The sequence below is a fragment of the Modestobacter sp. SYSU DS0657 genome, assembly GCF_054050925.1.
In genome coordinates this window covers 1-90,626 of sequence record NZ_JBJHAG010000018.1, presented here as the reverse complement: position 1 = coordinate 90,626, position 90,626 = coordinate 1, and the positions used below count along the sequence as shown (strand labels likewise).

Annotated in this window: 93 protein-coding genes, 3 tRNA genes and 1 pseudogene; 53 read left to right on the top strand and 44 right to left on the bottom strand. The window is 75.1% G+C overall.

From position 1 onward, the window contains the following. Positions 1-197: 197 nt before the first annotated feature. The 6 genes from ACI79A_RS13030 (at position 198) to ACI79A_RS13005 (ending at position 4,338) form a co-directional block, all read left to right on the top strand. Positions 198-271 (top strand) — tRNA-Met (locus ACI79A_RS13030). A gap of 226 nt (positions 272-497) precedes the next feature. Next, positions 498-574, top strand: a tRNA-Met gene (locus ACI79A_RS13025). A 110-nt stretch (positions 575-684) separates the two neighbouring features. After that, complete coding sequence (gene galT / locus ACI79A_RS13020; RefSeq protein WP_457083750.1) at positions 685-1,821, top strand: galactose-1-phosphate uridylyltransferase; 1,137 nt, start codon at positions 685-687, stop codon at positions 1,819-1,821. A gap of 77 nt (positions 1,822-1,898) precedes the next feature. Beyond that, positions 1,899-3,089: a galactokinase gene (gene galK / locus ACI79A_RS13015; protein WP_457083748.1), complete on the top strand. Its 1,191-nt coding sequence runs from the start codon at positions 1,899-1,901 to the stop codon at positions 3,087-3,089. Between the two features lie 49 nt (positions 3,090-3,138). Further along, positions 3,139-3,426, top strand: coding sequence for a GNAT family N-acetyltransferase (locus tag ACI79A_RS13010; protein ID WP_457083746.1), 288 nt, complete (start codon positions 3,139-3,141; stop codon positions 3,424-3,426). Between the two features lie 42 nt (positions 3,427-3,468). After that, positions 3,469-4,338, top strand: coding sequence for a polysaccharide pyruvyl transferase family protein (locus tag ACI79A_RS13005; protein WP_457083744.1), 870 nt, complete (start codon positions 3,469-3,471; stop codon positions 4,336-4,338). Here the strand turns inward: ACI79A_RS13005 and ACI79A_RS13000 are convergent. After that, the gene (locus ACI79A_RS13000) at positions 4,316-5,191 is read right to left on the bottom strand and encodes a glycosyltransferase family 2 protein (protein WP_457083742.1); all 876 of its coding nucleotides are present in this window, start codon (positions 5,189-5,191) and stop codon (positions 4,316-4,318) included. The genes ACI79A_RS13005 and ACI79A_RS13000 overlap by 23 nt on opposite strands. Before the next feature lie 142 nt (positions 5,192-5,333). Between ACI79A_RS13000 and ACI79A_RS12995 the strand changes: the two genes are divergently transcribed. Then, on the top strand, positions 5,334-5,570 hold the full coding sequence (locus ACI79A_RS12995; RefSeq protein WP_457083740.1) for an antibiotic biosynthesis monooxygenase family protein: 237 nt from the start codon (positions 5,334-5,336) through the stop codon (positions 5,568-5,570). Positions 5,571-5,579: 9 nt separating this feature from the next. Here the strand turns inward: ACI79A_RS12995 and ACI79A_RS12990 are convergent, their stop codons facing one another. Next, positions 5,580-5,849, bottom strand: coding sequence for a helix-turn-helix domain-containing protein (locus ACI79A_RS12990; RefSeq protein WP_457083738.1), 270 nt, complete (start codon positions 5,847-5,849; stop codon positions 5,580-5,582). A 46-nt stretch (positions 5,850-5,895) separates the two neighbouring features. On the opposite strand from ACI79A_RS12990, the gene map reads away from it, so the two are divergent. Continuing rightward, positions 5,896-6,672, top strand: coding sequence for a type I methionyl aminopeptidase (gene map / locus ACI79A_RS12985; RefSeq protein ID WP_457083736.1), 777 nt, complete (start codon positions 5,896-5,898; stop codon positions 6,670-6,672). Between the two features lie 100 nt (positions 6,673-6,772). On the opposite strand, the gene ACI79A_RS12980 is transcribed toward map, so the two are convergent. After that, positions 6,773-7,915, bottom strand: a complete 1,143-nt coding sequence (locus tag ACI79A_RS12980; RefSeq protein ID WP_457083734.1) for a cystathionine gamma-synthase — start codon at positions 7,913-7,915, stop codon at positions 6,773-6,775. Next, positions 7,912-9,306: a cystathionine beta-synthase gene (locus ACI79A_RS12975; RefSeq protein WP_457083732.1), complete on the bottom strand. Its 1,395-nt coding sequence runs from the start codon at positions 9,304-9,306 to the stop codon at positions 7,912-7,914. Before ACI79A_RS12975 ends, ACI79A_RS12980 begins: the two co-directional genes overlap by 4 nt. 179 nt (positions 9,307-9,485) lie before the next feature. On the opposite strand from ACI79A_RS12975, the gene ACI79A_RS12970 reads away from it, so the two are divergent. From ACI79A_RS12970 to ACI79A_RS12955, 4 genes are all read left to right on the top strand, one after another. Beyond that, positions 9,486-10,457, top strand: coding sequence for a phosphatase PAP2 family protein (locus ACI79A_RS12970; RefSeq protein WP_457083730.1), 972 nt, complete (start codon positions 9,486-9,488; stop codon positions 10,455-10,457). After that, positions 10,396-11,097, top strand: a complete 702-nt coding sequence (locus tag ACI79A_RS12965; RefSeq protein WP_457083728.1) for an ANTAR domain-containing protein — start codon at positions 10,396-10,398, stop codon at positions 11,095-11,097. The genes ACI79A_RS12970 and ACI79A_RS12965 overlap by 62 nt, the downstream gene beginning before the upstream one ends. A 50-nt stretch (positions 11,098-11,147) precedes the next feature. Further along, the gene (locus ACI79A_RS12960; protein ID WP_457083726.1) at positions 11,148-12,584 is read left to right on the top strand and encodes an FGGY family carbohydrate kinase; all 1,437 of its coding nucleotides are present in this window, start codon (positions 11,148-11,150) and stop codon (positions 12,582-12,584) included. Positions 12,585-12,685: 101 nt separating this feature from the next. After that, positions 12,686-12,874 carry a hypothetical protein gene (locus ACI79A_RS12955; RefSeq protein WP_457083724.1) on the top strand — a complete coding sequence of 63 codons (189 nt, stop codon included), beginning with the start codon at positions 12,686-12,688 and terminating at the stop codon, positions 12,872-12,874. Positions 12,875-12,899: 25 nt separating this feature from the next. On the opposite strand, the gene hisN is transcribed toward ACI79A_RS12955, so the two are convergent. Both hisN and ACI79A_RS12945 read right to left on the bottom strand, forming a co-directional pair. Then, entirely contained in the window at positions 12,900-13,697 is a 798-nt protein-coding gene (hisN, locus tag ACI79A_RS12950; protein ID WP_457083722.1) for a histidinol-phosphatase, read from the bottom strand. Positions 13,698-13,815: 118 nt separating this feature from the next. Continuing rightward, positions 13,816-14,001 carry a DUF2795 domain-containing protein gene (locus tag ACI79A_RS12945; RefSeq protein WP_457083720.1) on the bottom strand — a complete coding sequence of 62 codons (186 nt, stop codon included), beginning with the start codon at positions 13,999-14,001 and terminating at the stop codon, positions 13,816-13,818. Positions 14,002-14,097: 96 nt separating this feature from the next. On the opposite strand from ACI79A_RS12945, the gene ACI79A_RS12940 reads away from it, so the two are divergent. Both ACI79A_RS12940 and ACI79A_RS12935 read left to right on the top strand, forming a co-directional pair. Continuing rightward, positions 14,098-14,646, top strand: coding sequence for a DUF2087 domain-containing protein (locus ACI79A_RS12940; RefSeq protein ID WP_457083718.1), 549 nt, complete (start codon positions 14,098-14,100; stop codon positions 14,644-14,646). Between the two features lie 29 nt (positions 14,647-14,675). Continuing rightward, on the top strand, positions 14,676-15,407 hold the full coding sequence (locus tag ACI79A_RS12935) for a Type 1 glutamine amidotransferase-like domain-containing protein (RefSeq protein ID WP_457083716.1): 732 nt from the start codon (positions 14,676-14,678) through the stop codon (positions 15,405-15,407). Positions 15,408-15,434: 27 nt separating this feature from the next. Here ACI79A_RS12935 and rsgA read toward each other — a convergent pair whose 3' ends face one another. The 3 genes from rsgA to ACI79A_RS12920 all read right to left on the bottom strand — a co-directional run bounded on the left by rsgA (position 15,435) and on the right by ACI79A_RS12920 (position 19,265). Next, positions 15,435-16,451, bottom strand: coding sequence for a ribosome small subunit-dependent GTPase A (rsgA, locus tag ACI79A_RS12930; RefSeq protein ID WP_457083714.1), 1,017 nt, complete (start codon positions 16,449-16,451; stop codon positions 15,435-15,437). Further along, positions 16,448-17,728: a 3-phosphoshikimate 1-carboxyvinyltransferase gene (gene aroA, locus ACI79A_RS12925; RefSeq protein WP_457083712.1), complete on the bottom strand. Its 1,281-nt coding sequence runs from the start codon at positions 17,726-17,728 to the stop codon at positions 16,448-16,450. The genes rsgA and aroA overlap by 4 nt, the downstream gene beginning before the upstream one ends. Before the next feature lie 76 nt (positions 17,729-17,804). Then, the gene (locus ACI79A_RS12920; RefSeq protein WP_457083710.1) at positions 17,805-19,265 is read right to left on the bottom strand and encodes an NAD-dependent succinate-semialdehyde dehydrogenase; all 1,461 of its coding nucleotides are present in this window, start codon (positions 19,263-19,265) and stop codon (positions 17,805-17,807) included. A gap of 165 nt (positions 19,266-19,430) precedes the next feature. Between ACI79A_RS12920 and ACI79A_RS12915 the strand changes: the two genes are divergently transcribed. Both ACI79A_RS12915 and ACI79A_RS12910 read left to right on the top strand, forming a co-directional pair. After that, positions 19,431-20,177 carry an SOS response-associated peptidase gene (locus ACI79A_RS12915; protein WP_457083708.1) on the top strand — a complete coding sequence of 249 codons (747 nt, stop codon included), beginning with the start codon at positions 19,431-19,433 and terminating at the stop codon, positions 20,175-20,177. A 226-nt stretch (positions 20,178-20,403) separates the two neighbouring features. After that, entirely contained in the window at positions 20,404-21,849 is a 1,446-nt protein-coding gene (locus tag ACI79A_RS12910) for a fused MFS/spermidine synthase (protein ID WP_457083706.1), read from the top strand. Between the two features lie 9 nt (positions 21,850-21,858). Here the strand turns inward: ACI79A_RS12910 and ybaK are convergent, their stop codons facing one another. Next, on the bottom strand, positions 21,859-22,338 hold the full coding sequence (gene ybaK, locus ACI79A_RS12905; RefSeq protein ID WP_457083704.1) for a Cys-tRNA(Pro) deacylase: 480 nt from the start codon (positions 22,336-22,338) through the stop codon (positions 21,859-21,861). 243 nt (positions 22,339-22,581) lie between these two features. Between ybaK and ACI79A_RS12900 the strand changes: the two genes are divergently transcribed. Together ACI79A_RS12900 and rsrA are read left to right on the top strand one after the other, a co-directional pair. Then, positions 22,582-23,295, top strand: a complete 714-nt coding sequence (locus ACI79A_RS12900) for a sigma-70 family RNA polymerase sigma factor (protein ID WP_457083702.1) — start codon at positions 22,582-22,584, stop codon at positions 23,293-23,295. Beyond that, the gene (rsrA, locus tag ACI79A_RS12895; protein ID WP_457083700.1) at positions 23,292-23,678 is read left to right on the top strand and encodes a mycothiol system anti-sigma-R factor; all 387 of its coding nucleotides are present in this window, start codon (positions 23,292-23,294) and stop codon (positions 23,676-23,678) included. The genes ACI79A_RS12900 and rsrA overlap by 4 nt, the downstream gene beginning before the upstream one ends. Before the next feature lie 76 nt (positions 23,679-23,754). Here the strand turns inward: rsrA and ACI79A_RS12890 are convergent, their stop codons facing one another. Continuing rightward, a complete protein-coding gene (locus tag ACI79A_RS12890; protein ID WP_014742531.1) occupies positions 23,755-23,829 on the bottom strand; it encodes a 50S ribosomal protein bL37 in 75 nt (24 codons plus the stop codon). 225 nt (positions 23,830-24,054) lie between these two features. On the opposite strand from ACI79A_RS12890, the gene ACI79A_RS12885 reads away from it, so the two are divergent. Together ACI79A_RS12885 and ACI79A_RS12880 are read left to right on the top strand one after the other, a co-directional pair. Further along, positions 24,055-25,098 carry a biotin carboxylase N-terminal domain-containing protein gene (locus tag ACI79A_RS12885; RefSeq protein ID WP_457083698.1) on the top strand — a complete coding sequence of 348 codons (1,044 nt, stop codon included), beginning with the start codon at positions 24,055-24,057 and terminating at the stop codon, positions 25,096-25,098. Between the two features lie 68 nt (positions 25,099-25,166). Further along, the gene (locus ACI79A_RS12880) at positions 25,167-25,391 is read left to right on the top strand and encodes a biotin/lipoyl-binding carrier protein (RefSeq protein ID WP_457083696.1); all 225 of its coding nucleotides are present in this window, start codon (positions 25,167-25,169) and stop codon (positions 25,389-25,391) included. A 3-nt stretch (positions 25,392-25,394) separates the two neighbouring features. Here the strand turns inward: ACI79A_RS12880 and ACI79A_RS12875 are convergent, their stop codons facing one another. Further along, a complete protein-coding gene (locus ACI79A_RS12875) occupies positions 25,395-25,892 on the bottom strand; it encodes a GNAT family N-acetyltransferase (protein WP_457083694.1) in 498 nt (165 codons plus the stop codon). A gap of 55 nt (positions 25,893-25,947) precedes the next feature. Between ACI79A_RS12875 and ACI79A_RS12870 the strand changes: the two genes are divergently transcribed. Further along, entirely contained in the window at positions 25,948-27,432 is a 1,485-nt protein-coding gene (locus ACI79A_RS12870) for a sensor histidine kinase (RefSeq protein ID WP_457083693.1), read from the top strand. A gap of 101 nt (positions 27,433-27,533) precedes the next feature. On the opposite strand, the gene ACI79A_RS12865 is transcribed toward ACI79A_RS12870, so the two are convergent. Continuing rightward, positions 27,534-27,785, bottom strand: coding sequence for a WhiB family transcriptional regulator (locus tag ACI79A_RS12865; RefSeq protein WP_153361367.1), 252 nt, complete (start codon positions 27,783-27,785; stop codon positions 27,534-27,536). 373 nt (positions 27,786-28,158) lie between these two features. Beyond that, positions 28,159-29,121, bottom strand: a complete 963-nt coding sequence (locus ACI79A_RS12860; protein WP_457083690.1) for a diacylglycerol/lipid kinase family protein — start codon at positions 29,119-29,121, stop codon at positions 28,159-28,161. A gap of 75 nt (positions 29,122-29,196) precedes the next feature. Here ACI79A_RS12860 and ACI79A_RS12855 point away from each other — a divergent pair, with 75 nt between their 5' ends. Beyond that, positions 29,197-29,679, top strand: coding sequence for a hypothetical protein (locus ACI79A_RS12855; RefSeq protein ID WP_457083688.1), 483 nt, complete (start codon positions 29,197-29,199; stop codon positions 29,677-29,679). Here ACI79A_RS12855 and ACI79A_RS12850 read toward each other — a convergent pair. The 5 genes from ACI79A_RS12850 to sodN form a co-directional block, all read right to left on the bottom strand. Then, positions 29,676-30,488 carry an HAD-IIA family hydrolase gene (locus tag ACI79A_RS12850; protein WP_457083686.1) on the bottom strand — a complete coding sequence of 271 codons (813 nt, stop codon included), beginning with the start codon at positions 30,486-30,488 and terminating at the stop codon, positions 29,676-29,678. The two genes, ACI79A_RS12855 and ACI79A_RS12850, sit on opposite strands and share 4 nt — an antisense overlap. Further along, positions 30,485-31,015 carry an N-acetyltransferase family protein gene (locus ACI79A_RS12845; protein WP_457083684.1) on the bottom strand — a complete coding sequence of 177 codons (531 nt, stop codon included), beginning with the start codon at positions 31,013-31,015 and terminating at the stop codon, positions 30,485-30,487. The genes ACI79A_RS12850 and ACI79A_RS12845 overlap by 4 nt, the downstream gene beginning before the upstream one ends. Beyond that, positions 31,012-31,818, bottom strand: coding sequence for a CDP-diacylglycerol--serine O-phosphatidyltransferase (gene pssA, locus ACI79A_RS12840; RefSeq protein ID WP_457083682.1), 807 nt, complete (start codon positions 31,816-31,818; stop codon positions 31,012-31,014). The genes ACI79A_RS12845 and pssA overlap by 4 nt, the downstream gene beginning before the upstream one ends. A 1-nt stretch (position 31,819) precedes the next feature. Beyond that, positions 31,820-32,485: a phosphatidylserine decarboxylase gene (locus ACI79A_RS12835; RefSeq protein ID WP_457083680.1), complete on the bottom strand. Its 666-nt coding sequence runs from the start codon at positions 32,483-32,485 to the stop codon at positions 31,820-31,822. Between the two features lie 168 nt (positions 32,486-32,653). Continuing rightward, positions 32,654-33,058 carry a superoxide dismutase, Ni gene (sodN, locus tag ACI79A_RS12830; RefSeq protein ID WP_222194002.1) on the bottom strand — a complete coding sequence of 135 codons (405 nt, stop codon included), beginning with the start codon at positions 33,056-33,058 and terminating at the stop codon, positions 32,654-32,656. Positions 33,059-33,201: 143 nt separating this feature from the next. Here sodN and ACI79A_RS12825 point away from each other — a divergent pair, with 143 nt between their 5' ends. Further along, positions 33,202-33,492: a S26 family signal peptidase gene (locus tag ACI79A_RS12825; RefSeq protein WP_457083754.1), complete on the top strand. Its 291-nt coding sequence runs from the start codon at positions 33,202-33,204 to the stop codon at positions 33,490-33,492. A 45-nt stretch (positions 33,493-33,537) separates the two neighbouring features. On the opposite strand, the pseudogene ACI79A_RS12820 reads toward ACI79A_RS12825, so the two are convergent. From ACI79A_RS12820 to ACI79A_RS12770, 11 genes and pseudogenes are all read right to left on the bottom strand, one after another. Further along, positions 33,538-34,512: pseudogene (locus tag ACI79A_RS12820) on the bottom strand (acyltransferase family protein); the annotation flags it as partial. After that, a complete protein-coding gene (locus ACI79A_RS12815) occupies positions 34,509-35,372 on the bottom strand; it encodes an alpha/beta hydrolase (RefSeq protein WP_457083677.1) in 864 nt (287 codons plus the stop codon). The gene ACI79A_RS12815 and the pseudogene ACI79A_RS12820, both read right to left, overlap by 4 nt. 62 nt (positions 35,373-35,434) lie before the next feature. Continuing rightward, positions 35,435-36,130 carry a response regulator gene (locus ACI79A_RS12810; protein WP_457083675.1) on the bottom strand — a complete coding sequence of 232 codons (696 nt, stop codon included), beginning with the start codon at positions 36,128-36,130 and terminating at the stop codon, positions 35,435-35,437. Beyond that, positions 36,127-37,395, bottom strand: a complete 1,269-nt coding sequence (locus ACI79A_RS12805; protein WP_457083673.1) for a sensor histidine kinase — start codon at positions 37,393-37,395, stop codon at positions 36,127-36,129. The genes ACI79A_RS12810 and ACI79A_RS12805 overlap by 4 nt, the downstream gene beginning before the upstream one ends. Before the next feature lie 71 nt (positions 37,396-37,466). Next, on the bottom strand, positions 37,467-38,171 hold the full coding sequence (locus ACI79A_RS12800) for a metal-dependent hydrolase (RefSeq protein WP_457083672.1): 705 nt from the start codon (positions 38,169-38,171) through the stop codon (positions 37,467-37,469). An 80-nt stretch (positions 38,172-38,251) separates the two neighbouring features. After that, complete coding sequence (locus tag ACI79A_RS12795; RefSeq protein WP_457083670.1) at positions 38,252-39,445, bottom strand: multidrug effflux MFS transporter; 1,194 nt, start codon at positions 39,443-39,445, stop codon at positions 38,252-38,254. An 87-nt stretch (positions 39,446-39,532) separates the two neighbouring features. Further along, positions 39,533-39,718 (bottom strand): DUF6104 family protein, encoded by a 186-nt coding sequence (locus tag ACI79A_RS12790; RefSeq protein WP_457083668.1) that lies wholly within the window; start codon positions 39,716-39,718, stop codon positions 39,533-39,535. 17 nt (positions 39,719-39,735) lie between these two features. Continuing rightward, complete coding sequence (locus ACI79A_RS12785) at positions 39,736-43,653, bottom strand: multifunctional oxoglutarate decarboxylase/oxoglutarate dehydrogenase thiamine pyrophosphate-binding subunit/dihydrolipoyllysine-residue succinyltransferase subunit (RefSeq protein ID WP_457083666.1); 3,918 nt, start codon at positions 43,651-43,653, stop codon at positions 39,736-39,738. Between the two features lie 154 nt (positions 43,654-43,807). Then, on the bottom strand, positions 43,808-44,608 hold the full coding sequence (locus tag ACI79A_RS12780; RefSeq protein WP_457083664.1) for an ankyrin repeat domain-containing protein: 801 nt from the start codon (positions 44,606-44,608) through the stop codon (positions 43,808-43,810). 19 nt (positions 44,609-44,627) lie between these two features. After that, positions 44,628-45,380 carry an ABC transporter permease gene (locus ACI79A_RS12775; protein WP_457083662.1) on the bottom strand — a complete coding sequence of 251 codons (753 nt, stop codon included), beginning with the start codon at positions 45,378-45,380 and terminating at the stop codon, positions 44,628-44,630. Further along, a complete protein-coding gene (locus tag ACI79A_RS12770) occupies positions 45,377-46,393 on the bottom strand; it encodes an ABC transporter ATP-binding protein (protein WP_457083660.1) in 1,017 nt (338 codons plus the stop codon). The genes ACI79A_RS12775 and ACI79A_RS12770 overlap by 4 nt, the downstream gene beginning before the upstream one ends. A 262-nt stretch (positions 46,394-46,655) precedes the next feature. Between ACI79A_RS12770 and ACI79A_RS12765 the strand changes: the two genes are divergently transcribed. Together ACI79A_RS12765 and ACI79A_RS12760 are read left to right on the top strand one after the other, a co-directional pair. Further along, positions 46,656-47,660, top strand: coding sequence for an adenylate/guanylate cyclase domain-containing protein (locus ACI79A_RS12765; RefSeq protein ID WP_457083658.1), 1,005 nt, complete (start codon positions 46,656-46,658; stop codon positions 47,658-47,660). Positions 47,661-47,709: 49 nt separating this feature from the next. Further along, a complete protein-coding gene (locus ACI79A_RS12760) occupies positions 47,710-49,347 on the top strand; it encodes an ABC-F family ATP-binding cassette domain-containing protein (RefSeq protein WP_457083656.1) in 1,638 nt (545 codons plus the stop codon). 77 nt (positions 49,348-49,424) lie between these two features. Here ACI79A_RS12760 and ACI79A_RS12755 read toward each other — a convergent pair. The 3 genes from ACI79A_RS12755 to ACI79A_RS12745 all read right to left on the bottom strand — a co-directional run bounded on the left by ACI79A_RS12755 (position 49,425) and on the right by ACI79A_RS12745 (position 50,949). Continuing rightward, positions 49,425-49,496: transfer RNA gene (locus ACI79A_RS12755), tRNA-Arg, on the bottom strand. A 74-nt stretch (positions 49,497-49,570) separates the two neighbouring features. Beyond that, entirely contained in the window at positions 49,571-50,245 is a 675-nt protein-coding gene (locus ACI79A_RS12750) for a DUF305 domain-containing protein (protein WP_457083654.1), read from the bottom strand. Further along, positions 50,245-50,949, bottom strand: a complete 705-nt coding sequence (locus tag ACI79A_RS12745) for a DUF3105 domain-containing protein (protein ID WP_457083652.1) — start codon at positions 50,947-50,949, stop codon at positions 50,245-50,247. Before ACI79A_RS12745 ends, ACI79A_RS12750 begins: the two co-directional genes overlap by 1 nt. Before the next feature lie 295 nt (positions 50,950-51,244). On the opposite strand from ACI79A_RS12745, the gene argS reads away from it, so the two are divergent. From argS to ACI79A_RS12630, 23 genes are all read left to right on the top strand, one after another. Then, the gene (gene argS / locus ACI79A_RS12740; protein ID WP_457083650.1) at positions 51,245-52,906 is read left to right on the top strand and encodes an arginine--tRNA ligase; all 1,662 of its coding nucleotides are present in this window, start codon (positions 51,245-51,247) and stop codon (positions 52,904-52,906) included. Continuing rightward, a complete protein-coding gene (gene lysA / locus ACI79A_RS12735; RefSeq protein ID WP_457083648.1) occupies positions 52,903-54,408 on the top strand; it encodes a diaminopimelate decarboxylase in 1,506 nt (501 codons plus the stop codon). Before argS ends, lysA begins: the two co-directional genes overlap by 4 nt. Continuing rightward, positions 54,405-55,706 (top strand): homoserine dehydrogenase, encoded by a 1,302-nt coding sequence (locus ACI79A_RS12730; RefSeq protein WP_457083646.1) that lies wholly within the window; start codon positions 54,405-54,407, stop codon positions 55,704-55,706. Before lysA ends, ACI79A_RS12730 begins: the two co-directional genes overlap by 4 nt. Beyond that, positions 55,703-56,797 carry a threonine synthase gene (gene thrC / locus ACI79A_RS12725; protein ID WP_457083644.1) on the top strand — a complete coding sequence of 365 codons (1,095 nt, stop codon included), beginning with the start codon at positions 55,703-55,705 and terminating at the stop codon, positions 56,795-56,797. The genes ACI79A_RS12730 and thrC overlap by 4 nt, the downstream gene beginning before the upstream one ends. After that, on the top strand, positions 56,790-57,701 hold the full coding sequence (gene thrB, locus ACI79A_RS12720; RefSeq protein WP_457083642.1) for a homoserine kinase: 912 nt from the start codon (positions 56,790-56,792) through the stop codon (positions 57,699-57,701). Before thrC ends, thrB begins: the two co-directional genes overlap by 8 nt. A 267-nt stretch (positions 57,702-57,968) precedes the next feature. Next, positions 57,969-60,230: a transcription termination factor Rho gene (rho, locus tag ACI79A_RS12715; RefSeq protein ID WP_457083640.1), complete on the top strand. Its 2,262-nt coding sequence runs from the start codon at positions 57,969-57,971 to the stop codon at positions 60,228-60,230. 100 nt (positions 60,231-60,330) lie between these two features. Then, positions 60,331-60,555, top strand: a complete 225-nt coding sequence (gene rpmE, locus ACI79A_RS12710; protein ID WP_457083638.1) for a 50S ribosomal protein L31 — start codon at positions 60,331-60,333, stop codon at positions 60,553-60,555. Positions 60,556-60,702: 147 nt separating this feature from the next. Beyond that, positions 60,703-61,779, top strand: coding sequence for a peptide chain release factor 1 (gene prfA, locus ACI79A_RS12705; protein WP_457083636.1), 1,077 nt, complete (start codon positions 60,703-60,705; stop codon positions 61,777-61,779). Next, the gene (gene prmC, locus ACI79A_RS12700) at positions 61,776-62,651 is read left to right on the top strand and encodes a peptide chain release factor N(5)-glutamine methyltransferase (protein ID WP_457083752.1); all 876 of its coding nucleotides are present in this window, start codon (positions 61,776-61,778) and stop codon (positions 62,649-62,651) included. Before prfA ends, prmC begins: the two co-directional genes overlap by 4 nt. 54 nt (positions 62,652-62,705) lie before the next feature. After that, the gene (locus ACI79A_RS12695; protein WP_457083634.1) at positions 62,706-63,347 is read left to right on the top strand and encodes an L-threonylcarbamoyladenylate synthase; all 642 of its coding nucleotides are present in this window, start codon (positions 62,706-62,708) and stop codon (positions 63,345-63,347) included. Between the two features lie 183 nt (positions 63,348-63,530). Continuing rightward, entirely contained in the window at positions 63,531-64,802 is a 1,272-nt protein-coding gene (locus tag ACI79A_RS12690) for a glycosyltransferase family 4 protein (RefSeq protein WP_457083632.1), read from the top strand. Beyond that, on the top strand, positions 64,799-65,272 hold the full coding sequence (locus ACI79A_RS12685; protein WP_457083630.1) for a hypothetical protein: 474 nt from the start codon (positions 64,799-64,801) through the stop codon (positions 65,270-65,272). The genes ACI79A_RS12690 and ACI79A_RS12685 overlap by 4 nt, the downstream gene beginning before the upstream one ends. 14 nt (positions 65,273-65,286) lie before the next feature. Beyond that, entirely contained in the window at positions 65,287-65,610 is a 324-nt protein-coding gene (locus ACI79A_RS12680) for an AtpZ/AtpI family protein (protein ID WP_457083628.1), read from the top strand. Further along, positions 65,607-66,434 (top strand): F0F1 ATP synthase subunit A, encoded by an 828-nt coding sequence (gene atpB / locus ACI79A_RS12675; RefSeq protein ID WP_457083626.1) that lies wholly within the window; start codon positions 65,607-65,609, stop codon positions 66,432-66,434. Before ACI79A_RS12680 ends, atpB begins: the two co-directional genes overlap by 4 nt. A 146-nt stretch (positions 66,435-66,580) precedes the next feature. Beyond that, the gene (gene atpE, locus ACI79A_RS12670) at positions 66,581-66,805 is read left to right on the top strand and encodes an ATP synthase F0 subunit C (RefSeq protein ID WP_457083624.1); all 225 of its coding nucleotides are present in this window, start codon (positions 66,581-66,583) and stop codon (positions 66,803-66,805) included. Positions 66,806-66,854: 49 nt separating this feature from the next. Further along, positions 66,855-67,397, top strand: coding sequence for a F0F1 ATP synthase subunit B (locus ACI79A_RS12665; protein WP_457083622.1), 543 nt, complete (start codon positions 66,855-66,857; stop codon positions 67,395-67,397). Further along, positions 67,397-68,227, top strand: a complete 831-nt coding sequence (locus ACI79A_RS12660; RefSeq protein ID WP_457083620.1) for a F0F1 ATP synthase subunit delta — start codon at positions 67,397-67,399, stop codon at positions 68,225-68,227. The genes ACI79A_RS12665 and ACI79A_RS12660 overlap by 1 nt, the downstream gene beginning before the upstream one ends. Positions 68,228-68,300: 73 nt before the next feature. After that, positions 68,301-69,938, top strand: coding sequence for a F0F1 ATP synthase subunit alpha (atpA, locus tag ACI79A_RS12655; protein ID WP_457083618.1), 1,638 nt, complete (start codon positions 68,301-68,303; stop codon positions 69,936-69,938). 1 nt (position 69,939) lies between these two features. Beyond that, positions 69,940-70,914, top strand: coding sequence for a F0F1 ATP synthase subunit gamma (locus ACI79A_RS12650; RefSeq protein ID WP_457083616.1), 975 nt, complete (start codon positions 69,940-69,942; stop codon positions 70,912-70,914). A gap of 119 nt (positions 70,915-71,033) precedes the next feature. Further along, positions 71,034-72,479, top strand: coding sequence for a F0F1 ATP synthase subunit beta (gene atpD, locus ACI79A_RS12645; protein WP_457075324.1), 1,446 nt, complete (start codon positions 71,034-71,036; stop codon positions 72,477-72,479). A gap of 263 nt (positions 72,480-72,742) precedes the next feature. Next, positions 72,743-72,973 (top strand): hypothetical protein, encoded by a 231-nt coding sequence (locus tag ACI79A_RS12640; protein WP_457083614.1) that lies wholly within the window; start codon positions 72,743-72,745, stop codon positions 72,971-72,973. Between the two features lie 230 nt (positions 72,974-73,203). Beyond that, on the top strand, positions 73,204-73,593 hold the full coding sequence (locus ACI79A_RS12635) for a F0F1 ATP synthase subunit epsilon (protein ID WP_457083612.1): 390 nt from the start codon (positions 73,204-73,206) through the stop codon (positions 73,591-73,593). 40 nt (positions 73,594-73,633) lie between these two features. After that, complete coding sequence (locus tag ACI79A_RS12630; protein WP_457083610.1) at positions 73,634-74,038, top strand: DUF2550 domain-containing protein; 405 nt, start codon at positions 73,634-73,636, stop codon at positions 74,036-74,038. A 69-nt stretch (positions 74,039-74,107) separates the two neighbouring features. Here the strand turns inward: ACI79A_RS12630 and ACI79A_RS12625 are convergent, their stop codons facing one another. After that, on the bottom strand, positions 74,108-74,716 hold the full coding sequence (locus ACI79A_RS12625; RefSeq protein WP_457083608.1) for a cob(I)yrinic acid a,c-diamide adenosyltransferase: 609 nt from the start codon (positions 74,714-74,716) through the stop codon (positions 74,108-74,110). A gap of 90 nt (positions 74,717-74,806) precedes the next feature. Between ACI79A_RS12625 and murA the strand changes: the two genes are divergently transcribed. After that, on the top strand, positions 74,807-76,102 hold the full coding sequence (gene murA, locus ACI79A_RS12620) for a UDP-N-acetylglucosamine 1-carboxyvinyltransferase (protein WP_457083606.1): 1,296 nt from the start codon (positions 74,807-74,809) through the stop codon (positions 76,100-76,102). A gap of 67 nt (positions 76,103-76,169) precedes the next feature. Here the strand turns inward: murA and ACI79A_RS12615 are convergent, their stop codons facing one another. From ACI79A_RS12615 to ACI79A_RS12600, 4 genes are all read right to left on the bottom strand, one after another. Further along, positions 76,170-76,487 (bottom strand): hypothetical protein, encoded by a 318-nt coding sequence (locus tag ACI79A_RS12615; RefSeq protein WP_457083604.1) that lies wholly within the window; start codon positions 76,485-76,487, stop codon positions 76,170-76,172. Positions 76,488-76,584: 97 nt separating this feature from the next. Next, positions 76,585-77,610 (bottom strand): Gfo/Idh/MocA family protein, encoded by a 1,026-nt coding sequence (locus tag ACI79A_RS12610; RefSeq protein ID WP_457083602.1) that lies wholly within the window; start codon positions 77,608-77,610, stop codon positions 76,585-76,587. 70 nt (positions 77,611-77,680) lie between these two features. Then, entirely contained in the window at positions 77,681-78,853 is a 1,173-nt protein-coding gene (locus ACI79A_RS12605) for a sensor domain-containing phosphodiesterase (protein WP_457083600.1), read from the bottom strand. 90 nt (positions 78,854-78,943) lie between these two features. After that, complete coding sequence (locus tag ACI79A_RS12600) at positions 78,944-79,594, bottom strand: DedA family protein (protein ID WP_457083598.1); 651 nt, start codon at positions 79,592-79,594, stop codon at positions 78,944-78,946. Between the two features lie 308 nt (positions 79,595-79,902). Here ACI79A_RS12600 and ACI79A_RS12595 point away from each other — a divergent pair, with 308 nt between their 5' ends. Then, positions 79,903-81,294 (top strand): dicarboxylate/amino acid:cation symporter, encoded by a 1,392-nt coding sequence (locus tag ACI79A_RS12595; RefSeq protein ID WP_457083596.1) that lies wholly within the window; start codon positions 79,903-79,905, stop codon positions 81,292-81,294. A 52-nt stretch (positions 81,295-81,346) separates the two neighbouring features. On the opposite strand, the gene ACI79A_RS12590 is transcribed toward ACI79A_RS12595, so the two are convergent. The 3 genes from ACI79A_RS12590 to ACI79A_RS12580 all read right to left on the bottom strand — a co-directional run bounded on the left by ACI79A_RS12590 (position 81,347) and on the right by ACI79A_RS12580 (position 83,827). Further along, positions 81,347-82,078: a YqjF family protein gene (locus ACI79A_RS12590; protein WP_457083594.1), complete on the bottom strand. Its 732-nt coding sequence runs from the start codon at positions 82,076-82,078 to the stop codon at positions 81,347-81,349. 26 nt (positions 82,079-82,104) lie between these two features. Beyond that, positions 82,105-82,833: a hypothetical protein gene (locus tag ACI79A_RS12585; RefSeq protein ID WP_457083592.1), complete on the bottom strand. Its 729-nt coding sequence runs from the start codon at positions 82,831-82,833 to the stop codon at positions 82,105-82,107. A 73-nt stretch (positions 82,834-82,906) separates the two neighbouring features. After that, the gene (locus tag ACI79A_RS12580) at positions 82,907-83,827 is read right to left on the bottom strand and encodes a hypothetical protein (protein ID WP_457083590.1); all 921 of its coding nucleotides are present in this window, start codon (positions 83,825-83,827) and stop codon (positions 82,907-82,909) included. 58 nt (positions 83,828-83,885) lie between these two features. On the opposite strand from ACI79A_RS12580, the gene nucS reads away from it, so the two are divergent. From nucS to ACI79A_RS12565, 3 genes are all read left to right on the top strand, one after another. Then, positions 83,886-84,557: an endonuclease NucS gene (gene nucS / locus ACI79A_RS12575; protein WP_457083588.1), complete on the top strand. Its 672-nt coding sequence runs from the start codon at positions 83,886-83,888 to the stop codon at positions 84,555-84,557. Positions 84,558-84,657: 100 nt separating this feature from the next. After that, positions 84,658-86,328 (top strand): 3-hydroxyacyl-CoA dehydrogenase family protein, encoded by a 1,671-nt coding sequence (locus ACI79A_RS12570; protein ID WP_457083586.1) that lies wholly within the window; start codon positions 84,658-84,660, stop codon positions 86,326-86,328. A gap of 101 nt (positions 86,329-86,429) precedes the next feature. Continuing rightward, positions 86,430-86,666, top strand: a complete 237-nt coding sequence (locus tag ACI79A_RS12565) for a hypothetical protein (protein WP_457083584.1) — start codon at positions 86,430-86,432, stop codon at positions 86,664-86,666. A 66-nt stretch (positions 86,667-86,732) separates the two neighbouring features. Here ACI79A_RS12565 and ACI79A_RS12560 read toward each other — a convergent pair whose 3' ends face one another. From ACI79A_RS12560 to ACI79A_RS12550, 3 genes are all read right to left on the bottom strand, one after another. Beyond that, complete coding sequence (locus ACI79A_RS12560) at positions 86,733-87,320, bottom strand: class F sortase (protein ID WP_457083582.1); 588 nt, start codon at positions 87,318-87,320, stop codon at positions 86,733-86,735. 47 nt (positions 87,321-87,367) lie between these two features. Next, positions 87,368-88,231 carry a DUF4397 domain-containing protein gene (locus ACI79A_RS12555; RefSeq protein ID WP_457083580.1) on the bottom strand — a complete coding sequence of 288 codons (864 nt, stop codon included), beginning with the start codon at positions 88,229-88,231 and terminating at the stop codon, positions 87,368-87,370. An 88-nt stretch (positions 88,232-88,319) separates the two neighbouring features. Next, complete coding sequence (locus ACI79A_RS12550; protein WP_457083578.1) at positions 88,320-90,188, bottom strand: hypothetical protein; 1,869 nt, start codon at positions 90,186-90,188, stop codon at positions 88,320-88,322. Positions 90,189-90,626: the final 438 nt, after the last annotated feature.

Sequence of the window (90,626 nt, the reverse complement as noted above, 5' to 3'; positions counted from 1 at the left end):
CCCCCCCCCCCCCCCCCCCCCCCCCCCCCCCCCCCCCCCCCCCCCCCCCCCCCCCCCCCCCCCCCCCCCCCCCCCCCCCCCCCCCCCCCCCCCGCCCCCGCCCCGCCCCCCCCCCCCCCCCCCCCCCCCCCCCCCCCCCCCCCCCCCCCCCCCCCTCGGCACGGCCCGGTGGACCTGTTGTACTGTTGTCTCACCGACGCGGGGTGGAGCAGCTCGGTAGCTCGCTGGGCTCATAACCCAGAGGTCGCAGGTTCAAATCCTGCCCCCGCTACTCGTCCGGAGGGCCGGTCACCGTTCTGGTGGCCGGCCCTCCGTCATGTCCGCCCGTGGTCATGTCCGGCCGGGGTGTTGCCCGGTGTTCGCTCCTGTCCGGCTCCGCTGCCGTCGGACCTGCGGCGGCAGCTCGGGGCTCCCGCTCGGGGTCGCGGGCCGTCTCCCCACCGCGGGGGACCCCGGTTCGCGTCGGATCGTGAGGTGGGGTAACCTGATCTCACCGACGCGGGGTGGAGCAGCTCGGTAGCTCGCTGGGCTCATAACCCAGAGGTCACAGGTTCAAATCCTGTCCCCGCTACCAACCCGGAGGCCCGGTCACCGTTCTGGTGACCGGGCCTTCGGTCTGTGTGGTGGCGCCGACCCGGTTCCCCGGGGTTCCGGTGGCCGCCCGGGACGGAGAGGACGCAGTCGATGGGACCGGGGTCTGCAGAGGCGCCGCAGGGCTGGGCCGGGCAGGTGACCGAGCGGACGCTCGCCGACGGCCGCCCGATCCTCTACTTCGACGACGAGCGCCGGGCCGGGCCCGTGCACGCAGCCGTCGACCAACGGCCGCTCGACGGGACGCCGCGGGCCGGCGAGGTGCGCTACGACGTCCTCACCGGGGAGTGGGTGACCATCGCCGGGCACCGGATGAACCGGACGTTCCTGCCGGCGGCCGCGGACTGCCCGCTCGACCCCACCCGGGACCCGCACCACCCGAGCGAGGTTCCCGACAGCGAGTACGACGTGGTCGTCTTCGCCAACCAGTTCCCCAGCTTCGCCCCGGTCGCCGTGGGCCCCGACGGGGAGACCCCGCCGTTCGGCCCGGCCGACGGTCCCGCGTACGGGCACTGCGACGTCGTCGTCTTCTCCAGCGACCACGAGGCCTCCGTCGTCGACCTCCCGGCGCAACGGATGCGCACCGTCGTGGAGGCCTGGGCACACCGGACGGCGACCCACTCGGCCGATCCGCGGATCGCGCAGGTGTTCGTGTTCGAGAACCGCGGCCAGGAGATCGGCGTCACCCTGACCCACCCGCACGGGCAGATCTACGCCTACCCGTTCCTCCCGCCGCGCGCCGGTCAGCTGGTCGAGCAGGCCCGCCGGCACCGCGAGGCGACCGGCGGCAACCTGCTGGCCGACGTGCTGCACGCGGAGCAGGCTGCGGGCCGGCGGGTCGTGCTGGCCGGTGAGCACTGGACCGCCTACGTGCCCCGGGCGGCCCGCTGGCCGGTCGAGGTGCACCTGGCCCCGCACCGTGACGTCCCCGACCTCGCCGCGCTGGACGACGCGGAGAAGGCCGAGCTGGCCGTGGTCTACCAGGAGCTCCTGCGCCGGGTCGACCGGTTCCATCCCGGGGTCGACCGGGTGCCCTACATCGCCGGCTGGCACCAGGCCCCCACCGGGGAGGACCGCGAGCTGGGCCGCCTGCACCTGCAGCTGTTCTCGCTGCTGCGGGCGCCGGGGAAGCTCAAGTACCTGGCCGGCTCGGAGTCGGGCATGGGCGCCTGGATCAACGACACGACGCCGGAGCGCATCGCCGACCGGCTGCGGGAGGTGGCCTCGTGAGCGGACAGGGGCGTGAGCATCACAGCGAGGAACGAGCGAGGAGCGGAGCGCCCCGCGGGAGCGAACGCGTTGACGTCGTGAGCGCCGGTGTCGACCCCGGCGCGGAGGTGGGCGCGCAGGGGCTCGCCGAGCAGGCGGCGGCCGAGTTGCGGCGGGCCTTCGACGTCGAGCCGGACGGTGTCTGGACCGCGCCGGGCCGGGTCAACCTGATCGGGGAGCACGTCGACTACAACGGCGGCCGCTGCCTGCCGATGGCGCTGACCCGGGTCACCGCCGCGGCCGTGCGCCGCCGGGACGACGACGTCGTCCGGCTGGCCAGCACCGACCGGGACGCGCCGACGTTCGAGGGCACCCTCGCCGGCCTCGGGCCCGGCCGGGTCGAGGGCTGGGCCGCGTACGCGGCCGGCACGCTGTGGGCGCTGCAGCAGGCCGGGATCGACGTCCCGGGCCTGGACCTGTCGGTCAGCAGCGACGTGCCGCTGGGCGCGGGCCTGTCCAGCTCCGCGTCGCTGGAGGCGGCGGTGGCGATCGCCGCGGCCGAGCTGGCCGGCCGGGCCGACTCTCCCGAGCTGCGCCAGCTGCTCGTCCAGGCCGCCATCCGGGCCGAGAACGAGGTCGTCGGCGCCGGCACCGGGGGCATGGACCAGACCATCGCGCTGCTGGCCGAGGAGGGCTCGGCCCTGCTCATCCACACCCGCGACTTCCGCACCGAGCCGGTGCAGCTGGGCCTCGCCGAGGCCGGGCTGGCGCTGCTGGTGATCGACACCCGGGTCAAGCACACCCTCGCCGACGGCCAGTACGCCCAGCGGCGCGCCGACTGCGACCAGGCGGCCCGGCAGCTCGGCCTGGAGTGGCTCTCCGACGCCACCGAGGCCGACGTCGAACGGCTGGGCGACGAGCGGCTGCGGGCCCGCACCCGGCACGTGGTGGGGGAGAACCAGCGGGTCGACCGGGTGGTCGAGCTGGTCCGGGCCGGCCGGGTGGCCGAGATCGGGCCGCTGCTGGACGCCTCGCACACCTCGCTGCGCGACGACTACGAGGTGTCCGCGGTGGAGCTCGACGTCGTCGTCGAGGCCGCCCGCGAGGCGGGTGCGCTGGGGGCGCGCATGGTCGGCGGCGGGTTCGGTGGGTCGGCGATCGCGCTGGTCCACCCCCGCGACGCGGAGGCGATCAGCGACGCCGTCGTCGCCGCCTGCCGAGAGCGGGGGCTGACCGAGCCCGGCACGCTCACCGTCACCTCCGGCCCCGCGGCGCGCCGGCTGGCCTGAACCTCCGGGGCCGGGGAACAGCACCCCGGCCCCGGGGGTTGGCCCGGGCATGGAGACGACCGTCACCGACGCCCCCGAGGACAGCCGCTACGAGATCCGTGACGGCGAGCGGCTGCTGGGCCAGGCCGCCTACCAGCGGCGCGGCAACCAGGTGGTGTTCACCCACACCGAGGTCGACACCGGCGAGGAGAACTCCGGGCTGGGCAGCAAGCTGGTCCGGGCCGCGCTGGACGACGTCCGCAGCAAGGGGGGCACCGTCGTGCCGATGTGCTCCTTTGTGCGTGGCTGGATCGACCGGCACCCGGAGTACCAGGACCTGGTCGCTGCCGAGGGCTGACCGCCTGCAACCCCGCTGCGGCCGGCCTGAGAGGGTGGGCCCATGCGTGTCCTGGTCGCCGGGTGGTTCAGCTTCGACGAGGTCATCGCGACCGTCGGTGACGAGCTGGGGGCCGACGTCGTCACCGGCTGGCTCCGTGAGCTCGGGGTCGACCACGACGTCGCCTGGGCGCCCTACCTGCAGCGCGGCCCCGACTGGCGGGAGCTGGACCCCACCGACTACACGCACCTGGTCTTCGTCAGCGGGCCGGTGTCGGACACTCCGCTGCTGCGCGAGCTGACCAGCGCGTTCGCCGGCGCCCAGCGCTGGGCGGTGAACGTCTCGGTGGTCTCCGACGCCGGGCGCGCGCTGTTCGACCAGGTCTGGGATCGGGACGCCCCCGGCATCGCCCGGCCCGACCTCGCGATCGGCACGACGACGCCCGACGTCCCGGTGATCGCCGTCGCCTTCGCCCCGCCGCAGGAGGAGTACGGCGACCGCAGCCGCGCCGGCGAGGTCCGGGCCGCGATCGAGGGCTGGCTCGGGGCCCGGGCGATCCCGTGGTTCGAGCTGACGATGGACCTGTTCGAGAAGCCGCACGAGCGCTTCCCGTCCCAGGTCGAGGCCCTGATCCGGCGGGCCGACGTGGTGCTCAGCATGCGGCTGCACGCCCTGGTGCTCGGGCTGGCGCACGGGAAGCCGGTCATCGCCTGCGACGCGATCGGCGGTGGCGCGAAGGTGAGCGCCCAGGCGGCGGCACTGGGCTGGCCGGTGGTGCTGCGAGCGGGCGAGATCGACCCGGTGACGCTGGACGCGGCACTGGAGCACGCCCTGTCGGGCACGCTGACCGGCGAGATCGCCGAGGCCCAGCGGCGCGGCGCCGAGGGCAACGCGGCCGCCCGCGACTGGTTCACCCGCCAGCTGCAGGGCTGAGCGGCCGCTGCGCCGCGGCGAACCGCCGCTCCAGCTCCGCGGGCACCGGACGGCGCTGCCGCAGGGCGGCGGGCAGTCGCCGCAGCACGCCGGCCAGCGCCGTGCGGGCGGCCGGCTCGTCCCGGCAGCGGCGGGCCAGCCGGGCGGTCGCGGCGAGCGCCACCGGCAGCGGTCGGCGCAGCCAGTCGACGAGCACGTCGTTGCGGGTCTGCAGGGCCCACCGCTGCGGCGAGGGCCGGTCCGGGCCGGCCGGGTCGTGCCAGGCGACGACGTCGTCGGCGTAGGCCAGCTGCCAGCCGGCGGCGGCCAGGTCGAGGGCGAGCAGGTGCTCCTCGCCGCCGAAGAACAGGAACGCGGAGAAGCCCCCGACGGCGAGGTAGGCATCCCGGCGGACGACGGCGGCGAACGCCGGGAAGCTGAGCACGTCCGGGCCCGGTGCGCCAGGGGAGAAGCCGAGCGCGGCGGCCCGGTGCTTGACCGACACCCGGTCGTCCGACCCGTCCCGGGCCATCCGCACCCGGCCGACCAGCACCGCGACCCGCGGATGGACGTCGAGCAGCTCGGCGGCCCGCTGCAGCGCACCGGGCTCCCACCACGAGTCGTCGTCGGCGAACGCGACGTAGGGCGTGGTCGCCCGCCGGACGCCGTCGGTGCGGGCGACCGCGCCGGCGTTCTCCGGCAGCTCGATGACGTCGACCCGCGGGTGCGTCTTCCGGACGGCCGCCGCGGTGCCGTCGGTGGAGGCGTTGTCGACCACTATCACCGGCTGCCCGTCGACGTCGAGCCGGTTCAGCGAGCGCAGTAGCGACGTCCGCCGGTCCAGAGTGGCGATGACGACGGTGACCCGGTGCACGCCGGGATGTCTACCCGACGCTTCCCCGGACTCGTCGTGCGGCCGCTGAGCGTCCGGTCCGGGGGCCTCCCTACCGTGCCGGACGTGGTACGGGAGCACGCACTGCTCGACGTCCGGCCGGGCCACCAGGAGGAGTTCGAACGTGCCTTCGCAGGCGCGCTCGCTCATCGCGGCCATGCGGGGCTTCCGGGCACTGTCGCTCTCCCGCTGCCTGGAGCGGGGATCGGGCTACCTGCTGCTGGGGGAGTGGGACCGGCTGGAGGACCACATCGAGGGCTTCCGCGGGTCCCCCGAGTACCAGCGGTGGCGAGATCTGCTGCACCGCTTCTACGAGCCGTTCCCGGTCGTCGAGCACGTCACGACGGTCCTGACCGTCTGAGGTCGGGCCTCAAGCGGAGAGCGCGGCGCCCTCGGTCGGGCTGTGCAGGGCGGTGATCAGCTGGTCGAGCGGCAGGCCCAGGGCCCCGGCGAGCGCGGCGACGGTGAAGAACGCCGGCGTCGGCACCCGACCGGACTCGATCTTCCGCAGCGCCTCCAGGCTCACCCCGGAGGCAGCGGCGACCTCGGCGGGGGAGCGGTCGCCCCGGGCCTCGCGGAGCAGCGCCCCCAGCCGGCGGCCGCGCTCACGCTCCTCGAGGGTCAGCGGCGGTCGCACCATGGCCGTGATAGTAATACCGGGATACCAATACCGGGAGGGAATCCAGATGATCGAGCTGCGGACGCCGGGGGAGATCGACGCCATGCGCGCCGCGGGCGCGGTGGTCGCCGACATGCACGCGGCGGTGCAGGCGGCCGCAGCCCCGGGTGTCCGGCTGACCGAGCTGGACGCGACCGCCCGCGACGTCCTCGCCGACGCCGGGGCGTCGTCGCCGTTCCTGGGCTACGCCCCGCTGCCGTCCACCCCGCCGTTCCCCGGCGTGCTCTGCCTGTCGGTCAACGACGTGGCGCTGCACGGCATCCCGACCAGCCAGGAGCTGGCGGACGGCGACCTGCTCAGCGTGGACGCCGGTGCGACGCTGGACGGCTGGGTGGGCGACGCCGCACGGACCTACCCGATCGGCACGCCGCGAGCCGAGGACCTCCAGCTCGTGGAGACCACCGAGGCGGCGCTGGCCGCGGGGATCGCCGCGGCGGTGGTCGGCAACCGGGTCGGCGACATCTCCGCTGCGATCGGGGCGGTCGGCCGGGCCGGTGGGTGCGGGATCAACACCGACCAGGGCGGGCACGGGGTCGGCCGGAGCATGCACGAGGCGCCGAGCGTGCCCAACGAGGGCCGGCCCGGCCGCGGGCTGCCGCTGCGCGCCGGGCTGGTGATCGCGATCGAGCCGTGGTTCCTGGCCGGCGGCAGCGACGACTACCGGGTCGACGCCGACGGCTGGACGCTGCGCAGCGCCGACGGCAGCCGCGCCGCGCACGTCGAGCACACCGTGGCTGTGACGGAGGACGGCCCCCGCATCCTCACCGCCCCCCGCCACGTGTAGTTGCTCGTGCCGAGTGGGGGCCGGAGGCTCCCGCGCAGGCGCGACGAAGCGGCTCAGCCCGTCGGGACGAGCTGCCTGGCCGCGGTGTGATCCGGGAGGATCACGATGACAGCGCCTGCTCCAGGTCGGCGATGAGGTCGTCGACGTCCTCGATGCCCACCGACAGCCGCACCAGGTCGGCCGGCACCTCCAGCGGGGAGCCGGCGGCGCTGGCGTGGGTCATCCGGTGCGGGTGCTCGATCAGCGACTCGACGCCGCCGAGGGACTCGGCGAGGGTGAACAGCTGCGCGCGCTCGCACACCCGCAGCGCCGCCTCCTCGCCCGCCTTCAGGCGGAACGAGATCATCCCGCCGAAGCCGGACATCTGCGAGGCTGCGATCCCGTGGTTGCGGTGCTGCGGCAGCCCCGGGTAGAGCACGTCGCCGACGGCCGGGTGCTCCAGCAGCCACTCCGCGATCCGGGCGGCGTTGGCGCTGTGCCGCTCCACCCGGACGCCGAGGGTCTTCAGGCTGCGCAGCACGAGCCACGAGTCGAAGGGGCCGGCGACGGCGCCCATCGCGTTCTGGTGGTAGGCCAGCCGCTCGCCGAGCTCCGCGTCGGACACGACCAGCGCCCCGCCGACGACGTCGGAGTGCCCGCCCAGGTACTTCGTGGTCGAGTGGACGACGACGTCGGCGCCGAGCGTCAGCGGCTGCTGCAGGTAGGGGCTGGCGAAGGTGTTGTCGACGACCAGCAGCGTTCCGGAGGCGTGCGCGATCTCGGCCAGCGCGGCGATGTCGGAGACGTTGAGCAGCGGGTTGCTCGGCGTCTCGCACCAGATCACCCGCGTCGTCTCCGGGGCCACGGCCTCCCGGACGGCGTCCGGATCGTTGAGGTCGACGGGCTGGTGCGTGACCCCCCACGGCTCGAGCACCCGGGAGATCAGCCGGTACGTGCCGCCGTAGGCGTCCCCGCCCAGCACGATCGAGTCGCCCGGCCGGCACACGGTGCGCAGCAGCGTGTCCTCGGCGGCGAGCCCGGAGGCGAACGCCAGTCCGCGGGTGCCCTGCTCCAGCGAGGCCAGCGCGGTCTGCAGGGTGTCCCGGGTGGGGTTGGCGCTGCGGCTGTACTCGTAGCCGCCGCGCAGCCCACCGACGCCGTCCTGCTTGTAGGTGGTCGTGAGGTGCAGCGGCGGGATGACCGCCCCGGTCGCCGGGTCCGGGTCCTGCCCGGCGTGGATCGCCCGCGTGTTGAAGCCGCTCATGCCCCGACCGTAGGCGTGATGCCGACCAGGTGGCCCAGCACGTCCTGCCGGGTGACGACGCCGGCCGGCTTGCCGTCCACGTGCACCAGCAGCGCGTCGGCGTCGCCCAGCGCGCCGACCGCAGCAGAGACCGGCTCGCCGGAGCCGATGATCGGCAGCGGGGCGGACATGTGCCGCTCCACCGGGTCGGCCAGCGTCGCCTTCCCGGCGAACAGCGCGTCGAGCAGTGTCTTCTCCGCCACCGAGCCGACGACCTCACCGGCGGTCACCGGCGGCTCGGCCTTGACCACCGGCAGCTGGCTGACGCCGTACTCGCGCAGGATGTCGATCGCGTCGCGCACCGTCTCGTTCGGGTGGGTGTGCACCAGCGCCGGGGTCTCGCCGGCCTTGGCGGACAGCAGCTCACCGACGGTCTCCCCGCCGGACTCGGTGAGGAAGCCGTAGTCGGCCATCCACTCGTCGTTGAAGATTTTGTTCAGGTAGCCGCGGCCGCCGTCGGGCAGCAGCACCACCAGGACGTCGTCCTTCGTGAGCCGCTCGGCCACCCGCAGCGCGGCCACCACCGCCATGCCGCAGGAACCGCCGACGAGCAGGCCCTCCTCGCGGGCCAGCCGCCGGGTCATCGCGAAGGAGTCGCCGTCGGAGACCGCGACGATCTCGTCGGCGATCGACCTGTCGTAGGCCTCGGGCCAGAAGTCCTCGCCGACGCCCTCGACCAGGTAAGGGCGGCCGGTGCCGCCGGAGTAGACCGAGCCCTCCGGGTCGGCGCCGATCACCTGCACCCGTCCGCCGCTGGCCTCCTTGAGGTAGCGGCCGACGCCGGAGATGGTGCCGCCGGTGCCCGCGCCGGTGACGAAGTGGGTGATCCGCCCGTCGGTCTGCGCCCAGATCTCCGGCCCCGTGGTCTCGTAGTGCGACCGCGGGTTGTTCGGGTTGGCGTACTGATCGGCCTTCCAGCCACCCGGGGTCTCCCGCGCCAGCCGGTCGGAGACCGAGTAGTAGGAGCGCGGGTCGGCCGGGTCGACCGCGGTGGGGCAGACGTGCACCTCGGCGCCGTAGGCCTTGAGCACGTTGATCTTCTCCTGGCCCACCTTGTCCGGGCAGACGAAGACGCACTTGTAGCCGCGGGTCTGGGCGACGATGGCCAGCCCGATGCCGGTGTTGCCGCTGGTCGGCTCGATGATCGTGCCGCCGGGCTGCAGCGCCCCGGAGGCCTCGGCGGCCTCGACCATGCGCAGCGCGATCCGGTCCTTCACCGAACCACCGGGGTTGAGGTACTCGACCTTGGCCAGCACCAGCGGGGCGTCGGGCCCCAGGTGCTCGGTCACCTTGTTCAGCCGGACCAGCGGGGTGCCGCCGATCAGCTCGACGACGGACTCGGCGTACTGCACGGGATCTCCTGCGGCGCTCGGGCCGGTGGCGGATCGCGCCTCCGGCGGTCTCCCCATCCCACCACTCCGTGCGTGTCCGGGCGCGCGCGGTGCGAGGCCCGCCGGGGCGCGTGCGCCGCCGGGCACCGACGCCGGCCGCTCCCCGCGCGCGGGACCGGCGCGCCATCCATGCTGAGGTGGTGCTGCTGGCCTGGGACAGTGTGCTCCGGGTCCCCAGGCTCCGGCTCCGCGCTCGACCCCTGCTCGCCGGGGGGCTCACCGTCGTCCTGCTGGCGCTGCTGGCCGGGGTGCTGACCGGCAGCCGGGTGGTCGAGCTGGACGAGGCGGTCTACCGCTGGGCCCCGGGTCAGCGCTGGCCGGCCCTCGGCCCGGTCGCCGACTGGTGGGTGCTGCTGGGCCAGCGGGCGGTCTGCCTGGCCCTGGTCGTCCCATGGCTGGCGCTGCGGGCCTGGCGCGCCCGGAGCGCCGGCCCGCTGGTCGTCCTGGCCGTGGCGACCGTGCTCACCAACGTCGGCGTCGGTGCCGTGAAGTACCTGGTCGGTCGCCTGGGGCCCCTGCAACTGGGCGAGGCCGCCGGCGACGTGGGCGCTGGCCACGCCTTCGCGCTGGGGGGCTCGATCTTCCCCTCGGGGCACGCCGCCAACGCAGTCGTGACCGCGGGTGTCCTGGTGATGACGGCTCGCGGGCACCGCCGGGTCGGCGCCGTCCTGGCCGGGGTGCTCGCGGCCGGCGTCGGGCTCACCACGATCCACCTGGGCACCCACTGGGCCTCGGACGTCCTCGCCGGCTGGTGCGCCGGAGGGCTGGTGCTCCTCGCCGTGGCACCCGCGGTCCGGGTGGTCACGGAGCTGACCGGACGGCTGACCGGACGGCTGACCGGACGGCTGACCGGACGGCACGGCCCCGGCCGGCCGCTCACGGCGGCCACGGGCCCGACGCGGCCCACCCGCCCTCGGGTCGGGGCGGCGTCCCACTCCCGCGCGGTGTCGGCGCACGCGCGTGGGGGCTATACCCTCGCGGGGCCGAGTCCGCCACTCGGCAGCGACCGTCGAACCGGCGGTGGCCGTCGACGGAAGGGGCCCACCCACCATGAGCGAGCCGTCGCGGGACCTGCACCAGGCCCTGGCCGGGATCGAGCTCGCCGGCCGTGAGCTGTCCGACGTCCTCGACGAGGTGGTGCGCGTCGCCCGCCGGGCCATCCCCGGCACCGAGGCGACCTCGATCACGCTGATCCGGGGGGAGCGCGCCTTCACCGCGGCCTTCGACGGTCAGCTCGCGATGGACGCCGACGAGTCGCAGTACCAGCGCGGCCACGGCCCCTGCCTGGACGCCGGCCTGGCCGGTGAGGTGTTCGTGGTCGACGACATGCGGGCCGAGGAGCGCTGGCCGGGCTACGCGGCGCGCGCCGCGGAGCTCGGGGTGCGCAGCTCGTTGTCGGTCCCGCTGCCGTACCAGGGCGCCACGATCGGGGCCCTCAACAACTACGCCACCCGGACCGGGGCGTTCGCCGGGACCGACATCGCGCTGGGTGAGGAGGTCGCGGCCTTCGTCGCGATCGCGGTCGGCAACGCGGAGGCGACCGCCCGGGCGCTGGAGGAGTCGGCGAACATGCGACGGGCGATGCTCTCCCGCGCGGTCATCGAGCAGGCCAAGGGCATCCTGATGGAGCGGCACAAGATCACCGCGGAGCAGGCGTTCACCCTGCTCACCCACGCCTCCCAGCGGCGCAACGTCAAGCTGCGGGTCGTCGCCGACGAGCTGGTGGCCACCGGCGAGCTCACCGCCCGCTGACGCCCCGCCCCGGCTGGCGCGGCCGGCGCCGCGGCGGTCAGGATGCGGCGGTGAGCAGCGACCCGGTCGTCGTCGGTGCCGACCTGGGCACCAGCGGGCTGAAGATCGCGGCCCTCGACCCGGCGGGCGCGGTCGTCGCCGAGAGCGAGGTCGGCTACGCCGTCGACCGGCCGCAGCCGGCCTGGGCGCAGACCGACGTCGTCGTGTGGCGCCGGGCGCTGGACGACGCCCTCACCGCGCTCGCCGGCCGGCTGGCGGGGCGCCCGGTGGCCGCCCTGGGGTTCTCCGGCCAGATGCACGGTGCGGTGCTGGTCGACGGCGCCGGCCGGCCGCTGGCACCGGCCCTGCTCTGGCCCGACCAGCGCGCCACGGCGGAGCTGACCCGCTGGCGAGGGCTCTCCGACGGCGACCGGGCGGCGCTGGCCAACCCGCTCGTGCCGGGGATGACGGGGCCGCTGCTGGCCTGGCTGGCCGCGGCGCGACCCGAGCTGCTGGAGCGCGCCGCGGCCGCCCTGCTGCCCAAGGACGCGCTGCGCGCGACGCTGCTGCCCGGCACCGACCCCGCGGTCACCGACCGGACCGACGCCTCGGCCACCCTGCTGTGGGACGTCCCGGGGGAGCGCTGGTCGACCGCGGCGGTGGCGGCCGCCGGCCTGCCGGCACGGGTGCTGCCCGCCGTCCGTCCCGGCGCCGAGGTGCTCGGGACGGCGGTCCTGCCGGTCGGTGAGGTGCCGGTCGTCGTCGGCGGTGCCGACACCCCGCTGGCGCTGCTGGCGGCGGGCGGCGACGGCGGCGGCGTCCAGGTGAACCTCGGATCCGGGGCGCAGGTGCTGCGTCCGGGCGTGCGGCCGCGGCCGGTGGCCGACCCGGTCGTGCACTGCTTCGCCGACGCCGACGAGGGCTGGTACGCGATGGCCGCGCTGCAGAACGCCGGCACGGCCTGGTCGTGGGTGCGGGAGGTGCTCGGCCTGGACTGGCCGGCGCTGGTGGGCAGCCTGGACGCCGCGGCGCCGGGGGCCGGTGGCGTCGTCTTCGCCCCCTTCCTGACCGGGGAACGGGGTGGGGTCGCCGGCCCGACGGCGCGGGGTGGGTGGACCGGGCTGTCGGCCGGCACGAACCGGGCCGACCTGGCCCGCGCCGCGCTGGAGGGCGTCGTGTTCGCCGTCGGCGCCGCCCTCGACCTGCTCGGGATGCCCCCGGACGACGCTGCTCCGGACGACGCCGCTCCGGACGACGCTGCCCCGGTCGTGCTCACCGGCGGCGGCGCGCGGGACACCGGGCTCCAGCAGCTGCTCGCCGACGTGCTGGGCCGGCCCGTGCAGCACGTGCGGGTGCGCAGCGCATCGGCCGCGGGCGCCGCGGTGCTCGCCGGGCGCGGGGTCGGGCGGGAGCTCACCCCGCAGCGGGCGCACGGGCCGGTGGTGGAGCCGCGGTCGGTGCCGCAGCTGCGGGCCGCCCGGGAACGGTGGACCGCCGCGGTCGGCTGACCCCGGCCGCGCAGGAGTGGAACCGGCTGGTCCGGGGCACCGTTGGCCCGGAGTGAGGAGCCGGCACCCGGATCCTCGTCGACGAGAGGGGGCGACGCGCCATGGCGTCGATCATGAACAAGGTCATGCAGTTCGCGAACAGCCCGAAGGGCAAGCAGGTCATCCGTCAGGCGACGGACAAGGCCCAGCAGCTGGCGAGCGACCCGAAGAACCGGGCCCGCATCGAGGACGTGCGGCGCCGGATCCAGGGCGGTCGCGGCGGCTCCGGGGGCACCGGCCCGGCGCACTGACCAGCGCCCCGGGCGGCGCTCGCCCCTAGCGTCGGGCGAGCGCCGTCAGCACGTCGGCGTGCAGCACGCCGTTGCTGGCCACCGCGCTGCCGCCCGCCGGGCCCGGGGCGCCGTCGAGGTCGCTGAAGCTCCCCCCGGCCTCCCGGACGATGACGTCGAGCGCGGCGAGGTCCCACAGCGAGACCTCGGGCTCGCAGGCCACGTCGACGGCGCCCTCGGCGACCATCATGTAGCTCCAGAAGTCACCGTAGGCGCGGGTGCGCCACACCGAACGCGTGAGGTCGAGGAAGGGGTCGAGGCGACCCTGCTCCTCCCAGCCGGAGAGGCTGGAGTAGGAGAGGCTGGCGTCGGCCAGGCCGGCCACCTGCGAGACGGTGCAGCGGGTCGCGCTCTCCAGCCGGCGGCCGGTCCAGGCGCCCACCTCCGCGGCCGCCCACCAGCGCCGGTTGAGCGCCGGCGCCGAGACCAGCCCGACCACCGGCACGTCGCCCTCGAGCAGCGCGATGAGCGTCGCCCACACGGGCACGCCGCGGACGAAGTTCTTGGTGCCGTCGATGGGGTCGATCACCCAGCGGCGGTCACCCCGACCGGTGCTGCCGAACTCCTCGCCGAGGACCGCGTCCCGGGTCCGCGCCCGGGACAGGGTGGCGCGCAGCTGCTCCTCGACCGCCCGGTCAGCGTCGGTGACCGGGGTGAGGTCGGGCTTGGTCTCGACATGGAGGTCCTGCGCCCGGAACCGGTCGAGGCTGATCGCGTCGGCCTGGTCGGCGAGCACGTGCGCCAGGCGCATGTCCTCGGTGAAGCCGCGCATCCCGGGTGTCATGACAGCCGAACCTACTGGTCCCGGCCCGGAGCAGCCGGGACCAGTGCGGATCGACCGTGGCCTCCTCGCCGGGTCCCGCCGCGAGCTCGCGAGTGGCGGGGGGCAAGGGGGGGCTTCATCAGTCGTTGAAGACCGCCTTCTCCACCGCCGCCGGGGTGTCGTACTCGCCGTCGTCGATGTTCCTCAGCGCCTGGAGCACCTCGCCGTCGCCGCCGTGGGACTCCGCGTGCTTGACCACGTCCTCCTTCTTCGCCGGGTACTCGATGCCGCCGAGGGCCTTCTGGATGTCGATCGGGCTCACCATGGCCGGTCGGCTACCCCGCGACCGGGGCGTCGATGCCTGCGGCCGCACACCGGTGTGCCGGGGCGCCCGCGACGTCTCCCCGGTTACGGTCGGGGGATGGAGGCGCGGACGATCGTCGGGCTGCTGGCCGACCCGGTCCGGCTCAAGGTGGTGGCCGCGCTGGCGCTGGGCGCCGGCACGATCGAGCAGGTGGCCGAGTCCACCGGCCTCTCCCTGCAGGAGGTGGCGCTGGCCGCCCGCCGGCTGGCCCGCGGGGGCCTGGTGGGTCGCGACGGCCACCGGTTGACGCTGCACCAGGACCGCTTCGGCAGTGCGGCGCGGGCGGCCGCCGAGCGCGAGCCGGCCCCGGAGCCGCTGTCGGCCGACCCCGCCGAGGACGCGGTGCTGCGGGCGTTCGTGCGCGACGGCCGGCTGGTCGCCGTCCCCGCGCAGCAGGGCAAGCGGCGGGTGGTGCTGGCCCACCTGGTGCACGTCTTCGAGGCCGGGGTGCGGTACCCGGAGCGCGAGGTGAACGCCCTCCTGGCAGCCTGGCACCCCGACGTGGCCGCCCTCCGCCGGTACCTGGTCGACGAGGGGCTGCTGTCGCGGGACGCCTCCGGGGTCTACTGGCGCAGCGGTGGTTATGTGCACGGCGTCGACGACTGAACCGGCGCCGACGGACCGAGGGGAGCAGCGTGCAACGGCAGGTCTTCGCCTTCTCCGGGGTGCTCGCGCCCCGGCCGGGTGAGCGCGGCAACCAGCCGCTCATCGAGCACGTGCTCCGGCTGGGACGGGACCGGCGGACCGCCGAGGGACCGGTGCGGATCTGCTACGTGCCGACGGCGATCGGCGACGACCCGACGGCGGTCTCGGTGTACGAGCGGGTCTTCGGTACCCGGGGCGACGTCACCCTCAGCACGCTGCGGCTGTTCCCCCGGCCGAGCGTGCCGGACGTGCGCCGGCACCTGCTCACCCAGGACGTCGTGCTGGTCGAGGGCGGCAGCCTGGTGAACCTGCTGGCCGTCTGGCGCGCCCACGGCCTGCCCGCGGCGCTGCGGGAGTGCTGGGAGGCCGGGGTCGTGCTGGCGGGCACCGGGGCCGGGAGCCAGTGCTGGCACGTGGGTGGCCCCACCGACGGGGTCGGTGACCGGCTCGCCCCGCTGACCGACGGGCTGGGCCTGCTGCCGTTCAGCAACAACGTGCACGACGACGACGGCGAGCAGCCGCGCCGGGAGGCCTACCGCCGGCTGGTGGCCGCGGGCGAGCTGCCCGGCGGGTACGCGACCGAGGACGGCGTCGGCCTGCACTACATCGGCGTCGCCCTCGCCGAGGCGGTCACCGTGCGCCCGGGAGCGCAGGCCTGGCACGTGCGCCCCGACGGCGCCGGCGGCTGGGCCGAACGCGCCCTGCCCACCCGCCTGGTCTAGCCACCTGCGCCCCGGGCGCTGGCCCTCCTAGTGCCCCGGGTCGAGCTGGCCGACGGCGGTGATCAGCCGGCGGAAGCTGCCCAGCCGCTCGCCGCGGGCCGACGGGCCGTCGGCGGCCCAGGCGTCCAGCGCGCACTCCGGGTCCTCGGCGGTGTGCCCGCAGCCGGGCGGGCAGTCGACGGCTGCCTCGGCGAGGTCGTCGAAGGCGGCGAGCACGTCCTGCGCGGTGACGTGCGCCAGCCCCAGCGAGCGGATGCCCGGGGTGTCGATCACGGTGCCCCCGCCGGGGAGGTCCAGCAGCACCGCCGAGGACGACGTGTGCCGGCCCTTGCCGATCTTGCTGACGTCACCGGTGGCCCGGAAGGCGTCCGGGACCAGCCGGTTGACCAGGGTCGACTTGCCGACCCCGGACTGGCCGACCAGCACGCTCATCCGCCCGGTCAGCCGCTCCAGCAGCTCGTCCAGCGACGCCTCCCGCGACATGGGCACCGCCTCGACCTCCAGCCCGGCGTACCGGTCCAGCAGCGGCTGCGGGCTGGCCAGGTCGGTCTTGGTGAGGCACAGCAGCGGCGCCAGGCCCCCGGCGTAGGCGGCCACCAGGCAGCGGTCCAGGAAGCCCAGCGCCGGGTCGGGGTCGGTCACCGAGGTGACGACCACCAGCAGCTCGGCGTTGGCCACCACGATCCGCTCGGTCGGGTCGGTGTCGTCAGCGGTGCGGCGCAGCGCCGTCGTCCGGTCCTCGATCACCACGATCCGGGCCAGCGTGTCCGGCCGGCCGGAGGTGTCGCCGACGATCCGCACCCGGTCGCCGACCACCACACCGTGCTTCCCCAGCTCCCGGGCCCGCATGGCGGTCACCTCGACCGGAGTGCCGTCCGGGTCCTCGACCCGCACCTGCATCCGGCCGCGGTCGACGGCGACCACCATCCCCGGGACGGCGTCCTCGTGCGCCGGCCGGGTGCGGGTGCGCGGGCGGGAGCCGTGCCGGGTCGGCCGGACCCGGACGTCGTCCTCGTCGGACCGCTTGTCCATCCGGCGGCTCAACGGCCCACCTCCGCCGGCCGGTCCACCAGCGCGGCCCACCGGTCCAGGAAGTCCGGCAGGGTCTTGCTCACCGCGCCGGGGTCGGTGACCCGGACGCCGTCGACGGCCAGCCCGAGCACGGCGGCGGCGTGCACCATGCGGTGGTCGGCGTAGGAGTCCAGCTGTGCGCCCCGGCCCGGGCCGGGGGTGATCACCAGGCCGTCGGGCAGTTGCTCCACCCGGGCGCCGACCGCGGTCAGCACCTCGTCGAGCGCCTGGAGCCGGTCGGTCTCGTGCCCTCGCAGGTGGGCGATGCCGGTCAGCCGGGACGGGCCGTCGGCCAGCGCGCACAGCGCCGCCAGCACCGGGGTCAGCTCGCCGACGGCGCCCAGGTCGGCCTCCAGCGGCGCGATCCGGGCGTCCCCGGTGACCTGCAGCCCGGCGGGGGTGCGCGCGACCTCGGCGCCCATCGCAGTGAGCAGCCGGTCCAGCTGCGCGCCGGGCTGGGTGGTGTCGGCCGGCCAGTCGCGCACGGTGACCCGCCCGCCGGTGACCAGCGCGGCCGCGAGGAAGGGAGCGGCGTTGGACAGGTCGGGTTCGACCACCCGGTCCAGGGCGGCGATCGGGCCGGGGGAGACCCGCCAGCCGCCGTCGGTCGGGACGACGTCGACGCCGTGCTCGGCCAGCGTGCGCACGGTCATCTCCACGTGCGGCATCGAGGGCAGCGAACCGGCGACGGCCAGGTCGACTCCCCGGTCGTACCGGGCGGCGGCCAGCAGCAGCCCGGAGACCACCTGGCTGGACTCGCTGGCGTCGACGGTCACCGCGCCGCCGCGGACCGCGCCGGTGCCGTGCACGGTGAACGGGGCCCGGCCCCGGCCGTCGTCGTCGATCCGCACGCCCAGGTCGCGCAGCCCGGCGATCAGCCCGGCGTTGGGGCGTTCCCGCAGCCGCGGGTCGCCGTCCAGCCGCACCGGGCCGGTGGCCAGCGCGGCGACCGGGGGCAGGAAGCGCAACACGGTGCCCGCCAGGCCGGCGTCGACGTCGGCGGGGCCGCGCAGCTCGCCCGGGGTGACCAGCCAGTCGTCCCCGTCCTCGGCGACGCCCACGCCCAGCGCGCGCAGCCCGTCGGCCATCAGGTCGGTGTCCCGGGCGCGCAGCGGTCGCACCAGCCGGCTGGGCCCCTCGGCCAGCGCGGCAAGCACCAGCGCGCGGGCGGTGAGCGACTTCGACCCGGGCAGCGTGACCACCGCGTCGACGGGGGCGGTGCGGTGCGGCGTCGTCCAGACCTCTGCCATGGCGGTCATCCTGCCCTGTCACGGCACCGGGGGTCCGGGGTGACGGCGCCTGCGGCCACCACCCCGGACCACCAGGTCAGCCGGCCTCGGCCTCGACCGACTCGGGCTTCGGCGTGCCGACGGTGCGCACCAGCCGCTGGTTGGCGAACTCGAACATGCCGAGCTCGGAGAGCTCCCGGCCGTAGCCGGAGCGCTTCACCCCGCCGAAGGGCAGCTCCGGGGAGGTGCCGGACGGCGAGTTGATCCAGACCATCCCCGACTCCACCCGGTCGGCCACGGCGCGGGCCCGCTCGACGTCGGCGGAGAAGACCGAGGCGCTCAGCCCGAACTCGGTGTCGTTGGCCAGCCGGACCGCCTCGTCCTCGCTGGACACCCGGTACACCACCGCCGCGGGGCCGAACAGCTCCTCGTGGTAGGCGCGCATCTCCGGGGTGACGTCGGCCAGCAGGGTCGCGTTGACGAACGCGCCCTCCCGCTCCGGCCGGCCGCCGCCGACCAGCACCGTGGCGCCCTTGTCGATGGCGTCCTGCACCTGGGCGGTGTAGTCCTGCGCGGCCCGCTCGGAGGACAGCGGGCCCAGCGTGGTCGCCGGGTCCGCCGGGTCGCCGGGCTGCAGCCCGCGGAAGGCCTCGGTCAGGCCCGCGACGAACTCGTCGTACACGTCGTCCATCACGATGAACCGCTTGGCGGCGATGCAGGCCTGCCCGGTGTTCAGCGTGCGGGAGATCGTGGCCGCCTGGACCGTCTTCGACACGTCGGGGGCGTCGAGCACGATGAACGGGTCGCTGCCGCCGAGCTCGAGCACCGACTTCTTGAGGTGCTTGCCGGCCAGCGACGCGACGCTGCTGCCGGCGCGGGCGCTGCCGGTCAGCGTCACGCCCTGCACGTGCGGGTGGGCGATCACCTTCTCCACGTCGGAGATCCGCAGGAACAGGTTGGTGTAGACGCCCTCCGGGACGCCGGCGTCGCGGAACAGCTGCTCCAGCGCCAGGGCGGTCTGCGGGTTGTTCTCCGCGTGCTTGAGCAGCACCACGTTGCCCAGCACCAGGTTGGGGGCCACCACCCGGGCCACCTGGTAGAGCGGGAAGTTCCACGGCTCGATGGCCAGCAGGACGCCGACCGGCTCGTTGACGACGAGGGCCTCGCCCTCCATGACGTCGATCCGCTTCGGCTCGAGGAAGCCCGGGCCCTTCTGGGCGTACCAGTCGAAGATCATCGAGACGAGCATCGCCTCGCCGGTCGCCTCCTGGATGCGCTTGCCCATTTCCTTGGTGATGAGCGCGCCGAGGTCGTCGCGCCGCTCGCGCATCAGCTCGCCGATGCGGCCGACGATCGCGGCGCGCTCGGCGACCGGGCGGCGCCGCCACTCGCCGAAGGCGGCGTGCGCCCGCTCGACGACGCCGTCGACCTCGGCGGTGTCCAGGAAGGGGAACTCCTGCTCGGTGCGCCCGGTGGCCGGGTCGATCGTCGCGTACGGGCGGTCACCGGAGTCACTGGCGGTCTTGGGGTGCTCGGTGGGCGGAGCCTGGGTCGTCACGTCGTCGTGCCTCCATCGCGCTGGGTCGGCTCTGTGCCTCCCCGTCCTACCTCCGCCGGGCCCCGCGCGCACGGGTGGGGGCGCTGGACGGAAGACCCACCTCGACACCGGCACCTAGGCTCGCTGGTGGTCGCCGGTGCCGTCGGCGCGCGGGGAGGAGCCGTCATGTGTGGTCGTTACGCCGCCAGCCGCCGTCCCGAGGACCTGGTGGTCGAGTTCGAGGCGGTCGTCGCCGAGGGGCAGCCCGCCCTGCCGGCGGACCACAACGTCGCGCCGACCAAGGACGTGTACGTCGTCCGGCACAAGAAGGAGCGGGACGCCGAGGGCGCGCTGACCGGCGGCGGGCACCGGGAACTGCGGGTCGTGCGCTGGGGGCTGGTGCCCTCCTGGGCCAAGGACGCCGCGATCGGCAACCGGATGCTGAACGCGCGGGTGGAGTCGCTGACCGAGAAGCCGGCGTTCCGCACCGCCGCGGCGAGCCGCCGCTGCCTGGTGCCCGCCGACGGCTGGTACGAGTGGGCACCGCGCGCCGACCGCCCGGGCAAGCAGCCCTACTACGTCACCCCCGAGGACGGTTCGGGCCTGGCGTTCGCCGGCCTGTGGGAGGTCTGGGGGCGCGGGGACGACCGGCTCTACACCTGCACGGTCGTGACGGCGCCGGCGGTCGGGGCGCTGGCCGAGGTGCACCCGCGGATGCCGCTGGTGCTGCCCCGCGAGCGGTGGGCGCAGTGGCTGGACCCGGCGGTGCAGGACGTGACCGAGGTGGCCGCCCCGACCCCGCCGGAGGTCGTCGAGCGGCTGGAGATCCGCCCCGTGGGCCCGGCCGTGGGCAACGTGGCCAACAACGGCCCGCAGCTGACCGCCCGGGTCGAGTCGGTCAGCGAGCCGGCCGACCAGCCGGCCCTCTTCTGATCGACCGTCCCCCTGATCGACCGTCCCCCTGATCGACCGTCCCCCTGATCGACCGTCCCCCTGATCGACCGTCCCCCTGATCGACCGTCCCCCTGATCGACGCAGCCGAGGAGACCAGCTGAGCGCCGACCCGTCCGCCCCGCCCGCCCCCGACCGGGCCCCGGAGTCCTCCCGGGCGCTGCCCGGGTGGGTCGCTGCCGGGGTCACGTTCCTCTCCTCCGGCGCGGTGCTCGTGCTCGAGGTCGTCGGGCTGCGGCTGATCGCGCCCTACGTCGGCATCACGCTGCAGACCAGCACCGCGGTGATCGGCTTCGCCCTGGCCGCGATCGCCGTGGGCGCGTGGGCCGGCGGCGCCGCGGCGGACCGGACGGACCCGCGCCGGCTGATCGCCCCGCTGATGGTGGCCGGTGGCGGGCTGATCGTGGCGGTGCTGCCGCTGGTCCGCTTCGCCGGTGAGCTGCTCACCGGGGCGGCGGCGGGCAACGTGCTCCTGCTGGCGGCGGTCGCCGTCGTGGTGCCGGCGGCGCTGCTGTCCGCCGTCCCGCCGATGGTCGTGGCGTTGCAGCTGGGCAGCCTCGCGCAGACCGGCTCGGTGGTCGGGCAGCTGTCCGGCATCGGCACGCTCGGCGGCATCGTGGCCACCTTCGCCACCGGCTTCGTGCTGGTCGCCGTGCTGCCCAGCAGCGTCATCCTGGTCGGCACCGGCCTGGTCGTGGTGGTCGCCGGGCTGGTCCTGGCCGTGCTGCTGCGCCGCAGCGGGCCGGCCGGCTCCGGGCGGCTGCCGGTGGGGCTGCTCGTGCTGGCCCTGGCGGCGCCCCTGCTCGCCGCGGTCGCGCCCACCCCGTGCGAGCGGGAGACCGCCTACCACTGCGCGCGGGTCACCACCGACCCGGAGCGGCCCACCGGGCGGGTGCTGCAGCTGGACACGCTGCGGCACTCCTACGTCGACCTCGCCGACCCCACGTACCTGGAGTTCGAGTACGTGCAGGCGATCGCCTCGGTTGCCGACGCGATGGCGCCGGCGGGGGAGCCGCTGTCGGCGCTGCACGTCGGGGGTGGGGGGCTGACGCTGCCCCGCTACCTCGCCGAGGTCCGGCCGGGCACGGTCGGCCGGGTGCTGGAGGTCGACCCCGGCGTGGTCGCCATCGACGAGGAGGAGCTCGGCCTGGAGCGGTCCGCGGAGCTGCAGGTGCGGGTCGGGGACGGTCGCGTCGGCCTGGAGGAGGAGCCGGGCGGGCAGCGGGACCTCGTCGTGGGCGATGCCTTCGGTGGGCTGTCGGTGCCCTGGCAGCTGACCACCGTCGAGGCGCTCCGCCTGGTCGACGACGCCCTGGCCGAGGACGGCGTCTACGCGGTCAACCTCATCGACCACCCGCCGCTGGGCTTCGTCCGCGCGGAACTGGCGACGCTGCGGGAGGTGTTCGACCACGTCGCGCTGCTCGCCCGGGCCCCGGTGCTCGCCGGCGAGGACGGCGGGAACGTCGTCGCGGTCGCCTCGCAACAGCCGCTCCCCGTCGACGGGATCGCCGCCGCCCTCGACGACCGGCAGCTGGCCTGGCAGGTCGCGACGGGGGAGGAGCTGGACCGGTTCATCGGCGACGCCGGCGTGCTCACCGACGACTTCGCGCCGGTCGACCAGCTGCTCACGCCCTACCCGACCACCGCCCGCTGACGCGGTCCGTCACGAGCGCGCGATCGGCGCGGTGCGGGCGCGGGTGAGCCGCACCAGGTCGGCCGGCGCCAGCTCCACCTGCAGACCCCGGCGGCCGGCGCTCACCAGCACCGTGGCGAGGCCCAGGGCGGAGGCGTCGACCACGGTCGGCAGTGCCTTGCGCTGGCCCAGCGGGCTGATGCCCCCGCGCACGTAGCCGGTGGCGCGCTCGGCGTCGGCCGGGTCGGCCATCGCGGCCTTCCGGCCGCCCGCGGCTGCGGCGAGCGCCTTGAGGTCCAGCTGGCCGCTCACCGGGACGACGGCGACGGTGAGCGCGCCGTCGACCCGGGCGACGAGGGTCTTGAACACCTGCGCGGGGTCGGCGCCGAGCGCGGCCACCGCCACCTCGCCGTAGCCCTGGCCGTCCGCGCCGCCGGCCGGGTCGTACTCGTGCAGGGAGTAGGCCGCCTTCGCCCGTTCCAGGGCCCGCACCGCCGGGGTCGCTGCCACGGCGGGGGAGCCTAGAGCGCGGTGGCCGGCGGCACGACCGGGTTCGGCGGTGACCCGGGTCGCGGGAATCCCGCCCGGGGGTGCTCGGTTGGACCGACCGTGAGCAGCACAGCCCCGGGCGCGGCGGCGCGGACCGCGCGCAGCGCCGCCCCGTCCCGTCGTCCCCCCGGCCGTCCCGACCGGTCCCGGCTAGGATCGTCCGACGTGGTGCCCCGTTCCCGGGCGCCGCAGAGAGGACGGTCGGTGCCCGAGGAGCCCACGATCGAGAACCCCGTCGTCGAGGCGGACGCGGCTGCAGCGCAGCCGGAGCAGCGCGAGGAGACGCCGGAGGCCCGCGCCGACGGCAGTCGGAGCGAGCTCGCGGAGTCGCGGGCGCAGCGTGACGCCCGGTTCGAGCGCGACGCCCTGCCCTACCTCGACCAGCTGTACCCGGCGGCCCTGCGGATGACCCGCAACCCGGCCGACGCCGAGGACCTGGTCCAGGAGACGTTCGTCAAGGCCTACTCCGCGTTCCACCAGTTCGCCGAGGGCACGAACCTCAAGGCCTGGCTGTACCGGATCCTGACCAACACCTACATCAACAGCTACCGCAAGAAGCAGCGGCAGCCGCAGCAGTACCCCACCGACCAGGTGCAGGACTGGCAGCTGTACGCCGCGGAGGAGCACACCTCCAGCGGGCTGCGCTCGGCGGAGATCGAGGCGCTGGACCACCTGCCCGACTCCGACATCAAGGACGCCCTCCAGCAGCTGCCGGAGGACTTCCGGCTGGCGGTGTACCTCGCCGACGTCGAGGGCTTCGCCTACAAGGAGATCGCCGAGATCATGGGCACGCCCATCGGCACGGTGATGTCCCGCCTGCACCGCGGTCGTCGCGGTCTGCAGAAGCTGCTGGCCGACTACGCCCGGGAGCGCGGTTTCGTCCGCGCGGGGGCTGCGGAGGAGGCGACCCGCTCATGAGCACCGACGCTCACGACGGAACGCACCGGATCCGGGGAGAGCACGGGGCGCACGACGACGTCGAGATCACCTCGTGCGACGACGTCCTCTCGCACGTGTTCGAGTTCCTCGACCACGAGACCGACGACGCACGGCGGTCGGTGATCGCCGAGCACCTCGAGGACTGCTCGCCCTGCCTGCGGCAGTTCGGCATCGAGCAGGAGTTCAAGGCCCTGGTGCGCCGCCGCTGCGGCGGGGACGCGCCGCCGCCCGGCCTGCGGGACCGGATCAAGGTGCAGCTGACCACCGTCTCCTTCGAGGAGGACGGCACGCAGGTCCGCATCGAGCGGTCCAGCGTGGAGACCTACACCGAGCAGCTCCCGGGGGAGCGCCCCTCCGCCTGACGGCTGCGGCGGACGAAGGACCCCCCTGCCCCCGTCGCTCGCGACGGGACTCTGCAGGGGGGCCGACGGCTCCGCCTTACGCGTTGGGGCGCTTGCCGTGGTTGGCGCCGCTCTTCTTGCGGGCGCGCCGCTTGCGTCCACGCTTGGACATCGCTGCCTCCTCACTCGGGTCGGGAATGCCGCCGGTGGTGCACCGGCGGGTGATCGCCGGCCGGGGCAGCGTGCGGAGAGCACCCGGACCGGCCAAGCTGACCGGACGAGGATCTCACGCGCCGGGCCGCGGCCGTGCGGTGGTGCAGGGCCGGCGGGGAACCTGTCAGGCTCAGGGGCGAGTGGTGGCGACGACGCCGGCCGCAGGCCGGGGACGGGGGACGGGGTGGCCCTGACGGCGGTGGAGAGCGTGCTGGTCGCTGGCCGCGGACCGGCGGCGTGCGCGGTGATCGCCGCCTGCGCGCGGCTGGGGGTCAAGGCCGTCGCGGTGTGCTCCGAGGCCGAGCAGGACGCCCGGCACGTCCGGATGGCCGACGAGTCGGTGCTGCTGGGCCCCGCACCCGCGGCGCAGTCCTACCTCGACGTGCGCCGCCTCGTCGAGGCCGCCCGCCGGACCCGGGTGCGTGCGGTGCTGCCGGTCCCGCCCGCGCTGGCCGGCAACGCCCGGCTCGCCGCGGCGGTGGCCGAGGCCGGGCTCACCTGGATCGGCCCGCACGCCGAGGTGCTCGAGCGGCTGGGCGGCGACGGGGTCGAGCCGGCCAGTGAGCGGGGCTTCCTCGCCTGGGTCACCGAGGACGCGCTGCACCACGTCACCCCGGTGGTGCGCGACCGGGCCGGGGGCACCCCGCGGGTGAGCTGGACCCCCGCAGAGGGCGTGGGGCCTCTCCCGGCCGCTGCCCGCCGCCTGCCCGAGCTGGGCTGGCGTGGACTGGTGACGGTGGGCATCGACCCCGACGGCGAGCTGGCCGAGGTCGCCGCCGGGTTCTCACTCGACATGACCGTGCTCGAGCGGTCGCACGGCGTGGACGCCGTCGAGCTCTCGCTGCGCAGCGCCGTCGGCGACGCCCCGGACGACGGCGGTGCCGCCCCGGTCCACCCGGCTGTCGCCGTCCAGCTGCGCGCCACCCTCCCGCCCGGGGTGGCCGGCCGGGTGACCGGGCGCCTGCCGGACCTGCCGCCGGGCAGTGTCCAGGGCGCCGACCGTGAGTTGGTCGCCGTCCGCGGCTACGACCCCGGGGACCGTCTGGACGGCTGGTACGACGCGCTGCTCGCGACGGTCAGCGCGGCGGCGCCGGACCTCGCGGCCGCGGCGCGCGCGGCCACCGACGTGCTCACCGGGCTGCCCGACACCGGGGTGCCGCACGACGGTGCCGCGGTCTGCCAGGTGCTGCACCGGATCGCCGCTCCGCTGGTGGCCGACCGCAGCTGAGCACCGGGCCGTGCTTTCATGGTCGTCCCCGTCGGGCGGCGGGGACGTCGACACGAGGAGGCGCGCCGGTGGCGGTCGAGGAGATCCACGCCGAGATGGTCTCCAGCGTCTGGAAGGTCCTGGTTGCCCCCGGGGCGCAGGTCGCGGCCGGGGACACGCTGGTGATCCTCGAGTCGATGAAGATGGAGATCCCGGTGCTCACCGAGCGGGCCGGCGTCGTCGAGGAGATGCACGTGGTGGAGGGCGAGGTGCTCCAGGAGGGCGACCTCATCGCCACCGTCGTCGCCGGCTGACGCTCAGAGCTCCCGCGCGTACACCCGCAGGTCGATGCCCGGCACCGGGCTCCAGTCGCGTTCCGGCAGCCGGGCGAAGCCCAGCCGCTCGTAGAGCCGGTGCGCCGTCGCCATCTGCGGCCCGGTGGTGAGCAGCATCCGCCGCTTGCCCACCGCGCGGGCGCGGTCCAGGCAGGCCTGCACGAGCGCTTCGCCCACCCCCTGCCCACGCGCCGCGGGGTCGACCACCAGCATCCGGAAGGCCGCCTCGTCGTCGGCCTCGGTGACCTGGCCGAAGTCGCCGGTGAGCACCAGCGCCACGCTGCCCACCACCGCGCCGTCGCCGTCCCGGGCGACGAGCAGCTCGGCCCGGTCGGCCCGGCCGGGGACGTCGGCGAGCTGCTCGGCGTACTCGGGCGAGGCCAGCCCCTCCGCGGTGTACACGCCGGCGGTGAGCCGGCCGATCCGTTCGTGCTCCTCAGGGCGGGCGGTGCCGATGCCGTCGGCGGCGCTGCGGCTCACCAGCGCAGGGTAGGTGGACCGGCCGCCGGAGCCCCCGCCTAGGCTCCGGGTCACCATGAGCAGCCTGTCCGATCGCCTGACCCGGAGCTCGGCGGCGAGCCCGTCCCAGGTCGACCACGCCCGCCGGCTGGTCGCCGACTGGCAGCTGCTGGCCGACCTGGCCTTCGCCGACCTGACGTTGTGGGTGCCGCTGCAGGACGGCGCCTGGTGGTGCGTGGCGCAGGTGCGGCCGCTGACCGCGCCGACCAGCCAGCCCGACGACCTCATCGGCACCGAGCTCAGCGGCGACGCGGCCGCCCAGCTGGTGCAGGCGCACAGCGAGGGGCGCCCGGTCACCGAGGGGGAGCCCGACTGGTCCGGGACCGCCCCGCGCCGGCGTGAGGTCATCCCCGTGCGGCACGACGGCGTGGTGGTCGCGGTGCTGGCCAAGGACACCAACCTCGCGGTCACCCGGGCCCCGTCCACGCTCGAGCTGACCTACCTGGACATCGCCGCCGACCTGTCGCTGATGGTCGCCGCGGGCACCTTCCCGCCACGGATGCTCGACGACGCCGAGATGAGCCCGCGGGTCGGCGATGGCCTGGTCCGGCTCGACTCCGCCGGTCGCGCCGTCTACGCCAGCCCCAACGCGCTGTCGGCCTACCGGCGGATGGGGGTCATCGGCGACGTCGTCGGTGCGGACCTCGCTGAGGTCACCCGCGGCGTCTCGGCCGACCGGGTGGCCGGCGAGGCGGTGGCGGCCAGCATCAACGCGGCGGTGGCCGGCCGGTTCCCCGATCCGATGGACGTGGAGAACGACGCTGCCACGATGCTGGTGCGCGCGCTGCCGCTGCAGGCGCCCGGGGCCGAGGAGGGCGCGCTGGTGCTGGTCCGTGACGTCACCGACGTCCGCCGGCGGGACCGCGCGCTGATGACGAAGGACGCCACCATCCGGGAGATCCACCACCGGGTGAAGAACAACCTGCAGACCGTCGCGGCGCTGCTGCGGCTGCAGGCCCGCCGGATGACCGAGCCGGCGGCCCGGGCTGCGCTGCAGGAGTCGGTGCGCCGGGTGGCCTCGATCGCGGTGGTGCACGAGACGCTGGCCGGCAGCAGGGACGACGTCGTCGACGTCGACGACGTGCTCGACCAGGTGCTGCCGATGCTCGGCGACGTGACCTCGGTGGGGCCGGCGGCGCGGATCAAGCGCGACGGCCGGCTCGGTGAGCTGCCCGCGGCCGCCGCCACGCCGCTGGTGATGGCGGTGACCGAACTGCTGCACAACGCCGCCGAGCACGCGTTCGAGGACGGCTCGCCCGGCACGATCGTGCTGCACGCCCGCCGTGAGGGCGCCGACCTGGAGGTGCGTGTGCACGACGACGGGCGCGGCCTGCCGCCGTCCTTCGACCCGGCAGCGAGCACCGGCCTGGGGCTGCAGATCGTCCGCACCCTGGTGACCAGCGAGCTGCACGGCACGCTGGAGATGGGGCCGCCCTCCGGCGGTGGCCCGGGCACGGAGGTCGTGCTCACCCTGCCGGGAGCCGGCCGTCCGCGCCGTTGAAGCAGCGAGGGCCGCTCCGGAAGACGGAGCGGCCCTCGCTGTCGGCCCCGTCCGGACGCTCACCCCGAGCGTGCCGGGGGGCGGGGGACGGGGTCCTTCGACTAGGCGGTGCGTACCCGGGTGCGGGCGGTGCGTCGCTTGAGGGCGCGGCGCTCGTCCTCGGACAGGCCGCCCCAGACGCCGGAGTCCTGGCCGGAGCTGAGTGCCCACTCCAGGCACGACTCCACGACCGGGCAGCGACGGCACACAGCCTTGGCCTGCTCGATCTGGACGACCGCAGGGCCCGTCGTCCCGATCGGGAAGAAGAGCTCCGGGTCCTCGTCCCGGCAGAGCGCGCGGTGGCGCCAGTCCATGGCTGTGTACTCCTCGATCTCGGCTGAAATGCTGTCGGCGGGCAGTCGGCCGCCGGCCTTGATGACCGCCCCCGCAGATCAACGCGCCGGAGGTCCGGCGTCGTGAACGGCGGCCGCCTGCCTTGTTACCGGCAGGTTGCTTGCTTGTGATGGTTTCACGAGACGCCGGGCTGTCAAGCAGACTCCCACCTGTTCACGGGCGCTCGTGAGGAAGCTCACCACGGGTGTGCGGGCCCCGCCACTCGTGCAGCGCTGCCCGCGTCCAGGGTCGCCGCGAGCAGGGGCGCCGCGAGCAGGGTGAGGTGCTGGGGCTGCCTCGTGCCCGGGGCCGGCCACGAGCGGAGCGAGCGGCGGGGAGGAACGAGGTCCTCTCTCAGACGACGACGCGGAGCGCGGTGGGCACCGAGCGAACCCGCAGACCGGTCGTGGTGCCGAGGTGGTCCCCGTCGAGCTGCCACCCCTGTGGGCGGGTGGCGGTCAGCGTCAGCTCGGTCAGGTCGTGCCACCGGTGGATGCCGCGCCCCCGGGCGTCGGGCCGCGCGGCCATCACCTGGCGGACGTGGTGCAGCATGCGGACCACGCCGACCCGGCCCATCGCGAAGACGTCCAACCCGGTGTCGAAGGACGCCTGCGGACTCGGGTTGACCGGCCGGGAACCGAGGTAGGTCCACGGGCTGACGTTGGACAGCAGGGCCAGGAAGAGCCCGTCGACGGGCGGCTCCCCGGGAACGGCGAGGGTCATCGCCGGGCGGCGCCGGTCGCGGCCGATCACGAAGGCGTCGAGGCCCGCGCGGACGTAGAGGGCGCCGCTGGACCGGCGACCGCGCGCCCGCTGCGCCTCGACCCGGGAGATCACGTCGGCGTCGAAGCCCATGCCCGCGGCGAAGGCGAACCAGCGCGGCTCGGTCCACTCCTCGGCCCCGGTGCCCGGCAGGCGGGCCGAGGCGGTGCCGAGGGAGACCAGCCGGGTGCGGCCGGCGCGCAGCGAGTCGAGGATCTCCCCGGTGGCCTCCACCGGGTCGCGGGAACGCCCCAGCGCCCGGGAGAAGACGTTGGTCGAGCCACCGGGGACGACGGCGAGCGTGGGGACCCGACCGCCCGGGCCGGCGCTGAGCAGGCCGTTGACCGCTTCGTTGACCGTGCCGTCGCCACCCAGGGTGACGACGACGTCGACGCCGTCGGCCGCGGCCTGCGCCGCGAGCTCCCGCCCGTGACCCCGGTGGGCTGTCTCCGCGACGTCGACCTGGAGCTGGCTGGACAGCGCCCGGACCAGCACGTCGCGCACCTTGCGGGTGGTGGTCGTCGCCGCCGGGTTCGCCACCAGCAGCGCACGCATGCGGCAAACATAGCCAGCCGCCTCGGGGGGCCTTGCGGCAGCTCGTCCGGTCGCTCCACGCGTAGCCTGTGGGCCGTGTCTGGCGATCAGTCGAACGCCCCCGGTCGCCGGCGACCCCGAGCGGAGGGGCTGCTCGGTGGTGCCGCGCAGCCGGCGGCGCCCCGGCCGGCGCGGGACCGCCCGCCGGCGCCCCCCGCGGTGCGCCGGGCCGCACTGGTGGTCGCCGTCGAGGCGGCGGGGCTGACCGCCCTGGCGCTGCTGCTGCTCCTCCTGACCGTCACCGGTGAGCCGGACAGCGTCGCCCGGGCGCTGGCCGAGGTCGTCTACGTCGGGCTGGGCGCCGGACTGCTGTCGGCGGCGGCGGTCGGGCTGTGGCGGGTGGCCGGGTGGTCGAGGGGCCCGGTGATCGTGCTGCAGCTGCTGCTGGGCGTCATCGGGTACACAGCGGCCTTCCAGGCCGACCAGCCGCTGCTGGGGGTGCCGCTGCTCGCCCTGGTCGCGCTGGAGCTGTACCTGCTGGCCACCCCCGAGGCCCGGCTGGCGTTCCTCGACCGCTAGACGAGGTCGATGACCTCGGCGATCGAGGGGAGCACCCGGCCCGGGCGGAACGGGAAGCGGGGCACGTCCGACTCCTTGGTCGACCCGGTGAGCACCAGCACGGTGTCCAGCCCGGCCTCGATGCCGGCAACGACGTCGGTGTCCATCCGGTCGCCGACCATGGTCGTCGACTCCGAGTGGGCCTCGATCCGGTTCATGGCGCTGCGGAACATCATCGGGTTCGGCTTCCCGACGAAGTAGGGCTCCGCCCCGGTCGCCTTGGTGATCATCGCGGCCACCGAGCCGGTGGCCGGGAGCGGCCCCTCCGGCGACGGCCCGGTCACGTCCGGGTTGGTCGCGATGAAGCGCGCTCCGTCGCCGATCAGCCGGATCGCGCGGGTGATCGCCTCGAAGGAGTAGGTACGGGTCTCACCCAGCACCACGTAGTCGGGGTCGGTGTCGGTCAGCACGTAGCCGGCCTCGTACAGCGCCGTGGTCAGCCCCGCCTCACCGATCACGTAGGCCGAGCCGCCGGGCAGCTGGGAGGAGAGGAAGTCCGCCGTCGCCAGGGCCGAGGTCCAGATGAACTCCTCGGGCACGGTCAGCCCGCTGCGGGCCAGTCGTGCCGAGAGGTCGCGCGGGGTGAAGATCGAGTTGTTGGTCAGCACCAGGAAGCGGCGCTCCCGGTCCCGCAGCCGCTGCAGGAACTCCGCGGCGCCGGGCAGGGCGTTGCCCTCGTGCACCAGCACGCCGTCCATGTCGGTCAGCCAGCACAGGGACTCGCTGCGCTCGGTCGTCACGTCGTCCTCCTCCTCGGTCGGGGTGGTCACCGGTGGGACGCGGCGAAGGAGTCGAGCGCCTCGTCGGTCAACCGGTAGACCGTCCACTCGTCCATCGGCACGGCCCCCGCTGCTCTGTAGAACGCGATCGACGGTGCGTTCCAGTCCAGCACCGACCACTCCAGGCGCGCGTACCCGCGCGCCACGCAGACCTCGGCCAGGGTGCGCAGCAGCTCCCGCCCCAGGCCCGTCCCACGGTGCTCCGGCCGGACGTAGAGGTCCTCCAGGTGGATGCCGTGCGTGCCCCGCCAGGTGGAGAAGGTGAGGAACCACAGCGCGAAGCCGGCGGTGCTGCCGTCGGCGGCGAGCGCCACGTGCCCGAACAGCGCCGGTGACTCCCCGAACAGGGCGCCGTGCAGCTGGTCGGCGGTCATCTGCGCCTCGTGCTCGGCCTGCTCGTAGGCGGCCAGTTCCCGGATCAGCCCGAGCACGGCGGGGACGTCGCCGGGCCCGATCGGGCGCACTGTCACGACGTCACCGGTTCGCTCCCGGGGTGCGCGCCGCTCCTGCCCGCTCACGAGAGCGCCTCCTTGACCCGGTCCGGCACGAGCCGCTCCAGCGGCGACACCAACGGCATCACCAGCGGGGACAGCAGGTAGCCGTAGGCCAGCAGGCAGCCGGTCACCACCGGGATCGTGGCCATCCCGAGCACGACCAGGACGGCGGCGATCACCAGACCGTAGGGCTTGCCGCTCTTCGGGCTCACCAGCGAGCGGAACGAGCGGTAGCGGACGTTGCTGATCATGAGCAGGCCGGGGACGACCAGCACCAGCAGCACCCACAGCCGGTCCCGCCCCTGCATCGCGTCGGCGAAGGCGAAGACGCTGGCCAGCACCACGCCGGCCGCGCCGGGGCTGGGCAGCCCGGTGAAGTACCGCTTGTCCGCGGTGGGGTCGATCGTGGTGTTGAACCGGGCCAGCCGGATCGCGGCGCAGGCCACCCAGAGGAAGCAGGCCAGCCAGCCCAGCGGATCCCACTGGTCGCGCCCGTCGGAGAACAGCGCGAAGACCACCAGTGACGGGGCCAGGCCGAAGGAGACCAGGTCGGCCAGCGAGTCGAACTGGAGGCCGAACGGCGACACCGCGCCGACCAGCCGGGCGACCGCGCCGTCGGCGATGTCGAAGACCACCGACAGCCCCACCAGCAGGCAGGCCAGTCGGTACTCCCCGCGGAAGGAGACCAGGATGGCGGCGAAGCCGCAGGCCATGTTGGCGAGGGTGAACAGGCTGGGCAGCCAGGCCCGCGCCCGCCGCCGACCGCCACGCATGGAGCCGCGGACGAACTCGACGGTCGTCGTCCGCCTGCCGGACACCGGAGGCATCTCAGGCGGGCCGGGACCAGCGCGCGATGACGGTCTCGCCGCCCCGTACCCGCTGGCCCTCGGTGACGGTGACCGTGCACTCGCGCGGTACGAAGACGTCCATCCGCGACCCGAACTTCATCAGCCCGATCCGTTCTCCGGTGGTCACCTGCTGACCCTCTCGCACCCGGGTGACGATCCGCCGGGCGAGCACCCCGACGATCTGCCGGAACACCACCGTGCGGTCCCCGTCGGCGAGCCACAGCTCGCTGCGCTCGTTCCGGTGCGCGCTCTCCTTGCGGTACGCGGCCAGGAAGCTGCCCGGCCGGTAGCTGGCGGAGGTGACCCGACCGCGATAGGGCGACCGGTTGACGTGCACGTCGACCACGGAGAGAAAGACGCTGACCTGCTGCCAGTCGCCCTCCGGGGCGACACCGGGCTGGGGCTCACCGGCCACCATCACCACGCCGTCGGCGGGGGAGATGACCTCGTCGTCCGGCGGTGGCACGGTGTCGCAGCGCCGATCCGGGTCACGGAAGAAGACCGCCATGTAGCCGGTGAGGGCCAGGAACGGCCACGCCGCCAGCCGGACCGCCCGGGATCCGGTGGTGCGGCCCACGGCGGACAGCGCCGCCGCGGTGGCCGACGGAACGGCGAGGAAGGGCCAGCCGGCCCGGTCGATGCGCATCGCAGACCGAGGTTACCGGGCTGTGACCGGGCGTTCGCGGTGACGGCGTGGCGGCCTGCCCCGGAGACACCACTGCCGGGCGCCCGCGGTCGCGGGGCCCGGCAGTGCTGGCCCCGTCCAGAGGCTCACCCCGAGCCTGCGAGGGGTGCGGAGGACGGGGTCCTTGCGTCAGGCAGCGGCCTTGGTCTCCCAGAAGATCTTGTCGATCTCGGCGATGTAGTCGAGCAGCTTCTGACCCTCGGCGGGGTCCATGCTGCCCTTGCCGCCGGCGGCGCCGGCCTGCTTGGTGGCCTTGTTGAACAGCTCGTGCAGCTGCGGGTACTTCTCGAAGTGCGGGGGCTTGAAGTAGTCGGTCCACAGCACCCACAGGTGGTGCTTGACCAGGTCGGCCCGCTGCTCCTTGATCATGATGGCCCGGGTTCGGTAGACCGGGTCCTCGTTGCTCTGGTACTTCTCCTGGATGGCCTTGACCGACTCGGCCTCGATGCGGGCCTGGGCCGGGTCGTAGACGCCGCAGGGGAGGTCACAGTGCGCGGTGGCCTCCACGGCGGAGAACATGCGGAACAGACGCATGGGTGTGCCTCCGGGGTCGTGGGGATGGATCGTCTGCGACCCTACCCGCGGTGATCAGCACGAACACGTCCAGCGGGCGCGGCCCGGGAGCCCTCCCCGGGCTGGCCACCCCGTGGGTGCTCGCCCGGGTCAGCGGGCCGTCGATGTCCCCGACGCTGCGGTCCGGCGATCGGCTCCTGGTCCGCCGCCAGCGCCGCCCGGGGGCGGTCCGCCCCGGTGACGTGGTGCTCGCCCGGTTCCCCTCCCGGCCGGAGCTGCTGGTGGTCAAACGGGCCCGCCGGCCGCTCGCAGACGGCCTCTGGTGGGTGGAGGGGGACAACCCGTTCGTCGCCGACGACAGCCGGGCGTTCGGTCCGGCGCTCGTGGTCGGACGCGTCGTGGTCCGGCTGCGGCCCCGCCCGGGGCGTCTCCCGCAGGCTCCGCCGCCCGGCTGACCGCCGACCCGCGGCCACCGCCGAGGCCAGGAGCACCACCCCGGCCAACCAGGCGCAGCGGGCCAGCACCCACCCCGGCCCGTCGGGCACCCCGTGCAGCCCGGCCAGCGGGCCCAGCGGCAGGGTCACCAGCCACAGGCCGGCGAGCAACGGCAGGTGCAGCAGGAACAGCGGCAGCGCCAGCCGGGTCGCCGTCCGCACGGCCCGGGAGCGGCCCAGCGCGCCCAGCCGGGGGAGCAGCAGGGCGGCCAGTCCGGCCTGCGCCAGACAGAGGCAGACGGTCGCGGCCGACGGCGGGTCAAGGTTCGAGTCCTCCTGGCCGCGGACCCCGACCGCGCTCACCGGCAGGTCGCCGACGGTCACCAGCAGCACCACCCCGGTCAGGCCACCGGCGATCAGCAGCAGCGCCGTCGGGCGGGGCACGGGCCGCCGGGCCAGGGCCACGCCCAGCTGCCAGGGCACCCACCAGCCGGTGAGCACCGCCGTGTGCGCCAGCACCGGACCGCCCAGCGGCGCGGCCAGCGCCAGTACGGCCGGCACCGCGGCGGCGGCAGTGCTCAGCCGGTCGTCCAGCCGGAGCATCAGCGGGGTGGCCGCCACCAGGGTGAGGTGCACCGCCAGGAACCACAGCGGGCTCAGCGAGAGCAGGACGATCGTCCGCACGACGCCCTGGGCCGTGCCGTGCAGGGCGAGCGCCAGGGCGACCACCCCCACCCCGGCGGCCAGCGCGGCGACCGGTGCGGCCACGGCGCGCACCCGCTGCCACCACCAGGCCGGCACGCCGTTCCCGGCGGTCGCCCGGCTGCGGGCCGCGGTGGCCCCGGCGACCAGGAAGAACAGGCCCAGCGTCTGGAACAGCCAGCTGACCGGTGCCAGCGCCGGCATCGTGCGCAGCGGGCTGTCCAGGGCGACCGCACCGCCGGGCTGCAGGGCCGGGGCCGTCACCAGCCAGTGGCCGAGCACCACCCCGGCGGTCGCCAGCACCCGCAGCGCGTCCAGGCCCGGGTCGCGGCGGTTCATCGGGCCGCCGCCTCGACCGGTGCAGCGGCGTCCGGCGTCCGGCCCAGGCACACCGCGGCCACTCCCGCGAGCGCCGCGGAGCCCGGCCTGAAGTAGCCGTCGTGGCCGGAGGTCCCGGCGACCGGCAGCGCCCGGGCGCCGAAGGCCGCGCCGGCCGGATCGGCACCGTGGCCGAGGTCGCCGAGCCGCACCGACGGGAGCCGCCCGGTCCAGTCACCCGCCGTCCGGGCCGCCCACACGCGTGCTCCGGTGCGCAGGTCGGCCACCGAGGCGGCGCGCGCGCCCGGGCTGCCCAGCAGCACCAGGTCGTCGGCGGGGACCTCCGGTGCGGCCAGCGCCGCGACCACCGCGCCGTAGCTGTGCCCCACCACGGTGACGTGCGCCCCGCCGTCCTCGAGCTCCTCGACGAAGGGGACCAGGGCCGCCGCCCCGGCCCGGGCGAGCCGCCCGGTGGCGGCGTCGACGCCGACTCCCTCCGGCGTCGGATACCCGACCCAGAGGACGACGGCGAGGTCGGGGCCCCCGGCCCCGGCCAGGCTGCGGGCCCAGCCGAGGGGGCGCCGCTGCGGATCGGCGGGGTCGTGCAGGGTGCGCAGGTCGATGTCCGCCCCCGGGACCAGCACGGCGACGTGGTCACTGGTCGCCGGGTCGCCGATCCCGAGCACGGCGAGGCCGCGCCCGCGTGGGTCACAGCCGAGGACGTCGACCGGCCCCAGCCGCCGGGCGAGCTCCGCGGCACAGGTCTGGTCCAGGCCCACCGGCTCGGGGACGGGGGCGGCCGCCGCCGGGGGCAGCAGCGTCGCCGCCACCACCGCCAGCGCGCCGAGCACCGAGGTCAGCGGTCGCGAGAGGATCTCCACGACGACTGATCCTGGACACGCCCGGCCCTGGGGGCGTCACGCTGCGGAGCCGACCCGGGGTGCTACCGGGGTGCTCCTCCACCCGGGACCGCCACCCCGGTCTCGTACGCCAGTACCACCGCCTGGGCCCGGTCCCGTAGCCCCAGCTTGGTGAGCACCCGGCTGACGTGGGTCTTCACCGTCTGCTCGGCGAGCACCAGGTGGTCGGCGATCTCGGTGTTGGACCAGCCGCGGGCGATGAGCCCGAGGACCTCGGTCTCCCGTTCGGTGAGCACCGCCAGCCGCTCCTGCTGCGGCGGCACGGCCGGGCGGGCGGCCACGAAGTCGGCGATCAGCCGGCGGGTCACCTGCGGGGCGAGGAGGGCGTCGCCCGCGGCGACCACGCGGACGGCGTTGAGCAGGTCGGCAGCCGGGGCGTGCTTGAGCAGAAAGCCGCTGGCGCCGGCGCGGAGCGCGTCGTAGACGTGGTCGTCCAGGTCGAAGGTGGTCAGCACGAGCACCCGGGGCACGGGGCCCTCCCCGGCCGGCTGTCCCAGCAGCGAGCGGGTCGCCGCCAGACCGTCCATCACCGGCATCCGCACGTCCATCAGGACGACGTCCGGGGCCGTGCCGGCCCGGGTCAGCTCGGCGTTCAGCCGGAGCGCAGCGGCTCCGTCGCCGGCGGTGCCCACGACCTGCATGTCGGGCTGGGCGGCCAGCAGGGCCGCGAAGCCGTCGCGCACCATCTCCTGGTCGTCGACCAGCATCACCCGGATCACCGTGGCCTCCCGTCGGCCGGTGCGGGCTGCAGCGGCAGGGTGGCCTCCACGGCGAAGCCGCCGTCGGCCGTCGGCCCGGCCGTCAGCCCGCCGCCGTGCAGCTCCGCCCGCTCCCGCATGCCCACCAGCCCGACGCCGGCACCGGTCGTCCCCGCCCGGTCGCCGGGCCCGTTGACGACCGTCACCCGCAGCTGCCCTTCCTCCGCGACGACCCGCAGGTGCACCGGGGCGCCGGGGGAGTGCTGGGCGGCGTTGGCCAGTGCCTGCTGCGCGATGCGGTACGCGCTGAGCCCCAGGGCAGCCGGGACGGCCGGCTGTTCGACCTCCGCCTCGAGTCGCGTTCCCTGGGCCCGGGTGGCGGCGACGAGGTCGGTGAGCGTGGTGAGCCCGGGCTGCGGTGCCCGGTCGGCCGCCTGGTCCTCGGCGCGCAGCACCCCGAGCAGCTGTTGCAGCTCGGCGAGGGCCTGGCGGGCGGTGTCGGCCACGGCGGCGAGCTCGGTGCGGGCCGTCGGCGGGAGGTCCGGCAGCCGGTAGGGGGCGGTCTCCGCGCGGACGGCGATCGCCGACAGCTCGTGGGCGACCACGTCGTGCATCTCCCGGGCGATGCGGGCCCGCTCGGCCAGGGCGCCGCGCTGGGCCAGCGCCGCCTCGGTGCGCACCTGCTCCTCGGCCAGCGCCCGTCGGGCGTCCCACCGGGCGCCCATGCTCATGCCGATGAGCAGCAGCACGACGACGGCGAGCAGCGAGACCTGCAGGTAGCCGGGGTCGACCTCCCAGGTGGTGCCGAAGCGCCGCAGCAGCAGGACCAGCCCCGAGAGGACCCCGACCACGACCGCCGTCCGGCGGGGGAGCGCCCAGCCCACCGCCAGCAGGACCGGCACCCACAGGCACCACTCCCACGGCTCGAGCAGGGGCGTCGGTCCCGGGGGCGGCTCCAGCACATAGGGGGTGAGCAGCAGCCACAGGGTCATCAGCCGCCAGCCGTCCAGCGGCCGCCGCAGCGTGAGGACCAGCGCGGCCACCATCGGCAGGCACCACAGGAAGGCGAGCCCACCGGCCGCCCGGCCGGCGTCGATCTCCACGCTGTTGGCGGCCAGCGCGACGACCAGGCCGTAGAGCGCGACCGCCGCGGTCAGCAGCCGCTGCGCCCGCCGGGACCGGGTGGACCACGGGAGCGGCCCCGACGGTGAGACCCCGCCGACCGCGCGGCCCAGCGCACGGGGGACGGCGCGCAGCCGGTCTGCGGGACGCGGGTCGGGCACCACGCGGTCACCGTAGGGCCTGGCCCGGTGGACCGGGCCGCACGGCGGGGCCGGCCTCCTCCGGGGGGTGGTGGTCAGCCCAGCCGCGCCAGCAGCGGGTCGACCAGCTCGCGCGCGCCGGTGTTCAGGTAGAGGAAGACCAGCGTCGCGACGCCGAACAGCGGGGCCAGGACCGCCTTTTCGAGCGTCGTGCCGGTGCGCAGGTGCACCGGGTTGAGCCGCGCACGGCGCAGCAGCCAGAACACCGGGACCGGCACGCCTTCCTTGGTGAGGCCGTCGCCGGCGATGTGCGTCAGCACCCCGACGACGACCGCCCACGGCAGCCACGCCGGGCTGGGGCTGTGCGCGAGCAGCAACCAGGCCCCACCCCAGGAGATCACCAGGTTGCCGAGGACGGTGTTCTCGGCCCGGCCGGGGATGACGAAGTGCAGTGCCCGCAGCGCCAGCCCGATGGCCAGGGCGAGCAGCAGCAGGCTCGACCAGCGCTGCCAGGCGGCGGCGGCGGCGAGCAGCGCGAAGGCGAGCGGCGCGAGCACGGCGTCGTGCGTGCCCCACCGGTGCCCGCGGGCGACCGTGTTGACCAGCCCGGACGGCAGGTCGGTGAGCGGCCCCCACATCCGGGAGATGGTCGACCCGCGCTGGTCCAGGTCGGGCAGCATCGCGAACCCGCCTGCGGCGGCCACCCAGGCCACCTGGGCGACCGTTCCCTCGACGGGGGCCCAGGGCAGCGTCGCGGCGCCGGCGGCCAGGCCGGAGAGCGCATGGGAGTGACCGAGCACGCACGGAGCGTGCCGCCGGGGTCCGCAGTCGCGGGGGAGGCGCGCGGACGTGGCCCCGCCGCGGGTGACCGTGCAGCCGGTCAGGCCGCCGTGCGCACCTGCTCCTGGTCGCTGCCGGCCGCGGCACGCACCCGGCCCAGGACGACGGCGGCCAGCCACCCCAGGGAGGCGAAGCCGACCATCACCACGGCCATCGGCAGCAACGTGCCGGGAGCACCGAGCCCGGCCAGGGGAGCGCCCAGCCCGGCCAGGGCGAACTGCGCCGTGCCGACCAGCGCCGACGCCGTCCCGGCCATCCGGGCGGCGTCGGCCATCGCCAGCGCCGTCGCGTTCGGCAGCACCAGCCCGTTGGCCGACACCACGAGGAACAGCGCCGGCAGCACCACCGGCAGGCCCGCTCCGGCCAGCGCGGCGACAACCAGCACCGCGCTGCCGAGCACCTCCACGCTCAGCCCGGTCACCAGGAGCGTGCGCGGGCCCAGCCGCCGGACCAGCAGCCGCGACGCCTGCCCGGCCAGGACGATGCCGATCCCGTTGACGGCGAACACAGCGCTGAACTGGGCGGCGGTGAGCCCGTAGCCCGACTGCAGCACGAAGGAGGAGCTGGAGATGTAGGTGAACAGGGTGCCGAAGCCCAGCCCCTGGGCGAGCACCGCGGCCAGGAAGGCCCGACGGCTCAGCAGCTGCCTGGCGTTGGTGGCGGTGGTGCGGAACCCGCCCGCGACCCGCCGTTCCGGCGGCAGCGTCTCCGGCAGTCGCCACAGGCTGGCCAGGAACAGCACGACCCCGATGCCGGTGAGCGCGACGAAGACACCGCGCCAGTCGGTGAACCGCAGCAGCTGCGCACCGGCCACCGGGGCGAGCACCGGAGCCGCGCCCATGATGGAGGCGAGCACCGCGAAGGCGCGGGCGGCCTCGGCACCCTCCAGCCGGTCCCGGACCACCGCCCGGGCCAGCACGATGCCGGCTGCCCCGGCGACGCCCTGGAGCAACCGGATGGCCGACAGCACCCACACGTCGGGGGAGAGGGCGCACAGCAGCGAGGCCAGTGCGTAGGCGCCCACCCCGACCAGCACGGGGACGCGTCGCCCGAGCCGGTCCGACAGCGGGCCGACGACCAGCTGACCGAGGGCCAGCCCCAGCGCGACCGCGGTCAGCGTCAGCTGGGTGGCCGACTGCCCCGCGTCGAACTCGCGCTCCAGGGTGGGCAGCGCCGGCAGGTACAGGTCCATCGACAGCGGACCGAAGGCGGACAGGGCACCCAGCAGGACCATCAGGCCCCGGCCTGCGGGGCGCTCCCTCCGCGGGCGGACGGAGGGAGCGCCCGTCATGCGTCGTCCCGCGTCATGCGTCGTCCCGCGTCACTCGTCGTCGAGGTCGTCGGTGCCGCCGCGGGCCAGCCAGGTGGCCAGCCGCTCGACCGGGACCTCGAAGTCCGGGTGCTGGTCGACGAAGGCCTGCAGCTGGTCGGCCAGCCAGGCGAGGCTGACCTCCTCCTCGCCCCGCCGGCCCGCCAGCTCCTCGATTCCGCGATCGGTGAAGTACACGGCCGTGCTCCCGCGGGTCAGTCGCTGAACGCCTGGGCGACCAGCTGACGCTGCTCGACCTCGTGCACCTTCGCCGAACCGACCGCCGGGCTCGCCGAGGCCTTCCGGGAGACCCGGCGCAGCGTCCGGCCCCCGGTCAGGTGCTCGGGCAGGTTGCAGGCCATGAACTGCCAGGCGCCCATGTTCGCCGGCTCCTCCTGCGCCCAGACGACGTCGGTCGCGTTCGGGTACTGCGCCAGCGCCTCGGTGATCTCCTCGGCCGGCAACGGGTAGAGCTGCTCGACCCGCAGGATCGCGGTGTCGGTGCGGCCCTCGGACTCCCGCTGGGACAGCAGCTCGTAGCTGACCTTGCCGCTGCACAGGAGCACCCGGCGCACCCCGGCGGGGTCCAGCGGCGCGCCGCCGACCCCCGGGTCGGGCAGGACCGGGCGGAACCGCTGCTCGGTGAAGTCCTCGACCGAGCTGACCGCGGCCTTGGCGCGCAGCAGCGACTTCGGCGTGAACACCACCAGCGGGCGGTGCACCTCCGACAGCGCCTGACGGCGCAGCAGGTGGAAGTAGTTCGCCGGCGTCGAGCAGTTGGCGACCGTCATGTTGTTCTCGGCCGACAGCTGCAGGAACCGCTCGATCCGCCCGCTGGAGTGGTCGGGGCCCTGGCCCTCCAGGCCGTGCGGCAGCAGCAGGACGACGCCCGAGCGCTGCCCCCACTTCGCCTCGCCGGAGCTGATGAACTCGTCGATGACCATCTGCGCGCCGTCGACGAAGTCACCGAACTGGGCCTCCCAGAGCACCAGCGCCTTCGGGTTGGCCACCGAGTAGCCGTACTCGAAGCCGAGCGCGGCGTACTCGCTCAGCAGCGAGTCGTAGACGAAGAACTTCGCCTGGTCCTCGGTCAGGTGCGCCAGCGGGGTGTGCTCGGCGGCGGTCTCCCGGTCGATGAGCACCGAGTGCCGCTGCACGAACGTGCCCCGCCGGGAGTCCTGACCGGCGAGCCGGACCGGCACGCCCTGCATCAGCAGCGACCCGAAGGCCAGCAGCTCGCCCATCGCCCAGTCGATGCCGCCCTCGCTGGCCATCGCCGCCCGGCGATCCAGCATCCGCTGCAGCTTGGGGTGCACGGTGAAGTCCATCGGCAGCGAGACGTGCGCGTCGCCGATGGTCTTGAGCACCTCGCGGGTGATGGCGGTGTCGACCGTCATCTCCTGCGGAGACCGCGGGTCCATCACCGGCTCCGGCGTGGAGGAGTCCCGGGCGTCGTGGGTCTCGGCGAAGGCCCGCTCCAGCTGGTCGCGGTAGTCCTTCAGCGCCTCCTCGGCCTCGGCGAGGGTGATGTCGCCCCGGCCGACCAGCGCCTCGGTGTACAGCTTCCGCACCGAGCGCTTGCGGTCGATGATGTCGTACATCAGCGGCTGGGTCATCGAGGGGTCGTCGCCCTCGTTGTGCCCGCGCCGGCGGTAGCAGACCAGGTCGATGACGACGTCCTTGTTGAACGCCTGCCGGTAGTCGACGGCCAGCCGGGCGACCCGCACGCAGGCCTCGGGGTCGTCGCCGTTCACGTGGAAGACCGGGGCGCCGATCATCCGGGCGACGTCGGTCGAGTAGAGCGTCGAGCGCGACTGGGCCGGGCTGGTGGTGAAGCCGACCTGGTTGTTGATGACCACGTGCACGGTGCCACCGGTGCGGTAGCCGCGCAGCTGCGAGAGGTTCAGGGTCTCCTGCACCACGCCCTGACCGGCGAAGGCCGCGTCGCCGTGCAGCAGCACGGGCAGCACGGTGAAGCCGCCCTCGCCCTTGTCGATCATGTCCTGCTTGGCCCGCACGATCCCCTCGAGGACGGGGTTGACCGTCTCCAGGTGGCTGGGGTTGCTGGCCAGCGAGACGGCGAGCTGCCGGCCGTCGTGCTCGAAGGTGCCCTCGGCGCCCAGGTGGTACTTCACGTCGCCGGAGCCCTGGACGGTGCCCGGGTCGATGTTGCCCTCGAACTCCCCGAAGATCTTCGAGTAGCTCTTGCCCAGCACGTTGGCCAGCACGTTCAGCCGGCCGCGGTGGGCCATGCCGATGGCGACCTCGTCGAGGCCGTGCTCCGTGGAGGAGGTGAGCACCTCGTCCAGCAGCGGGATGACCGACTCGCCGCCCTCGAGGCTGAAGCGCTTCTGCCCGACGTACTTGGTCTGCAGGAAGGTCTCGAACGCCTCCGCGGCGTTCAGCCGGCCGAGCACCCGCTTCTGCTTCTCCCGGGTGGGCTGGTCGTGCTTGACCTCGATGCGCTCCTGGAGCCAGCGGCGCTCCTCGGGGTCGGTGATGTGCATGTACTCGATGCCGACGGTGCGGCAGTACGACTGGCGCAGCACGCCGAGGATGTCGCGCAGCAGCATGGTCCGCTCGCCGGCGAAGCCGCCGACCGGGAACTGCCGGTCAAGGTCCCACAGCGTCAGCCCGTGCTGGACGATGTCCAGGTCGGGGTGGGTGCGGACCTTGAACTCGAGCGGGTCGGTGTCGGCCATCAGGTGGCCGTTGCGCCGGTAGGCCTCGATGACCTCGATGACGCGGGCGTTCTTGTCGATCTGGCCCTCGTGGCTGACCCGCTTGTCCGGCACCCAGCGGACCGGCTCGTAGGGCACCCGCAGGGAGCGGAAGACGTCGTCGTAGAAGCCGTCCTCGCCCAGCAGCAGCTGGTGCATCCGGCGCAGGAAGTCGCCGGACTCCGCGCCCTGGATGACCCGGTGGTCGTAGGTCGAGGTGAGCGTGATGATCTTCGAGACGGCCATCTCGGCCAGCGCCTCGGGGCTCATCCCCTGGAACTCGGCCGGGTAGTCCATCGCCCCGACGCCGACGATCGTGCCCTGACCGGTGGTCAGCCGCGGCACCGAGTGGTTGGTGCCGATCGTGCCCGGGTTGGTCAGGCTGACCGTGGTGCCGGAGAAGTCGTCCATCGTCAACTTGTTGGCGCGGGCCCGGCGGATGATGTCCTCGTAGGCGCCCCAGAACTCCGCGAAGTCCATCGTCTCGGCGGCCTTGATCGAGGCGACCACGAGGGAGCGGGAGCCGTCGGGCTTGGGCAGGTCGATGGCCAGCCCGAAGTTGACGTGCTCGGGCCGCACCAGCACCGGCTTGCCGTCGACCTCGGCGAAGGAGTTGTTCATGTTCGGGAAGGCGTCCAGCGCCCGGACCAGCGCGTAGCCGATCAGGTGCGTGAAGGAGACCTTCCCGCCGCGGGCGCGGGCCAGGTGGTTGTTGATGACGATCCGGTTGTCCACCAGGAGCTTGGCCGGGACCGCACGCACGCTCGTGGCCGTCGGGACGGTCAGCGAGGCGTTCATGTTCTTGACCACGCTCGCGGCAGCGCCGCGCAGCGGGGTGCGCGTCGGGCCCTCGCCGGCGTCGGCGGCCGGCTTCGCGGCGCCGGGCTTGGCCGCCGGCTTGGCCGGTGCGGCGGGCTGCTGCTGCGAGGCGCGCTCGGCGGCGCGGTTGACCACGGTTCCCTCCGAGCGGGGGTCGGCGATGGGGGCCCGGGAGACCTGCTCCTCGGTGCCGGGGGCTGACGTGCTGGGCCGGTCGGCCGGCGCCGCCGCGTCGGCCGGCGGAGCGGCCGGGGCCGACCCCGTGCCGGGCGCCTGCGGTGCGGCGGCAGCCGGGGTGGCGCGGGAGGTGACCTCGCGCTCGGGTGCAGGGGAGGCGTAGCTCGTCGCGGTGGGGACGGCGCCGGGCGTCGGCGCCGAGGGCTCGTCCGTCGCGGACGAGCCGGCGGGCGGCCGGTCCTGCCCGTCGGCGACCGGGCTGCCTGGCCGGTAGTCGGCGAAGAAGTCGTGCCAGGCCTGGTCCACGCTGCGTGGATCGGCGAGGTACTGCTGGTACATCTCCTCGACCAGCCACTCGTTGGTGCCGAAGCCCGCCACCGGGTTGCTGTTGGAGGCGGACGGCTGGGATGAGCTCACGCTTGACACGGGGCGGAGTGCCTTCTTCGTCGGTGGACGTCGTTGGACCGGGATCCGACTCTACGCCCGCCCCCTCTGCCGCGGATCGTCCGACGTGAGGTGCCGCACGTGTCCCGGCTCACCGGTCCCAGGGGCCCCGCGGGCGGCGGGTGGGTCATCTGCCGGCTCCCGCCGCGAGCAGCAGCTCCAGCACCTCGTCGACGGCCGTCGGGCCGCTGCCGGGAGCGGCTCCCACCCCGTTGCGGGCGCGGGTCACCTGGGCGATGTCCCGTGCGCTCGCGCCGTCGGCGGTGGTGGCGTCGACGTCGGCCCCGGCCGCCAGCAACAGGCGGACCGTGGCGGGCGCACCCGCGCCCGCGCCGGCGACCGCGCTGTGCAGCGGGGTGCGGCCGCTGTCGGGGTCGCGCGCGTCGACCGGGCCCCCGGCGGCCAGCAGCAGGCCGACGACCGGCGCGGCTCCGGCCGCCGAGGCGGCGTGCAGCGCCTCGCCGTCCGGAGCGGCACCGCGACCCAGGAGCAGCCGTGCGGCGGGGGCCGAGCCGCCCCGGGCGGCCCAGGTGAGCAGGCTGGTGCCGGCCGTCGGGTCGTGCAGCGGCGCGCCGCCGTCCAGCTGCGCCACCAGCGCCGGGACGTCGCCGAGGAAGGCGGCGGTCGCGGCGTCGACCGGGATGCCCAGCTCGCGCAGGACCACGACCAGCTCCGGGGCGTCGGTGAGCGCGACCTGCAGCGGCGTGCGGCCCTCCTCGGTGGTCGCACCCGGGTCGGCGCCGGCACCGAGCAGCTCGGTGACGACCTCCGGCCGCCCGGCCGCGACGGCCAGGTGCAGCGGGGTCCAGCCGTCCTCCCCGCCGCGCTCGACGGTCGCGGCGAGCAGCTGCGGCTGTCCGGTGACAGCTCTGCGCACCTCGGCCGGGTCGCCGGCCTCGATCAGCAGGGCCAGCCGCTGCGCGGTCATCCGGGGCGTCATCGCGAGGTCAGACCACGTCGCGGCGGACCGCCAGCAGGGTGCCCAGCACCGCGGCCACCAGGCCGTAACCGAGCAGCAGCAGGCCGCCCTGCCACTGGTTGAGCAGGTCGGGGCCCTCGTTGACGGCGGTGAGCGCGGCCGCCGCCCCGCCGGGCAGCCACTTGTAGATCTCGGAGATGGCCGTGATCCCGCCGACGATGCTCTCGATCACGAAGAGGTAGACGAGCGAGCCGACGATCGCGCCCACCTGGTTGCGGAACAGCGCGCCGACCCCGACCCCGATGATCGCGTAGAGCACGATCGAGACGGTCGCGCCGGCGAGCACCTCGAGGTTGTCGCCGGTCAGTGACGGTGCGGCGCCGCGCGCCCCGGCGTAGGCGACCACCACGATCACGGCCGTCGCGCAGGCGGCCAGCGCGAAGGGGATCGCGGCCGTCAGGTAGGCGATCAGCTTGGCGATCACGACCTGGCCGCGGTGTGGGGTGGCCAGGAACGTGGGGGTGGCGGTGCGGTGCCGGTACTCCTGCGTCATCCCGATGATCCCCAGCACCAGCGAGAGGATGGCGGCCTGGCCGGCCGCCCCCAGCGCCAGCTGCTCGTACATCGGGGTGCCGATCGGTGCCGGGCCGCCCTCCTGCCCGGCCAGAGCGGTGAACAGGGCGGCGAAGCCGCCGGAGAGCACGCAGGCGCCGATGAGCAGCCCGATCCAGACGCGGGTGGTCACCAGCTTGAGCCACTCGGCGCGTACCAGCCGGGTCATCGGGCCGTCCCCTCGGTCTGCGCCGGGGAACCCGCCGCGTACTGCTCCTGCCCGGCGGTGAGCCGGAAGTAGACCTCCTCGAGGCCGCTGGTCTGCGCCCGCAGCTCGCGCAGCTCGATCCCGCCGGTGAAGGCCCGGTGCCCCACCTCGTCGGTGGCCATCCCGCCCACGGCCACCCCGTCGGGCCCGGCGGGCGCCACCGTGGCACCCGCGGCGCGCAGCAGCTCGGCCAGCTGGACCACCTGGGGGCTGCGGGCCAGCACCGTGCCGCCGCCGGAGCCACCGCGCAGATCGGCCAGCGAGCCCTCGCGCACGAGCCTGCCGGCGCCCACGATGACCACCCGGTCGGCGGTCTGCTCCACCTCGGCGAGCAGGTGGCTGGAGACCAGGACCGTGCGGCCCTCCTCGTGGGCCAGGTGGCGCAGGAAGCCGCGCAGCCACTGGATGCCCTCCGGGTCCAGCCCGTTGGCCGGCTCGTCGAGCACCAGCACCTGCGGGTCGCCGAGCAGGGCGGTGGCCAGCCCCAGGCGCTGGCGCATGCCCAGCGAGTAGCCGCCGGCGCGCCGCTTGCCGGCCGGCCCCAGCCCGACCCGGGCCAGCACCTCGTCGGCACGGACGGCGGGCAGCCCCGCGGCGGCGGCGTAGACGCGCAGGTGGTCCCGGCCGCTGCGGGCCGGGTGGAACGCCGTCTCCAGCACCGCACCGACCCGGCGCAGGGGCTCGGAGAGCTGGGCGTAGGGCGTGCCGTTGAAGGTCGTCGTCCCGCTGTCGGGGGTGATCAGGCCCAGCGCCATCCGCAGCGTCGTGGTCTTGCCGGCGCCGTTGGGACCGAGGAACCCGGTGACCTGGCCGGGCTCGACGGTGAAGCTCAGGCTGTCGACGGCGCGGACGGCACCGAAGGACTTGGTGAGGCCGCGGACCTCGACCCGTACGGGGTCGGTCCGGACGCTGCTGGGGCTGGCGATCTCGGGCTCCTGGGGTCGGCGGGGTCGCGCACTCCGCCGCTCATCCAAGCGCAACCGGATGCGCCGCGGGGTGCCCCGGGGTGTGCGGCGTGGCGTTGCCGGGGCGTGACCGCCGGCACAGTGCGGACGCCGGATTGGTAGGTTCCGCCCTCGTGAACGCCTCCCGCGCCGCCGCCGGGCGCCCGCGGCCCCCGCGGGCCGACCGCTGACGGAGACCGGCCCGGGCGAGCCCCCCGGACTGCCGGCGGCCGCCCGGGAGGAGCTCGAGCGGCTGCTGCTCGCCGGCCCCCGCCGGTACACCCGCCGACAGGTGGCCGAGCTGGCCGGGATGCCCGCCGAGCGCACCCAGCGGTTGTGGCGCGCGCTCGGCTTCGCCGACGTCGCCGACGACGACCCGGCGTTCACCGACGCCGACGTGACCGCGCTGGCCCGGCTGTCGGCGTTGATCGACTCCGGCTTCGTCGACCCGCAGACCGAGGCGTCCATCGCCCGGGCGATGGGGCAGGCGCTGTCCCGGCTCGCTGACTGGCAGACCGACCTGCTCGCGGCCCGGCTCGCCGAGGCCGGTGCGGACGCCGGAGCCGGGGTGGAGGCGGGGGTCGCGGCCGAGGTGCTGCGCTCCACCGAGGCGCTGCTGCCGCTGATGAGCGAGCTGCAGGACTACGTGTGGCGGCGGCACCTGGCCGCGAACGCCGGGCGGCTGGTGCTCACCTCCGGCGCCGACCGCCGCGAGCTGGCGGTGGGCTTCGCCGACCTGGTCGGCTACACCTCCCGCAGCCGTGGCATGGGCGGCCGGGAGCTGGGCGTCATGGTCGAGGACTTCGAGGGCCTGGCCGCCGACGTCATCGCGCGGCACCGCGGCCGGGTCGTGAAGACCGTGGGCGACGGGGTGCTGTTCACCTGCGCCGACGCCGTCGACGCGGTGGAGATCGCGCTGCGGCTGCCGGTGGAGTGGTCGGCCGAGGACCGCCCGCCGCTGCGCGTGGGGGCGGCCTACGGTCCGGTGCTCACCCGGCTGGGCGACGTCTACTCGCCGGTGGTGAACCTGGCCAGCCGGCTGACCTCGATCGCGCACCCGTCGACGGTGCTGGTCGACCGCGAGCTCGCCCGCCGGTTGCTCGGCTCGCCGGCCTACCGGGTCCGCCCCCTGCGGCAGGTCTCGGTGCGCGGCTACGACCAGCTGCAGCCCTGGCTGGTCCGTCGCCGCGAGGACGGCGCCCCACCCGGCGTGGCCGCGCTGGAGGAGCTGCTCGACGAGATCGCCCGGGACGTCCTCGGGCGCGGCACCGAGGAGCCACCGGCCGGCGGGGACTGACCGGGGAACCCGGTCGACCGCCGCCCGGAGCGGTGGGCACGATGTGCGGGTGTCCGCCACCCTGCTGGCCCGCGGCCTCGCCGCCGGCCACGGCGCCCGTGTCCTGTTCACCGGCCTCGACCTCGTCGTGGCCCCCGGCGACGTCGTCGGCCTGGTGGGCGTCAACGGCGCCGGCAAGTCCACCCTGCTGCAGACCCTGGCCGGCCAGCAGCCCGCCGAGTCCGGGGACGTCGTCCTCTCCCCGCCCTCGGCCACCGTGGGGTACCTGCCCCAGGAGCACGAGCGGCGCCCCGGCGAGACGGTGCTCGACGCCCTCGCCCGCCGGACCGGCGTCGCCGCGGCGCAGCAGGCCCTGGACGCCGCGACCGAGGAGCTGACCGCCGGGACCCCGGGCTCCGACGACGCCTACGGGGACGCGCTGGAGCGGTGGCTGGCCCTGGGCGGTGCCGACCTCGCCGAGCGGGCCGAGGAGGTGGTGGCCACCGTCGCGCCCGGCGTCGCCCTGGACGCCGCGATGACCGGGCTCTCCGGCGGTCAGGCGGCCCGGGTCGGGCTGGCCTCGCTGCTGCTGTCCCGCTACGACGTGCTGCTCCTCGACGAGCCGACCAACGACCTGGACCTCGCCGGGCTGGACCAGCTGGAGCGGTTCGTCACCGGGTTGCGGGCCGGGGTGGTGCTGGTCAGCCACGACCGCGAGTTCCTGGCCCGCACCGTCACCCGGGTGGTGGAGCTCGACCTCGCCCAGCAGCTGGTCCGGGTGCACGACGGCGGTTACGAGGCCTATCTCGTCGAGCGCGAGGTGGCCCGCCGGCACGCCCGCGAGGAGTACGACGAGTACGCCGACACCAAGGCCTCGTTGGAGTCGCGGGCGCGGATGCAGCGCAACTGGATGGCGAAGGGCGTCCGGGACTCGATCAAGAAGTCCAAGGACGGCGACAAGCACATCAAGGCGGCCAACCGGTCCTCCTCGGAGAAGCAGGCCGCGAAGGCGAAGCAGACCGAGCGGCGGATCGAGCGCCTCGAGGTGGTCGAGGAGCCGCGGAAGGAGTGGGAGCTGCGGATGGAGATCGCCGCGGCGCCGCGGGCCGGTGCCGTGGTGGCGACGCTGCGCGGCGCCGTCGTCCGGCGTGGCGGGTTCGCCCTGGGCCCGGTCGACCTGCAGGTCGACTGGGGCGACCGCGTGGCGATCACCGGCGCCAACGGGTCGGGCAAGAGCACCCTGCTCGCCGCCCTGCTGGGCCGGCTGCCGCTGGACGCCGGCACCGCCGCTCTGGGCCCCGGTGTGCGGCTGGGCGAGGTCGACCAGGCCCGCGGGCTCTTCCTCGGCGACGAGCCGCTGGCCCTGGCGTTCGGCCGGCAGGTGCCGGACCAGCCGGACGCCGAGGTGCGCACGCTGCTGGCGAAGTTCGGCCTGCGCGCCGACCACGTGCTGCGCCCGGCGGGCACGCTGTCGCCGGGGGAGCGCACCAGGGCGGCGCTGGCGCTGCTGCAGGCCCGCGGGGTGAACGTGCTGGTGCTCGACGAGCCGACCAACCACCTGGACCTGCCGGCGATCGAGCAGCTGGAGCAGGCGCTGGCCGACTACCCGGGCACGCTGCTGCTGGTGACCCACGACCGGCGGATGCTCGAGGCGGTGCACACGACGCGGCGGTTGCTGGTGGACGGCGGAGCGGTGCGAGAGGCCTGAGCCCGGGAACGACGACGCCCGCCCGGCCAGTGGCCGGGCGGGCGGTGTCGGTGCTGCGGTGAGCCTGGGGCTGTGGGTGCCCCCGGCAGGATTCGAACCTGCGCCCCTGCCTCCGGAGGGCAGTGCTCTATCCCCTGAGCTACGGGGGCTCGTGCCGCGGCGCCCGATCGCTCGGCGCCGGAGAAGAAGCTACCAGTCCCGGTGGTCGGCCGAGCCGGTGGGGTCAGGGGAAGGGCAGCGGTGCCGCGCCGCGCTCGCGGAGCATCGCGGCCATCGTCGCGGTCTCCGCCGTCTGGCTCTGCGCGATCGATTCCGCCAGCCGCTGGACCGCGGCCCGCTGGGCGTGCTCCGCGCCGTACTGGGCCATCTCCAGGCCGCCCTGGTGGTGCCGGGTCATCAACTGCAGGAAGAGCACGTCGAACTCGGTGCCGATCGCGGTGCGCAGCTGCGCCAGCTCGGCGTCCGTCGCCATGCCGGGCATCAGCGCAGCGCTCTCGCCGCCGTGGTCGGAGTGGTCCATCGCGCCGTCGTCCATCCAGCCCATGACCTCACCGCTGGTCAGCGGCAGGCCCCACAGCGACAGCCAGCCCTGCATCCGGCCGACCTGGTTGGTCTGGGTGGCCGAGATGTCGAAGGCGAGCTGCTGCACCTCCGGGTCCTCGCTGCGGGTGATCGCCAGGTTGGCCATCTGCACCGCCTGGAGGTGGTGGCGGGACATGTCCCGGGCGAACCCGGCGTCCACCGAGTCCTCGGCCGGGGTCTCCTCGGCGCCGATGCCCAGCGCCACGGCCAGCCCGCCGCCGGCCACCAGCATGCCGACGGCGATCACGCTGATCAGCAGCGCGGTCAGCCAGCGCGACCGTCCGGGGGTGGTGTCCGCGGTCGCCGGTGCCGTCATCAGGGCGTCGGGTCGCCGGCGCCGGCGGGGGTGGAGCTCACCGGGGCGTCGCTGGGCACGTCGGTCATCGACTGGTCGCTCGTGCCGGCGTAGCGGCTCGCGTCCCCGACGGCCAGCGGCTCGTTGAGGAACGCGGGGTTGTCGCAGCTCGCGCCCGGCTCGGGGTGGAACTGGGCGTTCAGGGTGAAGAAGTCGACGTACTGCTCGACCCGCTCGTCGGTCGCGGAGTCGACGGTGAGCTGGTGGTTCCAGGACTGCAGGCTGATCGGGGCACCCTGCCCCGGCCACGGGGAGAGCATCAGCCCGGCGCGGCCGTCGACCAGCTCCTCCAGCGTCGCGAGGTCGTCGTCGCTGACCAGGTCCGGGTCGTAGGTGATCCAGGTCGAACCGTGCTCGAGGCTGTGCACCGCGTTCTCCGGGCGGATCTGCACGTCGTAGACGGTGCCGGTGCAGTCGGCCCACTCGTTGTCGTGCGGCCCGCCCACCGGCGGGGTCTCGGTGTAGTCGACCCCGGTGACCACGTGCTCGGCGCCGGCGTACTCGTAGGTCTCCAGCCCCTCGAGCTGGTCGGCGGAGGTGATCCGGTTGGCGTTGGACCGGTTCACCGTGATGACGGCGTAGGTGAGGATGGCGGCGGCGAAGACGGCGACGGCGACCGCCGCGGCGATCAGCCCCCACGGCCGCTGCGGGGCGACCACGTTCACCGGCGGACGGGTGCGCCCGCGCCCGCCGGACCGCTGGGCCCCCGACCCCCCGCGGGAGGCGCCGCCGGACGGGCGACCGGTTCCGGGCTTGGGGTCCTTGGCCAACTGCCTCTCCTCGCTGCGGTGCTGCTCCGCGGGTGCCTGGTGCCCCCGCAGGTCGCTGCCGGGGCCTGGCCCGGGCGGGGGCGAGTCTAGGTCGCCGACCTGTGCGCTCCCTGGAGGTCGCCGACCGCGCCCCGGAGGTCGCCGACCTGTGCCCGCTCCGGGCCGCCGAGCCGCTCAGTACGCTCGCCGGGTGACACCCGAGCAGCTCAGTGACGTCGTCCGGTCCGCTGTCGCGGCGGCCGTGGAGCGCGGCGACCTCGCCGTCGCCGTCCCGGAGGACGTCGTCATCGAGCGCCCGAAGAACCCCGAGCACGGCGACTACGCCACCAACGTGGCGCTCCGGCTGGCCAAGCCGGCCGGGCGGCCGCCGCGCGAGGTGGCCGAGCTGCTGGCCGGGCAGCTGCGCGAGCACGAGGGCGTGGCGGCGGTCGACGTCGCCGGCCCCGGCTTCCTCAACGTGACCCTGGCCAAGGACGCCCTCGGGCAGATCGCCGTCCGGGTGGTGACCGCGGGGGAGGCCTACGGGCGCACCGAGGTGCTGGCCGGGCAGCGGCTGAACCTGGAGTTCGTCTCGGCCAACCCCACCGGCCCGGTGCACATCGGCGGCACCCGCTGGGCGGCGGTCGGCGACGCGCTGGGCCGGCTGCTGACCGCCAGCGGGGCCGAGGTCTCCCGCGAGTACTACTTCAACGACGCCGGATCGCAGATCGACCGGTTCGCCCGCAGCCTGCAGGCCGCGGCGCTGGGCAGGCCGGTGCCCGAGGACGGCTACGCCGGCGACTACATCGGCGAGATCGCTGCCCAGGTCGTCGCCGCCGAGCCCGGTGTGCTCGAGCTGCCCGCCGAGGAGCAGCAGGAGCGCTTCCGTGTGCGCGGGGTCGACCTGATGTTCGCCGAGATCAAGCGCAGCCTGGCCGGGTTCGGCGTCGTCTTCGACACCTACTTCTCGGAGAAGACGCTGCACGACAGCGGCGCGCTGGAGAAGGCGGTCGCCCGGCTGCGCGAGCAGGGGCACGTCTACGAGGCCGACGGCGCGGTGTGGCTGCGCACGACCGACTTCGCCGACGACAAGGACCGGGTGCTGGTCAAGAGCGACGGCGAGCCCACCTACTTCGCCGCCGACTGCGCCTACTACCTGGACAAGCGGGAGCGCGGCTTCGACAAGGTCGTGATTATGCTCGGCGCCGACCACACCGGATACGTCGGCCGGTACAAGGCGCTGGTGGCGGCGATGGGTGACGACCCGGCCACCAACCTGGAGATCCTCATCGGCCAGCTGGTGAACCTGGTGCGCAACGGCGAGCCGGTGCGGATGAGCAAGCGGGCCGGCACGGTGGTCAACCTCGAGGACCTGGTCGACGCGATCGGCGCGGACGCCGCCCGGTACGCCCTGGCCCGGGCCTCGGTCGACCAGCAGATCGACCTGGACCTGGACGCGTGGACGCGGAAGACCAACGACAACCCGGTCTTCTACGTCCAGTACGCGCACGCCCGGATCTCCTCGGTGCTGCGCGGAGCGGCGGATCTGGGGCTGCGGCTGGGCGAGGCGGGTGCGGTCGACACCGCGCTCCTGGAGACCCAGCGGGAGAGCGACCTGCTGCGGGCGCTCGCGGAGTTCCCGCAGGTGGTCGCCTCGGCCGCCGAGCTGCGCGCGCCGCACCGGGTGGCCCGCTACCTGGAGGAGCTGGCCGGCACCTACCACCGGTTCTACGACTCCTGCCGGGTGCTGCCTCGCGGCGACGAGGAGGCGACCCCGGTGACCACCGCTCGGCTGTGGCTGTGCGCAGCCACCGCCACGGTGCTGCGCAACGGCCTGGGCGTGCTCGGGGTCTCCGCGCCGGAGCGGATGTGAGGGCGCACCCGGCCGGTCCGCTGCACGGCACGCTGACCCCGCCCCCCGCCGCGGGCGCTCCGCCCACCGACCTCGGCGCGCTCGACCCGCACGTCTGGCCGCGCTCGGCGACCCGGGTCGACGGCGAGATGCACCTGGGCGGCCGGCCGGTCACCGAGCTGGCCCGGGACCACGGCACACCGCTGTTCGTGCTGGACGAGGGCGACTTCCGCGGCCGCGCCGCGGACTTCGCCACCGCCTTCGCCGACCCGCAGCTGCCGGCCGACGTGCACTACGCCTCCAAGGCGTTCCTGTGCGGGCAGGTGGCCCGCTGGATCGCCGACGACGGCCTGTTCCTGGACGCCTGCAGCGGCAACGAGCTCGCCGTCGCGCTGGCCGCCGGCTTCCCGGCCGAGCGGATCGCGCTGCACGGCAACAACAAGTCGCTGGTCGAGCTGCAGCTCGCCGTCGACGCCGGGATCGGCCACGTGGTGCTCGACTCCTTCGACGAGATCGAGCGGCTGGTGCCGCTGGCCGAGGCCCGGGTCGCCGCCGGCGGCACGCCGGTGCCGGTGCTCATCCGCAGCACCGTCGGCATCGAGGCGCACACCCACGAGTTCATCGCCACCGCCCACGAGGACCAGAAGTTCGGCTTCTCGCTGGCCACCGGCGACGCGCTGACCGCCGCGGTCCGGGTGATCCGGGAGCCGGCGCTGCACCTGGCCGGCCTGCACAGCCACATCGGCTCGCAGATCTTCGACACCGCCGGCTTCGAGGCCGCCGCGCACCGGGTGGTGGGCCTGCTGGGGCAGGTGCACCAGGCCACCGGCGAGGTGCTCGGCGAGCTCAACCTCGGCGGCGGGTTCGGCATCGCCTACCTGCCCGAGGACGACCCGGTCACCCCCGGGGACGTCGCGGCCAAGCTGCGCACCGTCGTCGCCGCGGAGTGCGCCCAGCTGGGGCTCCCGGTGCCCCGGCTGGCCGTGGAGCCCGGGCGGGCCATCGCCGGGCCGGGCACCGTGACGCTGTACGAGATCGGCACCATCAAGCCGGTCCGGCTGGGCTCCAGCGGCACCCCGGGTGCCCCGCTGGTGCGCAACTACGTCTCGGTCGACGGCGGGATGAGCGACAACATCCGCACCGCCCTCTACGACGCCTCCTACACCTGCGTGCTGGCCAACCGCACCTCCACCGCCCCACCGGCGCTGTGCCGCGTCGTCGGCAAGCACTGCGAGAGCGGCGACGTGCTGGTCCGCGACCTGTGGCTGCCGTCGGACGTGCAGCCCGGCGACCTGCTCGCCGTCGCCGCCACCGGCGCCTACTGCTGGTCGATGGCGAGCAACTACAACTACCTGCTCAAGCCGCCGGTCGTCGCCGTCCGGGACGGCGCCGCCACCGAGATCGTCCGGCGGCAGACACTGGCCGACGTGTTCGCCCTCGACGCCGTCCTCGCGTCCGTCCCCGCCCCCTCGCCGGCGATCGACCAGCCGGCCCCCGAGCACCCCGCTGGAGCCCGCTCGTGAGTGACTCCCTGAAGGTCGCCCTCCTCGGCTGCGGCACCGTCGGCAGCGCGGTGCTGCGGCTGCTGTCCGAGCAGGCCGACGACCTCGCCGCCCGCGTCGGACGCCGGGTGGAGGTGGCCGGCGTCGCCGTCCGCCGCCCCGACCGGCACCCGGGAGTCCCCGCCGACCTGCTGACCACCGACGCCGAGGCCCTGGTCACCCGGGACGACGTCGACCTGGTGGTCGAGGTGATCGGCGGTATCGAGCCGGCCCGCACCCTGCTGCTGGCCGCCATCGGTGCCGGCAAGTCGGTGGTCAGCGCGAACAAGGCGCTGCTGGCCGAGGACGGCGTCGCGCTGCACGCCGCCGCCGCCGAGGCCGGCGTCGACCTCTACTACGAGGCGGCGGTGGCGGGGGCGATCCCGCTGCTGCGCCCGCTGCGCGAGTCGCTCGCCGGTGACCAGCTGCGCCGCGTCGTCGGCATCGTCAACGGCACGACGAACTACATCCTGTCCCGGATGGCCGAGACCGGCGCCGGCTTCGGCGAGGCGCTGGCCGAGGCGACCGAGGCCGGGTACGCCGAGGCGGACCCGACCGCCGACGTCGACGGGTTCGACGCCGCCGCGAAGGCCGCCATCCTCGCCTCGCTGGCCTTCCACTCCCCGGTGAGCTCCTCCGACGTGTACCGGGAGGGGATCGCCGCGGTCTCGGCCAGCGACGTCGCCCGGGCCGCGGAGATCGGCTGCACGGTGAAGCTGCTGGCGATCTGCGAACGGGTGCCGGCCGCCGACGGCGGCGGCGAGGACTCGATCGCCGTCCGCGTGCACCCGGCGATGATCCCGACCACGCACCCGCTGGCCGCGGTCGGCGGCGCCTTCAACGCCGTCTTCGTCGAGGCCGACGCCGCCGGCGAGCTGATGTTCTACGGCCAGGGGGCCGGGGGCGAGCCGACCGCCAGCGCCGTGCTCGGCGACCTGGTCGCGGTGGCCCGCAACCGGCTGACCGGCGCCGCAGGCCCGGGCACCACGGGGTACGCCGGGCTGGGCGTGCGGCCGATGGCCGAGACGCCCACCCGCTACCACGTCAGCCTCGACGTCGCCGACGTCCCGGGCGTGCTGGCCACGGTCGCCCAGGAGTTCGCCGCCCAGGGGGTCAGCATCGCCACCGTCCGGCAGGACGGGCACGGCGACGCCGCGACTCTGGTGATCGTGACCCACCGGGCACCGGACGCCGCCCTGGCGACGACGGTGAGCCGGCTGCGGGAGATGGACGCCGTCCGCGGCGTGACGAGCGTGCTGCGCGTGGAGGGGCTGTCATGACCACTGCGGGACTCCGGGGAGCGGTCTCCCCGTACTGGCCGGGGCTGATCGAGGCCTACCGGCACCGGCTGCCGGTGAGCGAGAGCACCCCGGTGGTGACGCTGCAGGAGGGCGCCACCCCGCTGGTGCCCGCCGCCGAGCTCTCCCGCCGCACCGGGTGCGAGGTGTTCCTGAAGGTCGAGGGCGCCAACCCCACCGGGTCGTTCAAGGACCGCGGCATGACCATGGCGATCACGAAGGCGCTGGAGGAGGGCGCGCAGGCGGTCATCTGCGCCTCCACCGGCAACACCAGCGCGAGCGCCGCCGCCTACGCCGCGCGCGCCGGGCTGGTCTGCGCCGTCCTCGTCCCGCAGGGGAAGATCGCCACCGGGAAGCTCGCCCAGGCGCTGGTGCACGGGGCCAAGCTGCTGCAGGTCGAGGGCAACTTCGACGACTGCCTGGCGCTGGCCAGCAAGCTGGCCATCGACTACCCGGTGAGCCTGGTCAACAGCGTCAACCAGTACCGGATCGAGGGCCAGAAGACCGCGTCGTTCGAGATCGTCGACGTCCTCGGCGACGCCCCCGACGTCCACTGCCTGCCGGTCGGCAACGCCGGCAACATCACCGCCTACTGGCAGGGCTACCGCGAGTACGCCGCCGACGGCCCGGCCACCCGCACCCCGCGGATGTGGGGCTTCCAGGCGGCCGGCGCGGCGCCGATCGTCACCGGCCGGGTCGTGGAGCAGCCCAGCACCATCGCCACCGCCATCCGGATCGGCAACCCGGCGTCCTGGACCAAGGCGCTGGCCGCCCGCGACGAGTCCGGCGGCCGGATCGACGCGGTCACCGACCGGGCGATCCTCGCCGCGTACCGGCTGCTCGCCCGCTCGGAGGCGGTCTTCGTCGAGCCGGCGTCCGCAGCCTCGGTCGCCGGGCTGCTGCAGGTCGCCGAGGCGGGCGGGCTCGAGCCCGGCCAGCGGGTGGTCTGCACGGTCACCGGCAACGGCCTCAAGGACCCGGAGTGGGCGATCTCGGGCGCACCCGCCCCGGTCACCGTCCCGGTCGACGCCGCGGCCGCCGCCGCCCAGCTGGGCCTCACCACCGGTGGCTGACGGCGTCCGCATCCGGGTCCCGGCCACCAGCGCCAACCTCGGGCCGGCGTTCGACTCCGCGGGCCTGGCCCTGACCTGCTGGGACGAGCTGGAGCTTGCGGTCACCGAGGGCGGCCTGACGGTCTCCGTGGCGGGGGAGGGCGAGGCCGACCTGCCCACCGACGAGTCGCACCTGGTCGTGCAGGCGTTCCGGGCCGCGTGCGCGGAGCTCGGCTGGTCGCCTCCCGGTCTCCGGTTGTCCGCGACGAACGGCATCCCGCAGGGGCGCGGGATGGGCTCCTCGGCCGCGGCGGTGACCGCGGGGGTGCTCGCCGCCTGGGCGCTGTGCCCCGACGTCGACCAGATCGACCAGGCCGCGGTGCTGCGGCTGTGCTCGACCCTGGAGGGGCACCCGGACAACGTGGCGCCCTGCCTGCTGGGCGGGGCGACCCTGTCCTGGAGCACCCCGGCCGGTGCCCGCGCGGTGCGGCTGGCGGTCCGGCCGCAGGTCACCCCGGTGCTCTTCGTCCCCGGGGCGACCCTCTCGACGCACCTGGCCCGCGGGCTGCTGCCCGCCTCCGTGCCGCACGCCGACGCCGCCGCGAACGCCGGGCGCGCCGCGCTGCTCGTGCACGCGCTCACCGCCGCCCCCGACCTGCTGCTCGAAGCCACCGAGGACCGGCTGCACCAGGCGCAGCGCGCCCCCGCGATGCCCGACAGCGCCGACCTGCTCGCCCGGCTGCGCGCCGACGGGCACGCCGCGGTCGTCTCCGGCGCCGGGCCGTGCGTCCTGGTGCTCGCACCCGGCCCCGAGGCGGTCGACGCCCTGGCCGGGCACACCCCGAACGGGTGGCGCCGCATGCCCCTGTCGGTGGACGGCGACGGCGCCGTCGTCCACGGGACGGGGCGTGCGGTACGGTTGTGATGCCCGGGAACACACTGGTGGCAACCGGTGTTGTGGCGTGAGTCGGCCGGCATCTAGGCTGACCACGTAGCCGCCCTCGGGCGTGCCTCACGCGGGACGTTGCAGACGGATGACCCTCTCTCGGTGATCGTCTCCTCGATCCTCGGCCCGCATCCACAGACCCGACGCCTCCGCATGGTCGCCACGAGCCTCCGGGCTCCTGCCGCCCCCGGGACCGGGTACCTCCTGCGCTGGTAGGCGCAGGTCACCGCAGGGAAGGACCTGTACGTGAGCGAGACCTCCGACCTCATCGACGGCGCGCGCGACGCCGCCCCGTCCGACGAGGCAGCTGCCGGCACCGGAACGGCTCCCCGTTCCCGCCGTCGCGGCAGCGGGCTGTCCGGCATGCTGCTCCCCGAGCTGCAGCGCCTGGCCGGTGAGCTGGGCATCCCCGGCACCGCGAAGATGCGCAAGAGCGACCTGGTCGCCGCCATCTCCGAGCGCCAGGTGAGTGCACCGGCGTCCCCGCCGCAGAGCGGCACCCCGGCCGGCGACGCCCAGACCAGCGACGCCCAGAGCAGCGACGCCCAGACCACCGACAGCCCGGCCGTCCCGGCGCCCCGCGCCGACGGCGGGGCCGCCACCTCGGCGGCACCCCTCGAGGCGCCCGTCAGCGGCGGCGCCAACGGCGGGCCGGTCACCACCGCCGACGCCGACCCCGCCGAGGCGGCCCCGACGGGCCGGCGCCGGCGTGCGGCGAGCCGTCCCGCCGGTGCGCCGGCCCGCGGCGGCGACGCGGCTCCGGAAGCGGGCACCACCGACGCACCGGCCGCGGAGACCGCCCCGGCCGCGGAGACCGCCCCGGCCGCGGAGACCGCCCCGGCCACGGAGAGCACCCCGGCCACGGAGAGCACCCCGGCCGACGGCCGCACCGAGGGCGAGCGCCCGCAGCGTGAGCGCCCCAGTCGCAACCGCGACCGCAACCGCGCGGACCGGGACGGCGAGGCGACCCGCGAGGACCGGGGCAACCGCGAGGACCGTGGCAACCGCGAGGACCGCGGCCCCCGTGAGGACCGGGCCGCCCGCTCCGACGGGGGCCGGGACGGCGAGGAGCGCGGCGGGCGCAACCGCAACGACCGCGACCGCACCGACCGCGACAACGACGGGGGCAGCCGCGACGAGCGGGGCAACCGCAGCGGTCGCAACCGGAACGACCGCGCCGAGCAGCGTGACGGTGCCCGGGGCAACGAGCGCACCGACCGCAACGACGTCCGCAACGACGAGGACGACGACGACTTCGAGGGCGGCGGCCGCCGCCGCGGTCGTCGCTACCGCGACCGCAACCGCCGTGGCGGCCAGGCCGGCGGGCGCGACCGGTTCGAGCAGGGCGAGCCCGCGGTCAGCGAGGACGACGTCCTGCTGCCGGTCGCCGGCATCCTCGACGTGCTGGACAACTACGCGTTCGTCCGCACGTCCGGGTACCTGACCGGCCCGAACGACGTCTACGTGTCGCTGTCCCAGGTGCGCCGGTACGGCCTGCGCCGCGGTGACGCGATCACCGGCGCCGTCCGCCAGCCCCGCGAGGGCGAGCGCAAGGACAAGTACAACGCCCTGGTCCGCCTCGACTCGGTCAACGGCATGGACCCCGAGCAGGCCCGCAACCGCCCGGACTTCACCAAGCTCACCCCGCTCTACCCGCAGGACCGCCTGCGGCTGGAGACCGAGCCGCACCTGATGACCACCCGGGTCATGGACCTGGTGATGCCGATCGGCAAGGGTCAGCGGGCGCTGATCGTCAGCCCGCCGAAGGCCGGCAAGACGATGGTGCTGCAGTCGATCGCCAACGCGATCACCACGAACAACCCCGAGTGCCACCTCATGGTCGTCCTGGTCGACGAGCGGCCCGAGGAGGTCACCGACATGCAGCGGTCGGTGAAGGGCGAGGTCATCGCCTCCACCTTCGACCGGCCGCCGGCGGACCACACCACCGTCGCGGAGCTGTCCATCGAGCGGGCCAAGCGCCTGGTCGAGATGGGCCACGACGTCGTCGTCCTGCTGGACTCGATCACCCGGCTGGGGCGCGCCTACAACCTGGCGGCCCCCGCCAGCGGGCGCATCCTCTCCGGCGGTGTCGACTCCACGGCGCTGTACCCGCCCAAGCGCTTCCTCGGCGCCGCCCGCAACATCGAGAACGGCGGCTCGCTGACGATCATCGCCTCGGCGCTGGTCGAGACCGGTTCGACGATGGACACGGTCATCTTCGAGGAGTTCAAGGGCACCGGTAACGCGGAGATCAAGCTCGACCGCCGGCTGGCGGACAAGCGGGTCTTCCCGGCCGTCGACGTCAACGCCTCGGGCACGCGCAAGGAGGAGATCCTCCTCTCGCCCGACGAGCTGGCGATCGTCATCAAGCTGCGCCGGGTGCTGTCGGCGCTGGAGCCCCAGCAGGCGCTGGAGCTGCTGCTCGACCGGATGCGGAAGACCCGCAACAACGTCGAGTTCCTCATGCAGGTGCAGAAGACGACGCTCGGCGTCGGCGACAAGGAATAGCCCCGTACACTGGCCAGTCGAGCCTGCGCTGCCGGGGCTCCGCCCGGCCCGGGCAGCGAACGAACCACCAGATCCCGAGACCAGAGAGAGGGTGCACGGCATGAAGGCCGACATCCACCCCGACTACAACGTCACCCAGGTGACCTGTGGTTGCGGCAACACGTTCACCACCCGCAGCACGGCTCCCGGCGGCACGCTGACCGTCGAGACCTGCTCCGCCTGCCACCCCTTCTACACGGGCAAGCAGCGCATCCTGGACACCGGTGGCCGCGTCGCCCGCTTCGAGAAGCGGTTCGGCAAGCGCGCCGCCGGCGCCGAGAAGTAGCACCTCCGACGGCGCCCGCGCCGCCCCGCACCGGGGCGGGGCGGGCGCCGTCGTCATGTCCAGCGCCGCGCCGCCCGTCCCGCTTTCCGCACCGAAAGCGGGCGGCCCCGTCCCGCTTTCCGCGCGGAAAGTGCAGAGAGGTGCTCCGTGAGCAGCAGTGACACCGGCAGCGACCGGCTGGCCGGGCTGCTCAGCGAGCACGCCGAACTCGAGCTGGAGCTCGCCGACCCGGCGGTCCACGCCGACACCGCACGCGCCCGCCGGCTGGGCCGTCGCTACGCCCGGCTGGCCCCGGTGGTGGAGACCGCCCGCGCGCTGGACGCCGCCCGCGACGACCTGTCCGCGGCACGGGAGCTGGCCGCCGAGGACGCCTCCTTCGCCGCCGAGGCCGAGGCCCTGCAGACCCGCATCACCGAGCTGACCCAGCGCCTCACCGAGCAGCTGCTGCCCAAGGACCCCGACGACGACAAGGACGTCATCCTCGAGATCAAGGCGGGCGAGGGCGGCGCCGAGTCGGCGCTGTTCGCCGGGGACCTGCTCCGCATGTACCTGCGCTACGCCGAGCGCCAGGGCTGGTCCACCGAGGTGCTCGACGCCGTGCCCGCCGAGCTGGGCGGTTACAAGGACGTCGCGGTGGCGATCAAGGCGCGCGGCACCGAGGCGGTCTGGTCGCGGCTGAAGTTCGAGGGCGGCGTGCACCGGGTCCAGCGGGTGCCGGTCACCGAGTCCCAGGGGCGGATCCACACCTCCGCCGTCGGCGTGCTCGTGCTGCCCGAGGCCGAGGAGGTCGACGTGAGCGTCGACCCGAACGACCTGCGCATCGACGTGTTCCGCTCCTCCGGCCCCGGCGGGCAGAGCGTGAACACCACCGACTCGGCCGTGCGGATCACCCACCTGCCCAGCGGCATCGTGGTCAGCTCGCAGAACGAGAAGAGCCAGCTGCAGAACCGCGAGTCCGCGCTGCGCGTGCTGCGCTCCCGGCTCCTCGCCGCCGCCCGCGAGGAGGCCGACGCGGCGGCCAGCGACGCCCGCCGCAGCCAGGTCCGCACCGTCGACCGCAGCGAGCGGGTGCGCACCTACAACTTCCCGGAGAACCGCATCTCCGACCACCGGGTCGGCTTCAAGGCGCACAACCTCGACCAGGTGCTGGACGGCGAGCTGGACCCGGTGATCGACGCGCTCACCGCCGCGCACACCGCCGAGCTGCTGGCGGCCGGCTCCTGACCGCCGCCCGCACCCTGCTCGCCGACGCCGCCCGCCGGCTCGCCGAGGCCGGGGTGGAGTCGCCGCGGGTCGACGCCGAGCTGCTGCTCGCCGCCGTCCTGGGCACGTCCCGGGCCGGCCTGCTCACCGCCGGCGACGTGCCCGCGGCCGCCGCCGACCGGTTCGCCGGGTGGGTCGAGCTCCGCGCCGACCGGGTGCCGCTGCAGCACCTCACCGGCACCGCTCCGTTCCGGCACCTGGAGCTCGCGGTCGGGCCCGGGGTGTTCGTGCCCCGCCCGGAGACCGAGCTCATCGCCGGCTGGGTGCTGGACCGCATCGCCGGTCGGGACGCGCCCCTCGTCGTCGACCTGGGCACCGGCTCGGGGGCGATCGCGCTGTCCGTCGCCCACGAGCACCCCGGTGCCCGGGTGGTCGCCGTCGAACGCGACGCGGGGGCGATCGAGTGGACCCGGCACAACGCCCGCGCCCGGGCCGCCGCCGGCGACGCCCCGGTCGACGTGCGCGCCGGTGACATGACCGATCCGCAGCTGCTCAGCGAGCTCGACGGCGCGGTCGACGTCGTCGTCTCCAACCCGCCCTACGTGCCCGACGGCGCCGGCCTGCCCCGGGAGGTCGCCGACCACGACCCGCCGCTGGCGCTGTGGGGCGGCCCGGACGGTCTGGACGTCGTCCGTGGCCTGCTGGACACCGCGGCCCGCCTGCTGCGGCCCGGCGGGTGGCTGGGCATCGAGCACGCCGACCAGCAGGGGGCGTCGCTGCCGGCGCTGGTCCGCGCGCACGGTGGCTGGACCGAGGTGGCCGACCACGCCGACCTCGCCGGCCGGCCGCGCTACGCCACGGCCCAGCGGGCCGGGCACCACCCCGCCACGTAGCCGGCGTCCACCTGTTCGCGGCGGGCCACGTGCGGTGGAGCAGACTGCGCACTCGTGCCCGACGTCTTCGACTGCAGCGACCCCGACCAGCGCGAGCAGGGGCTGACCGCCGCGGCGGTCGCCATCTCGCGCGGTGACCTCGTCCTCGTGCCCACCGACACGGTGTACGGCGTCGCGGCCGACGCCTTCACCCCGGCGGCCGTCACCCGGCTGCTGGCCGCCAAGAACCGCGGTCGCAGCATGCCCACACCGGTGCTCATCGGTGAGGCGTCCACCCTGGCCGGCCTGGTGGCGACCGTCCCGAAGGTCGCCCACGCCCTGGCCGAGGCGTTCTGGCCGGGCGGGCTGACCCTGGTGGTCGAGCACGCGCCCTCGCTGGCGTGGGACCTCGGCGACGCGGAGGGCACGGTGGCGGTCCGCCTGCCCGACGACGACGTGGCCCGCGACCTGCTGCGACGCACCGGCCCGCTGGCGGTCTCCAGCGCCAACCGCTCCGGCCGGCCGGCGGCGACCACCGCGGAGGAGGCGGTGGCCCAGCTGGGCGAGCACGCCGCCGTGGTGCTCGACGCCGGGCCGCGGACCGGGAGCGCGGCGAGCACGATCGTCGACTGCACCGCGCCGACCCCGCGGGTGCTCCGGCACGGCGCCATCGACGTCGAGCGGCTGCGCGAGATCGTGCCCGAGGTCACCGACTAGCGCGCCGGGCGCGAGCGCAGTTCACAGCTGTCTGGCAGGGGAGGGGCGCGGGCACGGGATACCGTGGCGTGTCCAGTCACGTGCCCCGCCCCGGGCGCTGCGGGCGCCGACGTCCCACCACCGCTCTGGAGTGCACCGCGATGACCCGTCCGTCCGGAACGCGCACGACGGCCCGCTGATCGCATGCGCGAGTACGCCGTCGTCCTGCTCGCCGCGGGTCTGGTCACCTTCCTGGCGACCCCTGTGGTGCGGGTGGCGGCGGTCCGCTTCAAGGTGATGGCGGCGGTCCGCGACCGCGACGTGCACGTCATCCCCACGCCTCGCGGCGGGGGAGTAGCGATGTACCTGGGGGTGGCCGCCGGCGTGCTGGTCGCCTCGCAGCTGCCGTCGCTGCAGCGCAGCTTCGAGTTCAGCTCGCAGACGGTGGCCGTGCTGGTCGCCGGCGGGCTGATCTGCCTGCTCGGGGTGCTCGACGACCGGTTCGGCCTCGACGCGCTCACCAAGCTCACCGGTCAGATCGCCGCGGCCGGGGTGATGGTCCTGCTGGGCGTCCAGCTGGCCTACGTGTTCCTGCCGGTGGCCGACATCGGCACCCTCTCGCTGGGCCCGGACGTCGGGGTGCCGGCCACCGTGCTGCTGACCGTGCTCACGGTCAACGCGCTGAACTTCATCGACGGCCTCGACGGCCTGGCCGCGGGTGTCTCGGCGATCGCCGCCCTGGCGTTCTTCGCCTACAGCTACCACCTGGGCTACATCGGCTACGACGACGTCTCCAGCGCCCCGGCGCTGATCACCGCCGTCCTGGCCGGCGCCTGCCTGGGCTTCCTGCCGCACAACTTCAGCCCGGCGCGGATCTTCATGGGCGACTCGGGGTCGATGCTGGTCGGGCTGATGCTGTCCGCGGCCGCGGTCTCGGCCACCGGGCAGACCGACTCGCAGACGCTGGGCTCCGCGGCCAGCCTGCTCCCGCTGACCCTGCCGCTCCTGGTGCCGGTGGCGGTCCTCTTCATCCCCTTCGTCGACCTGCTCATGGCCGTCGTCCGGCGCAGCCTGCGCGGCCAGTCGCCGTTCGCCCCGGACAAGATGCACCTGCACCACCGGCTGCTGTCCATCGGTCACTCGCACCGCCGGGCGGTGCTGATCATGTACTTCTGGGCCGCCCTGCTGAGCTTCGGTGCCGTCGCGCTGTCCATCACCGGCGGCACCGTCGAGGTGCTCGTGGTGATCGGCGCGCTGCTGGTCGTCGGGGTGGTCGTCGTCCTCAGCCCGCGCGCCCGTCGGGCCGCGATCGCCGCTCGTCAGGCCGAGCTCGCCGCGATGCGCGAGCGCAGCCGCACCGCCCACCCCGCGACCCGCGCGGCGCGGGGGAGGGGGGCGGCCGAGGCCGTCCCGGCGCAACCCGACGCGGTGCCCACGCGGGCCGGCGCGGCCCCGCCGGCGGGGGTGCGCCGGTGACCGCCCCGAACCCGGGCCGGTCGGCCGTGCCGTGGGACCTGTCGTTCCTGCGGGTCGGCGTGCTGGTCACCACCGTGCTGGCCGCGGTCGCCGCGCTGGTCGTCGGCATCGCGCTGAGCTGGGCGGATGCGCTGACCGTGCTGCTCGGCAGTGCCGTGGTCAGCTTCTTCTTCTGCGTCTCCGGCGCGGTGGTCGGCTGGGCCGGCCGGGTCGACGACACCTGGACCCTGCCGGCCGCGCTGGGCACCTTCGGGCTCAAGGCCGTGCTGCTCTTCCCGCTGCTCACCGCGCTGCCGGAGGACGGCTGGCCGGACCGGCGGGTGATGGCCTGGACGGTCATCGTCGGGGCGCTGTTGTGGAGCGGCGTGCAGCTCCGGTGGGTGTGGACCCGGCAGCTGTTCTACGTGCCCCCACCCCCGCCCCGGGGTGGGGCCGACGCCGGACCCGGTGAGGCCGCGACACGCGGCTGATAGTGTCCGACGCGATGGCCGAGGACCTGCCCGCTCGCGGGGAAGCCCGACCACGACCCGCGCACCCAGCTCGTCAGCCCAGCGGGGCCGACATGGGCTGGGCGGTCACCGGGACGATGATCTCCGGGATGGCCGTGTGGGGCGGGGTCGGGTGGCTGCTCGACCGGTGGCTGGGGACTGTCTTCCTCCTGCCGGTGGGCGTGGTGCTCGGCGTGACGGTGGCCATCTACGTTGTGGTCAAGAAGTACGGTGCGCTCGACCCGGTCCCCGGGCAGCACACCGGCACCAACCCGGGCGGACGACGGAGCCGGCCCAGGACGCAGAAGGGACAACGGTGACCTCCAGCGCCCACGCGCTCGGCGACGTGCTCGCTGTGGAGAGCGACCCCGGTGGCGGCTTCGTGGCGCCCGGCATCGGTGAGTTCTTCCCCGAGACCCTGTTCGGCTTCTCCGCGCTCGGAGTCCAGTTCGACTTCGACCGGATCATCCTCGCCATGTGGCTTGCCACGGCCGCGATGCTCGTCTTCCTGGTGCTGGCCGCCCGCAAGGCGCAGGTCGTGCCGGGCAAGCTCCAGTTCCTCGCGGAGTCCGGCTACTCGCTGGTGCGCGACGGCATCGCCCGCGACGTGGTCGGTCCGAAGGGGCTGCCGTACGCGCCCTTCCTGGCCTCGCTGTTCTTCTTCATCCTGGCCAACAACATGCTGGCGATCATCCCGGGCATCCAGATCTCGCCGATGGCGCGGTTCGCCTTCCCGCTGGTCCTCGCGCTGGTCTGCTGGGTCGTCTACATCGCGGTCGGCATCAAGAACCAGGGCCTGGTCCCCTACTTTCGGGACATCGCCTTCCTGCCCGGCGTGCCGAAGCCGATGTACATCCTGATCACGCCGCTCGAGCTGCTGCAGAACTTCATCGTGCGGCCCTTCACCCTGGCGATCCGGCTCTTCGCCAATCTCTTCGCCGGCCACATGCTGCTGGTCACCTTCGCGCTGGGCGCCACCTACCTGTTCACGGTGGGTAACTTCTCGATGGTCTTCGGCCCGCTCTCGGCGCTGATGGCGATCGTGATGACGTTCTTCGAGCTGCTGATCATCTTCCTGCAGGCCTACGTCTTCACGATGCTGATGGGCACCTACCTCAACGGCTCGGTCGAGGCCGCGCACTGACCTCGGCGCCCCCCGGATCGCCGGGGTCCCCGTCCCGATGGCGGCGCGACCTGCGACGATCCTGCTGACTGCACCACCCGCACGACCCCGCCAGCCGCCCGACGGACCCCCGCCGGGCGACGACACAGGAGGAACACCCCGCGATGATGGACCTGCTCGCTGAGATCGACGGCAACATCGGCTCGGTCGGCTACGGCATCGCCACGATCGGCCCCGGCATCGGTGTCGGTCTGGTCTGGGCTGCCTACATCCAGGCGACCGCTCGCCAGCCCGAGTCCGCCGGCCTGACCCGTACCTACGCCTTCCTCGGCTTCGCCCTCGCCGAGGCGCTGGCCCTGATCGGCTTCGTCGCCCCCCTCGTCTACGGCTGATCCACCCGGATCACCACCGGTACCCACTCCAGACAGGGACGTTGTGAGCATGAGCATCCTGGCCGCGGAGAGCACCAATCCGCTCATCCCGCCGATCGGCGAGATCATCATCGGGCTGATCGCCTTCCTGATCCTGCTCTTCGTGGTGGTCAAGTTCGTCGCCCCCCGCTTCGAGCAGGTCTTCCAGGCCCGCCGCGAGGCGATCGAGGGCGGGATCGAGCGGGCCGAGGCGATGCAGGCCGAGGCCAAGGCGGCGCTGGAGCAGTACCGCGCCCAGCTGGCCGAGGCCCGCACCGAGGCGGCGCAGATCCGCGACGCCGCGCGCGCCGAGGGGCAGCGCATCATCGAGGAGCTCCGGGCGCAGGCCCAGGAGGAGTCCGCGCGGATCGTCGCCCGCGGCGAGGAGCAGCTCGCTGCCTCCCGTCAGCAGGTGGTCACCGAGCTGCGCGGCCAGATCGGCACGCTCGCCGTCGAGCTGGCCGGCCGGGTCGTCGGTGAGTCCCTGGCCGACGACGCGCGCCGCAGCGGCACCGTCGACCGGTTCCTGGACGACCTGGACGGCATGACCGCCACGTCCGGGGGCACTCGCTGATGCACGCCGCGAGTCGGGCCGCCCTGGAGGCCTCCCGGGCGCAGCTGGAGCAGCACACCGCGGGGGCGCGCAGCCGCACCCGCGGCGAGTCGCTGCTGACGCTGGCCGACGAGCTGTTCGCCGTGGCGCACCTGCTCGACGGCCAGATCACCCTGCGGCGCGCGCTCTCCGACCCGTCCGTCCGCCCGGACGACCGGGCCGGGCTGGCTCGTCGCCTGCTGTCCGCGCAGGTCGGCGCCACCGCCCTCGACGTCGTCGAGACGGTGGCCCGGCAGCGGTGGTCCCGGCCGCTGGACCTCGTCGAGGCCACCGAGACCCTGGCGACGGAGGCCGCGCTCGACGCGGCCGACGCCCGCGGGGAGCTCGACGGCGTCGAGGACGAGCTGTTCCGATTCGGCCGCATCGTGGCCGCGGACCCCGAGCTGAGCCGGATCCTCGGCGACCGGTCCGCCCCCCGCCCCGGGAAGCTCGAGCTGCTCGACCGGCTGCTGGCCGGGAAGGTCAGCCCGGTGACCGAGCGGTTGCTGCGGAACTCGCTCACCAGCTCGCACGTCTTCAACGCGGAGAACGAGGTCGAGCGCCTGTCCACGGTCGCCGCCCACCGGCGCGGCCGGTCGGTCGCCTCGGTGACCAGCGCCGTCCCGCTCACCGAGGCCCAGCAGCGGCGGCTCATCACCGCCCTCGAACGGATCTACGGGCGCACCATGGGGCTGCAGGTCCAGATCGACCCGACGGTCCTCGGGGGGCTGGTGATCCGCGTCGACGACGAGGTCATCGACGGGAGCATCGCCCACCGACTCGAGGCCGCCGGACGGCGACTGGCCGGCTGACCCCCGCCGTCTGCCGCCTGCATCCGGCCCGCCCCACCACCCACAGACACCAGCAGAAGAGGACGCGAGAGCCATGGCCGAGCTGACGATCTCCGCGGACGAGATCCGCAGTGCCATCCAGAACTACGTCTCCGACTACACCCCGGACGTCTCCCGGGAAGAGGTCGGGGTCGTCACCGAGTCCGGCGATGGCATCGCCCGGGTCGAGGGCCTGCCCTCGGTCATGACCAACGAGCTGCTCGAGTTCGAGGGCGGCGTGCGCGGCCTGGCGCTGAACCTCGACACCCGCGAGGTCGGTGTCGTCATCCTCGGTGACTTCGCCGGCATCGAGGAGGGCCAGACGGTCCGCCGGACCGGTGAGGTCCTCTCCGTGCCGGTCGGTGACGGCTACCTGGGTCGGGTCGTCGACCCGCTCGGCAACGCGATCGACGGTGCAGGCCCGATCGAGACCACCACCCGCCGCGCCCTCGAGCTGCAGGCGCCCACCGTGGTGCAGCGGCAGTCGGTGCACGAGCCGATGCAGACCGGCATCAAGGCGATCGACGCCATGACGCCCATCGGCCGCGGCCAGCGCCAGCTGATCATCGGTGACCGGCAGACCGGCAAGTCCGCCATCGCGCTGGACACGATCATCAACCAGAAGCAGGCCTGGGCGACCGGCGACCCGAAGCAGCAGGTCCGCTGCATCTACGTCGCCGTCGGCCAGAAGGGCTCCACGATCGCGGCCACCCGTGCCGCCCTCGAGGACGCCGGCGCGATGGAGTACACGACCATCGTCGCCGCCCCGGCCTCGGAGGCCGCCGGCTTCAAGTACATCGCCCCCTACACCGGCTCGGCCATCGGCCAGCACTGGATGTACGAGGGCAAGCACGTCCTGATCGTCTTCGACGACCTGTCCAAGCAGGCCGAGGCCTACCGCGCCGTGTCGCTGCTGCTCCGCCGCCCGCCGGGCCGCGAGGCCTACCCCGGCGACGTCTTCTACTTGCACTCCCGCCTGCTCGAGCGTTGCGCGAAGCTCAACGACGAGCTGGGCGCGGGCTCGATGACCGGCCTGCCGCTGATCGAGACCAAGGGCAACGACGTCTCGGCGTACATCCCGACCAACGTCATCTCGATCACCGACGGGCAGATCTTCCTCGAGACCGGTCTGTTCAACTCCGGGGTGCGTCCGGCGATCAACGTGGGCATCTCGGTGTCCCGCGTCGGTGGGTCGGCGCAGATCAAGGCGATGAAGTCCGTCGCCGGCCGGCTCCGCCTGGACCTGGCGCAGTTCCGCGAGCTGGAGGCCTTCTCCTCCTTCTCCTCGGACCTCGACGCCTCCAGCCGGGCCACCCTCGACCGCGGCCAGCGGCTGGTGGAGCTCCTCAAGCAGGGGCAGTACTCGCCGTACCCGGTGGAGCGCGAGGTCGTCTCGCTGTGGCTGGGCACGACCGGCAAGCTCGACCGCGTGCCGGTCAGCGACGTGCGCCGGTTCGAGTCGGAGTTCCTGGACTTCATCGCCCGGGGCGACAACACGGTCTTCGACGACATCCGCAACAGCAAGGTGCTCAGCGATGACACGGTGAGCAGCCTGGAGCGGGCGGTGGAGGCCTTCTACGGCCAGTTCACCACCGGCGAGGGCGAGTCCCTGCAGGTCAACGAGCCCGAGGTCGAGTCCCTGGACGCCAGCGAGCGCGGTCAGGAGACCGTCCGGGTCAAGCGGAGCTCCTGACATGGCCGGTAGCCTGCGCGCGCTGCGGCGCCGGATCCGCTCCACGCGGTCGACGAAGAAGATCTTCTCGGCGCAGGAGCTGATCGCCGGCGCCCGCATCGTGCGTGCCCAGGCCCGGGTGGAGGCCTCCAAGCCCTACTCCCGGGAGATCACCCGGGTGCTCTCGGCGCTGGCGGGTTCCGCCAGCCTCGATCACCCGCTGCTGACCGAGCGGGAGAATCCGCGCCGGGTGGCGGTGCTGGTGATCACCTCCGACCGGGGCTTCGCCGGCTCCTACAACGTCAACGTCCTGCGGCGTACCGAGGAGCTGCTCGGCCTGCTGCGCGACGAGGGCAAGGAGCCGCTGCTGTACGTCGTCGGCCGCAAGGGCGAGACGTACTACCGGTTCCGCGAGCGCGCCATCGAGGACAGCTGGACCGGCTTCTCCGAGCAGCCCGGGTACGAGAACGCCCAGGAGGTCGGCTCCACCCTCATCGAGGCATTCACCGCCGGTGAGGACGATGACACTGCGGACGCGGGAGCCCCCCGCGGGGCCGGGGCCGACGGCGTGCTGGGTGTCGACGAGCTACACATCGTCTACACCGAGTTCCGCTCGCTGCTGTCCCAGGTGCCCGTCGCCAAGCGGATGGCGCCGCTGGTCGTCGAGGAGGTCGACGAGCTCGAGGAGGAGCAGCAGTCCACCAACGGCTCCGAGCCGGTGGCCTCCTACGAGTTCGAGCCCTCCCCGGAGCAGCTGCTCGACGCCCTGCTGCCCAAGTACGTCACCACCCGCATCTACGCGGCGATGCTGGAGGCCGCGGCCTCGGAGTCGGCGTCGCGGCGGCGGGCGATGAAGTCCGCCTCGGACAACGCCGAGGAGCTGGCCAAGAACCTGTCGCGCCAGGCCAACCAGGCCCGGCAGGCGGAGATCACCCAGGAGATCAGCGAGATCGTCGGCGGCGCCGACGCACTCGTCTCCGCGGGCCAGGACGACTGAGGGTCGGGACGACCGACCCCCGCACCCGTTCCACCGTCCCCGGCGACGGCGCAGACCGCCGCCGCCGGGGACACTGAAGACGTAGGACCACCGAGCCCGAGGGCAGGAGAGCAGCACAGATGACCGTCACCGAGGACCGTCCGACCACCCGGGAGACGACCGGCTCCGGCCGCGTCGTCCGGGTCACCGGGCCGGTCGTCGACGTCGAGTTCCCCCGCGACGCGATGCCCGACCTGTTCAACGCGCTGAAGGTCGACGTCACCCTGGCCGACCTCCGCAAGACGCTGACCCTCGAGGTCGCCCAGCACCTGGGTGACAACGTGGTCCGCACCATCTCCATGGCGCCGACCGACGGCCTGGTCCGTGGGGCGCCGGTCACCGACACCGGCTCGGCGATCTCCGTGCCCGTCGGTGAGGCCGTCACCGGCCACGTGTTCAACGCACTCGGCGAGTGCCTGGACACCCCCGGCTACGGGGAGGACGCCCCGCACTGGACGATCCACCGGCACGCGCCGAAGTTCGACCAGCTCGAGGGTCGCACCGACCTGCTCGAGACCGGCATCAAGGTCATCGACCTGCTGACGCCCTACGTGCGTGGCGGGAAGATCGGTCTGTTCGGTGGTGCCGGCGTGGGCAAGACGGTCCTCATCCAGGAGATGATCCGTCGCGTCGCCCAGGAGTTCGGTGGCGTCTCGGTCTTCGCCGGGGTGGGGGAGCGGACCCGTGAGGGCAACGACCTCATCACCGAGATGACCGAGTCCGGTGTCATCAACTCGACCGCGCTGGTCTTCGGCCAGATGGACGAGCCGCCGGGCACCCGGCTGCGGGTCGCGCTCTCGGCGCTGACCATGGCGGAGTACTTCCGCGACGAGGCCGACCAGGACGTGCTGCTCTTCATCGACAACATCTTCCGGTTCACCCAGGCCGGCTCCGAGGTCTCCACGCTGCTCGGGCGCATGCCCTCCGCGGTGGGCTACCAGCCGACCCTGGCCGACGAGATGGGCACGCTGCAGGAGCGGATCACCTCCACCCGCGGCCGGTCGATCACCTCGATGCAGGCGATCTACGTGCCCGCCGACGACATCACCGACCCGGCGCCGCACACCACGTTCGCCCACCTGGACGCGACGACCGTGCTCTCCCGGCCCATCTCCGAGAAGGGCATCTACCCGGCCGTCGACCCGCTGGACTCCACCAGCCGGATCCTCGACCCGCAGTACATCGGGCAGGAGCACTACGACATCGCCCGCGAGGTGCAGCGGATCCTGCAGCGCTACCAGGAGCTGCAGGACATCATCGCGATCCTCGGCATCGACGAGCTCGGTGAGGAGGACAAGGTCACCGTCAACCGGGCCCGTCGCATCGAGCGCTTCCTGTCGCAGAACATGTTCGTCGCCGAGGCGTTCACCGGTCAGCCGGGGTCCTACGTCCCGCTGTCGGAGACGCTGCAGGCGTTCAAGGCGGTCGCGGCCGGCGAGTACGACCACGTCCCCGAGCAGGCCTTCTTCATGTGCGGTGGCCTCGAGGACCTCGAGCGGAACTTCGACAAGCTCAAGAAGAGCTGAGGAAGGACCACCCTTCCCCCCACGCCTCGCAGGCTCGGCGCGGGCCCCTGAAGGGTGGCCGTTCCACCAGGTCACCAGCGGCCGGGTCTCCCTTCGGGGAGGCCCGGCCGTTGTCGTCCCGCCCGAGCGGACGGTGACGACGCGCAGCGGTGGACCGCCCGATCGGGTGGTCGCCGCACCCGGGCCTCCAGGAATCGTCCGGACGTGACGACGATGGTTGCGAAGCACCCGACCGGCGGGTGCGGCACTCGGGAGTTCGGCACGTGCACAAGAGAAGGACCCCCCCGCCCCCCGCCACTCGCGGGCTCGCGGCGGGGCTCTGCGGGGAGGCCGACGAGCCGCGGCACGTCGACGACCTGGAGTGGAGCTGGCCGCCCTACGCGCCGGTCGAGGGGCGTTCCTTCAGCGACGAGGAGTGGGCTCCGCCCTCCGTCGTCTGGCACCCCCAGGTGCGGCTGGGCCGCTGGACGGTCGTGTATCGCCGCAGCGCCTGAGCACGTCGAAGGGCCCGGTCCTCCCCACCCGTCGGGGCGGTGCCCTGGACGGGGGCCGAGACCCCGCACGACGCACGCTCAGCGCGGCCCCCGCCACCGGGGCACTGGGACCGTTGGCGAGGTGCCGCCACGGCTGCAGTTAGAGTGGAGACGACCCGTCGCCGCGTCCAGCCGGACCGGTGGCCCGCACCGCCGGCTGACCGCCGGCCCGGTGACCCCCGAGGAGTGTCGTGGCGACCCTGCAGGTCGAGCTCGTGGCCGTGGAGCGGATGATCTGGTCCGGCGAGGCCACCCGGGTGATCGCGCGGACCACCGAAGGCGAAATCGGTGTGCTGGCCGGCCATGCGCCGCTGCTCGGCGAGTTGGCCCCCGGCGGGGTCGTCCGCATCCAGCAGGAGTCCGGCGAGGAGCTCCTCGTCGCCGCGCACGGGGGCTTCCTCTCCGTCACCGGCCAGGGTGTCTCCATCCTCGCCGAGACCGCGGAGTTCGCGAACGAGATCGACGTCGAGCGGGCGCGTGAGGCGCTGCGCCGCGCCCAGCAGGCCGGGGACGACCCCGAGGCGGTCGCGGCCGCACGTCGCGCGCAGTCCCGGCTGCGGGCCGCCGGCCAGGACGCCTGATCGCCCGGACCGCCCCCTCGCGCCCGCCCGCCCCGCCCCGGTGACCACCCTCGTCCTGGTCGTCGCCGGCGTGCTGCTGGTGGCGCTGATCGCCGCCTTCCTGCTGCGCCGCCGGTTCCTGCTCTCCGGGCTGGGCGCGGTGACGATGTGGCTGCGGCCTCCCGACGCCGGTCGCTGGGCGCTCGGCGTCGCCTGGTACTCGGGTGACACCCTGCTCTGGTACCGGGCGCTCTCCCTCTCGGTGCGGCCCAACCGGCGGCTGTGCCGCGGGGAGTTCCGGGTCGACGCGCGGCGCCGCCCGGACCAGGGCGACCTGGCCCTGCCGGCCGAGAGCGTGGTGCTGACCTGCCGCACCGGCGCGGGCCCGCAGGAGCTGGCCATGGACCCCTCGACGGTGACCGGCTTCCTGTCCTGGATCGAGTCCGCCCCGCCCGTCGACCGGTAAGGACCCCGCTGCCCCCCACGCCTCGCAGGCTCGGCGCGGGCCCCTGCAGCGGGGCCGTTCCAGTGGTGACTAGCGTTGTTCCCTCGCGTCCCGCTGGGCGTGGGCGCCGCTGTGCTCGCCGGGCTGCCACAGCACGTCACCGTCCGGGTTCGCCCGCCGGGCCAGGATGAACAGCAGGTCCGAGAGCCGGTTCAGGTAGCGGGCGGTCTCGGCGTTGGTGTGCCCGGCGTCGACCTCCAGCAGCGCCCACACGCTCCGCTCGGCCCGCCGGGCCACCGTGCGGGCCTGGTGCAGCAGTGCGGCCAGCGGCGTCCCGCCGGGCAGCACGAACGAGGTGAGCGCGGGCAGCTGCGCGTTGTGCTCGTCGCACGCCGCCTCCAGCCGCTCGGTGTACGCGCCGGTGATCCGCAGCGGCGGGTGCGCGGGCTCCGCGACCACCGGCGTGGACAGGTCGGCGCCGACGTCGAAGAGGTCGTTCTGCACCGAGCTCAGCAGCGCGGCCACCTCGGGGGCGGGGGAGCCCAGGGCCAGCGCGACGCCCAGCACGCTGTTGGTCTCGTCGACGTCGGCGTAGGCGATCAGCCGGCGGTCGGTCTTGGTCACCCGGGACATGTCGCCCAGGTGCGTCTGACCGGCGTCACCGGTGCGGGTGTAGATGCGGGTCAGCCGGACGGTCATGGTCAGGAGCCTAGAAGACGGACCCTGCTGCCCCCACCGCTCGCAGGCTCGCGGTGGGGCCGTGCAGCAGAGCGGCCGTAGGGTGTTCCGGTGGAGTGCTTCGAGGTGACCGGCGGGACGTCGCTGCGCGGACGGGTCCGGGTCACCGGCGCGAAGAACAGCGCCCTCAAGCTGATGGCCGCCGCCCTGCTCGCCCCGGGGCGAACCACGCTCGACGAGGTGCCCGACATCCTCGACGTCGAGATCATGGGCGAGGTGCTGCGCCGGCTGGGCTGCGACGTCAGCTACGAGCGGTACCCGGCGCGCGAGGGGGAGAGCCGCAGCGGGGGTGGCCGGGTGCTCATCGACGTCCCGGAGCAGCCCTCCAGCGAGACCGACTACGACCTGGTGCGCCGGATGCGCGCCTCGATCAGCGTCCTCGGCCCGCTGGTCGCCCGGCTGGGCACCGCCAAGGTCGCCCTGCCCGGTGGCGACGCGATCGGCTCCCGCGGGCTGGACATGCACGTCGCCGGCCTCGAGCGGCTGGGCGCCACGGTGGTCAACGAGCACGGCTTCCTGATCGCCACCGCCCCGACGCTGGTCGGCACCTCCATCTGGCTGGACTTCCCGTCGGTGGGCGCCACCGAGAACCTGGTGATGGCCGCCGCCCTGGCCCAGGGCACCACGGTGGTCGACAACGCGGCCCGCGAGCCGGAGATCGTCGACCTGTGCCGGATGCTCACCGCGATGGGGGCCCGGATCGAGGGCGCCGGCACCTCCACGATCACCGTCGAGGGGGTTCCCGAGCTCCGCCCCGTCGAGTACACGACGGTGCCCGACCGGATCGTCGCCGGCACGTGGGCGATCGGGGCGGTGATGACCCGTGGCGACGTCCTGGTGGAGCGCGCGGTCGCCGACCACCTCGCCGTGCCGCTGGAGAAGCTGGTCGCTGCCGGCGCGACCGTCGAGACCCGGCCCGACGGCGTACGGGTCGCGATGGACGACCGGCCCCGCGGGGTCGACATCGTCACGCTGCCCTTCCCGGGGTTCCCCACCGACCTGCAGCCGATGGCGGTCGCGCTGGCCGCGGTGTCCACGGGCACCGCGTTGATCACCGAGAACGTCTTCGAGGGCCGCTTCATGTTCGTCAACGAGCTGGTCCGGCTCGGCGCGGACGTGCGGATCGACGGCCACCACGCGGTGGTCCGGGGCCGGGAGCGGCTGTCCAGCGCTCCGGTGCTGGCCACCGACATCCGCGCCGGAGCCGGGCTGGTGCTCGCCGGCCTGCTCACCGACGGGGTGACCGAGGTGCAGGACGTGCACCACATCGACCGCGGCTACCCGGCGTTCCTGGAGCAGCTGCGCGGCGTCGGGGTGCAGATCGAGCGGACCGAGCGGCCGGGCTGACCCGCGACCGGCCCCGTGCAGGGCCCGGGTCGAACCGAGCGAGGTCCGGGGGCGTGGGGACCGTTCCTCACCGCCCGTGGAACGACAGTGCCAGCGCGCGGGCGCGCGGCAGGTCCTCGGGGAAGACCAGCACGTCGGAGCGGTGGGCGGCGGGGTGCCGGATCGTCGAGCGGATGCCGGCGTCGGAGAGCACCGCCCGGAAGGCCAGCGCCGACTCCCGGCGGGTCATCGTCGCCACCGGGGTGAGCAGCTCCTCGGTCCGGCGCGGCTTGGACGAGGTGTCCGAGGCGAAGGCCCAGCGCAGGAACAGCCCGATCAGAGCCAGCCCGACCAGCGCGATGGCCGGCCCGACGAGGAAGTGCAGGCTCCCGGCGTCGATCGGCACGTCGACCTCCCCGCTGGACCGGGCCGGCCCGCCACCGGCCCGCGACCGAGTGTGCCACTGCCGCCGCGCAGGCGACCCGTGGTCACCGGCCGGTGCCTCACAGCCGGACGACGACGCCCTCGGTGGCGCTGCGGCGGGCGGCGTCGAGCACGGTGAGGCTGGCGACGGCGTCCCGGGACTCCACCGGCACCAGGCCGAGGCCGCGCACCGCTGCGGCGAACGCCGGGTAGAAGGTGTCCCAGGCGCCGGGCAGCGTCGGCACCCGGTCCTCGTGGTCGCCGCGCCGGACCCGCCCCCAGCGCTCCTCGGGCTCGGCGCCCCAGTCGGTGCCCAGGGTGGCCGGGGTCTGCCCGGCGAGCAGCGCGGCCTCCTGGCCGTCCATCGGCCCACCGACGACGTAGCTGCCGGTGGTGCCGGTGACCCGGAACCGGTCACCGGGTGCGCCCTCGCTCCAGCTGCCGGCGAGGTGCGAGCGAGCGCCGTTCGCGTGGGTCAGGGCGACGAAGACGTCGTCGTCCAGGCCGTTCCCGCGGACCCGCCACTCGGCGTAGACCGACGTGACCGGGCCGAGCAGCACCAGCGCCTGGTCGACCAGGTGGCTGCCGAAGTCCAGCAGCGTGCCGCCGCCGGACGGCCCGGGACCGGCCTCGGGGGCGAAACGTTCGAAGCGGGACTCGAACCGGGTGATCGTGCCCAGCGTCCCCGCTTCGGCCAGCGCCCGGACGGTGCGGAAGTCGGAGTCCCAGCGCCGGTTCTGGTACGGCGACAGCGCCAGGCCCAGCCGTTCGGCGCGCTCGGCGCTGGCCCGCGCCGCGGCGGCGTCCAGCGCGAAGGGCTTGTCGCACACGACCGCCAGGCCCAGGTCCAGCGCCTGGTCGGTCAGGGCGCTGTGGGTGTCCGCGGGCGTCGAGATCGCCACCGCCTCCGCCCCGGCGGCGCGCAGCTCGGCCAGTGAGCCGAACGTCGCCGTGCCCGGGTGCTCGCGGGCGACGAGCTCCCGCCGTTGCGCCGAGGAGGTGACGACGCCGACCAGGTCGACCTCCGCCGCGGCCGCGAGCAGCGGCGCGTGGAAGTACCGGCCGCCGAAGCCGTACCCCACCAGCCCGAACCGAACGGGTTCCACCACGGTGCTCCTCACCTCGACGACGCGTGCGGTGATCCTCTCCTGCCGGTCGCCGGGAGCGGCGGGCGGCTCAGAGCAGGGGCGCCGGGCGGCCGAACAGGTGTCCCTGGCCGCGGCACACGCCCAGGCACCGGAGGGACTCGACCTCGGCGGGCTCCTCGACCCCCTCCGCCACCAGCGCGGCTCCCGTGGCAGCCGCGAAGCTGACCATCGCGGTCACCAACGCCTGCTTCGCCGGGTCGCGGTGCACCCCGGTGACCAGCGCGATGTCCAGCTTGACGACGTCGGGGTGCAGCCGCAGCACGTGCCGGAGGCTGGCGTACCCGGCGCCGGCGTCGTCGACGGTCAGCCCGATGCCGGCCTCGCGCAGGCGGTGGAGGCCCCGTTCCAGGGCGTCGTAGTCGTCGACCGGGCTGTGCTCGGTGACCTCGACCGCGAGGTCGAGGTGCCGGTGGTCGAGCAGCAGGCCGGTCACCGACCGGCGCAGCAGCGCCTGCGGGGAGAGGTTGAGCCCCAGCGGTCGGCCCGCCGGCAGGCGCGGGGCGACGGCGAGCGCAGCGCGGGCGGCCAGCTCCTCCAGCTCGACCCCCAGTCCTGCCGCGATCGCGGCGCTGAACAGCTGCGCCGGTCCGTCCTCGACGTCGGGGAACCGGGCCAGCGCCTCGTACGCCACGGTCTCCCCGGTGGCCAGGTCGACGATCGGCTGGACGTGGGTGGCGACCGCGCCCTCGCTGAGCACCTCGCGCACCCGCTCGGCGGGGTCGGCCGGGGGCTCGGGCAGCGGCTCGGCCAGCCGGTCGGCGATGAGGTCGGCCAGCAGCTCCAGGGTGCGGGCGGCCGCGCCGTCCAGGTGGGCGCCGTCGTCCTGGCTGACGCAGCAGAGCATGCCGACGGGACGGCCGTCCGGGCTGCGCACCGGCGCGCCCACGTAGGAGCCGATGCCGAGATCGGTGGTGACGGCCAGGTCGCGCGTCTCGGGACGCCGACGGGCACCGGTGACCACCGGGGGGAGCTGCCCGTTGAGCACCCGCACGCAGAACGAGCCCTCCAGCGGGGGCTCCATCCCCTCGTGCACGTGCATGGTGTCCAGCGCACCGGTGGCGGCCCGGATCTGCTGGGTGCTCTCGGTGAACGTCGACATCCAGGCCACGTCCATGCCCAGCCGGGTGCGCGCCGCGTCGAGCACGCGGTGCAGCCAGGCAGGGGACAGGGCGACGGTCGGCGTCGGCGGGCTCCCGGTCACCCCCGCAGTGTCGCGCACCACACCGGGTGGCGGAACGTCCTGGTCTCGATCGCCTCGGCGGGTCGTCCGAGCCGGCGGACGAGACGGTCCTCAGCTCGCCGCCATCTCCACCGGTGCGCGACCGGCTGGCTGGTCCGGTGCAGGGCGACGCCGGTGCACGAGCGCCCGCACCAGTTCGCCCAGCGCCGCCAGGGCCAGGGCCAGGCCCAGTCCCAGGAGCAGACCCCGCAGCGGGTCCTGCTCGAAGGCCAGCCCGCCGACGTACCCGATCCCGGCGGACCAGCCGGCCCAGGTGAGCGCGGCCAGCGCGGCGAACGGCGTGAACCTCCGCAGCGGCCAGCCGACGGCGCCGGCGGTCAGGGTGACCGCCGTCCGCAGGCCCGGCACGTAGCGGGCGGTGACCAGCAGGACACCCCCGCGCCGGGTGAGCAGCCGTTCGGCCCGGTCGAGGGCGGCGCGCCGGCGGGTGCCGGGCCGGGCCCGGGACCGCAGCCGCGGACCGGCCGCATGTCCGAGCAGGTAGGAGACGTGGTCGCCGGTGAACGCACCCAGTGCCGAGACGGCGACCACGGCCACCAGGTCGGGTTGCCCGGTCGCGGCGAACACCCCGGCGGTGATGACCGCGCTCTCACCCGGCACCACCGGCAGGAAGCCGTCGACCGCGGCCAGCGTGAAGAGGAGGACCAGCACCCACGGCGAGGCCATCAGGTCCTGCACCCAGGTCAGCGCGGCGTCGGTCACGGTCGGCTCCCCGGGGACGGCATGCCGCCGAGCCTGCTCGCCCGGGGCGCCGGGCACATCCACCTGCGGTCGCGACCGGTGTCCACCGGGAGGACCACCCGGCTGCGACTCCCGGACGACGGCTCGCGACGCCCGGTGATCATGGTCACCGCCGGGAATGGGGAGCCGACCGCGGTGCCTTCGTCCCCGCGTGGGAGATCTCTGGGGGCTGACGCGGCGGCGCGTCATCGACTTCGGGCGGATGACCGCCGACCGTTGACCGCGGTCCGGCGCCCGTCCCCTCCACCCACTCCGAAAGGCACACCACCGTGCTCGCACGTCTGCGCCGCGTCCCCTTCGCGGTCCAGGTCCTCCTCGGCCTCGTCGTCGGCATCGCCCTCGGGCTCGTCGCCCGCGCCATGGGCCCGGTCGAGGGCACGTTCGTCGACGGGACGCTGGTCCCCGGCACCGACGCCAACTGGCTGACCAGCACCCTGACCACCATCGGCAACACCTTCGTCGGGCTGCTCCGGGCGATCGTCGTGCCGCTGATCGTCACCGCGATCGTGGTCAGCATCGCCAACCTCAAGCAGGTCTCCAACGCCGCCCGGCTGGCCGGGCAGACCCTGCTGTGGTTCGCGATCACCTCGCTGATCGCCGTCTCCATCGGCATCGCCCTGGGCCTGCTCACCCGGCCCGGGGACAACAGCTCGGTCGACGCCGGCCAGGCCGCCGAGCCGGCCACCACCGGGTCGTGGTGGGACTTCCTGACCGGCCTGGTGCCGGCCAACTTCCTCGGCCTCGAGGGCAACGGCTCCGGCGGCGTCAGCTTCAACATCCTGCAGCTGATCGTCGTATCGGTCGCCATCGGGTTCGCCGCGCTCAAGGTCGGGGAGGCAGCCGAGCCGTTCCTGTCGGTGACCCGCTCGGTGCTGGCGATCGTGCAGAAGGTGCTCTGGTGGGTCATCCTGCTGGCGCCGATCGGCACCGTCGGCCTGATCGGCAAGGCGGTGGCCAGCTACGGCTGGACCTCGCTCGGTTCCCTGGGCGTCTTCGTCGGCGCGGTCTACGCCGGGCTCGCGATCGTGCTGCTGGTCGTCTACCCCGTGCTGCTCCGGCTGCACGGCCTCTCGCCGCTGCGCTTCTACGCCGGCGCCTGGCCGGCCATCCAGCTGGCGTTCGTCTCCCGCAGCTCGATCGGCACCCTGCCGGTGACCCAGCGGGTCACCGAGGCCGACCTGGGCGTCCCGCGCAGCTACGCGTCCTTCGCCGTGCCGCTGGGCGCGACCACGAAGATGGACGGCTGCGCCGCGATCTACCCGGCGCTGGCGGCGATCTTCGTGGCGCAGTTCTTCGACGTCGACCTCTCGCTGACCGACTACCTGCTCATCGCCCTGGTCTCGGTGGTCGGCTCCGCCGCGACCGCCGGCGTCACCGGTGCGGTCGTGATGCTCACGCTGACGCTCTCCACCCTGGGCCTGCCGCTGGCCGGCGTGGGGCTGCTGCTGGCGGTCGACCCGATCCTGGACATGGGGCGCACCGCCACCAACGTGACCGGCCAGGCGCTGGTGCCCACGATCGTGGCCAAGCGCGAGGGCCTGCTGGACCTGGACCGCTACAACGCCACCCGCACCTCCGACCCGCTGCGCCCCGCGGCGGACCAGGACGGCACGGCCGGCGTCGACGGCGACCTGCGCACGCGGCAGCCGTCCGCCGTCTGACCTGCGGGCCCGCGCGTTGAGCCCGGTCCGGCGGTGGTCCGCCGGGCCGGGCTCAGCGCAGCAGCGGGCCGAACCGGACGTCGACGCCGGGGGAGAAGAGCACGCTGTCCGGGGCGCCGGTGACGCCCGGCAGCCCGGCCGCGGCCAGCAGCGACTCCTCCAGGGAGACCAGCTCCGCATGCCGGAGCGGCCACTCGGGGTGCTCGTTGGGCCAGTAGACCGGCCCACGCCGGCCCGGCCGGTGCAGTCCCCAGCGGGCGGTGAGGAACCGGGCCAGCGCGTCGTCCCCGGCCACGGGGTCGCCGATCCGCACCTCGATCCGGCTCTCCGCCGGCCGCGGGCCCGGCCAGCGGCGGGTGGAGGTGTAGCGGACGAGGTCGCCGGTGCGCTCGACGCGCATCCGCGACCAGAGGTAGGGCAGCCGGGCCACCCAGCGGGCGGCGAGCACCGGCAGCAGCCGCTCGGCGTCCAACGACCGGAAGACCACGCCCCGGCGCCCGGCGGCGTCGACCGAGTACAGCCGCACGTTGGTCTCGGCGAACGTGCCGAGGTACGGCAGGCCGGGGCTGCCGAGCACGCCGATGCGGAGCATCCGGAAGGGCACCAGCCCGACGTAGGTGGCGCCCTCGTGCACGTCGGGCACGGTGCCGGCCGGCAGCAACGGCGCGACGACCGCCGGGTCGACCGCCCAGTGCAGGAAGGTGAGGTCCCGCCAGCCCTGGGTGGAGACGGCGCGCAGGACCGGTCGCGGGCTGGTCGCTGTCGACGGTTCGGGATCGGCCACGGCGTCCAGCCTCCCTGCTCGGGCGTTCAGACGGGCAACGGCAGGTCGCGGTAGGTCCGGCCGGCGAGCCACCCCCAGCCGCCGTCGTCGGTGAGCGGGGCCTCGGTCCACACCCATCCGCCGTCGGGGGCGCGGGTGAAGGGCTGCAGGTCGAAGGAGAGCCGCAGCTCGTCGGTGACCGTGCGGCCCAGGTTGTGCGCCAGCAGGACGACCGTGACGCCGCTCCAGCCGAACCGCCGGCCGGTGCACCCGGCCAGTCCCGCGGCCACCTCGGGGGCCGGCACCACCAGCTGCAGGGTCAGGCAGCGCACGTGCGGTCCGGGGTGCTCGCCGCCGCGGCGCGGGGGGAGAGGCAGCGATCCGGGGTCGCGGAACCGGCCGCGGGAGGCGCGGCCCGGCTCCACCAGCGCCGGGGTGGCGCCATGGTTCTCCACCTCCAGGAGCACCTCGAAGCGGACGTCGCCGTCGCCGCGGGAGGCCAGCACGTCGGCCACCCGCACCGAGACGGCCGGCGCCGTCGCGTCCAGGGCGGCCCGGGAGGTCGTCGCGCTCGCGGACCGGGCAACCGCGGGCCGCGCCCCGGAGTAGGCCGCCAGCAGCCCCAGGGCCGAGGGGGCGGCGGTGACCAGGGCGGTGAGCACCCGGTCGTCGAGGACGACGGCCAGCGGCGCGGCGACCAGCAACTGGGCGGCGAGGACGCCGAGCAGCAGCTGCTCGCGCCGGGAACCGTCCAGCAGGGTGGTCGGTCGCCGCACGGGCTGACCCTGGCAGCCCGCGGCGACCGGGTGCCCTCGACACGCCCGGCGCGGAGCGGGGGTGCCGCCGAGGTCACGCCGTCAGGTCGGCGCACCCCTGCTCGTGCGGCAGCAGCGGCCGGAAGGTGATCGACCACCGGGCGCCGTCCGAGCCCACCCACGGGGTCTGCGTGGTCGCCTCCCGTGCGGCGGCGGCCACCTCCGCGGCCTGCGCCCCCTCGACGGTCAGGCAGGTCACCCCCGGCGCGATCGGCTCACCCGGCAGCGCCGGCCCGGGCCACTCCCGCTCCGGCGAGGCCGGGTCCGCGGGAGCGGCGGGGTCCTCGGGGACGGCAGGGTCGTCGGCCGGCGCGGTCCAGGGGCGCACCAGGGCCGCGACGGCGGTCGGCTCGTACTGCTCCGCCTCGCTCACCGCGTCCGCGCCGAGGGTGGCGGTCAGGTCGGTGAGGGCGTCGCGCAGGTCGGCGAGCCGGGCGCGGGCCTCCTGCTGGTCCTCGGTCAGCCCGCTGTCGGGCCAGTCACGCCCCTCGGCCAGGGCGTAGGCCTCCCGGACGAAGGTCTGGTCGGCGGTCCGCAGGGTGAACCGGGTGCTGGTGGCGTCGGCGAGCGGCGGCGAGCCCAGGTCACCGTCCTCCGCGAGCCCGGCGTCCAGCGCCCGCTGCGCGAGCTCCCGCACGGCGTCCCGGTCGATCCGCTGCACCTGCACGTTGGGCCAGGCCGGGCCCGGGTAGATCGCCACGACCGGGCCCTCGGTGATCACCCGGCCGTCGGCGTGGACGGCCACCGCCGGCAGCCGGGCGGCGAGCATCTCCGGGGTGGTGAACCCACCGGTCTGCTCGACCGCCAGCACCAGCGCGTCGGCGGCGTCGGGCAGGTCCGGGCCGGGGGAGGACGTGGACGGCGGTGCGTCGGCGCTGCCGCCCTGCGCGCAGGCGGCGAGCACGGCCAGCAGGCCGGCGAGGGCGGTCGCGCGGAGCGCGGGAGTCAGGCGCACACCTCCTACGACGGAGGGGGCGGCCGTCCGGTTCCACGGCCCGGTAGCGTCGGCGCCCGTGCGTCTGGTCATCGCCCGCTGCTCCGTCGACTACATCGGTCGGCTCACCGCCCACCTGCCGCCGGCGCTGCGGCTGCTGCTGGTCAAGGCCGACGGGTCGGTGTCCATCCACGCCGACGACCGGGCCTACAAGCCGCTGAACTGGATGAGCCCGCCGTGCTCGCTCAAGGACGAACTCGTCGACGGTGCGGGCACGTGGACGGTCACCAACAAGGCCGGCGAGCAGCTGATCATCACCATCGAGTCGGTGGAGCACGACTCCCGGCACGAGCTCGGCGTCGACCCCGGCCTGCAGAAGGACGGCGTCGAGGCCGACCTGCAACGGCTGCTGGCGATGCACGTGGAGACCTTCGGCGCGGGCTGGTCGCTGGTGCGCCGGGAGTACCCGACCGCGATCGGCCCGGTCGACCTGCTCTGCCGGGACGCCGACGGCACCACGGTCGCGGTCGAGATCAAGCGGCGCGGGGAGATCGACGGCGTGGAGCAGCTCACCCGCTACCTGGAGCTGCTCAACCGCGACCCGCTGCTCGCCCCGGTCAAGGGCGTGTTCGCCGCGCAGGAGATCAAGCCGCAGGCCCGGGTGCTGGCCACCGACCGGGGCATCGACTGCCTCACCGTCGACTACGCCGTCCTCAAGGGCACCGACGACCCCTCCGCCCGGCTCTTCTGATGAAGGACCCCGCTGCCCCCCACCGCTCGCGAGCTCGCGGCTGGCCTATGCAGCAGGGCCGTACCACCGGAGATCGACCCGAGGACGGGAGGACGGCAGCGTGGCCAGGGAACTGACCGAGGTCGGCGTCGTGGGGCTGGGCATCATGGGCGCCGGCATCGCCGAGGTGCTCGCCCGCGCGGGGCTGTCGGTGACCGCCGTCGACGTGACCGACCAGGCGCTGGAGCGTGGGCGGGCGCACGTCGAGACCTCCACCGGCAGGGCGGTGGCCCGCGGCCGCCTCGACCCCGCCGACCGGGACGCCGTCCTGTCCCGGATCCGCTTCACCACCGCGATGGACGACCTCGCCGTCGCCGGGCTGGTCGTGGAGGCCGTGCCCGAGCGGCTGGAGCTGAAGACGTCGGTGCTGGCCACGCTGGACCGGGTCTGCCCGCCGGGCACGATCCTGGCCACCAACACCTCCAGCCTGCCGGTCACCGAGCTCGCCGTGACCACCGGCCGCCCGGGCAGGGTCGTCGGGATGCACTTCTTCAACCCGGCGCCGGTGATGAAGCTGGTCGAGGTCGTGCGCACCGTCGTCACCGAGCCGTCGGTCGTCGAGGACGTCGAGGCGCTGTGCGGACGGCTGGGCAAGGTCGCCGTCACGATCGGCGACCGCGCCGGCTTCGTCGCCAACGCGCTGCTGTTCGGCTACCTCAACTCCGCCGTCTCGATGCTGGCGAACGGCCACGTCACCCGGGAGGACCTGGACGACGCCATGCGGCTGGGCTGCGGCCTGCCGATGGGGCCGCTGGCGCTGCTGGACCTGATCGGCCTCGACACCGCCGTCGAGGTCCTGGAGACGATGTACCGGCAGTCGCGGGACCGGCTGCACGCGCCCAGCCCGCTGCTCACCCAGCTGACGGCCGCCGGGCTGCTGGGCCGGAAGACCGGCCGCGGCTTCTGGACCTACGCCGGCCCCGGGTCGGCCGAGGTGGTGCCCGACGCGCAGACCCCGGCCGCCGGCAGCGCCGCGCTGGGGGCCCGCCCGGTGCAGGCCGTGGGCGTCGTCGGCGGCGGGCCGCTGGCCACCGCCCTCGCGGAGCGCGTCGCCGCGAGCGGCCTGGACGTCACGACCGTCGCCGGTCACGCGGAGCTGACCGGCCTGGCCGACGCGGACCTGGTGGTGGTGGCCGGGGGGGAGGAGCTTGCGGCCGAGCGGGAGCTGTTCGCCGAGCTGGGCCGGCTCACCCGGCCCGGGACGGTGCTGGCCACCACCTCGCGCGCGCCGGTGGTCCAGTGCGCCCGGGCCAGCGGCCGCCCCGTCGACGTCGTCGGCCTGCACGTCCCCGGCCCGGCGCCCGCGGAGCTGCGGGTGGCCGAGGTGGTCTCCACCGTCGCCACCGCGCCGGACGCCGCCGCCACCGGGCACGCGCTCTGCGACCGGCTGGGCATCCGGTCGGTGTCCAGCGCCGACCGGGCCGGCTTCGTCGTGGACGCGCTGCTGTTCCCCCACCTGAACGACGCCGTGCGGATGCTGGAGGCGCACTACGCCACCGCCGACGACATCGACGCGGCGATGACGCTGGGCTGCGGCTACCCGACTGGCCTCCTCGAGCTGCTCGACGTCATCGGTCTGGACGTCGCGCTGGCGGCCCAGCGGCAGCTCCACGCGGAGTCCGGCGAGCCGGGCCTCGCGCCGGCTCCGCTGCTGGAGCACCTGGTCGCGGCCGGTCACCTCGGGCGCCGGACCGGTCGCGGGATCCGCGACTCCGCGGGTCGGCAGGACTAGTGCCCCGCCGCGGCGGCTCCCGCCGCGACCGGTCCGGGGCCTCCCCGGCCGGTCGCGGTTCCCGGTCGTCCGCGCGGCGGCCCTTCCCCCCGTCGACGCCGGTGGAGGAGGCACCCGACGGCGACTGGGCGGTCCGCCCGCTCACCGGGGCCGTGGGGGACAAGACCTACCGGTGCCCGGGGTGCGACCAGGAGATCCGGCCGGGGACGCCGCACCTGGTCACCTGGCCCGCCTACGCCCGGGACTCCGACCTGACCCCGTGGGACACCGAGTCGGCCGCCGACCTGCGTCGGCACTGGCACCGGGTCTGCTGGGACAACCGCCGCCGGCGTCGCTGACGAAGGACCTCGCTGCTCCCCCCCGCTCCCGAGCTCGCGGCGGGCCCCTGCAACGGGGCCGTTCCATCACGCCGCGGTGGCGTAGACCACCACGTTGTCGGTGTAGCTGCGGCGGTCGCGGTCGAACTCGCCGCCGCAGGTGATCAGGCGCAGCTGCGGATCGGCGGTGGGGCCGTAGACCTCCGCGGTGGCGAAGTCGGTCTTGGGGTAGGCGGCCACCCGGGTGACGGTGAACGCGACCGAACTGCCGTCGGCGCGGTCGACCAGCACCTCGTCGCCGACGGCGAGCTCCTCCAGGCGGAAGAAGACCGCCGGGCCGGTGCGGTCGTCGACGTGGCCGGCCAGCACCGCCGGGCCCGGCTGCCCGGGGGCGGGCCCGGCGGCGAACCAGCCGGCCCGGGTGAAGTCGGTGGGCGGCACGAGCGCGCCGTCGCCGTCGACGCCGATGGCGGGCAGCGGGCTGTCCACGCCGATGGCCGGCACCCGCAGCCGGACCGGGGCGGGGGCGGTGATCGTCCCGGCGGTCTCGGCGACCACGACCGGCGCCGGCGGTGCCGCCGCCCGGGCCGGTTCCGCGGGGGAGGGGGCGAGCAGCGCGGCCGCGCCGGCGATGACGCCGACCGCGGCGAGCCCCAGCCGCACCCGTGCCGGCATCCGCGACCGCGGACGCCGGTGCCGGCCCTCGGTCATCCGGTCCCCGGTCAGGACGCCGCGTGCCGGGCCGACCGGCCGCGGGGAGCCACCCGGCCCCGGACGGCGAGCAGCAGGGCGGAGACCGAGAGGACGGCCAGCGCCGTGCGGCCGACCGGAGCACCGCCGTCGGCTGCGGCCCCACCCGCGCCGGCTTCCACGCCGCCGACCGGGACCACGCCGGGGCTGGCGGCGTCCAGCGCGGTGGTCACGGTGACCCCGCCGCCGTCGCGGTCCAGCAGCAGCACGGTGTGGACCGACCCGGCGGCGAGGTCGACCGGCAGCTCGGTGGGCTCGCCGGCCGCCGTCGTCACGGTCAGGGTGGCCGGGCCGCCGGGCACGTCGAGGTACTCGGTGTTGCGGGCGAACTCCAGGCCCGAGGCCAGCTCCGGGCCGTCGGCCAGGGCGAGGTCGACGGGGGAGACCTCGGCCGCCGCGTTGACCACCCGGACACGCGCCTGGCCTGCGGGGGGCAGCGACAGGTCGTCGGGCAGGACCGCGAAGCCCAGCTCGGCGAAGTACCCGACGCCGGCGATCGTGGTCGCGCTGCCGGGGCCCACCGTGACGGTCGTGGCCAGCACCGGCGGGCTCGCGGGATCGGCGCCGGCGGCGCGGGCGCTGACCGTGTACGTGCCCGCGGGCACCGACTGGTAGGCCGAGACGTCGCCGTAGGTCACCGCCGGGAGCACCACCCCGGTGCCCGGTGCGGACACCGAGTCGATGTAGGCGTCGACCGACGGGGTGTCGGGGGAGAGGTGCATCATCCGCACCAGCCCGGTGTCACCGTCAGGGGCAGCGGCGGCCGGGGAGATGCCCAGCGCGCACAGCCCGGCGCTCAGCAGGAGCAGCAGCGGGCCTCGGGTCAGCCGGGACATCGGCGTCCTCCTGTCGGTTCGGGTGCCCGCCACCCCTACCCGCGCCGGCCGGCATCTGCACGCGCGGTCCCCACGGGGTGGCGCTGGGTCATCCTCCCCCGCCCGGGGTCACCATCGCGTCGGGGTCCGGGACCAGCCGCCAGGTCAGCAGCAGCCCGTCCTCGACGGTGGTCACCCGGGCCGGCCGGTAGGGCGTGCGTTGGGCCTCCAGCCAGGCGCGCAGCCGGTCGGCCGCCGCCGCGTCGGGCAGCGGCTCCCCGCCGACGGAGCCGAGCACGGCCAGGTGGACCGGGACCCCGGGCAGCTCCCCGGGCACCGCGGGCAGGCCGGCCAGCCCGACGCCGAACCGGGCAGCCAGGCCGGCGAGCAGGGTGAGCACCCGGGGGTCGACCGCTCCGGAGCGCAGCAGCTCGGCGGCGGCCGGCGGGGCGGTGGTCGCCGGGTTGGCCAGCAGCGCCTCCCCGAGCTCCCGCCGGGCCGCCAGCTGCTGCGGGGTCGGATCGGCCGGATCGGGGTCGGCCACGGTCACGGTGGTCTGGTCCCGGACCGTGTCGCCCGGAGCTGGGTCGTCCGCGGCCGAGTCGGCCGGGAAGCGGGCCAGGGGGCGGGCGTCGCCGGCCGGGTCGTCACCGGTGGTGACCTGCAGCCGCGGCGGGGGGGCGCCGGTCGCGGCGGTGACCGGGCCGTCCGCGGGCACGAGCCGGTCGGCGCCGATGCCGGCGTGCACCAGCTCGGCGGCCAGCCGCGGGTTCGCGGCGAGCACCGCGTCGTCGGGGAGCTGCTCGCGGGCCCAGTCCGCCAGCTGGGCGTGGGCCCGGGCACCGAGGTCGGCGCGGGGTGCGGTCAGGGCACCGGCGAGCGCGGCGACGAGCAGCAGCGCCAAGGCGCCGGCGGCGGCCGGCCGGACGATCCGGCCGAGCGCGGGCCGGGCGGTGCGGAGCCGGTTGGCCAGGCCGGTGACCAGCACCGCGGCCAGGAGCGCGGCCAGCGGCAGGCAGGCCAGCAGGGCCGGGAGCCGGTGCCCGGGTGGGACGACGCCCAGCAGCGTCCCGGCCAGCAGCGCCACGCCCGCCCCGCGCAGCCGGGGCAGCCGGACGACGGTCAGTGCTCCGACGGCGAGCAGCCCGACGCCGAGCACCACGAGCGCGGCGGTGCCCGCCCCCCAGCGCGCCGGGTCGCCCGGTTGCGGGTGCCAGGCACCGACCAGCAGCCGGGTGACGACGGCGCCGGCCACGAGCCCGCCGACGGAGGGCCCCAGGGCGGCCGGCGGGCCGGTGCGGGCCGGTCCGCGCACCCGGCGCCAGGGCGTCCGCGCGGCGGCTCCGGCGGCGACGCCGACCACGAGCAGGACCAGCGCGTCCGGGGCGAGCAGCACGCCGATCAGGGTGGCCACCGCGGCGGCGGTCCCGGCCGCGGGCGAGGGCCGGCCGGACAGCAGCAGCCACGCGGCGAGCAGCAGCCAGGGCAGGGCCAGCCAGGACGGCGACGCGGCGGCCGACAGGGGGGTGAGCGCCGGCACCACCGCGAGCGCCAGCACGGCGAGCGCGGACCCGGCGTGGCCCAGGCCCAGCCGCCGGGCGGTCCGCCACAGCAGCACCCCGGTGACCAGCAGGGCGACGGCGAGCAGTTCCCGTTCGGCCGCGAGGAGGGTGTCGTGCCGGGCGAACGCGCGGGTGACGGTGGCGTAGACCGCGGTGTGCAGCGCGCCCAGCCCGTCGGGGGACAGCAGCGCGAGGTCGCCGTCCCCACGCAGCAGGACGGCCGCCGGTGCGGCCAGGGTGTCGTCGTCGGGCAGCCGGGGGGCGGACAGCCGCCGGGTGGCGACGGCGGCCAGCACCGCCAGCGCGGTCAGCGGCCAGAGGACGGCGGCGCGCCGGTCACCCGGGGGTCTCGCCGCGTGCCGGGCCCGCCGGGTGCCGGGGCGGCGGCGGCCGACCGGCGGGGTCGGGTCCGGCACGGTCGTGGTCCTCCCGCGGATTCGTCGGGCGGCCGGCCACCCGGTGGAGTCGGCCCGGCACCAGCCGCACCCGACCCTGGCACGGGGCGGGAGGCCGGGCCACCGGGGCCGACGTGTGCTGGCGGGCGGCCGAGGCCGACGTGCGAGGACCCGCCACCGGTGGTCCGGGGCGGGTCCTCGCGGGTGCGGCCGGCGCGGGTCGTGCCCGCGCCGGTCCGGGTCAGCTGCGGCCGGACTCGGTGGAGCCGGTGCCCGGGGCGCTGGGGGGGGGGGGGGGGGGGGGGGGGGGGGGGGGGGGGGGGGGGGGGGGGCCGGGGGGGGGGGGGGGGGGGGGGGGGGGGGGGGGGGGGGGGGGGGGGGGGGGGGGGGGGGGGGGGGGGGGGGGGGGGGGGGGGGGGGGGGGGGGGGGGGGGGGGGGGGGGGGGGGGGGGGGGGGGG

Coding starts and splice junctions, on each gene's coding strand:
- ACI79A_RS12965 (WP_457083728.1), top strand. CDS start 10,396: ATGAGCGAGCCGTCGCGGGACCTGCACCAGGCCCTGGCCGGGATCGAG.
- ACI79A_RS12940 (WP_457083718.1), top strand. CDS start 14,098: ATGGAGGCGCGGACGATCGTCGGGCTGCTGGCCGACCCGGTCCGGCTC.
- ACI79A_RS12625 (WP_457083608.1), bottom strand. CDS start 74,716: ATGACCGTCCGGCTGACCCGCATCTACACCCGCACCGGTGACGCCGGT.
- galT (WP_457083750.1), top strand. CDS start 685: ATGGGACCGGGGTCTGCAGAGGCGCCGCAGGGCTGGGCCGGGCAGGTG.
- aroA (WP_457083712.1), bottom strand. CDS start 17,728: ATGGCAGAGGTCTGGACGACGCCGCACCGCACCGCCCCCGTCGACGCG.
- thrC (WP_457083644.1), top strand. CDS start 55,703: ATGACCACTGCGGGACTCCGGGGAGCGGTCTCCCCGTACTGGCCGGGG.
- ACI79A_RS12660 (WP_457083620.1), top strand. CDS start 67,397: ATGCACGCCGCGAGTCGGGCCGCCCTGGAGGCCTCCCGGGCGCAGCTG.
- ACI79A_RS12865 (WP_153361367.1), bottom strand. CDS start 27,785: ATGGACTGGCGCCACCGCGCGCTCTGCCGGGACGAGGACCCGGAGCTC.
- ACI79A_RS12990 (WP_457083738.1), bottom strand. CDS start 5,849: ATGGTGCGACCGCCGCTGACCCTCGAGGAGCGTGAGCGCGGCCGCCGG.
- ACI79A_RS12560 (WP_457083582.1), bottom strand. CDS start 87,320: ATGCCGGCACGGGTGCGGCTGGGGCTCGCCGCGGTCGGCGTCATCGCC.
- ACI79A_RS12775 (WP_457083662.1), bottom strand. CDS start 45,380: ATGACCCGGCTGGTACGCGCCGAGTGGCTCAAGCTGGTGACCACCCGC.
- ACI79A_RS12945 (WP_457083720.1), bottom strand. CDS start 14,001: ATGGTGAGCCCGATCGACATCCAGAAGGCCCTCGGCGGCATCGAGTAC.
- ACI79A_RS12780 (WP_457083664.1), bottom strand. CDS start 44,608: ATGACCGCGCAGCGGCTGGCCCTGCTGATCGAGGCCGGCGACCCGGCC.
- ACI79A_RS12825 (WP_457083754.1), top strand. CDS start 33,202: ATGTCCCCGACGCTGCGGTCCGGCGATCGGCTCCTGGTCCGCCGCCAG.
- ACI79A_RS12555 (WP_457083580.1), bottom strand. CDS start 88,231: ATGTCCCGGCTGACCCGAGGCCCGCTGCTGCTCCTGCTGAGCGCCGGG.
- hisN (WP_457083722.1), bottom strand. CDS start 13,697: ATGACACCCGGGATGCGCGGCTTCACCGAGGACATGCGCCTGGCGCAC.
- ACI79A_RS12980 (WP_457083734.1), bottom strand. CDS start 7,915: ATGAGCGGCTTCAACACGCGGGCGATCCACGCCGGGCAGGACCCGGAC.
- atpE (WP_457083624.1), top strand. CDS start 66,581: ATGGACCTGCTCGCTGAGATCGACGGCAACATCGGCTCGGTCGGCTAC.
- sodN (WP_222194002.1), bottom strand. CDS start 33,058: ATGCGTCTGTTCCGCATGTTCTCCGCCGTGGAGGCCACCGCGCACTGT.
- ACI79A_RS12835 (WP_457083680.1), bottom strand. CDS start 32,485: ATGCGCATCGACCGGGCCGGCTGGCCCTTCCTCGCCGTTCCGTCGGCC.
- rpmE (WP_457083638.1), top strand. CDS start 60,331: ATGAAGGCCGACATCCACCCCGACTACAACGTCACCCAGGTGACCTGT.
- ACI79A_RS12680 (WP_457083628.1), top strand. CDS start 65,287: ATGGCCGAGGACCTGCCCGCTCGCGGGGAAGCCCGACCACGACCCGCG.
- atpD (WP_457075324.1), top strand. CDS start 71,034: ATGACCGTCACCGAGGACCGTCCGACCACCCGGGAGACGACCGGCTCC.
- ACI79A_RS12665 (WP_457083622.1), top strand. CDS start 66,855: ATGAGCATCCTGGCCGCGGAGAGCACCAATCCGCTCATCCCGCCGATC.
- ACI79A_RS12690 (WP_457083632.1), top strand. CDS start 63,531: ATGCGCGAGTACGCCGTCGTCCTGCTCGCCGCGGGTCTGGTCACCTTC.
- ACI79A_RS13010 (WP_457083746.1), top strand. CDS start 3,139: ATGGAGACGACCGTCACCGACGCCCCCGAGGACAGCCGCTACGAGATC.
- ACI79A_RS12750 (WP_457083654.1), bottom strand. CDS start 50,245: ATGACGGCACCGGCGACCGCGGACACCACCCCCGGACGGTCGCGCTGG.
- ACI79A_RS12650 (WP_457083616.1), top strand. CDS start 69,940: ATGGCCGGTAGCCTGCGCGCGCTGCGGCGCCGGATCCGCTCCACGCGG.
- atpA (WP_457083618.1), top strand. CDS start 68,301: ATGGCCGAGCTGACGATCTCCGCGGACGAGATCCGCAGTGCCATCCAG.
- ACI79A_RS12870 (WP_457083693.1), top strand. CDS start 25,948: ATGAGCAGCCTGTCCGATCGCCTGACCCGGAGCTCGGCGGCGAGCCCG.
- ACI79A_RS13005 (WP_457083744.1), top strand. CDS start 3,469: ATGCGTGTCCTGGTCGCCGGGTGGTTCAGCTTCGACGAGGTCATCGCG.
- rsrA (WP_457083700.1), top strand. CDS start 23,292: ATGAGCACCGACGCTCACGACGGAACGCACCGGATCCGGGGAGAGCAC.
- ACI79A_RS12955 (WP_457083724.1), top strand. CDS start 12,686: ATGGCGTCGATCATGAACAAGGTCATGCAGTTCGCGAACAGCCCGAAG.
- ACI79A_RS12795 (WP_457083670.1), bottom strand. CDS start 39,445: ATGGTCCTGCTGGGTGCCCTGTCCGCCTTCGGTCCGCTGTCGATGGAC.
- pssA (WP_457083682.1), bottom strand. CDS start 31,818: ATGCCTCCGGTGTCCGGCAGGCGGACGACGACCGTCGAGTTCGTCCGC.
- ACI79A_RS12915 (WP_457083708.1), top strand. CDS start 19,431: ATGTGTGGTCGTTACGCCGCCAGCCGCCGTCCCGAGGACCTGGTGGTC.
- map (WP_457083736.1), top strand. CDS start 5,896: ATGATCGAGCTGCGGACGCCGGGGGAGATCGACGCCATGCGCGCCGCG.
- ACI79A_RS12860 (WP_457083690.1), bottom strand. CDS start 29,121: ATGCGTGCGCTGCTGGTGGCGAACCCGGCGGCGACGACCACCACCCGC.